This is a genomic window from Sulfitobacter sp. NFXS29 (genome assembly GCF_040148765.1).
Lineage (GTDB): Bacteria > Pseudomonadota > Alphaproteobacteria > Rhodobacterales > Rhodobacteraceae > Sulfitobacter.
Map to the genome: position 1 here is coordinate 1 of NZ_JAGDED010000005.1, position 112,792 is coordinate 112,792.

Sequence of the window (112,792 nt, forward strand, 5' to 3'; positions counted from 1 at the left end):
GCGATATACAGACGTTGATCCATCGAATGAACCAAACCGCCCACATATCTCTTCAGATATCAAATTTTCAAACAGCGTTGAGACAAAAGAAACTGAGATGCGCCCTATAACCTTGGCGCGCCCCGCCCTAATACCTCGAATTTTTATCCACCTTCCGAACCGAACCCAGCGTCTCCGCTTCCGTCCGCCCCGTCTGGCGCCCCGCCGCTGCATCTCTGCGCCGCCGGTAGAGGGGGTTCTAAGGCGAGTGACAGAAACCCGCAAGCCATTTTTTGAGGTTTTGTGCAGTTTTTGTGAAACGACTTCAAAACCATGTTAAAACAGCGGCTTAGCACCTGACATCTTTTGCGAAATCCTGCCCACCTCCTCCTTGCGCAGCCCCATTATGTTAACGCCACCAGTTATCCACAGGCCATAGAGCCGATAGGTGCGATTCAGGGGCGTGAATCACGGCTCCTAACTGCGAATCCGATTCACCCCGCCCTGCGAAAGCCTCTGCCGGATGCGCTTGAACGGGAGGCGGTAGATTAAAAGCGCCAAGATCATTCCGGCGTAGATCAGCGGTTCCATTTGAAAACCCTTTGCCAGCCACAGAAAATGAAGCGCCGCCAGCAGCGCCGCGGCATAGGTAAGACGGTGGAGTTTACGCCAGCGGGCGCCAAGCTTGCGCAGGGACCAGTTGTTGGAGGTTGCCGCCAAGGGGATCAGACAGAGGAACCCCGCCATACCGATGGTGATATAGGGCCGCTTCAGAATGTCCGCCCAGACTCGCGAGAGCGTCTGTACATCTAACACGGCCCAGACTGTGAGATGCGCGAGCGCATAGACAAAGGTCATAACACCAATGGCCCGGCGAAAGCGCAGCAAGTTCAGCCCAACTGTCCGGCGCAGGGGCGTGACAATGAGCCCAGCAATTAAAAGGCGCAGCGCCCATAGGCCATAGAGATGCTCCAGCCCTTTCACCGGGTCACGCCCGAGCCCACCGTTGAGCCCCTGATAAAAGAACCACGGGATCGGCAGGGCCAGCAGCAGATAGACGGACCAAACCGGAACGCGCCGGGCGAGACTGTTCAGAGTATCAATCGCCCTCGCCATCAGCCGGCCACCCCGGGCAACGCGCTTCCGCCGAGGCTGTCAAAAACTCTGTGCAAATATAGTGTGTCGCGCATCAGAAGTTCGCGGTCAGGTCCATGCCCTCGTAGAGCCCTGCCACCTCTTCTTCGTAGCCGTTGAACATCAACGTCGGCTGACGCCGCGCAAACAGCCCGCCACCGATGGGGCGTTCATCGGCCTGCGACCAGCGTGGATGGCTCACCTCGGGGTTTACGTTACTGTAGAAGCCGTATTCCCGCGGCGCGGCCTTGTTCCAGCTGGTGGGCGGCTGTTTGTCGGTCAGGGTGATCCGCACGACGGATTTGATCGACTTGTAGCCATATTTCCACGGCACCACCAAACGCAGCGGCGCGCCGTTCTGGTTCGGGATGTCTTTGCCATAGATGCCGGTGGCCATGATTGTCAGCGGGTGCATCGCCTCATCCAGACGCAGCCCTTCGACATAGGGCCAGTCGAGCACGGGAAAGCGGACGCCGGGCATTTCCTCAGGCCGGTAGGCGGTCTCGAACGCGACGTATTTCGCACCGGATTGCACCCCGGCCATATTCAGGAGATCGGCCAACTCGAACCCGTTCCACGGCACCACCATCGACCAAGCTTCGACGCAGCGCAGGCGGTAGATGCGCTCTTCGACTGTCATGGCCTTCATGATGTCCTCAAAAGCGTAATCGCCCGGCTTGTCGACCATCCCTTCGATGGCCACTGTCCACGGCTTGGTCGTCAGGCTCCCTGCGTATTTCGCGGGGTCACCCTTGCCGGTGCCGAATTCGTAGTAATTGTTGTATTGGGTGATGTCCTCATAGTCATTCGGGGTCAGCCCCTCTTGGGCCATGGCCCCCTGCCCCAAGCTGGCAAGACCCAGCCCCGCCATCGCGCCGCCCATGATCTGACGCCGGTTAAAGTACTGCGCTTCGTCAGTCACGTCTCGGTCTGTCAGTCGATTGATCCAGCGATTGGCCATTTCAGCACTCCCTACTATACTCAATAGAAGTTAGCGCCCGCCGCGGGTGGCACCAAATCCTTTCGCCCGGATTTCAGCCAGCACACCGGAATGTCAGGCGCCGTTATTAAAGGAGTGCCGCCATGATCCGTTTCCTTTTTGCCGCCGGTCTGATGCTGGCCAGCGCCGCGCAGGCGGATGAGATGGTCACCTATACCACCGACCAAAGCTTTGGCGATGTGACCTTTGGGGTGGAGAATGCGATCCTGAACCAAGGGCTGATCCCCGAAAACGTCAGCCATGTGGGTGAGATGCTGGACCGCACCCGCGCGGATGTCGGCTCTGACGTGGTGCTGTTCGAGGCGGCGGAGGTGTTCAGCTTTTGCTCGGCCGCGCTGTCGCGCAAAGTGATGGAGGCGGATGTGATGAACATCGGCTTTTGCCCCTACGACATTTTCGTCATGCAATTGCCTGAGAGTGACGAAGTGACCGTCGGCTACCGCGCCTTTCCCGAAGGAGCCATGCAAGAGGTGCAGAGCCTGCTAGACGAAATCGTGAAAGAAGCGATTGGCGAATAATGGGCGCCTTTCGCGGGTTTTAGTCCAAGCGAAAAGGCCGGGATAACCCCGGCCTTTCTTAATGTCTTGGGCGTTTAATGCACCGTGGCATCATCCGGTTTGGGCCGGTTCGACGCGGCCACCTGATCGCCAATGATCAAACCATCGGTCCCGGCGCGGACGGTGACGGTATCGCCGTCCTTCACATCTCCGGCCAGCAGCATCTCGGCCAGCGGATCCTGTACGGTGCGCTGGATCACCCGCTTCAAGGGTCGCGCTCCAAAGACCGGATCATAGCCTTCGTCAGCCAACCACTTGCGCGCGGCGTCATCGAGATCAAGCGTGATCTTCCGCCCCGCAAGCCGTTTGAGCAGACGTGCCATCTGGATCGTGACGATGCCGTCCATATCCGCACGGCCCAGACGGTCAAAGATGATCGTCTCGTCCAGACGGTTCAGGAACTCAGGCCGGAAATGCGCCCGGACTGCGTCCATCACGTCGCGCTTGGCCCCGGCCATGTCACCCCCCTCGGGCAGCTGGCTCAGCGCCTGCGCCCCGAGGTTTGAGGTCAGAATGATCAGCGTCTGCTTGAAGTCGACCGTGCGGCCCTGGCCATCGGTCAGCACACCATCGTCGAGCACCTGCAACAGCACGTTGAAGACATCCGGGTGCGCCTTTTCGACCTCGTCAAAAAGCACGACCTGATAAGGACGCCGCCGCACCGCTTCGGTCAGCACACCGCCCTCGTCATAACCAACGTAACCCGGAGGGGCACCGATCAGACGGGCCACCGAATGTTTCTCCATAAACTCGGACATATCGATGCGAACCATCGCATTGTCGTCGTCAAAGAGAAACTCGGCCACGGCCTTGGTTAATTCGGTCTTACCGACGCCAGTCGGTCCAAGGAAGAGGAAGCTGCCAAGCGGGCGGTTTTCGTCGTTCAGCCCCGCCCGCGCACGGCGCACGGCATTGGCGACCGCTTTGACAGCCGCGCTCTGACCGATCACCCGATCATGCAACTGCTCTTCCATCCGCAACAGCTTGTCCCGCTCCCCTTCCAGCATTTTGCCGGCAGGGATACCGGTCCAACGCTCGACCACGCTGGCAATCTGATCCGGGCGCACGGCCTCTTCGACCATCATGTCGTCTTCGCGGCCCTCGGCGGCTTCGAGGTCGCGCTCTAACTGCGGGATCACGCCATAAGATAGCTCGCCCGCGCGCGCGAGGTTGCCTTCGCGTTTGGCGATGTCGAGGTCGGCCCGCGCATGGTCCAGTTTCTCTTTGATGTCGCGCGCACCAGCCAGCTTGTCCCGCTCGGCCTGCCACTGCGCTGTCATCTCGGCGCTGCGGTCTTGCAGATCGCTCAGGTCTTTCTGCAAAGCCTCCAACCGATCCTTGGACGCGGTATCATCTTCTTTCTTCAGCGCTTCGGCCTCGATCTGAAGCTGCAGGATCTGACGGTCCAGCGCGTCCAGTTCTTCAGGCTTGCTGTCGACTTCCATCCGCAAACGGCTCGCGGCCTCGTCCATCAGGTCGATCGCCTTGTCGGGCAGGAAACGGTCGGTAATGTAGCGATGGCTCAGCGTCGCCGCCGCGACCAGCGCGGTGTCGGAAATGCGCACGCCGTGGTGCAACTCATACTTCTCTTTGATGCCACGCAGGATCGAAACGGTGTCCTCCACCGTCGGCTCCTGCACGATTACTGGCTGGAACCGCCGCGCAAGTGCCGCGTCTTTCTCGACATATTTGCGGTACTCTTCGAGAGTGGTGGCACCCACACAGTGCAACTCACCCCGCGCCAGCGCAGGTTTCAGCAGGTTCGACGCATCCATCGCGCCGTCGGCCTTACCGGCGCCGACCAGCGTGTGCATCTCGTCAATGAACAAGATCACCTCGCCCGCGGCTTCGGTCACCTCGGTCAGAACCGCCTTCAGCCGTTCCTCGAACTCACCGCGGTATTTCGCCCCGGCGATCAGCGCGCCCATGTCGAGCGCGAGCAGGCGTTTGTTGCGCAGGGATTCAGGCACGTCCCCATGCACGATCCGCAGCGCCAAGCCTTCGGCAATCGCGGTCTTACCCACACCCGGTTCACCGATCAGCACCGGGTTGTTCTTGGTCCGGCGGCTCAGCACCTGCATCGCGCGGCGGATTTCCTCATCCCGGCCAATGATAGGGTCAATCTTGCCCTCTTCGGCCCGCGCGGTCAGGTCGAGGCTGTATTTCTCCAAAGCCTCATAACTGTCTTCGGCGGTGGCGCTGTCGGCCTTGCGTCCCTTGCGCACATCATTGATCGCGGTGTTCAGGGCTTGAGCCGTTACTTTGCCCGCTTCCAACGCCGTCTTCGCGCCGGACTTCACCATGCAAAGCGCGGTTAGAATGCGTTCGACAGTAACGAAACTATCGCCCGCTTTCTTGGCCATGGTTTCGGCCTCAGCCAATACTTTGGCGGTGGTGCCGTCCAAATAGACCTGCCCCGCATCGCCGGTGACTTTCGGGATTTTGCCAAGTGCGAGGTCAAGCGCCTGCATCACGCGCGCACCATCGCCGCCCGAGGCCGCGATCAGGTTGCGCGCCAGCCCTTGGTCGTCGTCCAGCAGTGCTTTGAGTACATGTTCAGGGGACAGCCGCTGATGGCTTTCCCGTGTCGCAATGGTTTGCGCCGCTTGAATAAAGCCGCGCGATCTTTCCGTGAACTTGCTCAAGTCCATGGGTCTCTCCTTTTCTACAAGCGCTCCAAAATGCCGCGCCCGGTATGTGGCACGCAGCGGTCTGAGCCTCGGTATTAATTTGGGAAGCGGCGCTGCGGGTTCAAGACCGTATGGGCGCAAAATACCGCCGTGAAAGAAGCTGCTAATAGGAAGAATTCAGCCAATAAGGCGAAAATACGGCAATTTTGCGTCAAAAAATACCATCCTATGCCATTGATATAAATACATTGTTAACCTTTATCCACAGAAAGTGTAACCATAATGAAACCATTTGGCTGCCTCTCGCGTTTATTCCTCAGATGAGAGCAGGACGACAAAGCCTGCCAAGGTTCAGAAGAACACAAGAGGTGAAACGATGCAGACGCGCCCTATCCAGTTGACAGATGTCACCTACAATGCGGCCACTCAGTGTTTCGAAGCGCTGGTCACTGTCCAAGACGGGGAGCAGCTGCGCCGCTACGCTTGTGCCATCGATGCCCCGATCACCATGTCATACCGCGATGCCGCTGACGGTCTGTCCCGTCAAGCGCTCCGCCGCCACGCCCAGAAGCGTGGTTTGAGTTCCGAAGTCCTGCGCCACGTCCCCGCTCAGCGGGCCGGACGCCGCAGCTTCGATCCGCTGCGTTGGTTGGAAGAGGTCATGGACCTTCCCGGCCGCGACGCAGCCTAACCCCCTTCCGCGTGGCACCTGCCTGCCGCGCGGCTGCCCGCGGACCTGCTGCCACCTCATCTGTCCCGATGTGGCGTTCCGCATACCAGAGACCAGTGCCTGCCTGCTAAGTCTCTGATCACTTGGCCCGGACCCGCAACGCGGTGTTCGGGCCTCTTTTTTGCGCCCCTATTTTTTTGCGCCCCTATTGCATGAATGATGGACTTGCCCCGCGCCGCGGCGTAGGTCAAAGCCGTTTGAAAATTGGCAGGAGCCCTCGCATGTCTGATGACCGTCTGATTGTCGCCCTTGATGTTCCCCATGCGGTCGCGGGGCTGGAACTGGCCGAAAAGCTCGGAAATGCGGTGGGCTTTTACAAAATCGGCCTCGGCATGCTGACGGGCGGTGGCTTGGCCTTGGCCAATGAACTGAAACAGGAACATGGCAAGCGCATCTTCCTTGATATGAAGCTTTTCGACATCGGTGCCACCGTAGAGGCGGCGGTGCGCGGGCTGGCCCAGTTCGATCTGGATTTCTTGACCGTCCACGGCGACCCGCATGTGGTGGCGGCGGCCAAGCAAGGTGCCGCTGGCACGGACATGAAAATTCTCGCCGTCACGATCCTCACCTCGCTTGACCGCGCCGACCTTGACGCCGCGCTGATTCAACCGGGCGATCTGGGCGATCTGGTGCTGACCCGTGCGGGCCGCGCGTTGGACGCAGGCGCAGATGGCGTCATCGCCTCCCCTCAAGAGGCCGCCGCGATCCGCGCCCTCCCCGAAGCGAACGGCAAGCTTATTGTCACCCCCGGCGTGCGCCCCCAAGGTGCCGCATTGGGCGATCAGAAACGGGTCGCCACCCCCGGTCAGGCCATCGCGGATGGCGCCGATCACATCGTGGTGGGCCGCCCGATCTGGCAGGCCGAAGACCCCGCTGCCGCTGCCCGCGCCGTGCTTCAGGAAATTTCTGAACGTTAACAAGGGGCTTCCTCCGCCCTGTAGCAAATCGACCACAGCGCGCCGGGATGCGCCGCGGGGGCGGTCATCAATGTTAGGCGAAAGCCGCGCAACATGTTATGTTGAACTCAGGTGATACTCCCCGACGAACTGGTTCTTCCTGATGTTCGTCACCTCCCCCCGCTCACGCAGGCGGGGGGCCTTTATTTCCCCATCTAGTGCTGGTCTTTTTCTGTCGCGCTTTGCGCCAGATAGACCCGCAAGCGGTCCTGAAATGCGGGCACCGCGCGGGGGTGGGTCAGAAACTCATCCTGCGCCATCAAACGCCAGCGCTGCCCCTCGTCGCCAAAGACGATCTGGGCCTCTGCCTCGGCGGGCAAGCGTGCAACGAAGAACCATTTGATCCGCCCCGCCTCATCAAAACTGCCTTGCCAGATCACCGCGTCTTCAGGCACCACGATCCCCAACTCTTCGCGGCATTCACGCAGTGCGCAGGCCAGCGGGGTCTCTGCCCCCTCGCGCCCCCCACCGGGCAAATCCCAATGATCCGCAAAGGGCAGGCCCGGCGTGTCATCGCGCAGGATCACGGCCAGCTTCCCCCCAAGGTAGAGCGCCAGCTTTGCGCCATCAAAGCCCATGTTAAATCCCTCGCGATCTGGTTAGAATCGTCGCCCGAACCCTGCCCTCCCGGTGTACTCATGGCTACCCTCTGTCGCGACTGTCTTTCTGAAATCGCTCCGGCGCGGCGCTGTCCGCGCTGTGGCAGCCCGCGTGTGCTGTCCCACCCGGAACTCTTCGACCTGTCGATCGCCCATATGGATTGCGATGCCTTCTATGCCTCGGTGGAAAAACGCGACAATCCCGAACTGGCTGGCAAACCCGTCATCATCGGCGGCGGGCGGCGCGGGGTCGTGTCGACCGCCTGCTATGTTGCGCGGATCCGAGGCGTGCGCTCGGCCATGCCGATGTTTCAGGCGCTCAAGCTGTGCCCCGAGGCGGTGATCATCAAGCCACGCATGGAGGTCTATGTCGAAGCCTCCCGCGCGATTCGCGCGATGATGGAAGAGATGACCCCGGCGATTGAGCCCTTGTCGCTGGACGAAGCCTTTCTCGATATGACAGGCACCGCGCGGCTGCACGGCCAGCCCCCGGCGGTGATGCTGGCGCGGCTGGTGCGGCGGATGAAGGTGGAACTGGGGCTGACAGGTTCCATCGGGCTGAGCCATAACAAATTTCTGGCCAAGGTCGCCTCGGATCTCGACAAGCCGCATGGATTCTCTGTCATCGGCGCGGGCGAAACGGCGGCGTTTTTGCGCGACAAACCGGTGGGCATGATCTGGGGCGTCGGGGCCGCCACGCAGACCGCGCTGGAAAAGGCCGGCATCCGCAGTTTTTCCGATCTGTTGCGGTGGGACCAAACCGATCTCATCGCCCGCTTTGGCAGCATGGGCGACCGGCTGTGGCATCTCGCGCGCGGCCAAGACAAACGGCGCGTGTCGCGGCACCGTCCGGTGAAGTCGATCAGCAATGAGACGACATTCTCTGACGATACCGGCGATGCAGAGATTCTCGATGGCCACCTCTGGCGCTTGGCGGAAAAGGTGGCAGACCGTGCCAAGGCGAAAGAGATGGCAGGCCGAGTGGTGACGCTAAAACTGAAACGCGCCGATCACTCTTTGCTGTCACGCCGCCTGTCGCTGCACGATCCGACGCAACTGGCCGACCGCATTTATCGCACTGCCCGCGCCCTGTTTGATCAGGTCGACCACAATAGCGCTTATCGCTTGATTGGCGTGGGGCTATCGGACCTTTCGGGCGCAGAGGGGGCGGATATGGTCGGCGATCTACTTGACCCCGGAGCCGCACAGCGCAGCCGCGCCGAACGCGCTGCCGACAGCATCCGCAGCCGTTTCGGCGATAAAGCAATCGTGAAAGGCCGCGCCCTGCGTTGACCTACTCCGCAGCGAGGGGAAGCCGCTGCTGTCCGATCTGCGCCACTTCGGCCACCACACGCTGCAACGCTGCCTGCACCGCCTCGAAAGCACCGTTGGGCCGAATCAACCGCTCGTTCATATAGAGCGCCCGGTCGATCTCGACCTGCACGGCATGCTGCCCGCGCGAGGGACGGCCATAGGCTTGGGTAATATAGGCCCCGGCAAAGGGCGAATTCCGCGTCACCACGAACCCCGCCTCGACAAAGGCCGCTTCGATTCGGTCGACCACCTCGCCCCCCGCCGCCGCGCCAAAGCGGTCGCCCAATACGACATCGGGCCGCCGCATCCCGCCGCGCGCCACACCGTCCATCGCCTCATGCGGCATGGAGTGGCAATCGACCAGCACCGCCTGCCCGTGACGGCGATGCGCCGCGCTCAGCAACTCTTGCAGTTTCGCGTGATAGGGCCGCCAGTAGCTGTCGATGCGCAGCTGCGCCTCTTCTTGGGAAAGCTTGCCGCGATAAATCGCCCGACCATTGGCCACCACGCGGGGAATCACCCCCAGCCCCGAGGCCACGCGCGGGTTATGACCCTGCCGCGGGATCCCTTCGATGACCGATGGGTCCAACTCCTCGGGCGCGCGGTTTAAGTCGATATAGGCCCGCGGCGCGCCAGCTTTGATGAAAGAGGCCCCATGCAACGGCGCGCAATCGAACAACAGATCGACAAAAGCATCCTCGGACGAGCGGATCGCATGTTCATCCAAAACCGACCGCCGCAGGAAAGACGCCGCATAATCCCGACCCGAATGGGGCGAGGCAAAGACCACGCAAGAGCGGTTTCGGTCGGGATGCAGTACTTCGTAGGCGGTCATCGGCATAATAATTCCTTCTAAGTCGAACATAGCGTGTTTATTCCGCTCCAAAAGCCCTTGATCCCGTCGCCGACTCCTTTTATAGGACCCCAACGGCGCGAAATTTCGCGCCCCATTTAGTTTTGGGGCCGACATGGAAACGCTTAAAAGTGGGTGATTAGCTCAGCGGTAGAGCACTTCGTTGACATCGAAGGGGTCACTGGTTCGATCCCAGTATCGCCCACCATTATTCATCGACCTGCCTTTGGCAGGTTGCCCGCAACCTAGGCGCTGGCCCGCGCCACGACATGAGGAGACGACCATGAAGGTTCGCAATTCGCTCCGCTCGCTCAAGAATCGGCATCGCGATTGCCGTGTTGTGCGTCGCAAAGGCCGCGTTTACGTCATCAACAAGACGCAGCGCCGGTTCAAAGCCCGTCAGGGCTGAGCTTCGCAGCTTTTTAGAACTAAAGGCCGCTCCTTCGGGGGCGGCCTTTTTCGTTGCGGATAACGGCTTGCAACCCCGGCGCAAAACCCCACCTTCAAAGCAGACTTGAATAACAAGGAAGACCATCATGTCGGACACGCCCGAATATACGCCCCCAAAGGTTTGGAAATGGGAATCAGAAAGCGGCGGCAAATTCGCCAGCACCAACCGGCCCATCGCCGGTGCGACCCATGACAAGGACCTCCCCGTCGGCGAGCATCCCTTTCAGCTTTATTCCCTCGCCACGCCCAATGGCGTCAAAGCCACGGTGATGTTCGAAGAACTGCTAGAGGCGGGCCATAAGGCGGCTGAATACGACGCTTGGCTGATCGATATTTCCGAGGGCGATCAGTTCGGTTCGGGCTTTGTCGAGGTGAACCCCAACTCCAAAATTCCCGCGCTGATGGACCACTCTGGCGATGCGCCCCAGCGGGTCTTCGAATCGGGGGCGATCCTGCTCTATCTTGCTGAGAAGTTTGGCGCCTTCCTGCCCCAAGACCCCGCCCGCCGGACCGAGGCGCTGTCGTGGCTCTTTTGGCAGATGGGCAGCGCGCCCTACCTTGGCGGCGGCTTCGGCCATTTCTACGCCTACGCCCCAGAGAAGTTCGAATACCCCATCAACCGTTTCGCGATGGAAACCAAGCGTCAGCTTGACGTGATGGACAAGCATCTGGCCGAGCATGAGTATTTCGCCGATGAATACTCCATTGCCGATATGGCGATCTGGAGCTGGTATGGTCAATTGGTGCTCGGGCGGCTCTATTCGGCGGCTGAGTTCCTAGACGTGACCTCTTACAAAAACGTCATGCGTTGGGCCGAAGCGATTGACGCACGCCCTGCCGTGACCCGGGGCCGTATGGTCAACCGCGCCTTCGGCGATGACCTGTCGTTGCAACTGCATGAGCGGCACGACGCCAGCGATTTCGACACCAAGACCCAAGACAAGATCGGCGGCAAAGACTGACCGCATAGCCCTCGGCCTGATGGGGCCGGGGGCTTTCCGACCAAATTTATCGGAATTGGTTGCAGGGCCGGATAAAATCTGTTTCTTACTGTTTCAGTCAAGTTATCCCAAATGGAACAGGACCCTGATATGACCCTCTGCAAAACATCGACTGCCGCCGCCGCGCTGATGGCGCTGGCCCTTCCTGCGCTGGCCGATGGCGAGTTGAATCTCTACTCTTCGCGTCACTACGACACTGACGAGCGGCTCTACTCCGACTTTACCGAAGCGACCGGCATCACCATCAACCGCATCGAAGGCAAAGCCGACGAACTGCTGGCCCGTATGGAAGCCGAAGGCGCGAACTCCCCCGCCGACGTCCTGCTGACCGTGGACACCAGCCGCCTCAAGCGCGCTAAAGACATGGACCTGCTGCAAGCGGTCGAGAGCGACACGCTCGAAGAGCGCATTCCCGGCAACCTGCAGGACGACGGCAACCAGTGGTTCGGTCTGTCCCAACGCGCGCGGATCATCTTCTACAACAAAGAGACGATGGACAATCCGCCAGCGACCTACATGGACCTCGCCGATCCGGCCTACAAAGGTCAGGTCTGCATCCGGTCCTCGACCAACACCTACAACCAGACCCTGCTGGCCTCCATCGTGACCCATGAGGGCGAAGAAGCCGCGACCGACTGGGCGCAGGGCGTGGTCGACAATATGGCGCGCGCACCCCAAGGCGGCGACACCGACCAGCTGCGCGGCATCGTTTCGGGTGAGTGCGACATCGCTGTGTCCAACAGCTATTACTTCGCCCGCGCGATCCGCACCGATGTCGACGGCGTGAGCGACGATATCGGCAAGATCGGCCTGATCTGGCCAGACCAAGAAGGCAACGGCGCGCATATGAACCTCTCGGGCGGCGGCGTGGCCAAGAACGCCCCGAACCGTGAGAACGCGGTGAAGTTCCTTGAGTATCTCGCCTCTGATCAGGCGCAGGTCTATTTCTCGGCGGGCAACGATGAATTCCCCACCGTGGAAGGCGTAGAACTGGCCGACAGCGTCAAGCAGTTGGGTGAGTTCAAAGCCGACGAGGTGAACCTGTCGGACGTGGCCGAGAATATCGGCACCGCGCAGAAGATCTTCAACTCGGTCGGCTGGGAATAATCAGCGCGACATTCGCGGAGGAGGCGGGCTTTCGGGCCCGCCTTTTTTATGCGCTGCGCTTCCGCATCTAGCGCCCCGCCGGGCATCGCTCTCCCTCATCCCGGAGGGCGCCGCCCTTATCGCCGGCCAACACTGCCACCCCGGCCCGGGATAAGCCGCAGGCGCCGGGCCATCGCCTGCCCGCCCGGACGGGTAGGCGATTTGGTAAGGCTTGGAGTAACAATGCGAACGCACATCATAGCTGAGGCATAAAGTGGCAGGAACCGCCCGTCGGATCGCCGACCCGCGGGCAGGCGCTGGCCCTTCCGCGCTACCGCTGACGTCCCACCTGCCGGCAGATCAAGATCACCGGCAGCAGCCCCATCGCCACGATCACAAGGCTCGGCACCGCAGCCCCATTGAGCCGCTCGTCACTGGCCAGCCGGTACGCCTGCACCGCCAGCGTATCATAGTTGAAAGGCCGCATGATCAGCGTGGCGGGCAGTTCCTTCATCACGTCGACAAAGACGATCAGCAGCGCGGTCAGCAGGCTCGGCGCAAGGATCGGCAGATGCACCCGGCGCAGCGTCCCCAAGGGCGTCTGCCCCAGTGACCGCGCGGCGGCGTCCATATTGGCATGCACCATGGACTGCCCGCCCTCATAGGCTCCAAGCGCCGCCGCGAGGAAACGCACCAGATAGGCCAGCACCAAGAGCCAGATCGAGCCGGTGATCAAAAGCCCGGTGGAAACATCAAAGGTCTCGCGCATCCAAGCGTCGAGCGCGTTGTCGAAGGCCGCGAAGGGCACCAGCAGCCCCACGGCGATCACCCCGCCCGGCACCGCATAGCCCAACCGCGCGACATAAGCCGCCCCCTGCGAGACGCGGCCCGGGCGCAGCCGCCGGTAAAACCCCACGCTGATCGCCGCCAGCACTGTCAGCGCAGCCGCAACACCAGCAAGCGTCACCGAATTGCGCATGAAGCCGAGGTAGCGCGGGCTGAAAAGGCTCTGCTCGCTATCAAGCCCCATGGTCACGAGGATGACCACCGGCAGCACCGCCCCAAAGAGCACCGGCACACCACAAAGCACGATCGCCGCTGCGGCTTGCCAGCCTTTCAACTCGGCTGGCGGTGCGGATTGGGTCCGGCGCGCGGGGTCGTGATACTTGGCCTTGCCGCGCTGCGCCCGCTCTAGCATCGCCAGCAACAGCGCGAAACTCAGCAGGCAAAGCGCCAGTTGCGCGGCGGCCGCCCGGTCGAACATGGAAAACCAGCTGGTGTAGATGCCGGTGGCAAAGGTCTGGACGCCGAAATAGGCCACGGTGCCGAAATCGGCGATGGTCTCCATCACCGCCAGCAACACGCCGCCCGCAATGGCAGGCCGGGCCAGCGGCAGGCTGACCTTGAAAAACGCCGCCCAAGCGCTGGAGCCGAGCGCGCGGGCGGCTAGGAATGTCGTCCCGCTTTGTTGCAGAAAAGCGGCGCGGGCCAGCAGGTAGACGTAAGGATAAAGCACCAACACCAGCATCGCCGCCGCCCCGCCAAGCGAGCGGATCTCGGGGAACCAATAGTCCCGCGGGCCCCAGCCCGTCACGTCGCGCAGCATGGTCTGCACAATGCCGGGATGGTCGAGCACATGGGTATAGGCGTATGCCAGCACATAGGCCGGGAAGGCCAGCGGCAACACCAGTGCAATCTCCAACAGCTTGGCGCCGGGGAAACGTGTCATCGTCACCAGCCAAGCCGCCCCCACACCGATGGCAAAGGTGCCGAGAGACACCAGTAGCACCAAGAGCAGCGTCGTCACCGTATAGCGGCCCAGCACCGTGTCGATCAGGTGCTGCACCGTTTCCGTCCCGCCGCTCAGCGCGGCGATCAGCACCGCCAGCATCGGCAGCGCACAGATGGTGGCGACGGTCAGGGCGACAGCCGACAGCGCGCGCAGCCCGTCGCGGGCGCGGCGCAGATGGGGCGTCTCAGAGGAGGCGGTGTTCAGCGTCATGCGCCCTATTTCGACGATTTCACTCGGAAATGCCAGAGGGCGCGACGCCGCGCCTCAATCGTAGCTGCGGGTATCTTCGATCACCAGCCCGTCGCGCGGCAGACTGCCGGGGGCAACCAGCTCGACCCGGCCCTTGAGCTTGAGTAGATCGGCCACGGATCGGGCATAGGCGTCCTTGTCCTCTCCGACGGTTTCGATCTGCACGGTCATCACGTCTGCCTCGCCTTCCCGGCTGGCGATGACGCGGGCCTTTTCGATCTCCTCGTGTTGGGCAACCAGCGCCGCCACCTGCTCGGGCCGGACGAACATGCCCTTGATCTTGGTGGTTTGATCGGCGCGGCCCATCCAGCCCTTGATGCGCATGTTGGTGCGCCCACAGGGGCTTTCGCCCTCCAACACGGCGCTAAGGTCTCCGGTGGCGAAACGGATGAGCGGGTAGTCGGGGTTCAGCGTGGTGACCACGACCTCGCCAACCTCACCGGGCGCGACCGGGATTCCGGTGCCGGGGGTGACAATCTCGACGATGACCTGCTCGTCGACGATCAGCCCCTCCATCGCCGGGCTTTCATAGGCGATATTGCCCAGATCGGCGGTGGCATAGGATTGCAGGCAGGTGATGCCGCGCTCTTGATAGAAGGCCCGCAGGCTGGGGAAAAGCGCGCCGCCGCCGACCGCCGCCTTGGTGATCTTCAGATCAACCCCCATGGCATCGGCCTTTTCCAAGATCACCTTGAGGTAATCCGGCGTGCCCGCATAGGCGGTCGAGCCCACATCACGGGCGGCGGTGACCTGTAGCTCGGTCTGGCCGGTGCCCGCAGGTAAGACGGTCGCCCCGACCGCCCGCGCACCGGATTCGAAGATCATACCCGCAGGGGTCAGGTGGTAGCCAAAGCAGTTGTGCACCACATCGCCCGCGCCGATGCCCGCGGCATGGAGGAAGCGGCCCATCCGCCACCAGTCAGGATCGTTGCTGGAGGGCTCGTAGATCGGGCCGGGCGACTGGAAGACATGGCTGAACTCCGTCACCGGCTTGGTGGTGAACCCGCCGAAGGGCGGCTGCCCCGCCTGCGCCTTACCAAGCTCAGATTTGCGCAGCACCGGGAGGTTGGCTAGGGCGGCGGCTGAGGTGATCTGTGATGCGTCCACCTCTTTGAGCGTCTCGCCATAACCCGGCAAGCCCTGCGCGCGGGCGATCTGCTGCGGCAACGCCTGCGCCAGATCGGCCGCCCGTTGGTCGGCGCTGCGGGTTTCCAGATCGTCGAAATGGGGCTTGGTCAGCATCCCTGTCACTTTCCTGCTATGGCATCACTGGAGAGGGCACAGGCCCGCTCTGGTCTTGTCTTGGGTCTTTCTGGTCCGGTCGGGTACCGTCTTAACTCAGCCAGCGTTTGCGGCGGCGGTAGCTGCGCACGTCGCGAAAGCTCTTGCGGCCCTCGTCGGACATGCCGAGGTAGAATTCCTTCACGTCTTGGTTCTCGCGCAGGTCTTTGGCGGGTCCATCCATCACCACGCGACCGGATTCGAGGATGTAGCCGTAATGCGCAAAGCGCAGCGCGACGTTGGTGTTTTGCTCGGCCAGCAAGAAGGTCACGCCCTCCTGTTCGTTGACCGATTTCACGATCTCGAAAATCTGCTCAACCAGTTGCGGGGCAAGGCCCATCGACGGCTCGTCCAAAAGGATCGTCTCAGGCCGTGACATCAGAGCGCGGCCAATGGCGCACATCTGCTGCTCACCGCCCGAGGTATAGCCAGCCTGCGAGCGGCGGCGCTCTTTCAGACGGGGGAAGTAGTTATAGACCATCTCAAGGTCCTGCTGGATCGCAGCATTCCCATCGGTGCGGGTATAGGCCCCAGTCAGGAGGTTTTCTTCGATGGTAAGGTGCTCAAAACAGTGGCGGCCTTCCATGACCTGCACGACACCTTTCTTCACGGTTTCGGCAGGATCCTGATGCTGGATCGCACCGCCGCGGTATTTGATCGAGCCTTTGGTGACCTCGCCCCGCTCCGAGGCCAGCAGCCCCGAGATCGCCTTGAGCGTCGTCGTCTTGCCGGCGCCATTGCCGCCCAGCAGCGCGGTGATGCCGCCCTTGGGCACATTCAGGCTGACGCCCTTCAGCACGAGGATGACGTGGTTGTAGATCACCTCGATATTGTTGACCTCAAGCAGGTTGTCGACTGCGACGTCATTGGTGTTGGCGGCATCCAGCATGGGAAGGACCTTTCTTGGCGCTTGGGTAGGTTCCCGGCCACCCAGAGGGCAGCCGGGAGCGGTGTCTTAGCAGTTGCCTTCGATGGCGTTTTCGTCGGCATAGGCCGAGCTATCCTCATCGATCAGCGGCTGGATCACGTCTTGATCCGACTGCATGAAGTCCGACACGAGGTTCCATTCCTTGGCCTCCGCATCCCACTGGGTCACGGCGACAAAGCCCTCACCACCGTGGTTTTCGCAGGAGACCGAGAACTCAGGACCGAAGTCCGGCAGGCCAAGCGCCGCCATCTTCTCTTCGGTGATCTCAAGCTGCTCCATACCGTCACGCATCTGGCCGCCGGTGATGTCGGTCACACCGTGGATTTCCTGCGCTGTACGGGCCGCTTCTGACACCAGCATGGCGGCATAGACGCCACGGTTATAAAGCACCGAGCCGACCTGATCGCCTGCACCGGCAGCTTTGCCCGCATCGACAACGTATTTCTGCAGATCGTCATAAAGCGGATAGTCGGAGCCCACGTTGTGAAAGGTCAGCGCCTTGTAGCCATCGGCCTTGGCACCGGCTGCCAGCACGTCGTTTTCCGAACCGGACCACCAGATGCCAATGAACTTATCCATCGGGAAGCGGATGTTGGCGGCTTCCTGAACCGCAACTTGGTTCATCACGCCCCAGCCGTACATGATCACATAGTCAGGCTTGTCGCGGCGGATTTGCAGCCACTGCGATTTCTGCTCCTGACCGGGGTGATCGACGGGCACTTCTTTCAGCTCGAAACCATGCTTCTCGCTCAGCTCTTGCAGCGTGCGGATCGGCTCCTTGCCATAGGCAGAGTTGTGGTACACGAGCGCGATCTTCTTGCCCTCAAGGCTACCGCCTTCCTGCTCCATGATGTGCTTTACCGCAACCGACGCGCCATCCCAGTAGTTCGCAGGGAAGTTAAAGACGTGGCTGAAAGTGTTGCCGTTCTTGGCCGAGGTACGGCCCAGACCCGATGTCAGCATCGGAATGTCGTCAGCGGTGACTTTGGGGATCAGCTGGTAGGTGATGCCGGTCGAGAGCGGCTGATACACCAGCGCGCCTTCGCCCTTGGTCGACTCGTAGCACTCCACGCCTTTTTCGGTGTTATAGGCGGTCTCGCATTCCGGCACGCGGATGGTTTCGCCACCGATGCCGCCGTCACGCTCGTTCAGCAGCGTAAAGTAATCGGCGTAACCGTCGGCGAAGGGGATGCCGCCCGCCGCGTAGGGCCCGGTACGATAGCTCAGCGATGGAAAGACAAGGTCCGCCATCACGGGGCTTGCGGCCATCAGGCCAGCTACGGCCAGTGTTCCCAGTTTATATTTCATCGGTGTTTCCTCCCTTGGATTGTCCGACTTGGGTGTTTGGGCCGGGTTTCCTCCCCCCGGCCTCGCTTTTCATGGCCGTCCCTTAGTGCGGGAAGGGCCACAATCTCAGTTTTTCCTTGGCCACGCGCCACAGCTGCGCCAGCCCGTGCGGCTCTGCGATCAGGAAGATCACGATCAGCCCGCCGACAATCACCAACTGCAAATGCGCCACGATATCCGTGGGCCAGCCCAGCCAGTCGACGCCGACGATCTTCAAAAGCACCGGCAGCAGCACAAGGAACGCGGCCCCCGCAAAGCTGCCAAAGATGCTACCCAATCCTCCGATGATGATCATAAAGAGCACAAGGAACGATTTGTTGATGCCGAAGGCTTCGCCCACTTCAACAGCGCCGAGGTAGATCGAGAAAAACAGCGCGCCGGAGATGCCGATGAAGAAAGAGCTCACCGCAAAGGCCGTCAGTTTCGCACGCAGCGGGTTCACTCCGATGATCTCGGCCGCGATGTCCATGTCGCGGATCGCCATCCATTTACGACCCACCGAGCCGCGCGTCAGGTTGCGCGCCACCAGCGCCGAGAAGACGGTGAAGATCAGGCAGAACATATAGGTGGCCCAAGCCTCGGTGTTGGGGCCGGTGATCAGAATGCCGAAAGTATCCCGCTCAGGCGCGCTGATCTGGCCAGAGGCAGAGTAGTTGTAGAACCACGGCACCCGGTTGAAGAGCCAGACAAGGAAGAACTGCGCCGCCAGCGTCGCCACGGCAAGGTAGAAGCCCTTAATCCGCAAGCTTGGCAGACCAAAGAGCGCCCCAACGGCCGCGGTGATCAACCCGGCGAGCAGGATATGGATGAACATGCTCACATCCGGCATCGCCGTCATCAGCTTGTAGCAGGCATAGGCCCCCACCGCCATGAAACCGCCGGTGCCGAGGCTCACCTGTCCGCAGTAGCCCACAAGGATGTTCAGCCCAATCGCCGCGATGGCATAGATCAAAAAGGGCAGGAACAGCGAGTTCACCCAGTAGTCATTGACCATGAAGGGAATGACAAAGATCGCAACGAACAGCACCACATAGTAGCGGTAGCGGTCGAACTTGATCGGAAAGGTCTGCTGGTCTTCGGCGTATGTCGTGCTGAAATCGCCTGCTTCACGATAGAACATTAGACTGATTTCCCTTCTGCGATCTTTGTGTCGTTGGATGCACAGCGGCGCATCATGCCTGTATCAAACGCGCTCAATGATCTTCTCCCCAAACAGGCCCTGCGGGCGGAAGACGAGGAAGACCAGCGCCAGCATATAGGCAAACCAGTTCTCGGTCGCGCCACCAAGGAAGGGAGCACCGATCAGGAACTCAAAGAGTTTCTCACCCACACCGATGATCAGCCCGCCGACAATCGCGCCGGGGATCGAGGTAAAGCCACCGAGCATCAGCACCGGCAATGCCTTCAGCGCAATCAGTGACAGTGAGAACTGCACGCCAGACTTGGCGCCCCACATGATACCCGCCACCAGCGCGACGAACCCCGCCAGCGACCAGACCAAGATCCAGATGAAGTTGAGCGAGACCCCCACCGACAGCGCGGCTTGGTGGTCATCCGCCACGGCCCGCATCGCGCGGCCCTGTTTGGTGTATTGCGCGAACATCACCAGCCCGATCACGAGGATTGCGGCCACGACGGAAGCCACGATATCGAGGTTGTCGATAAAAAAGCCGTAGCCCGTCGCGTCGAAGGTAAATTCATCAATCCAGATGTTAATGCCCTGCGGCAGACCGACGTCGAGCGTCTTGATCTCGGACCCCCACATCAGATCGCCGACGCCTTCGAGGAAATAGGCCAAACCGATGGTGGCCATGAAGAGGATGATCGGCTCTTGGCCCACGAGGTAGCGGAATACGAAACGCTGCACGCAATAGGCCAGCACGATCATTACGATCATCGTCAGCAGGATGGCAAGGAAGGCGGGCACATGCCAACCGAAGTGGTGTACCTCGGTGCCGAGGATCGCGTTGATCAGGTGACTAAAGGGCACCTGCCCGTCCATGATCCCGACCAGTGTCAGCGCGGCAAAAAGCGCCATAACACCTTGGGCATAGTTGAAAATGCCCGAAGCCTTGTAGATCAGCACAAAGCCAAGTGCCACGAGCGCATAAAGCACCCCGGCCATCAGCCCGTTGAGAAAGACCTCAATTGTAAACGCCAGTTGCTCAGGCATCATTGGCCCTCCCCAAAGTCAGAACGGCTGTGTCGTTGCGGGTGATCGTGCGGCGCTCAGTCATGGGCCACCCCCAGATAGGCGTCGATCACCTCTTGATTGTTGCGCACCTCATCGGGCGAGCCGTCGCCGATCTTGCGGCCGTAATCCATCACGACCACGCGGTCGGAAAGGTCCATGACCACGCCCATGTCATGCTCAATCAGCGCGATGGTCGTGCCGAATTCGTCGTTCACGTCGAGGATAAAGCGGGACATGTCCTCTTTCTCTTCGACGTTCATGCCAGCCATCGGCTCATCCAGCAGCAGGATCGTTGGCTCCGCCGCCAAGGCGCGGGCCAGTTCGACGCGCTTTTTCAGACCGTAAGGCAGACGCGCGACCGGGGTTTTGCGGATCGCCTGAATCTCCAGAAAGTCGATGACCTTCTCGGCGATCTCGCGGTTCTCCACTTCCTCGCGCTCGGCCTTGCCCTTCCAAAGGGACTGCGCCAGCAGGCCCGATTTCATCTGGGTCAGGCGGCCCGTCATCACGTTGTCGAGCACCGACATGCCCTCAAACAGCGCGATGTTCTGAAAGGTCCGGGCGATGCCCTGCTGCGCCACCTGATAGGGTTTCATCGGCGGACGCTGCGCGCCCTTGTACCAAACTTCGCCCTCTTGCGGGACGTAGAAGCCGCTGATCACATTGAGCATCGATGACTTGCCCGCCCCGTTCGGCCCGATGATCGCGCGGATTTCACCCTCGCGGATGTCGAATGAGATGTCCTTGATCGCTTCCACACCGCCGAAACGCAGGGTGATGTTTTTCATCTCCATCACCGTGGGGCCGATGGTGCGGCCGTCGTCGGTGACATAGCTGTCAGCCTGATCTTTCACGCTGTCCCTTTCCATAGTTCCCGCCTGCCCGGCGCTGGCCTGAGCCGCGCTCATTCCGCTGCCATCTTGTGGCTGGTCGGCTGCACCGCGGCGTCGCGAATTTCGAGCGTCGCCTTGATCGAGCCCTTGCGGCCGTCCTCATAGGTCACTTCCGTTTCGGTGCTGACCTGTTTGGAGCCGTCATAAAGCGCGGTGATGATATCGGCGTATTTCTCTTCGATGATCTTGCGGCGCACTTTGCGGGTGCGGGTCAATTCACCATCGTCGGCGTCCAACTCTTTGTGCAGCACGACAAAACGGTGCACCTGACAGCCCGAAAGCATCTCATCCTCGGCGACCGAACGGTTCACCTCCTCCACATGGCTTTGGATCGTGTCCATCACCTGCGGATGCCGCGCGAGTTCTTGGTAAGAGGCATAGCCGATGTTGTTGCGCTCGGCCCAGTTGCCAACCGCCGTGAGGTCGATGTTGATGAAAGCGGTGCATTCGCTGCGCTGGTTGCCAAAAACCACAGTCTCAAGGATGTTGGGGAAGAACTTGAGCTTGTTCTCGACATATTTCGGCGCAAAGAGCCGCCCGTCGGCCATCTGGCCCACGTCCTTGGCGCGGTCGATGATGCGCAGGTGGCCCGAGCCTTCCTCGATAAAGCCCGCATCGCCCGTGGCGACCCAGCCCTCGGCATCTTTGGTGTCTGCGGTGCTTTCGGGGTTCTTGTAGTATTCCACGAAGACACCCGGCGAGCGGTAAAAGACCTCGCCATTGTCCGCGATTTTCAACTCAACGCCGGGGCAGGTCACGCCCACGGTATCGCTGCGCACCTCGCCGTCAGGCTGCGCGGTGATGAACACCGTCGCCTCGGTCTGGCCGTAGAGTTGTTTGAGGTTGATGCCGAGCGAGCGGTAGAAGTCGAAAATCTCCGGCCCGATCGCCTCGCCGGCGGTATAGCCCACGCGGACGCGGCTGAAGCCCAGCGTGTTCTTTAGCGGGCCATAGATCATCAACTCGCCCAACGCGTATTTCGCGCGGTCCATGAACGACACCTTCTTGCCGTCCAGAATCGCGGGGCCAACCTTGCGGGCATGGGCCATGAAGGTGTCGAAAAGCCATTTCTTGAAGCGGCTCGCGTCCTCCATGCGGATCATAACGCTGGTCAGCTGCGTCTCGAACACCCGCGGCGGGGCGAAATAATAGGTCGGCCCGATCTCGCGCAGGTCGACATGCATCGTGTCGGCGCTTTCGGGGCAGTTGGTGCAGAACCCGGTCCAAAGCGCTTGGCCCACGGAGAAGATGAAATCCCCAACCCATGCCATCGGCAGATAGGCGAGGATCTCGTCATTGCGTTTGAGGTTGTCGAATTCCGAAGACGACTTCGCCGTCTCGATCACGTTACGGTTGCTCAGCACCACGCCCTTGGGCTTGCCTGTGGTGCCCGAGGTGTAAAGCATCACGCCAGTTGAGTCGTAATTCAGCTTGGCCTGACGCGCCTCCAACTCGGCGATGTGCTTTTCGCGGGTGGCGCGGCCCAGTTCCTGCACGGCGCTGTATTGGTCGAGCTTGGAGTGGTCGTATTTCCGCAGGCCCCGCGGGTCGAGATAGACCATCCGCTCAAAGTCTGGCAGTTCCGCCTGCACTTCGATGATCTTGTCGACCTGCTCCTGATCCCCCACCACGGCGATGCGCGCGCCGCAGTGGCCCATGACATAGGCCATCTCTTCGGCGTTGGCGTCTTGGTAAAGTGGGACGGGGATGGCGCCAGCCATCTGCGCCGCCATCATCGCCCAATAAAGGTATGGTCGGTTGCGCCCGATAACGGCGACGAAATCGCCCTCATCCAGTCCCAGCTCCAAAAATCCGAGCGCCAGCGCCTCAACCTCGTCGCGGGTCTGCGACCAGGTCCAGCTTTGCCAGATCCCGTATTCCTTCTCCCGATAAGCGGGGGCGTTTGCGAATTCACTTGCGTTGCGGTGCAACAGCGCCGGAACGGACTGAGGTCCGTCGGCACGCGTCAGCGGCTTGGCCAAATTGTCTTCCTCCCATGCCCGCCCTCCCCGGCGGGTTCGATCGCTTGTGCGATTCTATGATCTCACAAGTGACGTTCTCTTTTTTGTGGAGGTCAACTTTTTCCTGATCTTTTCCGAATCCTAACGAATTGTTACAGCGCGATTTAGCCGCCGTTTGCGCCTACTTTCTTTCGCCCCTACTCAATGCCATTGGCGCGCTGCACCTCGCGCACATAGGTCACGATGGATTTAACCTCGGCCTGGGTGATCCCTTCGACCGGGGGCATATTGCCGAAAGACCAGTGATGCTGGCGCACGCCATTGGTTGCCGCGACCAGAAAGGCGCCATCGCCGTGGTGGCTGGGTTCATAGATTTTATGGATCAGCGGCGGGCCTGCGCCTTCGCGCCCGGCGGCATTGACCCCGTGACAGGCCGCACATTTCGCTTCAAATACACGCGCGCCGATCTGCGCCTGCTCGCTCAGGCTGTCCGGCAGGGTGACGGCTGCCATCGCCGCGCCGCTTGTTGTGGGGGGCGGGGCCTCTTCGGCACGCCACCACAAATATCCACCAATCGCGACCACCGCAGCCACCGCCACCATTCCAAAGTTCTTGTCCATGCTCTGCCTTTCGGGTTTCATTTGCCGCGCTTCTCCGGGCCTCCAGCGCAAGAAGGTCAAGCGCCATTTGGCCTTTCCTCTGCGCGGTGCTGGCCCTACCGTCGACGGATGCCAATGCAGATCACCGATGACCAAACCAAAGCCCTGACCCAAGCCGGTCTGAACCTGATCGCTCAGGCGCTGACGATCTATGACAGCGACCTGCGCCTTGCGGTCTGCAACGGGCCGTTTCAATCCATGTTCGATCTGCCTGATGAACTGGTCACCCCCGGCGCGCCGTTTGAGGATACGATCCGCCATCTTGCCGGAACCGGCGAATATGGCGAGGTCACGGATGTCGATGCCTTCGTGGCCGAGCGTGTTGAACAGGCGCAGGCTTTTGTGCCGCATTACATGGAACGCACCCGCGCGAACGGGCGCACCATCAGCGTCGAAGGCTCCCCACTGCCCCAAGGCGGCTGGGTCACTGTCTATACCGACATCACCAACACCAAACGGCAAGAGGCGCTGTTGCGCGCGCGGTCCGATGCGCTGAGCGATCAACTGCTCTCCCATGCCGAACAACTCGCCGCCAGCAACCGCAAGCTGGAGGCGACGATCACCGCACTTGAGGAAGCCAAGCGGCAGGTCACCGAAAGCGAGGCCCGCACCCGCCTGACGACCGAGATGATGCCCGCGCATATTGCTCATGTCGACGCCAGCGGCCGCTACATCTATTCCAACCGCCGCCTCAGCAGCGTTATGCCGGGACGGCCCAGCAACATTTACGGGCTGCACATCAGCGACGCGCTTGGGGCGTCCGCCTATGCACGGATCAAGCCCGCGCTGACCCAAGCCTATGCCGGCAGCCCGGCGGTTATTGAGTTTAGCGACGACGATTCTGCCCGCCGCATACGTGGGGCTTTTACCCCGGACGGGCGCGGCGGAGTCTATATCCTATCGATGGACATTACTGAGGAGACGCAAACACGCGTCGCCCTGCAACAGACGCTGAAACGCGAACTCGCCTCACGAATGATCTCGGGGCTGGCGCATGATTTCTCAAACCTTTTGACGATTATTCTGGGGATGCAGTCGAAACTCGCCCGCCTGCCCGACATGCCGCCGCAAGCGGGCGAATTGGTCGAAGGCACCTTGGCCGCCGCGCGGCGCGGAGGCACGCTGCTGAGTTCCATTGCCGATGTGACAGAACCCCGCGCCCTGCGCCCCGCGGCCACCGATCTCGCCGACCTGCTGAACGAGCTTTCGACCCTCGCCGCCCCCACTCTGCCGCCGAAATGCGCGCTGGCGGTACGCAATGACGCGCCGGAGGGGTCTGTCCTGCTCGATAAAGGGCGGGTGCAGGACGCGCTTTTGAACCTCATCCTCAATGCCCGCGATGCCTGCGGCGCGCAGGGCACGATCACGCTGACCCAACGGCTGGTGCATGACACATGGATCGAATGGGTGATCCACGATACCGGGCCGGGCTTTTCGCCCTCTGCGCTGGAGCGTGGGGTCGAGCCGTTTTTCACCACCAAGGGCAGCGAAGGGTCGGGGCTGGGCCTGTCGATGGTCTATGACATGACCAAATCCGCAGGCGGCGATTTGCGGCTGAGCAATGTCCCCGAGGGCGGCGCGCAAATCAGCCTGCGTCTGCCCTACCGTGCCGCCGTGCCTGCCACGACGGGGCTGGTGCTGCTAGTCGAAGACACGAGTGATATCCGCGCCGTGGTGCGCGACATGTTGATGGATCAGGGCCATTCGGTGATCGAGGCCACCAGCGCCGATGAGGCCACGGCCCTGATCGCCGATCTGCCCGACATCACCCTTGTCCTCTCGGACATCCAACTCACCGGCGAAGGCACCGGTATCGACCTTGCCCGGCGTGTCGGCAGCAGCCTGCCACTGTTGCTGATGACCTCTCTGCCCGCCGATCACCCGCTGTTTGTCGAGGCGCAAACCCTCGCCCCGGTGCTGCGCAAACCCTTTGAAAAAGACGATCTGCAAGCGTTGATCGCCCCATTGAAAGCCACCGCCCCATGAGCCGTGATACCGCCCCGCGCCCGCTGGTTACCATTCTGGATGACGAGCCTGAAATCCGCAGCATGCTGTCGGACACGCTTGAGGAAGCCGGATTCGACACCCTCAGCTTTGGCCGTGCGCGCGCTTTTGAGGCCGCACTGGCCAGCCATACGCCCGATGTCTGCCTTGTCGATCTCAGCCTGCCCGACACCGACGGGCTGACGCTGGTACACCGGTTGGCGCTGGAGCAAGGCGCGATCGTAATCATCATCTCGGGCCGCGCGCAGGTGCAGGACCGGGTGACAGGGTTGGAGCTTGGGGCCGACGATTACATCATCAAACCTTTCGATCCGGCGGAAGTGGTCGCCCGAATCCGCGCCCGCCTGCGCAGCGCCAAGCCCACACCGCAGGCGGGCACCACCGCGCGCTTCAACGGCTGGACCGCGCATTTCGACCGCTATGTCCTGCAGGATGCGACAGGCGCCGAAGTGACCTTTTCCCATGCCGAAGGCGAGGTGCTGCGCCTGTTCCTCGACGCGCCGAAACGCCTGATCAGCCGCGCGCAGATGCAAGAAAGCCTTGGTGGCGTCGCCTCGGAGAGCTTTGACCGGGCGATGGACGTGCGCATCTCGCGGTTGCGCACGAAACTTGGCGAAGACCCGAAGAACCCGCAGTTAATCAAAACGATCTATGGCGCGGGCTATATCTTCCTTGGCGACGTGGACTGGGACTGACGGCGTTCAAAGCGCCGCGACAGCCCGGCCCAGCACCTCGACCGCCGCGACCAGATCGTCTTCGGCTGTGTCCTCTTCGAAAGCGTGGCTGATCCCGTTGATCGACGGTGCGAACAACATCGCCACGGGCATCAGCCGCGCCACATTGGTCGCATCGTGCAAAGCACCCGAGGGCATCTTGCGCCACTTGCCCGGCGCCACCGTTTCCGCCGCTTCGGCCAGCGCGTCGCGCAGCCGGGCATCCATCGCCACCCGCTCCAACCCCAGCATCGGACCAAAAGACAGCTCCATCCCGCGGGTCTGGGCGACCTCTTCGGCAGTCTCGCGGATGATCGTTTCCATCCGTGCCAGACGGTCGCTGTCACCGTCCCGCCACTGCATGGAAAAGACCGCCTTGCCCGGCACGATGGACGAGGCATTGGGATGCAGGCTGACATGGCCAATCGTCCAGACGGTGCTGGGCGTCACCACATTGCGCAGTCGGTCATTAAGCAGGCTGTTGAAGACAGATACCGCTTGAAACGCATCCTTGCGCACCGCCATCGGCGTGGTGCCCGCGTGGTTCTGCTGGCCTTCAAAGGTCACCTTCATATCGCGAATGCCGACGATATCAGTGACGACACCGATCTGCTCGCCACTGTCATCCAGCGTCGGCCCCTGTTCGATGTGTAGCTCAATATAGCCGGTGAACTGCGCGGGATCGACCGGTCCGGTCACCATGCCCGTCATTGCCTTGCGCGCCTCCGCCAAGCCAACCCCGGCATGATCGGTGAGACCGTCAGCATCCACCTGATCCAGAGCGCCGGACCAGACGGTCGAACCGGTGGTCACGCCAAAGCGCCCCTCTTCATCCTGAAAGGACACGACCGAGACCGCAGGGCCCCCGGCCTCCTGTGCCGCACGGGCGACTTCAAGGGCGGCGATCACACCCAAGGCCCCATCAAGCCAGCCGCCTTCGGGCTGGCTGTCGGAATGCGACCCCAGCAGGATCGACGGCCCCTCGGCACGCCCAAAGAGGTTGCCCATCGCGTCAACCTCAACGGTCAGCCCTGCGTCGCGCATCCGCCCGGCAAGCCACTCCCGCGCCTCAACATCGGCGGCGGAATAGGCCGGGCGCACCACGCCCTTGCCCACACCCGCAGCGCCGATGGCACGCAGATCGTGCAGGTCTTTCAGAAATCGGGCGGCATCAAACTTCATCTTCAAAACTTTCCTTACTCGGCGGCGACGGCCCCTTTCGCCGCCTCCACTTTAACGGCAGAGAACTTAAACTCCGGGATCTTGCCGTATGGGTCAACCGCTGGATTTGTCAGGATATTCGCCGCCGCTTCGACATAGGCGAAGGGCAGGAAAACCATATCGGGCGCCACCGCGCGATCCTCGCGAGCCATGATTTCGATACTGCCGCGTTTGGTCGAAAGCCGCACATGCTCCCCCGGTGCCACGCCGAGGCGGCGCAGGGTCGACGGGTGCAGCGAACAATTCGCCTCCGGCTCCAGCCCGTCGAGCACCTTGGACCGCCGCGTCATCGACCCGGTATGCCAATGCTCCAACTGCCGCCCGGTGGTCAGGATCATCGGGTAGTCGGTATCGGGCGCATCATCAGGGGCCACGATCGCGGCGGGGGTGAATTTTGCACGGCCTTCGGGACGCGGGAAACCCTCACTAAAGACAATCGCCTGCCCTGGATCGCTTTCGCTGAGCGACGGGTAGGTCACTGCATTCTCACGCGCCAAACGGTCCCATGTGATGTTGTCAAAGGATTTCATGTTCAGCTTCATCTCGGCAAAGACCTCGGCCGGGCTTTCGTAGGACCAGCCAAGGCCCAGCCGCTTGGCCAGTTCCACCTCAATCCACCAATCCGCGCGCGCCTCACCGGGGGGCGACACCGCGGGGCGGCCCATTTGGACCTGTCGGTTGGTGTTGGTCACAGTGCCCGCCTTTTCGGCAAAGGCGCTGGCGGGGAGGATCACATCGGCGTAATTCGCCGTTTCGGTCAGGAAAATGTCCTGCACCACCAGATGATCAAGCTTGGCGAGGGCCGCGCGGGCGTGGTCCACATCGGGGTCCGACATCGCCGGGTTTTCCCCCAACACATACATCGCCTTGATGTCCCCATCATGCACCGCGTCCATGATCTCGGTCACGGTCAGCCCCTTTTTGGCGCTGAAATCACCCGAGCCCCAGACCTCGGTAAAGGCCGAGCGCACACCGTCGTCGCCGACAGGTTGGTAATCGGGCAGGAACATCGGGATCAGCCCGGCATCAGAGGCGCCCTGGACGTTGTTCTGTCCCCTCAGCGGATGCAGCCCAGCGCCGGGACGGCCAATCTGACCGGTCATCAGCGCGAGGCTGATCAAACAGCGGGAATTGTCGGTGCCGTGGATGTGCTGGCTGACCCCCATGCCCCAAAAGATCATGCCTGCCTTGGCACGGGCAAAGGTCCGCGCCACATCGCGCAGCACCTCGGCCTCGATCCCGCAGATGGGGGCCATCTTCTCGGGGCTGAAGCCCTTCAGATGTGCCTTTTCGGCCTCCCAATTCTCGGTATAGGCCGCGATATATTGTGCGTCATAGAGCCCCTCTTCGACGATCACATGCATGATCGCGTTGAGCATCGACACATCGGTGCCGGGACGGAATTGCAGCATATGGCTGGCGAAGCGACGCAGCCCCACGCCGCGCGGGTCCATCACGATCAGCTTGCCGCCGCGTTTGGTGAACTGCTTGAAATAGGTCGCGGCAACGGGGTGGTTCTCAACCGGGTTCGCGCCGATCACGATGGCCACATCGGCGTTTTCGATCTCGTTGAAGGTCGCCGTCACTGCACCCGATCCCACATTTTCCATCAGCGCGGCGACGGATGAGGCATGGCACAGCCGCGTGCAGTGATCGACGTTGTTATGGCCGAAGCCCTGACGGATCATCTTTTGGAACAGATAGGCTTCCTCGTTGGTGCATTTGGCGCTGCCGAACCCCGCCACTTCGCGCCCGCGCCCCTTGAGCCCCTGCGCTGCGAAATCTAGCGCCTCGTCCCATGTGGCCTCGCGGAAAACCTCGCTCCAGTTGCCGGGATCGACGTTCAGCCCCTTGGCGGGCGCATCCTCGCGGCGGATCAGCGGTTTGGTCAGACGGTGATCGTGGTGGATATAGTCAAAGCCAAAGCGCCCTTTGACGCAGAGCCGCCCTTCGTTGGCCGGGCCATTGATGCCTTCGACGTATTTGACCTTATTGTCCTTCACCTTGAGCGAAATCTGACAGCCGACGCCGCAGAAGGGGCAGACGCTGGCGACCTCATCGTCATAATCCGCCGAGTCGCCCACCTGCGCTTCATCTACCACCGTGGCGGGCATCAACGCGCCCGTTGGGCAAGCCTGCACGCATTCGCCGCAAGCCACACAGGTCGATGCGCCCATGGGATCGTCGATGTCGAAAACCGGATAGGCATCATGTCCGCGCCCGGCCATGCCGATCACGTCGTTGACCTGCACCTCGCGGCAGGCGCGGACGCAGAGGTTGCACTGGATACAGGCATCAAGGTTCACGCGCATCGCGACATGGCTGTCGTCCAACAGCGGAATCCGGTCCCGCTCCAGCTTTGGGAAGCGGCTGCTTTTCACCCCACTTAGTGCGGCCATGTCGCGCATATGGCTCGACTTGTCATGGGCCACGTCCTGCGCGGGTTGATCGGCCAGCAACAGCTCCATCACCATCTTGCGGGCATTCTCGGCGCGTGCGTTGTTGGTCGTGACGACCATGCCATCGGCAGGTTCGCGGATGCAGGAGGCCGCCAGCACGCGCTCGCCCTCGATCTCGACCATACAGGCGCGGCAATTGCCGTCGGGCCGGTAGCCGGGGGCAGGTTTGTGACACAGATGCGGGATCTTCAGGCCCCGACCATTGGCCACTTCCCAAATGGTCATACCGGTCTCGGCCTCGACGGTCTGACCATCAAGCGTGAATGTGATCCTCTCGGACATGGCTACCCCTCCCGCTGGCTATTGACCAAACTATAAGCAAAACCAAGCCCGTGTCAGGGGCTAATCCCGACACCCCGTCACAGATAAACGCCGCAGCGGTGGATTGGAGCGCATTGCATTGAATGGCCCGACGAGCTGCCCTATCACTTGGGCGAACAGTGAAAGCCATTTGATGTCCCACATTACCCTGATCCGCCACGGCCAAGCTAATTCCACCGCCAAAGACGAGCTAAGCTATGACCAACTTAGCCCGCTTGGCCATGAGCAAGCCGCATGGTTGGGCGAACATTTGCGGCACAGCGAAAGCCACCACACGCGGCTCTATACCGGCACCCTGACCCGACATATCGAAACCGCCGAGGCGATGAAGACCGGGCTGGAACCCATCCGTGACGCGCGGTTGAATGAGCTGGAGTATTTCACCCTCGCCAATCTGATGGAGCAACAGCACAAGGTGCCCTTCCCCCGCGCGGGCGAATTCGTGCACCACTTGCCGCAGGTCTTTGACTATTGGAAAGCGGGCAAGCTGGACGACACGCCGGAAACCTACGAGAGCTTTGAAACCCGTGTTCAATCCGCGCTGGCCGAGATTGCCGAGGGCGAAGGCCCGGCGCTGGTGGTGACCTCGGGCGGGCTGATTTCTTTGGCGATGGCGCAGGCCATGGGCGTGGGCATCCCGGCGATGGCGCGTTTGGCGCTGGCGATCATGCATACCTCGATGCACCGGCTCTTTCCCATCGGCGGGCATTGGTCGCCCGTGCTGTTCAATGCCGTGCCGCATCTTGACCGGCCCGACCGCCGCCTTGCACAAACGCATATCTGATCCCTCGCCCGCGAAAGGCTGACCCCATGCTAAAACTCCACTACGCCCCCGGCACAATCTCGGTCGCCGTTGCCATTGCGCTTGAAGAGACAGGGTTGGCCTATGAGCCGGTGAAGGTCGATTTCGCCGCCGCCGAACAGACCGGCGCGCCCTATCTGGCGCTGAACCCAAAAGGCCGCGTGCCGACTCTTGTGACCGAAGCGGGCAGCACCCTGACCGAGACCGGCGCGCTGTTGGACTATGTCGCCGCCCGTGCGCCCGATGCGGCGCTGGTCCCTGCCGACCCTGAACGCGCGGCGCATATGCGCGGGGTGATGTACTACCTCGCCTCGACCATGCATGTGGCCCATGCCCATAAGATGCGCGGCCACCGCTGGGCCGATCAGCAATCGAGCTTTGACGACATGAAAGCCAAGGTGCCGCAGACCATGGCCGATTGCGCGGCCTATGCCGAAAACCATGCTTTCCGAGGTGATTACGTCGCGGGCGACAGGCTCTCGCTGGCCGATCCCTATCTCTTTGTCGTGTCGGGCTGGCTCGAAGGGGACGGGGTCGACCGCGCCAATTTCCCCCGGCTAAAGGCTTTCGCCGCCCGCATGGAGGACCGCGCCAGCGTGAAAGCCATTCGGGAAAAAGGAATGCTGGCATGACCCATCTGTGGCTGCGCGCCGAACAGCGCGACAATGAGACCCGCACAGGCCTGACGCCCGAAGGGGCCGCCGCGCTGATCGCGACAGGCATGAAGGTGAGCGTCGAAGACAGCGACAGCCGCGTGATCCCCACCGCCGCCTATGCGCAGGCGGGCTGCGAGATCGTCCCCGCGCATAGCTGGCCCGACGCCCCGCCCGATGCCGTGATCTTTGGTCTGAAGGAACTGCCCGAAGACGGGACGCCCCTGCCCCATGTCCACATCATGTTCGGCCACGCCTACAAGGGCCAATCCTCGGGCCGCAAACTGTTAGAACGGTTCAAGGCCGGTGGCGGCACCTTGGTGGATTTGGAATATCTGACCGATGACACTGGCCGCCGCGTTGCCGCCTTTGGCTATTGGGCCGGATTTGCCGGGGCTGCGGTGTCTGTCAAATGCCGCATCGCGCAACTGCGCGGTGAGCCCTGCGGCCCGGTGCAGCCCTACCCCGACGCCGACGCCTTAAAATCGGCGCTGGCCGCGGACCTTGCGGAGGTCGACGCAAGCGGCGACCGCGCGCTGGTGATCGGCGCTTTGGGCCGCGTGGGGCGCGGGGCGAGCGATCTTTGCGCGGCTTTGGGCATCCCCGTTACCGGCTGGGACATGGCCGAAACCGCCCACGGGGGGCCGTTCCCTGAGATCCTTGAGCATGCCTATTTCTTCAATTGCATACTCGCAGGCCCCGAGACTCCGGCCTTCGTCCGCCCCGACACCCCCAAGGCAGAGCGCGCGCTGCGGGTGATCGGCGACATCGCCTGCGACCCGGACAGCGCCTTTAACCCGGTGCAGGTCTACGACCGCGCCACAACTTGGGAGACGCCCGCCCTGCGTGTGCATGATGCCCCGCCGCTGGATGTCATGGCCATCGACAACCTGCCTTCCATGCTGCCGCGCGAAAGCTCTGAGGATTTTGCAGGCCAGTTGTTACCTACCCTGCGGGCCTTGCCAGAGGCGGGAAATCCCGTCTGGCAACGCGCGCGTGATCTCTTTGGCAAGCATATCGCCGAGGTCTGACCTTCAGGAAAAGAACCGGTAGTAAAGCCAGTCTGGCAAGAACCGCCCCAAACGGAACAGCAGCGAAAACCCGTAAGGGAAATCCAGTTTGAAACTGTCGCCGTTCATATGCTCATAGACCCGCCGCGCAGCGTCTTTCGGCTCCATCAAGAAGGGCATTTTGAAATCGTTCTTGTCGGTCAACTGGGTCTTGATGAAACCGGGGTTGATCACCTGAACCTGCACGCCGGTCTTGCGCAGATCGGCGTGCATCGATTCCGCCAAAGACAGGGTCGCCGCCTTGGAGGCCGTATAGCCGATTGAGCCGGGCAAACCGCGATAGGCGGTCAGGCTGGAGGTGATGACGATATGCCCGTGGTCGCGCGCGACCATCTCTGGCACGACTTGCCCCAAGACACGCATCAACCCGGTGAAGTTCACATCGGCCATGGTCACGCCGTGCTCGGCCTGCCAGTTCTGCGCACCAAAGGGCCAATAGGCCCCCGCCAGATAAACCAACCCGTCGATTGGCCCCACATCCTTTGCCGCCTGCGCCACATCCGCGTCATCGGTCACATCCAAGACCCGCACCCGCGCCCGGCCCGGCAGCGCCTGCGCCAGCTCGGTCAGCTTGTCCTCGGAGCGGGCCGAAAGGATCACCTCGACCCCGGTGCGGCTAAGCTGATGTGCCAGTGCCGCCCCAAGTCCGTCGCTTGCGCCCACCAGCCAATAGGTCTTGCCTTGCCAGTCTTTCATCTTTCCTCCGCCGGTCGCAGCGTGGCGACCAATTCTGCTACTTTGATCCCGAATTTCCGAAACTGGCTGCGGTTCACGATGGTGCCATCGGGGGTGAGATACATCCAATCGACAGTTTTCAGCACATGACTGCCCAGTTCTTCGGGCAGTCGGATACGATAGCGCAACTGCAAGGTCGGTCCAGCCTGAACGCCCTGCCCCACGCCGATCACATCCGGGGCGGTGCTGGTGAAATTGCCGTTCTCGCCCAATGTGACGGTCCATTCGCGCTCCTGACGCGAACCGTTGTTATATCGAAAGGTTTCGGCCACGGTGGCCACATCCCCCTCCCAAGACACGTCGAACTTGGCCGTGAAGCTGCTGGTGACCCGGCCTAGGGGACCGAAAATCACGCCTTCGCAAATCATCTCATCGCGCAGATGCAACCGCAGGTCGAAGACGGGGAAAGAATCGACATAGTCGCTTGGCGACTGGCCATGAAACTCCCCCAAACGGCGGCGCAAAAAAGTGAGCAACAGACCAAGGCCAAGCCCGACAGCGATAAAGATCAACGGCTCTGTCACGGTGTCTCCACGTCTTTTGCACTGGCGAGCAGAGCGATCGCCAGCAATTTCAAGGCGCAAGGTACACCGGCATAGAACCAGATCAACAGGGATATGGATGTGTCGGAACTGGTTCCCGCTGCGGTCTGCAGCCCTGCGCGTTCTAACGCTGGAAGTAGAGCAACGGCCGCAAAAGCCAAGGTCAATTTGGAGACGAAGGACCAGAGGCCAAAACCTTCGGCAGCCGAGGGGGAAATCTGCGCCATGCGGCTGGCGAACATGGCAGGCAAAAGGGTCAAATCCGCGCCCAATACGGCGCCCGAAGCCAGACAGACCAAGGCGAAAAGCGCAACATCACCCGGCCCCAGCACCAGCGCCCCGCCGAAGGAGGCGATGCCCAAAGCCATTGCGACCAGCAGCACCCGACGCGGGCCATACCGCTCTGCTAAGATCCCCCAAAGCGGTGCCGCCGCCGCCGCGGCAAGGAAAAACAGCAGCAAAAGCGGCCCCTCCCACCCCGGCGCCTCAAGTGCCAATTCGACGTAGAAAAGAAACAGGGTCGAGGTGACGGCAACCGGGGCGGCATTCACCAGCGCGATCAACAGCAGCCGCCGCGCCTGCGCATCGCGCAGCACGACACCGAAGCCACTTTCCATTGGCAGCGCCGCCGCCCGCCACTCGCCCCGAATGGCAACCGTGGCCCAAAGCGCCAAGATCGCAAAGCCAACAGCGAACCCGGCAAAGGGACGATCCAGCCCCACGCCCAGAACCAAAGGCGCGACAGAGGCCAGACAAACCCCCAAAAGCGCGCCCGTCTCGCGCCAGCGCGCAAGGGTCAAATGCCCCGCGCCCGGCAGACTGTCGGCCTTGGCAACCCCTTGGGCATAGAAACAGATGGTCAGAAAGCTGAAGGCGGAAAACACCAGCGTCAGCATCAGCGCGAACCACAGCACCGGCGCCACCGGGGCGGGCATGGCAAAAAGCCCCAGCATCGCCAGCGCCATCACCGCGCCCGCCACCGTCACCGCCGTGCCGCGCCTGTTGCGCAGCGCTTGGGCCAACCAACCAAGGGCGGGGTCTTGCACCACATCCAACAGCCGCAAACCAAAAAGCACCGACCCAAGTGCCGTCAGCGAGACCCCGTATTCATCGACATAGAACTTCGGCGCGTGGATGTAGATCGGCAGCCCCGCCGACGCGAGCAATGCCGCGAAAAGCGCATAGGCGGGCAGCCGGGCCGCGCGGCCCGTCATCGGCCCTCTGCGTCATGGGCCGCATCACGAGACACCTCGACATTGGGCGCCTCTGGGCGGGCGCGAAACCCCGCGCCTTTCAGCCAAAGCTTCAGTGCCTGCCAATGGATCAGCGCCAGCACCCGCCGCGCGCCGAAAGGGCGGCGCAACAGCGCCCAGAGGATGCCGCGATTGGTCAGCGGCGCACGCGGCCCGGTCAAAGTGGCGATCAACCCGTTATCCCCATCCGAGAAATCGATCCAGATGCCGATCCGCTCAGAAGTGATATCAAAACGAAAGGCATAGCCACCCGAGACATCTTGGAAGGGGGAGACATGCATGAGCTTTGCGGCCTTCAGCCTGTCGTCGGGCGCGATCGGGCGTAGGGCTGCATGATGGCACAGATAGGAATGCCGGTCGCCATAGGTGTTCGTCACCTCGGCGATCACCGCGATCAGCGCATCATCCGCCCGACGGCACAGCCAAAAGCTGACCGGGTTGAAGACATGGCCCAGCACCCGCGGCTGCGCCACAAGCTCAATCCGAGCGACCCCGACGATGTCATGCGCGGCCAAAACCTCGCGCACCCAAAGGGCACCACGCCCCTGCCCCGGCGCGCCGCCGTGGTCACTGTCTTGCAGGCTGGTCAGGCCCGCCCCGTTGCGGGCGAAAAGCGCAGGCACCCTCAGCGCCGTGGCCTCGGCATCGCAGATCACATAGTCCACCGAATAGCGGAAACGGTTCTCCACCGTGCCTTTGCGGCCATGAAAGGTCTGGCCCCGGATATGATCGACGCCCGCCGTCACTCCGCCGCCAAGGGAGCCGCCCGCGCGGCCTGCATTCGCGCGACCACATCCATCGCGCTGGCTAGCCCGTCTTCGTGAAAGCCATGCCGCATCCAAGCGCCGCAGAACCATGTATTCTGGCTGCCGTTGAAGGCGCGCACCTCGTCCTGTGCGGCCAAGGCGGCAAGGTCATAGACCGGATGGCGCAGAGTGACTTGATCGTAAATCAGCTCTTCGCGGATGCTGCGTTTGGTGTTGAGCGTCACGAAATGCAGATCATCCTGCGGAATCGGCTGCAGCGAATTCATCCAATAGGTCAGGTCGATCCGGTCTGATTTTTGTTCTCGATCCTCGGTATAGACCCATGACGCCCAAGTAGAACGCCGCTTTGGCATGATGCTGGCATCGGCGTGCAAAACGATGTCGTTGGGCTGATAGCGGATTGCGCCCAAGGCGCGTTTCTCGGCCTCAGTCGGATCGGAAAGCATCGCCAGCGTGTCATCGGAATGGGTGGCAAAGATCACCTCGTCGAACGCCTCCCACTCGCCGCCCCATGCGCGGACCTCTGCGCCTTGCGCAGTGCGGCGCACGGCCTGCACCGGGCAGTCGGTGCGCAGGTCAACGCCATTAGCGCGCAGAGCATTCTCCAACCGGTCGACATACTGCCGCGAGCCGCCTTTCACCGTGTACCACTGATGCTGCCCGGAATAATTCAGCAGCGCGTGGTTCTCAAAAAAGTTGACCATGGCATGAGCCGGGAAATCCATGATCTTCTCGGTTGGGGTGGACCAGATCGCGCCGGAAAGCGGCGAGAGATAGAAGTCGCGGAAATAGCGCCCGGTGCCAAGCCGGTCGAGAAACTCTGCGATGGTCATCGACGGGTCACGCGACACCGCCAGCGCGTTCTTATTAAAATGCACGATATCGCGCAGCATCCGCAGGAAAGGCGGGCTGAACATATTGCGTTTCTGGGCAAAGACCGCGTTGAAACTGGTCAGCGCATATTCCAGCCGCCCGCCATCAATCGACGCGCCGAAGCTCATGTTCGACGGCACCACCGGCACGTCCAATTCGGCAAACAGCGCCGCCAGATGCGGATAGTTGGCATAGTTGAACACGATAAACCCGGTATCGACCGGCTGATCGCCGTTCTTTCCGGCCATCACCGTCCGCGCATGGCCGCCGATCTTGGCTCCCGCCTCAAACAGGGTCACCCGGTCCGTTGGTGCCAGCATATGCGCCGCCCCCATGCCGGAAATACCGCCACCAATCACGGCGACGCGCCGGCCGCGCGGATGCTGGGGGTCGGTGCTGTCGTTCAGAGCTTCAAAAGGCATAAGGGTCCTGCTTTGGTCCGGGACTTTGGATATGGGGCACACACGGGTAAAAAGGAGTTAAAGTTGCACTGCCCGATACATTTTCTTGGAGAGGGTCACGCCGCCGCAAGACGGCCTGCACACGCGCAAAAGGGGGCGCTATGACAGGAGGCTTTCAAGCGCCGCTTGGCCGCGGCTCAACTGGCCCAGATAGGTTTCGGTGTCGATATTGGCCCCACAGACGATCACCCCCACACGCCGCCCCGCCAGTTGCGCGCGCAGGGGCCCGAGCGCCCCGGCCATCGCGGCCCCGGCGGCAGGCTCTACCGCCAATTTCGCGGCCTGTTGCAGCACCACCATCCCGGCGCAGATCGCATCGTCGCTGACCGTCACCACATCATCGACATAGACCGCACAAAGCGCATGGCCAAAGGGCAGCGCCATCGGCGGGCCAAGACTGTCGGCGATGGTAATGACCTCGGGGATGGTCACGGGCGCGCCAGAGGCGAGGCTTCGCGACATGCTGTCGGCGCCTGTCGGCTCAACGCCGTACACCCGACAAGCGGGGTTGATCGCCTTGACCGCGGCGGCCACACCGCTGATCAGCCCGCCACCGCCGACCGAGACGACGACCGCGTCCAAGTCCGCCACCTGTGCCATCAGTTCCAGCCCAACCCCCGCGGTGCCGAGCGACGTGTGCAGCCCCTCGAAAGGGTGGATAAAAAACCGCCCCTCTTCGCGCACCAGCCGCTCTGCCTCGGCAAAGGTCTCTTGCCCGGCGGGTTTCATCACGACCTCGGCCCCGGTGGCACGGGCAAGCGCGACGCGAAAGGGGTTGGCGTTGTCCTGCATCACCACCTTGGCGCTGATCCCCAGCTTTGCCGCGGCCCAACCGGCAGCGATGGCATGGTTGCCCGCGCTGGCCGCGGTGATCCCGCGTCCGCGGGTGTCGTCATCCAACTGTCGCGCCACCGAAAGCGCGCCACGGGCCTTGAAGGTGCCGGTATGCTGAAAACACTCCAGCTTGAGCGCAACCTGCGCGCCGCTTAGCACATCATTGACCATGGGAGAGGAGAGCGTCACCACCGGTGTTTGCACGATATCGCCCCGCAACGCGGCGGCCCGCGTCTGCATCGCCTCCAGCGTCATCCCGGTAATGTCCACGTCGTTCATTCAGCCGTTCCCTTCGGGTGTCCTTAGGGGAACAATAGCCTCGGTTTTGTCTTCTGCCAGTTCTTCGAAGTCGAAATTATGCAAGCGGCCCGCGCGTTTGGCGGCTTTTTCGCTGCTGACTTTGATCTCTTCGACATCGCGCCGCGCTTGGCTGAAATGCCGATCAAGGTTACCGACACGCATCGCCAGACGCTCGACATCCTTGTTCAGATTGCCCAACTCCTTGCGAATCGCGCCTGCCTGTTCGCGCATCCGCGCATCCTTCAAGATCGCGCGCATGGTGTTGAGCGTGGCCATGCAGGTCGTCGGGCTGACGATCCAGACGCGCTTTTCAAACCCCTCGCGGACGAGTTCGGGAAAATTGGCGTGCAACTCGGCATAGACGGCTTCGGAGGGTAGGAACATCAAGGCGCCCTCGGCCGTCTCGCCCTCCAGAATATATTTGTCGGCGATGGCGTTGAGGTGCACCCGCACGGCGGTTTTCATCTGCTGGGCCGCGGCGCGGGTCTCGGCTTCGGTCTTGGCGCGGCGCAGGGCCTCATAGGCCTCCAGCGGGAATTTACTGTCGATCACGATCGGGCCGGGCGGGTTGGGCAGATGGATCAGGCAATCGGGCCGCTTGCCGTTGCTGAGCGTGGCCTGCAAAGAATAGCTGTCGCTCGGCAGGGCTTTCGACACGATATCGCGCAGTTGGATTTCACCAAAGGATCCGCGCGTTTGTTTGTTGCTGAGGATGTCTTGCAGCGACAGCACGTCGCCCGATAGTTTCGTGATATTATCCTGCGCCTTGTCGATGGAGGCCAGACGCTCCTGCAACTGCGCAAGACTGGTGGTGGTGCGTTTGGACGAGCCGTGCAGCGTCTCGGTCATGCGCTGCTGCATCTCGGCCAGCGAGCGCGCCGAGCGGGCGGCGTTGTCGGCCAGCCGGTCCTGCATCTGCTGCTGCACGTAGGCGAGCCGCGCCTCCATGCTCTGCATCATCTGCGCTTGGGTATTGCTTTGTGTGTCCGAGACCATCTGCAACCCGCCGCGCAGCTGCTCCTGCCCCTGCCCCAACTGCTGCACATGCCCCCCAAGCACGCGCAGCTGCTGCGCCAAGGGGGCGGCCACACGGGCCGAACGGCCAGCGGCGCGCACCGCCATGATCAGCAAGATAACGATGAGCAACAGCAACCCGGCCCCGGCAAGGGCGGCCAGCGTCACAGGGTCAGACAGGTTCAACGTCGTGCCGCCAAGCTCCATCAAGTGCGCCCGAAAAGCCGTTCGATGTCGGCGAGTCTGAGTTCGACATAGGTAGGTCGCCCGTGGTTGCACTGACCGGAATGCGGGGTCGCCTCCATCTCGCGCAAGAGCGCGTTCATCTCTTCGGCGCGCATCCAGCGGCCCGAACGGATCGAGCCGTGACAGGCGACACGGCTCAGGATCGCTTCGATCTTGGCCTGCACGATGTTGCTGCTGTCGCCTTCGTCCAATTCGTCGAGCACATCAAGGATCAGCGCGCGGGCGTTCACGGTGCCAAGGATCGCGGGCGTTTCGCGCACGGCGATGGCGCTGCCGCCGAAAGCTTCTATGCCAAGGCCGAGTTTCGCCAGTTCCTCCGCCAGTTCCAGCAGCCGCGCGCAGTCATTGGCGGAAAGCTCGACAATCTCAGGGATCAGCAGCGCTTGGGCCGCGACGCCGTTTTCATTCATCTGACGCTTCAGTTTTTCATAGACCAGCCGCTCATGCGCGGCGTGTTGGTCGACGATGACCATGCCACTGGCGGTTTGCGCGATGATGTAATTCTCATGCACCTGCCCGCGCGCGGTGCCGAGTGGGTAGTCGGGGGCGGGGGCCGCCTCTTCGCCCTCGGGCGCGGCAGTGAACGGCGCGGGAGCTTCGGGCATCGGGGTGCCCTCCACCCGGCCCCAGACACCTGCGGTTTCGGCAAAGCCCGGCGCCTGCGCTTGATAGGCGGCCTCACGCGCAGCGGGGCTGGGGCGGTCCATGCCCGCGCGGTCCATCTGGTAGACCCGCGCGCCCTGCGGTTCGGGCTGCATCGCGCCCAAAGTCGCCTGTGCTACGGTGGTCGAAGCGCGGTGACCCGCCTCGGCCAGCGCATGGCGCAGGGCCGAGACGATCAGCCCCCGCGCCAGACCCGGATCGCGAAACCGCACCTCGGATTTCGCCGGGTGCACGTTCACATCGACCAGCGTTGGCGGGCATTCCACGAACAGCGCCGCCGCCGGGTGGCGGTCTCGGCTGAGGAAATCGAAGTACGCGCCGCGCAGCGCACCCGTCAGCAGTTTGTCCCGCACCGGGCGGCCATTCACGAAAAGATACTGCGCCACAGCAGAGCCGCGCGAATAGGTAGGCAGCGCTGCGAACCCCGTCAGATGCAGCCCCTCGCGCATGGCGTCGATGGGCAGCGCATTCTCGGCAAACTCCCGGCCCAACACCTGCGCCAAACGGCCATGCAGCGCCTCGAACAGATCGCCTTGCTCGGCCTCGGCGCGAAACACATCGCGGCCCTTTCCGTCACCCGACACGTCGCGCAGCACAAAGCGCACGAAGGGTTCCGCCATGGCCAACCGCTTGATGACATCGCCAATGGCCTGCGCCTCGGCCCGGTCCGTGCGCAGGAACTTGAGCCGCGCAGGCGTCGCAAAAAACAGATCGCGCAGGGTGACGATGGTGCCGCTGTTCAGCGCCGCCGGGCGCACCTCGCCCATGCGGCCGCCGTCGACTGTAATCTCGGCCCCGTCAAACCCCGACGCTCGGCTGGTGATCGTCAACCGCCCGACAGCACCGAGGGACGGCAGGGCCTCCCCCCGAAACCCGAAAGTATGGATATCAAGCAGGTCAGAGCCGTCGATCTTGGAGGTCGCGTGGCGGGACAAGGCCAGTGCCAAATCCTCAGGCGCGATGCCGCAGCCATCGTCGGTCACGCGGATCATCGTTTTGCCACCGTCGGCATATTCCACGGTGATGCGCCGCGCGCCCGCGTCGATGGCGTTTTCGACAAGTTCCTTCACGGCAGAGGCGGGGCGTTCGACCACCTCGCCCGCAGCGATGCGGTTGATCGCGGAATCGTCCAACTGGCGGATGACGGGGCGGTTTTCGCTTATATTGGGGGTCGGGCTTGGCATACCGCAAGACCTAGCATGGGCCATTCCGATTCTGCCAGATCGGAATGCGTCTATCAGAGGGGGAAGACAGAGTCAGCGGACCGCCGCCAAGACTGGGGCGATCCGCTTCTGGGTCGGCTACTCGGCGCACTGGTGCTTTTGTTATTCCGGTCTTATCAGAGCGGCGGGCGACCCGGGTACAAGTCGTCTCCGGCGGAGCTTGCACCCTGTATAGACGCAGGACGAATCACAGGTCAAAGCAAAATCGAATCGGTTGCCCAGAAAACGAATCGTTGCGATTCGATTAAGCGGCGGGGGCAGCGGCGCCTCTTTGCCGATGCGGCCCCATAAGTGCCGCAAACCCAAGGATAACACCCGAAACCGTGGCGATCATCCCCGCGGCCGAAACCGAATCTCGCATGCCGATCCACAACGGCCCGTATCCGGCCAGCACATAGCCCAGCACAGCAGCCAAAGTGGCAAAGAGCACCGACCACGCAATCTGATACTCCAATCGGTTGGTCATCATCCGCGCGGCGGCGGGGGGGCAGATGAACATAGCGATGACGATGATACTGCCCACCGCATCAAAGGCAGCCACAGCGGCAATCGCCGCAACGATGACCAGACCAAGGCCCAGTGGCCCGGTCTTCATGCCGATGGTACGGGCGAAGCCCTCGTCGAAGGTGCTGATCTTGAGCGGCCGCCAGAATATCGCGGTAAAAAGCGCGACAAAGAGCAGCGTCACCGCCATGCGCGGCAGCTCCACCGGGAGGGTCGCCAGCGCCTCGGGGTCGAACAGCGACCCCCAGCCGGTCGCATCCAGCCAGATCAGGCTTTCAAGGTTGCCGTAGAGCGCATGTTCCACGTCGAGATGCACATTGCTGGTGTCCGATTGCTCAAGCAGCAGCACGCCGCCCGCAAACATCGCGGTAAAGACCACGCCCATCGCCGCACCGGATTCGATTTTGCCCAGACGGCGCACGCCTTCGATCGCCAACACGGCGACCAGTGCCGCCCCCGCAGCGCCCAGTAGCATCGGCCAAGTGCTGACCACGCCAGTCACCAGAAACGCCACCACGATCCCCGGCAGCACCACATGGCTAATCGCATCGCCGATCAGCGCTTGGCGGCGCAGGACAAGGAAATTCCCCGGCAGGGCACAGGCCACGGCGACGAAAATGCCGATGAGCATCGGCACCAACGATAGGGGGACAAATTCAGAACCGTTCATGCCATCACCCCGCCGCGCATGTCGATGCGGCTGTCAATTTCGCGGATTTGGTCGGCGGTCAGCACCGTCTCAATCGGGGTCAGACCATCATATTGCTGGGCGGCGGTCTCATAAGCCGGATCGCGGCGGATGAGCTGCCAGCGGGTCTCATCCCGCAGCGCCTTTGCGGCGCGGCCCCGGCCCGCTTTGGTGGCCACCCCATCGGGCAGCGCATAGCCTTCGGCGCGCAGCAGGCGCAGGGTCAGTTGTTCGTAGATCGGTTGCCCATGGGCGAGCGCCAGCAGCCCCTGCCGCAGATGCACCCGGCGCTGATACCGGCGGTGGCGCAGCAAAGCCGAAAGCGCGCCGCGCCCCGGTGCCAGCAGCAGCGACAGCGCGAAGAGCGCGAAACCCACCAGCACAATGATCGGCCCCGTCGGCAGGTTCGGCTGCGCCGCCGACAACGCCGCGCCGACATAGGCCGCGATACCGCCAAGTGCGCCTGAGATCAGCACCACGTGATCGGTGCGCTCGCTCCAGAACCGGGCGGTCACGGGCGGGATGATCAAGAGCGCGACAATTAGGATCAGCCCGACGATTTTGAGACCTACAACCGTCACCGCGAGCACCAGCCCCATCATCGCCAAATCCGTGCGCGGGACGTTTTGGCCGATGGCGGTGCCATATTCGGGATCGAACGAGGCAAGCGTCAGCGGACGCCGAAGCAGCAGCACCAGCGCCAGCGTCAGCGCCGCCGCCACCGCAATGATCAACGCATCGTTGCGCAGCATCCCGGCGGTGGAGCCCAAAAGGAAATCCTCTAGCCCCGCTTGTCGTCCAGCGCTCATGGTCTGGATCACTGTCAGTAAAACGATGCCAAGCCCAAAGAAAACCGACAGGACCGAGCCAATCGCCGCATCCTCGGCCAACCGCGTGCGGTTGCTGAGCCATGAGACCAAGAGCAGCCCTGCCGCCGCCGACGCCGCCGCGCCCAGCAGCAGGCCAATCAGGTTGCGCCCATCCCCACCGAGCGCGACCATCACCATGAAAGCAATCGCCACACCGGGCAGCGTCGCATGGGAGATCGCGTCGCTGACCAGCGCTCGTTTGCGCAGGAATAGAAAAGTGCCGCCAACCCCCGCAGCCATGCCCAGCAGCGTCGCCCCGAGTGTTACCAGCGTGGCGTTATAGCCCAGTTGCAGCGTCAGCGCGTCCCAGATCATGACAATTGCAACGCATCCATTTGTGCGCCTGCCAAACGACCGCCATAGGCGTCTTGCAGGTGGTTGGCTTGGAAAACCTCTTCGACGCGGCCTTCGGCGACGCGATGGGTGTTAATCAGGAAGACATTGTCGAAATACTCGGCCACGGTCGACAGGTCATGGTGAACCGCCACGACCGTTTTGCCTGCGTCCCGCAGAGATTTCAGCACGGCGATGATCGCCTTTTCAGTTGCCGCATCGACCCCGGCAAAGGGTTCGTCCAGCAGGTAGAGGTCCGCCTCCTGCGCCAAGGCGCGGGCGAGAAAGACCCGCTGTTGCTGGCCCCCAGACAATTGGCCGATCTGGCGGGTGGCGAAATCTTCCATCCCGACGCGCGCCAGACAATCTGTGGCGCGGGCGCGGTGCACAGGGCGGATGCGGCCCAGCAGGCCCAGTTGCGGATAGAGCCCCATCAGCACCACGTCGATCACGCGGGTCGGAAAATCCCAATCCACGCTGGCACGTTGCGGCACATAGGCGATGCGGTGGCGTTGTTCGGCGACCGGCTTGCCATAGACGGTGGCGGTGCCAGCCAGCGGGGTCAGAATGCCCAAAGCAGCCTTGAGCAAAGTCGACTTGCCCGCGCCATTCGGGCCGATGATTGCGGTCATCTTGCTCGGTTGCACCGTCATATCGACAGAAAACACCGCAGGTTTCTGCCCATAGGAGACTGTCATGCCGCGCACGGCAAGCGGGCTATCGGCACGCGATGTCGGCGCGGTCTCACGGTTGCTGGCGAGCTCAAGTGTCATGGATCAGCTTCCCTGTACCAGCTTGCCGTTCATCCCGCCCGCATCCACTGGCGCGCCAAGCGCGCGGGCGATGGTGGTGACATTGTGATCGATCATACCGATATAAGTGCCCTCATAGCTGCCCGGTTCCCCCATGGCGTCACTATAGAGCGAGCCGCCGATCACGACCTCATGACCGCGCGCCGCAGCCCCTTCGACCAGCGCACGCATGTTGCGGTCGGAAACCGAGGTCTCGACAAAGACCGCCCCGATTTCGCGGTCGACCAGTTCCTCCACCAACGCAGAGATGCGGTTCAGCCCCGCCTCGCTGTTGGTTGAGATGCCCTGAATGCCGATCACCTCGAACCCAAAAGCGCGTCCGAAATAGCTAAAGGCGTCGTGGGCCGTGACCAGCACGCGCTGGCTCTCTGGCACCTGCGCCACGGTCTCGGCCGCATAGGTGGCCAGTTGTTCCAGCTCCGCGCGGTAGGTGGCCGCGTTCTGGGCGAAAGTCTCGTCCCCTGCGGGATGCGCCTCGGTCAGGGCGCGGGTCACCTCATCGACCACGGCGATCCAAGTTTTCGGGTCCATCCAGACGTGGGGGTCATAGCGGCCCTCGTAGTCTGGGTGGCTGAGCAGATCGTCCTTGGGCAGCGCATCGGCCACGGCAACCACGGCGCGCTTGCGGCCCAGATCTTCGAAAAACCGCTCCATCTGCGCCTCAAGGTAGAGGCCGTGCCAAAGCACCAGATCGGCCCGGGTCAGCGCCACGATGTCGCTGCGCGTCTGGCGGTAGCTGTGCGGATCGACGCCCGAGCCCATGAGCGAGCGGACCGCGACCAATTCGCCCCCCACGCGGCGCGCGGCGTCGGCGATCATCCCTGTGGTCGCGACAACGTTAAGTTTTTGCGCTGCGAAGGCGGCTGGCGTAGCCCCGAGAAGTGCAACGGCACTGATGCCACCAATTAAAGCGGTGCGGCGGGAAGGGCGAAGCAGGTCAGATGTATGTTTCATGGGCTATTAATGAGAACGATTCTCATGTAAGTCAACAGTTGCGAATGGTTCTCATTAACAATTGCGGCATTTTGCCTGTTTTCCAGGCATTCCCCTCGTGACGCGGGGTTAGCGTCGCTTGCCTTGCCCTGGGCCCCATGCCATTTTGCGCGTCTGACCAAACCGGAGAGACCCGATGGCCACTCAGACGACCCCGCAGGAAAGCACGACGGAAACCGGCGCGACCGGGCATCTGCCGCAGGTGACCGAACAGCGTGTCGAGCCTATGCCGCTTGATATGGACTGGCTGCGCTCGGTGCAGGCGAACACCTCGGCGATCGAACGCCGTGCCGCCGCCCTGCCCGCCCGCCGTTCGCTGAAAAAAGCGCATCAGGCCGCGTGGCTGCTGCGCGCCGTGACCTGTATCGACCTGACGACCCTCTCGGGCGATGACACCGCGCGCCGGGTTGAGCGGCTTTGCGCCAAGGCGCGCCAGCCGATTGCGCCCGATCTGCTTGATGCGCTTGGTATGGCCCCGATCACCACCGGCGCGGTTTGCGTTTATCACGAGATGATCCCCGCCGCACAGCGCGCGCTGGAAGGCACGAATATCCCCATCGCCGCCGTGTCTACCGGTTTCCCGGCTGGGCTGTCGCCGCTGGAACTGCGCATCCGCGAGATTGAAATGAGCGTTGAAGCTGGGGCGACAGAGATAGACATCGTGATCTCGCGCCGTCATGTGCTCTCGGGCGACTGGCAGGCGCTTTATGATGAGATGCGCGCCTTCCGCGAAGCCTGTGGCGAGGCGCATGTGAAGGCGATCCTTGCTACCGGAGAATTGGGATCGTTGCGCAATGTGGCGCGTGCGTCGCTGGTTTGCATGATGGCCGGGGCCGATTTCATCAAGACCTCGACCGGCAAGGAAAGCGTCAACGCCACCCTGCCCGTCAGCCTCGCGATGATCCGCGCGATCCGTGAGTATTATGAACGCACCGGGGTGCGTGTGGGCTACAAGCCCGCGGGGGGCATCTCGAAAGCCAAGGATGCGATCACCTATCTGGCCTTGATGAAGGAAGAGCTGGGCGACCGTTGGTTGCAGCCTGATCTGTTCCGCTTTGGGGCGTCCTCGCTCTTGGGCGATATCGAGCGGCAGTTGGAGCATCATGTGACCGGCAACTATTCGGCGGCTTACCGCCACGCGACCTCCTAAGCCTGTTGCAGGCTGCAGGACGGTATTTGGAAAAGGATGAAGGCATGAGCGTGTCCGACATATTCGAAAGCATGGAATACGGGCCAGCCCCGGAATCGGCGGCAGATGCGCTGGCGTGGATCGTGGATCAGGGCGGGCGTTTTGGTCATTTCATTGATGGCGCTTTCACCGCGCCGGGCGCGGGTTTCGACAGCACCAACCCGGCGACGGGAGAGGTTTTGGCGAGCCTGACGCAGGCGACGCAGGGTGATGTTGATAGCGCGGTGAAGGCCGCGCGAAAGGCGCAGCCGAAGTGGGAGAAGCTGGGCGGCCATGGCCGAGCGCGGCATATCTATGCGCTGGCGCGGTTGTTGCAGAAACACGCGCGGCTCTTTGCGGTTTTGGAAGTGTTGGACAACGGCAAGCCGATCCGTGAGGCGCGCGATATCGATGTGCCTTTGGCGCAGCGGCATTTCTATTACCACGCCGGCATGGCGCAACTGATGGGGAGTGAGTTGCCCGATGCGCAGGCGCTTGGCGTATGCGGTCAGATCATTCCGTGGAACTTCCCGCTGTTGATGCTGGCGTGGAAGATCGCGCCCGCGTTGGCGATGGGCAATACCGTGGTGTTGAAGCCTGCGGAATATACATCGCTGACGGCGTTGTTGTTTGCCGATATCTGCCGTCAGGCTGGGTTGCCGAAGGGTGTGGTTAATATTGTCACCGGCGATGGGGCCGTGGGCGAGATGATTGTCACCCATGAGGATATCGACAAGATCGCCTTTACCGGCTCCACCGCCGTGGGCCGCCGCATTCGTGAAGCGACGGCGGGTTCGGGCAAGGCGCTGACTTTGGAGTTGGGGGGCAAGTCGCCTTACATCGTGTTTGATGACGCCGACCTAGATAGCGCCGTGGAGGGGCTGGTTGACGCGATTTGGTTCAATCAGGGGCAGGTCTGCTGTGCGGGCTCGCGGTTGCTGGTGCATGAGCCTGTTGCGGATCGCTTCTATGCCAAGCTGCGCACGCGGATGGAGAAGCTGCGCATTGGCGATCCGCTGGACAAGAGCATTGACGTGGGCGCGCTGGTGGACCCGGTGCAATACAAGCGCGTGAGCGAGATGGTGGAGGCGAATACTGCAGGCGAGCGGTTTGTCACCCCGGGGGAGATGCCTGAAAATGGGTGTTTCTATCCGCCAACGCTGATCACCGGGCTGAACCCGGCCGATACGTTGATGCAGGAAGAGATTTTCGGGCCGGTGTTGGTTTCGACCACTTTCCGTACGCCCAGCGAGGCGGTGCAGCTGGCGAACAACACCCGCTATGGGCTGGCGGCGACGGTTTGGACCGAGAATGTGAACCTCGCCCTTGATATCGCGCCACAGTTGGAGACCGGGATCGTTTGGGTCAACGGCACCAATATGATGGATGCGGCGGCTGGCTTTGGCGGCAAGCGCGAGAGTGGTTTTGGCCGTGAGGGCGGCTGGGAAGGTCTGGCGGGCTATACCAAGCCCAACTCCGCTCAGAAGCCGTTGAAAGAGATCGAAGCATTCAGCGGTGAAGGTGGTCCGGAAGACGGGATCGACCGCACGGCGAAGCTTTATATTGGGGGCAAGCAAGCGCGGCCCGATGGGGGATATTCCGCGCCGGTCTGGGGCAAGTCTGGCGGGCTGTTGGGCCATGTGAGCCTTGCCAGTCGCAAGGATGTCCGCAACGCGGTTGAAGCGGCACATGCGGCAAAAGGGTGGTCAAAGACCTCTGGCCATCTGCGCGCACAGATTCTGTATTATATCGCCGAGAACCTCTCGGCGCGGGGTGATGAATTTGCCGCGCGGCTTGATGCGATGCAGGGAACGAAGACGGGTCGTAAGGAAGTCGACGCGGCCATTGACCGGCTCTTCACCTATGCCGCTTGGGCCGACAAATACGACGGTCAGGTGCACGGCGTGCCGATCCGGGGCGTGGCGCTGGCGATGAAGGAGCCTGTGGGCGTGATCGGGGCGCTCTGCCCGGCTGAGGCACCGCTTTTGGGGCTGATCGCTTGCATGGCGCCAGCGATTGCCATGGGCAACCGGGTGATCCTGTCGGCGAGCGAGCCCTTCCCGCTGGCGGCGACTGATTTCGTGCAGGTGTTGGAGACTTCCGACGTGCCTGCGGGTGTGGTGAATATCCTAACTGGGCCGCAGGCCGATCTGGCCGAGCCGATGGCGCGGCATATGGACATTGATGCCGTCTGGAGCTTTGGCGCGGCGGAACTGTCTGGCGTGGTCGAAAAAGGGGCGGCGAGCAACATCAAGCGCACTTGGGTCAACGACGGTATGGCGCGCGATTGGTTCGGGGCCGAGGGCGCGGGGCGTGCATTCTTGCAGGCCGCGACAGAGGTCAAGAATATCTGGGTGCCCTACGGCGAATAAGCTCTATCGCCGAAACGCATTGAAAGCGCCGCCCCCCCTTCGGGAGCGGCGCTTTTTTCATTCCTGCGGCGGAGTTGTCGCCTCAAGCCCTTCGGGCTGGCCGACCACGACGAAATGCAGGTTTTCGGGGTCCAGAAATTCCGCCGCGACGCGCTTCACGTCGTCCAGCGTGACCGCTTCGACCTTGTCGTTGCGGGTCGCGATATAGTCGGTCGGCAGGCCGAGCATCTGCATGCCCACGAGGATGTTGGCGATCGGGCTGTTGCCGTCAAACCGCAGGGGATAGGCCCCGGTGATATAGGTCTTGGCGGCCTCCAGTTCCTCTTGGGTGATGCCCTCGGTCGCTGCTTTGGCCCATTCGGCACGGATCACCTCAATCGCCTCACCGATACGGTCGTTGGCTGAACTGACAGAGCCGAGGTAGGTCTCAGCCAGATCGCGCGGGGCGAGGTAGGAATAGACGCCATAGGTCAGACCGCGCTTCTCACGGACCTCGGTCATCAGGCGGGATTCGAAACCGCCGCCGCCGAGGACATGGTTCAGCACCGTGGCGGTAAACCAATCGGGATCGTCCTGCGCGAGGCCCGGCTGGCCAAAGATCGCGACGGATTGCGGCGTGGCGAAATCGACCACTGTCGTGCCCGCGGGGATATCCACATCGGCAGGCGGGGGCATCGGCGCGCCCTTGGCGGGCAGATCGCCCAGCAGCGTATCGAGCAACTCGCCCAGTTCTTCGGGGGTGATGTCGCCCACCGCGCCGACATAGATGCGGTCACGGGCCAGCACGGCCTTATGCGCCCCAATCAGGTCGTCGCGGGTCAACCCGGCCACAGTCTCTAACGTGCCGTTCAGCGAACTGCCGTAGGGGTGGTCGCCAAAGGCGATTTTGTCGAAGGTCTGGCGGGCGATGTCGTTCGGGTCTTTCTGGTTCGACTGTATGTTCGAGATCACCTGACCGCGCACCCGCTCTACCGCGTCTTCATCAAAGCGTGGCTCCAACAATGCGGCGCGCAGAAGCTCGATGGAGGCGTCGCGGTTTTCGGTCAGGAAACGGGCCGAGACGGAAAGCGCATCATCCGACACGTCGAAGCTGAGGTTGGTTGCCAGCGCTTCGGTCTCGCGGCTAAATGCACGCGCGTCCATGTCGCCCGCGCCCTCTTCCAGAAGGCCGATCATCAGGTTGATCGCGCCGCGTTTACCCGGCGCATCCAGTGATGCGCCGCCCCGGAAGCGGATTTCCAATGCAACGAAGGGGATCGAATGTTCTTCGACCAGCCAAGCGTCGATGCCGCCGGGGCTGGTGACGGGCTGAATGTCGACTTCGGCACGGGCGGGGAGTGCGGCGAAAACCGTCAGGATCAGGGCGTAGAACAGTTTCATTGCGCGTCCTCCTTCATCAGCCAACCGGTGACCGATGCGCGTTTGTCGAACAGGGTGCGGGCCGCCTGCATGATGTCTTCGGCGGTGACGGCTTGCAGCACATCGGGCCAGTCCTGCACGTCTTCGACGGTCAGACCGATGGCGAGGGCCGAGCCATAGCGGTTTGCCACGCGGTCGGCATCGTCGCGGGCGTAAATCTGATCGGCGCGCAATTGCGCCTTGAGACGTTCAAGATGCTCGGGGTCCACTCCGGCTTCCATGAACTGCACGAGCACCTCGTCCAGCGCCTCTTCGGCCTGTTGGAGGCTGACACCGGGCACGGGCAGCACCACGACATCAAAGGTCGTGTCGTCGAGCGTATCAGCCTTGTAAAAGGCGCCGGTGTAGTTGGCGATCTGTTCGTCGAATTGCAGCTTTTCAGCGAGGTAGGAGGTGGTGCCGCCGCCCAGCAATTCGCTGAGAAGAAAGAGCGCCGCCGCCTCTTCCTGCGCACCGCTGTCGCGCTCTTGCGCGAGGTAGGAGCGGCGGACATAGGGTTGGGCCACGCGGGCGTCCTTGTAGATCAACCGGCGTTCTGCGATTTGCGGTGGCTCTGCGGTGCGCAGGCGTTCGGGCAATTCGGGGTTAGCGGGGATTTTGCCATAGGTGGCTTCGGCCAATTCGCGTACTTCCTCGGGCGTCACATCGCCCGAGACCACGAGGATCGCATTATTGGGCGAATAGTAGAGTTCATAGAACGACAGTGCATCTTCGAGGTCCAACTCCTCCATCTCATGTTTCCAGCCGATGATCGGCACGCCGTAGCGATGGTTGAGATATTGCGCGGCGTTGAGCTGTTCGCTGAACAGGGCGGCGGGGTTGTTCTCGGTCCGCTGGTTGCGCTCTTCCAAGATCACATCGCGTTCGGTTTCGATGTTTTCGGGGGTGAGGCGGATGTTCTTCATCCGGTCGGCCTCCATCTCCATCATCAGGCCGAGACGGTCAGCGGCGACGCGCTGGAAATAGGCGGTGTAATCGTAGCTGGTGAAGGCATTGTCGCGCCCACCGTTGGCGGCGACGGTGGCGGAAAACTCGCCCGCTTCCAGTTTGTCGGTGGCCTTGAACAGCAGGTGTTCAAGAAAATGCGCCACGCCGGATGAACCCTTAGGCTCATCGGCTGAGCCCGCGCGGTACCAGACCATCTGCTGCACGACCGGGGCGCGGTGGTCTTCGACGACCACGACCTCCATGCCGTTATCGAGGGTGAAATAGGTTACCGCCTCATTCTCGTTATCGCGCGCCTGCGCGGAGGGGGCTGTGAAGAGCGTCGCCACCAGGGCCGCCATCATCGGCAGTCGGATCATTGCTTACCTCGAAATATATCGCCTCCCGCATTACCTACGCGGTCTGGCGCTACTTTCAAGAAGCCTAGCGAAAACGTGTGTCTCGTGGGGGGTAAGACGGCGTGCGCCCACCCGCGTTGCGCCAACGCTCCGCCTCGTTATGGGCGTCGAGGATTTGGTTCTTGTAGGCTTGGCTATAGCGATCCACCGGCACGATGCGGAACTGGGTAAAGCGGCCTTTGCGCTTGCGGAATTCCGCGTCAGACTGCGCCAAGCTGGCCCGGATCCCGGGTTGCACGCCCATCCGGCCCGCATGTTGCACCAGCGCCGCATCCCCCGCCGGGATGCCGGTAGAGGTATCCAGACGCCCGCCAAATGCCGCCACCCCTTCGGCCACCGCCGAACGGTCGGTCAGGTTCGCCTGTCCCGGTACGGGGGTCGGCAGGGCGTTCAGATTGTCGGGGCGTTCCAGCGGCTTGACCGGCTGGATCAAGAATTCGTCCGGTCCGTCAGAAGTCGGCTGCAAATCGCGAAGGCCCTGATTGCTGCAGGCGGCGAGGGCCAGCGGGATCAAGCTGATGAGGGCAATGCGGCGCATGGTGTCTCCTTCCGGGGTCTGCTTGTTCAATATCGCAGGCAAGCGGGCAATGTCACTGACCTTTTTTGCCCCGGCGCTTGGGCGCGCTTTTTGGCTCTCCGGTAAAGAGGATCAGCCCCAAGGCCCCGGCAAAGATAAAGACATCCGCCAAGTTGTAGACGAAAGGGTTGTTGATGCCACAGCAAGAGTTGTTCAGGAAATCCAGCACATAGCCATAGATCAGCCGGTCCGCCACATTCGCCAGCGCCCCGCCGACCAACAGGCCGCCGCTCAGCTGTGCCCACCGCCCATGTGGGCTGCGCCAGAGCCACAGGGTGACGCCCGCGCAGATCACCAGCGCCACCACGATCAGCACCCATTGGCTCATGTCGCCACCGAGGCCGAAGTTGATGCCCCGGTTTTCACCATAGCGGAAATTCAGCACCGGGGGCAGCACGTCGATGGAGCGGATACGTGCCAGTTCCATCATGTGAATGACCACATATTTGCTGATCTGATCGATCATAAAGGCCACGAAGGCCGCGATGCCGAATGTCCGCATGGTGCTGCCCTTCGCTTAGTGCCGGAAGTGGCGCATGTTGGTGAAGACCATGGCAAGGCCCGCTTCATCCGCCGCGGCAATCACCTCGTCGTCGCGCATGGAGCCACCGGGCTGGATCAGTGCCGTGGCACCGGCTTCTGCCGCTGTGATCAGACCGTCGGCGAAGGGGAAGAACGCATCGGAGGCCACGACCGACCCTTGGGTCAGCGGGGCCTCGATGTCCATGACTTCGGCCATGTCTTGGGCCTTGCGCGCGGCGATCCGCGTGCTGTCCACCCGGCTCATCTGGCCTGCGCCAACGCCGACTGTGGCACCGTCTTTGACATAGATGATGGCGTTGGATTTAACGTGTTTTGCAACGGTCCAAGCAAACAGCATGTCGTCGAGTTCTTGATCCGACGGCTTGCGCTTGGTCACCACCTTCAGATCATCGCGGCTAACCCGGCCCACGTCTTTGTCCTGCACAAGGAACCCGCCCGAGACCTGACGCACGGCCAGAGCAGCGCTTGTCGGATCGGCAAGACCTTCAGTGGTCAGCAGACGAAGGTTCTTCTTGGCGGCAAAGATGCGCTTGGCATCCTCATCCGCGCCGGGGGCGATGACGACCTCGGTAAAGATCGCAGCAATGGCTTCGGCAGTCGGGCCGTCCAGCGGCTGGTTCAGCGCGATGATGCCGCCGAAGGCCGAGGTGCGGTCGCAGTCAAAGGCGCGTTTGTAGGCCTCCAGCATCGTCTCACCCCGTGCCACGCCGCAGGGGTTGGCGTGTTTGATGATCGCGCAGGCGGGGCCGTCTTTGGGGTCAAACTCGCTGACCAGCGCAAAGGCCGCGTCGGTGTCGTTGATGTTGTTGTAGGACAGTTCCTTGCCCTGATGCTGCACGGCATTCGCCAGACCGGGTGCGGTGGAGCCATCGGTGTAGAAGGCCGCCTGTTGGTGCGGGTTCTCGCCATAGCGCAGGGTCTGGGCCAGCGTGCCGCCAAAGGTCCGGCGGCGCGGGGTGCCTGCGACCTGCTCGGCCATCCAAGTGCTGACGGCGGTGTCATAGGCGGCGGTGCGGGCATAGGCGGTTTGGGCCAAGCGCTGGCGCAGGGCATAGGTGGTCTGGCCGTCGTTGGCTTCCATCTCGGCGATGACTTCAGCGTAGTCTTCGACATCGACCACAACATTGACGAAGCCGTGGTTCTTGGCGGCCGAACGGATCATCGCCGGGCCGCCGATGTCGATGTTCTCGATCACTTCGGCGTATTCTGCGCCTTTGGCGACGGTGTCCTCAAACGGATAAAGGTTCACCACCACCAGATCGATCGCGCCTATGTTATGTTCGTTCATCGCGCCGACGTGCTCATCGTTGTCGCGCAGGGCCAGCAGACCGCCGTGGACCACCGGATGCAGCGTCTTCACGCGCCCGTCCATCATCTCGGGAAAGCCCGTCACATCGGCCACATCCAACACCTCAAGCCCCGCGTCGCGCAGCGCTTTCGCGGTGCCGCCGGTGCTGAGCAACTCAACGCCCCGCGCCGCCAAAGCTTTGCCAAGGTCCAAAAGACCGGTCTTGTCAGATACGGAAAGAAGCGCGCGTTTGATGGGATAGAGATCGGGCATGGGGCTGGTTCCTTGGTCAGTCTTCATCAGCATAGGGATCGTCGATCGACAAATCTCGCACGCCAATCGCAGTTTCCTGCGCTTTTGACAACGACCAGCGCACCCGCGTGGCATAGTTCATGGCATAACCCGAGAGCACGATCTGCTGCGCCGCACGTGGTTTCAGCCGGGTCGTCTCAAGGTAAACCCCCGGTTCCAAAGACAGATTATGCGTACCGTCATGGCGAAACACCCAAATCTCACCGCTTTTCAGCGCCATGGATATTGCAGCCCCGCCAAGGTCGACCGTGGCATCCACATCCGGATGCAAGTGAAAACGGATGTCGAAAGGCACGCCCTTCAATTGCGTGGCGCTCAACACCTTATCAAAGCGACGCTTCTCTGCCCCCTCTATCGCCAGCAACATATCCTCCCCCGTCAGCCCGCGCCCGTCCGAGGTGAGTTCGAGCCGCCGCGCATGGGTCAACCCGTGACTGCGCAGATAGGCGTCATGGCCGCCCTCAAAACGCAGCCCATCCGCCGCCTCTCCGATCTCCACCGGCACTTGGCGCGGGCCAGAGATGAGCGCCTCCGCCCCGCTGTGGGGGTCGGGCTCCGCCAGGCGGGCGCTGGAATGGCCGACGAGCGACAGGGCCGAATGCGACGGCGTGGCCCGCCCCGCCCGCCGCCATTCCAGCCCGAAAGACGCGCCGGAGCCGCAGTTCACCACCAAGGGCCGCCGCCCCGATGTCAGCTCGAACGCCAGTGTCGAGGCATGGGCGTTGCCCGATGCCGCGCCGCCCGGCGGGGGTGCGGCATCGACGATCACGCTGGTGCGCCCCGCCGACAGCCTTGCATAGCCCATGGCCAGCCCATCAGGCTGCCGCGTCTTGACCTTGGCCGCCGCCAGTGCGTGATCCAGCCAGCCTTCCATACCGCGCCCGCCGCCGTGAAACCGCGCCAAAGCGCCATCGGCATGACGCAGGCTGCGCAGGGTGGGCGCGATACGCTCAATCGCGGTTAGGTGCTCTTTGGGCGTGCTGCGGCCTGCATCGCTGAGCGCCGCTGCGGCCCATGTGAGCAGAGTAAACACAGCCAGAAGTTCTTCGGGGTTGCGGGTTGGCAGACCGCCCTCGGCGTCGATCTGGCTGGCACATTCGCGTGCCAAGGCTTTGATAGCGGGATCGGCCAGTTCCTCCAGCCCCTCCAGTGACAGGCCCGCGTAGATCAGCCCGGTCAGCGCTTCGAAACGCGGCAGGCCCGGCGCTGAGGCGCGCCAGCGTTTTGACAGGAAACGGGTCTGCTGTTCGAGCGAACGGTAGAAGGCATCGCTCTGCGCGGTGTCCGTCCCGCGCAGCATGAAAAGTGCGTGGTTGATCCAGCGGATCAGCCGCCGACCGGTCAGCGCCGGGGTCCAGCCCGGCCCCTGCCCGCGCCCGAAACGGTCGATCCAGCCCCAAAGCCAATCCTGCGCTGACGCCCGCGCCCGTGCATCCCCCACGGCGGCAAGATCATCCAGCCATGCAAAACCATGCAGTTCCGCCGCAAAGGCAGGGTCAGGCGGGGTCAGATCCCACATCGCGGTCTGCGGCGCGGTCAGCAGGCTGCCAGCAAAGAGGTAATTGCCCGCCATCAACTGCCGCCCCCGCGCGAAAGAGCCGATGGTGCGCGGCTCGGGCGACGCGGTGAAACCTGCCACCCGCCCCCGGCCCCGGGTCGCACGCCAAGCGTGCCAGCGGTTCAAAAACCGCACCCTTCGGGCCATGACGCTGGAAAGATTAATCATATCAAGCTGCCCCTGACGCTCTGATGGCGTTTGGCGGCAGCATAGCCGCGGCCCTGCAATGAGTCACCGGATTTTCCCCGCGCGCCGGGGGATCGGCGGGGAACGGACGGTTGCCAGCCCGCGGGGGTGCCGCCTAAACAAGGGCACCGCAACCGGAGCGCACCGATGATCGCCAGCCTGATGATGTACCTGCGGCCAGAAACCGCCGCGGCCACGGCCCGCTACTGGGCGCTGATCCGCGATGGGCTGCGTGCGCGGGGCGTTGTGGCCCCGGAAGGGTTGGACAATGCGCGAGAGGAATTCGCGGTCTGGAAAGCCCCCGACCTGACCCTTTCGCAAACCTGCGGGATGCCCTACCGCCTCTGGCTGCACGACCGCGTCACGCTGATCGGGACACCGGACTTTGCCGTCGAGGGCTGCCCGCCGGGCTATTACAACAGCGTCTTCGTGGTCCGCGCCAATGATCCCCGTGAAACAATTTCCGAGTTTCGCGCGGCGCGGTTCACCTACAACCAAACGTTTTCGCAGTCAGGCTACGCCGCCGCCTACGCGCATTGCAGCGCAGAGGGTTTCTGGTTTGCAGATCGCCGTCAAAGCCACGGGCACCGGAACTCTGCCAAAACCGTGGCCGAGGGTCGGGCGGATATTGCGGCGCTGGACGGGGTATCGTGGCGGCTGATCCAGCGGTATGACGCTTTCGCGGGTGGCTTGCGGGTGTTGGAAACCACGACGCCGACGCCCGGCCTGCCCTATATCGCGGCGGCAGATACCGATCGCGAAGCCACATGTGCGGCGGTCCGCGATGCCATCGCAGGGCTTACGCCCGAGGATGCCGCGACGCTGGGCCTGCGCGGCTTGGTCGAGATACCGAAATCAGCATATCTCGCCGTGCCCTCCCCACCCGATGGGGCGTGAGGGTCAGCCCTTCCGCAGACACGCGATATAGAACCCGTCCATCCCGCCCTTATCGGCCCAAAAGTCAGGACGCAGGCGCAACCCGCCTTCTTCGGTGACCCACTCAGCCTCAACCCCCGGCAGGTCCAGCGCACCGCGGTCGACCGTCATGTCACCATGCCGTTCTAAGGCTTCGTCGACCTGCACTTCGCCCTCGTCGGGCAGCAGGCTACAGGTGCAGAACACCAGCCGCCCGCCGGGTTTCAGCAGGGTCCATGCGTGGTCGATCAACTCGGATTGCAGTTCAATCAGGTCCCCGAATTCCGAACCATCCTTAGCATGGGGCAAATCGGGGTGGCGACGGATGGTGCCGGTGGCGGAACAGGGCGCGTCGAGCAGGATCGCGTCGAACGCGCCCTCTACGGCACGGGCGTCCTTGGTGAGCGTCTTGGCCTTAAGCCCCACGCGGGCAAGGTTTTCCTTCACCCGCTGCATCCGTGGATGCGATTGGTCAACGGCGGTGACAACAGCCCCCGCAGCGGCAAGCTGCATGGTCTTGCCCCCCGGCGCGGCGCAGAGGTCGAGCACGGTTTCACCTTCCGTCGGGGCCAGCACCCGGACCGGGATCGCGGCGGCGGCATCCTGCACCCACCAGTCACCTTCGGCAAATCCCGGCATGGTGGAGACCTGCCCTGCATTCATTACGCGCACCGACCCCGTCGGCAAGAGCGTGCCGCCCACGGCCTCGGCCAAGGCGGCAGGATCCCCCTTGGCGGTCAGATCCAGCGGTGCGCCCGCAAAATGCGCCTCTTCCATCTTGGCGATGGCGTCGGTGCCCCAAGCTTCGGCCAGCGGGCCGCGCAGCCATTTCGGCAGGCGCGGCGCACGCAGAGCGTCCCAAGCCTCAGGCCCCTGTGCGGCGATCTTGCGCAGCACGGCGTTGGTCAGCCCCTTGAGATGGCTCAGCGTGCGATGCTGCGACACGAGATTGACCATCGTGTTCACGACCCCATGCGCCGCGCCGCCCTGACACAGCTCAATCGTGCCGACGCGCAGCACGTTGCGCACGGTCAGCGGGGGGGCCTTTTGCAGGTGTTTTTGCAACAGCCTGTCGGCACGTTCCAACCCGCGCAGCGTGTCTTGCGCCAGACGTTGGGCACGGGCGCGGTCATCGGGGGGCAGCTTGTCCAGCGCGCCCGAGGCCAGAAGCTCGGACATCAGCCGCGGCTCTTCGCCCAAAATCTGATCCAGCAGATATACCGCGCTTCTGCGGGCCTGAACGCCTGTGTCTGCCATGGTCATGTCCTATCTGGGTCTCGCTTAAGGGGTTGCCGGGTTGTCTGGGCCAGCGCGCGACGTATATCAAGGGAGAACTTGGCTCAAGAGGACCATGATGCCCGATCAACGCCCCATTCCCGACAGCAAACCCGGCCCTGACCCAACGCCCAGCCCCGCGCCGGACCTGCCACCGCAACCCAAACCGGGGCCAAAGCCGATCCCCGACACGCCGCATGACCCGACGCCGCAGCCCGGCCCCGATCTACCAGCCGCCGCACAGCGCGCGCTGGCCGAGGCGGTCGCGCGCCGCAAGGCCGCAGCCGCGCTGGACCTGCCCGCTGAACTGGGCGGGCGCGATGGGCCAGAGCCGGTGCGCTATGGCGATTGGGAGAAAAAAGGCATCGCCGTCGATTTCTAAGCGGCCTTAGCGCAGGGTCAGCACCGCCGACTCGCCCGCACCCTTGTCAGAGGTAAAGCGGATTTTCGCGCCATCGCGCATGACGACTTGGCAATTATAGCCCAGATCCTTGCCGCCCCAGACCAGCGTGCGGCAGAAATAGCCGTCTTTCCACGACCAACTGCCGGTGATCTGCCAAGCGGCCCCCTTGCCAGCGATGGCCCCGCCGGGGGTCACCTGCAGATTGACGAGCGGACGGGTCAGCCTTTTGCCATTCACCGCCGCGACAAAGTCTGATTTGTTCTGAATGCGGGCATACTCCGCCGCCGCGGGCAGGCCGCTTAGCGCCAGCACCGCAGTCGCGGCGAGTGCAAAGGTAATCCTCATCGAAACCTCCCTTGGTGAATTGCCTTTGGCATTCACGTAAGCAAAAGAGGTAAAGTTTCAGATAATCTGCATCTGGTTCAGCGTTTCAGGCCCAGCACATCAAGCATGTCATATTCGCCCGGCGCCTGCCCCTGCCCCCAAAGCGCGGCCTTCAGCGCGCCGCGCGCGAAAAGGGCGCGGTCAGACGCGATGTGGCGCAGAATGATCCGCTCTCCGGCGGCGGCGAACATCACGTCATGCTCCCCCACGATGTCGCCGCCCCGGATCGCGGTGAAACCGATATCGCCCTGTTGCCGCGCGCCGGTGATCCCATCGCGGCCCCGGTCTGACACATCAGCCAGTTTTACGCCGCGCCCTTCGGCAGCGGCTTCGCCCAACATCAGAGCCGTGCCAGAGGGGGCATCGACTTTTTGGTTGTGGTGCGATTCGATAATCTCAATGTCGTAATCCACGTCCAGTGCAGCCGCGACCTGACGGGTGAGCTGTGTCAGCAGGTTCACGCCAAGGCTCATATTGCCCGCACGGATGATGATGGCCCCCTGTTCGGCGGCTGGGGCAAGCTGCGCGATTTCCTCATCGGTCATCCCGGTGGTGCCGATGACATGCACGATCCCGGCCTTCGCAGCCGCAGCGGCAAAGGCGATCGTGGCCTGCGGCGCGGTGAAGTCGATCACGGCCTGCACCTTGGCAAACGCCGCAGCGGCATCATCGGTCACGGTGACGCCCAGCGCCGCACCGCCCATCGCCTCACCCACATCGCGGCCAACCCAATCATGACCCGTCCGCTCTACCGCTGCGGCCAGATGCATCTTGTCGCTGGCGGTGATCTCACGGATCAACATTTGGCCCATGCGGCCAGAGGCGCCTGTAACGGCGATGCCGGGGGTCTGTGTCATGAGGTAACTCCTGCGGTTCGGGGGCATGAATGGCTCGGCTGGTTTAGCCCGTCGGCGAGCGCTTGGCAAAGTGCAACCGAAGCCTTAGATGGGGTTCATGGCAAAGAACAAGTTTCATGAGGGCGCAGGCCCGTCGCAACGACAACTCCGCGTGGGCGAAACCGTCCGCCGCGCCTTGTCTGATGTTCTCGCACGTGGGGACGTGCATGACACCGATCTCAACCGGCTGTCGATCACCGTGGGGGAGGTGCGCATCTCTCCTGATCTCAAGATCGCAACAGCCTATGTGCTGCCGCTGGGCGGTGAAGGTCAGGATGAGGTGCTTAAGCTGCTGGCGCGCAATAAGAACGAATTGCGCCGACAAGTGGCTAAGAAACTCACGCTCAAGTTCTCTCCCGATCTGCGCTTTCAACTGGATCGGACATTCGACCGGATGGACGACACGCGCCGGATGTTGAACCAAGATGTGGTGCGCCGCGATGCGGACGCGCCAGACGATGACGCTGCCGACAGCGCGCCGGATCAGTGATCCGCGCCGGTCTGATCGCAATGGCGCTGATCGCGCTGAAAGGCACGCCTTCGGACGCTGCCGAATGTCGCAACATCACGTTCGACGGCAGCTCCTATACCGTTTGCGAAGTGGATTTGGAGCGCGACGATCTGCGCCTGTTCCTCAACGATGACGCAGGCGCGCCCTATGGGTTCTTCGGCTCGCTTGATGAGGCCTTGAAGGCGCAGGGCTTGCGGCTGGGCTTTGCCATGAACGCGGGCATGTACCATGAGGATCGCTCTCCGGTTGGGCATTACATCGAAGAGGGTGTCGAGGCGCGCGGCGTGATCGACAGCGCGGGGCCCGGCAACTTTGGCCTGCTGCCCAATGGCGTCTTCTGCCTGCGCGATGGCCGCGCCGATGTGATTGAGACCAAGCGCTATCTTAGGAACAGGCCCGCTTGCCGCTTTGCCACGCAATCCGGCCCGATGCTGGTAATCGATGGCGCTTTGCATCCGCGGTTTTTGCCCGACAGCACCTCGCGCTATATCCGCAATGGGGTTGGCACCAGCACCGATGGCAAACGCGCGATCTTTGCGATTTCCAATGACGTGGTCACCTTTCACGAGTTCGCCCGGCTCTACCGGGATGAGCTGGACCTGCCTAACGCGCTGTATTTCGACGGCAATATCTCGCGCCTGCGCGCGCCGGGATTGCGCCGCACCGGGGCGGGGTTCACCACGCTGGGGCCGATCGTCGGCATCGTCACGCCTGCAAAGTGACCTTTTCCCCGCTTGGGGGCTGGGCAGCGCGGCATGGCTCCGTTAGAGGGCAGCACCACAAAGGCGAAGGGGCAAGACATGGCACGCAAACGCAAGGGTCGCGATATTTCAGGTTGGCTGGTGGTGGACAAACCCGCCGGGCCGACATCGACCGCCGTGGTCAACAAGGTCCGCTGGGCGCTGGAGGCCAAGAAGGCGGGCCACGCAGGCACGCTTGACCCCGAAGCGACCGGTGTTCTGGCCATTGCCTTGGGCGAAGCGACCAAGACCGTGCCCTATATCACCGACGCGCTGAAAGCCTATGAGTTCACCGTGCGTCTTGGCATTGCCACCAACACCGACGACGCCGAAGGCGAAGTGATCGGCACCTCTGGTCTGCGCCCCGACGATGCAGCCATCAAGGACGCGCTGAGCGATTTCATCGGGGACATCCAACAGGTGCCGCCGCAGTTCTCTGCCGTGAAGATCGACGGCCAGCGCGCCTATAAACGCGCCCGCGATGGCGAAGAGATGGAGATCGCCGCCCGCCCGCTTTGGGTGGAAAGCCTGCTGCTGCTCGACCGGCCCGACGCCGATCACGTCACGCTTGAGATGGTCTGCGGCAAGGGCGGCTATGTGCGCTCCATCGCCCGCGATCTGGGGCAGAAGCTTGGCTGCCTCGGCCACGTCCGCGAGCTGCGCCGCACGTGGTCTGGCCCGTTTGAGGCGGCAAATGCCCTGACGCTGGCCCAGATCGACGAAATCGCCCGCACACCGGAACTGGACACGCATCTGTTGCCGCTCGCCGAAGGGCTGGCGGAGCTGCCCGAGGTCAAAGCCACCCCCGAAGGCGCCACCCGTCTGCGCAACGGCAACCCCGGCATGGTGATCGCCCATGACGTGGAATACGGCGATGAATGCTGGGCCTCGCTCGATGGCCAGCCCGTCGCCGTGGGCCGCTTCAAGGCGGGCGAATTGCACCCCAGCCGGGTGTTCAACCTATCGTCGGACACGAACGAGGGCTGAATGGCCCTGATCACCCGCAGCCATACCAAGGGCGATGCGCCCTCGACCGCTGTCTATTCCCCCTGTGAGCAGTATCGCTACAGCCTCACGCGGATCTGGGACAGCGGCGCGCCCCGGGTGATGTTTGTCATGCTGAATCCCTCCACCGCGACGGAGGTGCAGAACGATCCCACCGTCGAGCGTTGCGAGCGTCGGGCACGGGTGCTGGGCTTTGGCGGTTTCCGGGTGACCAATATCTTTGCCTTCCGCGCCACCGATCCGCGCGACATGCGGGCCGCCACCGATCCCATCGGCCCCGACAACGACGCCACGCTGGTCGACGGAGCAGATTGGGCCGACCGCATCATCGCCGCTTGGGGCGTGCATGGTGCCCATCTGGACCGGGGCCTTACCGTTGCCGCACAGCTGGCGGCGGGGGCCAAACCGCTCTACCACCTTGGTCTCTCCAAGGCCGGGCATCCGCGCCACCCCCTCTACCTGCCCTACACTCAAGAGCCGGTTTTGTGGCAGCCCTAGCGTCGCGCGCTGCCAGGCATTCGTTAACCACTTCCCCGCTATTCCTTTGATTTTACGGCCATAGCATGCCCTTTTAAGGGCGGGATGATGTGTGGGGCATCAAGCAATGAACAGGTGGAACTGCGCATGTTGTGGCTGGCTGGTGTGATGGGTCTGATGGCGGTCGGCGCTGTCACTTTCGTAGAAATCGAAACCCCACCTGAGGAGGAAATGCCAGAGGCGGACACCCCGCGCGGCGGCCCGGGCACGGCCGGAGATATCCTTTCCGGCAGCGATGACAGCGAGACGGTGCAGGGCGGCACGGGCGATGATCAGCTTGGCGGCTACGGCGGGAATGATCTGTTGCAGGGCGGTGGCGGCGCTGATGACCTGCACGGCCACGACGGTAATGATACGCTGCGCGGCGGCGATGGCGGCGACAGCCTGCATGGCAACGACGGGGATGATGACCTTTTTGGCGGCGCGGGGAACGACAGCCTCTTTGGCCATAATGGCGATGACTTCCTCTTTGGCGGCGCAGGCAATGATGCGCTGCAAGGCTCCGCGGGGGATGACCTGCTGAATGGCGAAGCCGGAAATGACGCGCTGCAAGGCGGGCTTGGCGATGATGCGCTGCGCGGCGGCGCGGGCGAGGATACGCTCTTTGGCGGCCGGGGCGATGATACGCTGACCGGAGCGGATGACCTGCAAAGCCGCGATTACCTTAACGGCAGCGGCGGGGATGACCTGATCATTGCGGGCGCCGGGGACGTGGTGACATCCGGCGAGGGCACGGATCAAATCGCCTTGGGGGACTGGATCGGCCAAGGCGGCGCGGCGCAAATCACGGATTATCACGCCGAAGACGATTCGCTGCTCTTTGTGTGGGACGACAGCAGCGCCACCGGGGCAGAGCCGCCGCTGTCCATCCTGCCCGACCCGAATGACGCGGGCCAAACACTCGTCATGCTGGACGATATCATCGTCGCGCGGGTGGTGGGCGACAGCGTCACGATGGACGATATCGCGGTGATCCCACTGTCTGCGGCCTTTGACCTTGGCCTTGCGGCGTGACACGGCGCGCTATCGACGCTTAAATCACCCTTTGCCAAAGGCGCAAATTCCTCCTATACGCCCCCATCGCCTGCTGATTCCGTCAGCGGGTGATATCTCCATGGGCCTGAGCTGGACGACATCCCGGCCTGCGCCATCCATTTAAACTCTTTTCGAAAGGAGACCCCGATGTCGATTACTGCTGAAGAAAAAGCAAAAGTCATGAAAGATTTCGGCACCAAAGAAGGCGACACAGGTTCGCCCGAAGTACAGGTTGCCATTCTGACCTCGCGCATCGTCACGCTGACCGAGCACTTCAAGACCCACAAAAAAGACAACCACGGTCGCCGTGGTCTTTTGAAAATGGTCGCGACGCGCCGCAAGCTGCTAGATTACGTTAAGGCCAAAGATGAGTCCCGTTATCAGGACCTGATCAAACGCCTCGGCCTGCGCCGCTAAATGCGGACAGCCCGCCGGGGTTCCCGGTGACAGGACGACCCAAACCTCCCGGCCCGCGCCGGGAGGTTTTTTGTTGCGCGCAGGTCAGCACAAAGTGCAACGGAAAGAAGCCGCCGCTCACAGCCCCGCTGCGACAGAACGCTTCCCATTTGCCTTGAAAACCTGTATGTCCGCGCAATCTGAAATCCGGCGCGCGGACTCCTGCGCCTGAAAAAGAAGATACCGGAGTCAGGGGCAATACGGCCCCTATGCAATGGCCAATGGGCCAAAAAGGAAACGTAGATGTTTAATGTAACGAAAAAATCGATCCAGTGGGGCGAAGAGACGCTGACACTGGAAACCGGTAAGGTTGCCCGTCAGGCGGACGGGTCGGTGATTGCCACGCTGGGGGAAACCAGCGTTATGGCCAACGTGACGTACGCACGTCAGCAAAAGCCGGGCCAGGATTTCTTCCCCCTGACCGTGCACTACCAAGAAAAATATTATGCCGCCGGTAAAGTACCGGGTGGCTTCTTCAAGCGTGAGGCCCGCCCCACCGAGAAAGAAACCCTGACCGCGCGTCTGATCGACCGTCCGATCCGCCCGCTCTTTGTCCCCGGCTTCAAAAACGAAGTTCTGGTGATGTGTACCGTGCTGAGCCACGATCTGGTGAACGACCCCGATATGGTCGCCATGATCGCCGCTTCTGCCGCGCTGACCATTTCCGGCGCGCCGTTCCGTGGCCCGATCGCTGGCTGCCGCGTGGGCTATGAGGATGGCGATTACATCCTGAACCCAACAATCGACGACATGCAGGACCTGCGCCTGAACCCTGAGCAGCGCCTCGATCTGGTTGTCGCCGGCACCAAAGACGCCGTGATGATGGTTGAATCCGAAGCCTATGAGCTGTCGGAAGAGGAAATGCTGGGCGCGGTGAAGTTCGCCCACGACCAGATCCAGCCGGTCATCGACCTGATCATCGATCTGGCCGAAGACGCCGCGAAAGAGCCGTTCGACTTCCAGCCCGACGACTACTCCGAGCTGTCCGCCGCTGTAAAAGCCGCTGGTGAAGACGAAATGCGCGCTGCATTCGCCATCGCCGACAAGCAAGAGCGCACCGCCGCTGTTGCCGCCGCCCGCGAGACGATCAAAGGCAAGCTCAGCGAAGAGCAGCTTGAGGACAAGAACCTCGGCTCCGCGATGAAGGGCCTTGAGGCCAGCATCCTGCGCGGCGACGTGGTGAAAACCGGCAAGCGTATCGACGGTCGTCGCACTGACGAAATCCGCGACATCGTAGCGGAAACCGGCATCCTGCCGCGAACCCACGGTTCGGCGCTCTTCACCCGTGGTGAAACGCAGGGCCTCGTTGTGACCACACTGGGCACCGGCGACGATGAGCAATTCATCGACGCGCTGCACGGCAACTTCAAATCGAACTTCCTGCTGCACTATAACTTCCCCCCCTACTCGGTTGGTGAAGTTGGTCGCGTGGGCCCTCCCGGCCGTCGTGAAGTTGGCCACGGTAAGCTTGCTTGGCGTGCCCTGCAGGCGGTTCTGCCCGCAGCGACAGACTTCCCCTACACCATCCGTCTCGTGTCCGAGATCACCGAATCCAACGGCTCCTCGTCGATGGCATCGGTCTGCGGTGGCTCGCTGTCCATGATGGACGCAGGCGTGCCGCTGAAATCGGCTGTGGCCGGTGTGGCGATGGGTCTGATCCTCGAAGAAGACGGCTCCTACGCAATCCTGTCGGATATCCTGGGTGACGAAGACCACCTCGGCGACATGGACTTCAAAGTGGCCGGTACCGAAGCGGGCATCACGTCTTTGCAGATGGACATCAAGGTTGCAGGCATCACGCCCGAGATCATGGAAAAAGCTCTGGCTCAGGCCAAAGAAGGCCGGATCCATATCCTTGGCGAGATGAACAAAGCGATCTCGGGTGCCGCGGACTTCTCCGTCCACGCCCCGCGCATCGAGACCATGCAGATCCCCACCGACAAGATCCGTGAAGTGATCGGGTCCGGCGGCAAGGTAATCCGCGAGATCGTCGAAGTCTCCGGCGCCAAAGTCGACATCAACGACGAAGGCATCATCAAGATCGCAAGCGCCAATGGCGACGCCATCAAGAAGGCCTATGACATGATCTATTCGATCGTGGCAGAGCCCGAAGAAGGCGCGGTCTACAACGGCACCGTCGTGAAGATCGTCGATTTCGGCGCCTTCGTGAACTTCTTTGGCAAGCGCGACGGTCTGGTCCACGTGTCCCAGATCGAAAACCGCCGCCTGAACCACCCTTCGGACGTTCTGAAGGAAGGTCAGGAAGTGAAAGTGAAGCTCTTGGGCTTTGACGATCGCGGCAAGGTGCGCCTGTCGATGAAAGTCGTCGATCAGGAAACTGGTGAAGAAGTCGATAAAGAAGAAGCGGCTGAAGGTTAATCCTTCTCCGGCATTACTGGCCCCGGCGGTTCATCCGCCGGGTTTTTTCTCGGGGGAACCTCACACCATGCCAATCTATCCCGCCCTTAACCTTGTCTTCGTGCATGTGCCGAAAACAGCGGGCGGCGCGATAGAAGAGCTGCTGGAGCCCTATAGGGCCCCCGGACGAAAGACGACGTTCAACCGGCTCGTCGCAAAACTACCCATCAAAAGAGCCATCACCCGCGCCTATATTCCGGGCCATGCTACTGCGCTCTACCTCCGCCGCCGTATGGGATCGAAACAATGGGACGCCTACAGCAGCTTTGCAGTGGTGCGAAACCCTTACGATCAAGCCATATCAGCCTATGAATTCGAGCGGCAGAACACCCGTCATCATCGTCACAGCCGGAGTGTACGGATGAATTTCCTCGATTACGTGAAAGCGCGCGACCTCGGACAATCCGCTTTTGTCTGCGATCAAAGTGGCCGTGTCATCGTCGACCAGCTTATCAAATTCGAAAGCCTTCATGCAGACCTCGACGCGTTTTTCGCAGACCTAAACATTAAAGAACGGCTGCCCCGTCAAGGCAGCCGCAATACTTCTGACAAAAAGCCCCGCGAAAGCTACCTCACGCCAGAGGTTATCTCCGTCATCAACACCAAGACGCGCGCCGATTTCGACAATTTCGGCTACGAAATGATGTCCTGACCCGCCCGGCGGCGCAGCTCAAAGGCTAGGTTATCGGGCAAATCGTTATAGCTGCCATGCAAAAGGTAGCGGTTCCACAAATAGCCCAGAAATTGCTGACGTAGCACCTCGTCTGGCCGAAAGTCCCGGTTCTGCAACGCTTTGTTTAATGCCGCTGCATCCGCTGCCCGCTGAGCCAACCCTTCGATATTATAACAGGCTTCGCCTAACGTGATCACAGGTTTATCGTGCAGCAGCGCCTCGATCCCCACGGTCGAGTTCAGCGTCATCACAGCGCGCGATTGTTCCAAAAGCTCAGAGGTGATGTTCCCATTCGCAAAGATCACACGTGGATGCGGCGGGAGATGATTTTTGACAGAATGCTTAAAGGAGGGGTGTTCTTTAATGACAAATACTTCGCCCGGATTGTCCTCGGCTGCTGCGGTCACGACCTCTAAAAAATGCGCCATGTCCCGCACCCAAGGGGAATGTAGCGTCACCTGCATGTCCGACGGCACCTGAAAAGGAACAAAGACAAACCCCGGCGCTAGATCAACCTTTTCAAACTGACGTTTGGACGGACGGTTGTTGACCGTCTTCGGCAGGCCTTCAGATGCAAAGTCAGCATCGCGGTAAAAATCTGGGGATCTGGGGATCGAATTTGCACCATTCAACCCCTTGGGGTCAATCTGCAGGGTGTTAGGAAAAAACCCACCCTCTACAAAAACACGCGGAAGGGTACGAGAAACTGCCGCCAAAACAGATTCAGGATACGCCGACCCGTTAAAAATAAGCGTACAGTCAGGCACTTGCGCCTTTATCTCTGCCTCAAGCGCCTGCTTCAGCAGCCCCGCTTGCGTCATTTTCACACGTCGATAAATCCCAGCAACGACTTTGTTAGAAAAGATCTGCGGCACACGGATACGCTTCCGGTCAAGGTTGCCTTGCACCAATGCACCAGCCTCAGGATCAGGAGAGACCACCTGCCCAATCAAAGCTCTCAGGGCCGCACGCCAGCCGCGCCGCGCGGCCAAACTTCGTAAAACAGCGCCCGTATTTGTATTAAATGTGGTAATATCCGGCGCGAGTTTTGCATCAAACTCTGCAAGCTGATCGCCATCTAGTTTGAAAAACATAGCTGCTTCATTCCCCGGAAGTAAGGGGCCGCAACGCGGCCCCAATCGCGCCTCAGCCCGGCAGCTTCGCCTTGCGCAGATAAGGCAGCACAGTATCAAACGCCCCGAACTTCGCCTTGGCATCCTCATCCGACACAGTTGCGGGAATGATCACATCCTCGCCAACTTGCCAATCTGCTGGCGTCGCTACCCCGTTCTTACCGGCCGTCTGCAACCCATCCAACGCGCGCAGAACTTCAGCAAAGTTACGGCCCACATTCATTGGATAGGTCATGCTCAGCTTCAGCTGCTTATCCGGCCCAATGATAAAGACCGACCGCACAGTGGCGCTGTCATTCGGCGTGCGGCCATCGGGCATATAGGCTTCTGCAGGTAGCATATCAAAAGCCTTCGACACCTCGAGCCCTGCGTCAGCGATAATCGGGAAACCGGCTTTTGTGCCCGCAACCTTCTCAATATCGCCCTTCCACTTTTTATGCTCTTCAACCCCGTCAACGCTGACGCCGATCACCTTGGTGCCGCGCTTTTCCCACTCATCGGAAAGCCGCGCCACGGCACCAAATTCGGTCGTGCAGACGGGGGTGAAATCCTTCGGGTGCGAGAACAGGATCGCCCAACTGTCACCGACGAACTCATGCAGCGAAAAACTGCCCTGATCGGTTTCGACGGTAAGGTCGGGAATAGTGTCGTTGATACGCAAGCCCATGATATCCTCCGGGTCAATCTGTGAACAGATAGGCTAGAGGTAATCGCAAACCCCGCCATTTTCACCCCCCGATTGCTACAAAGCAAAACTTCACCGCAGCGCCACGGCCCCCTTCTCCTTCATCCTTTCTTAAATACCGATCCCGCCCCCGCCTCACATCGAAAGGCTGGGCACGGAGCGCCCTTCAGAACGGCGCTTTCGCCCGCACCTTGGTCGATGCCCCGCCCTGCGGATGGTTAAACCGCAACTCTTCACTGTGCAGCATCAACCGCGGAAAATCCCGCGCAGGCCCGGTGGCATAGAACGGATCGCCCAGAATAGGATGCCCAAGCGCCAGCATATGCACGCGCAGCTGGTGGCTGCGTCCTGTTTTCGGGAACAGGCGCATGCGCGCGGTCTCGCCATCGGACTTGATCTTTTTCCAGTCGGTCTGCGCGGGCTTGCCGGTCTCATGGCACACCATCTGCAGCGGGCGATTGGGCCAATCTACGATCAGCGGCAGATCGACCGTGCCGGCCTTCTCTTCCGGCACACCCCAGACCCGGGCGACATAGGTTTTTCGCGTCATGCGCTTTTCAAACTGCAGCCCAAGATGACGCTGTGCATGGGCCGTCATCGCAAAGATCATCACGCCCGAGGTGTCCCGATCCAACCGATGCACCAGCAACGCCTCGGGAAAGACCGCCTGCACCCGCGCGATCAGGCAATCGGCCAGATGCTCGCCTTTGCCGGGTACGCTCAGCAAACCAGAGGGTTTATCAACCAGCAAAACTTCGGCGTCTTCGTGCAGAATGACCAGCGGGTCCTGCGGCGGGTTATATTCGCTATCCATGGCTCCCCCTCGCAGATGCCGCCCCGCGGATCAAGCGGCGCGTGGCCGTCAGGCGACCGCGGCGAAACTGTCTTTGAGGATCGCGGCCAATGCATCGGCATCCGTTTGGGTGAATGCATTAGGCTGGTCGCTGTCGATGTCAAAGACCCCCAGCAAATCCCCCGCCCCGTTCCAAACCGGCAGCACCAGTTCCGACCGTGTCGACGACGCGCAGGCGATATGGCCGGGGAAGGCATCGACATCTTCCACCAACTGCACCTCGCCGGTGCGCGCCGCAGCGCCACAAACCCCGCGCGAAAACGGTATCACCAAACAGCCATGGCCGCCTTGATAGGGTCCGATCTTAAGCAACTCAGGCGCGGTGACACGGTAGAACCCGGTCCAGTCGAACCGGTCATCTGCGTGATGTACCTCGCAGGCAATGGTGGCCATCAGCGCCACGGCATCGTCTTCGCCCTCCGTCAAAGCGGCGATGGTTTTCGATAGGGTTTGGTAGTCGACTGTCATGGAAAAACTCATATTGCGGATAGAGAAAGGGAGGCAGCTTGGCCCCCCTTTGGATACGTCAAAAAGCCGTGGGATCAGGGGCGTTCAATCGCGATGGCCGTGCCTTCGCCGCCGCCGATGCAGATCGCCGCGATACCGCGCTTCAACCCGCGCTTTTCCAGCGCGTTCAGCAGGGTGACCATAATCCGCGCGCCCGAGGCACCGATGGGGTGGCCAAGCGCACAGGCGCCGCCGTTGACGTTCACGATGTCATGCGAGAGGTCCATTTCATGCATGAAGGCCAGCGGCACCACGGCGAAGGCTTCATTGACCTCCCACAGGTCCACGTCCTCTTTCTTCCAGCCGATCCGCTCCAGCAGTTTCTGCGCTGCGGGCACGGGTGCGGTGGTGAAAAGCCCCGGCGCTTGGGCGTGGCTGGCATGGCCGACGATCCGAGCGCGGATAGTCTGGCCGCGGGTCTTGGCTGTCTCCTCATCCGCCAGCACCAGCGCCGCCGCCCCGTCTGAGATCGACGAGGAATTCGCCGCCGTCACCGTACCCCCCTCACGGAAGGCCGGTTTCAACTGAGGGATCTTCTCGGGCCGGGCGCTGGCAGGCTGCTCATCCGCGCCGACCGTGGTGCTGCCCTTGCGCGATGTCACCTCAACCGGGGCGATTTCATCGGCAAAGGCACCGCTCTCTTGGGCTTCAATCGCCCGCGACAGCGACGCGAGTGCATAGTTGTCCTGCGTCTCACGGGTAAACTGAAACCGCTCGGCGCAATCTTCGGCAAAGGTGCCCATCAGACGGCCTTTGTCATAAGCGTCTTCCAAGCCATCAAGGAACATATGGTCGATCACCTGCCCATGGCCCAACCGCGCGCCGCCGCGCATTTTCGGCAGCACATAGGGCGCGTTGGTCATGCTCTCCATGCCGCCCGCGACCATCACATCGGTATGGCCAAGCGCGATCTGGTCAAAGGCCATCATCGCCGCTTTCATGCCAGAGCCGCACATTTTATTGAGCGTGGTGGCGGGCACCTCTTCGCCCAGCCCGGCCTTGAACCCGGCCTGACGCGCGGGCGCTTGGCCCTGCCCTGCGGGCAAAACGCAGCCCATCAGCAGCTCCTGCACCTCGGCGGGGTCCGTCGTTCCCAACGCCGCCTTGATCGCGCTGCCGCCCAATTCGGCGGCTGTCAGCCCTTGGAAAGCCCCTTGAAAACCGCCCATCGGGGTTCTGGCTGCACCGGTTATCACGACATTGCGCATCACGTTCTCCTAGAATTGCACCGCACACCAGTTGGTAAGGTTTTACGGTTAATCACGTCTCGAACTTCAAAGTCTTGAGGCATGTTTATGGAAGTTTCCGCCAAAACAGAAGACCGCTTTTGCGTGGTCAGCGTGCTGCACGAACGGATCGACGCCGCCGCCGCGCTGGAGTTCAAGGACGCGGTGCGCCGCGCCACGACCCAAGCGCCATCGGTGGTGATCCTAGACCTCCACCGGGTTAACTTCATCGATTCCAGCGGGCTGGGCGCGATCGTGGCGGCAATGAAACACTTGGCACCGCAGAGGGCCTTGGTGCTGGCCGGGCTAACTCCGGCGGTGGAAAAGGTCTTTACCCTTACCCGGATGGATACGGTCTTTGGCATTTTTCACACGCTAGACGCTGCCCTCAGCGCGCATCGGGGATAGCGCCATGCGGCAACCCGCCGCGCGCTCTGCGCTCTGCCCGTTTGAGATCACCGTTCACAGCGGCCCCCACGCCGCGCGGGAGGCGCTGACACTCCTGCTCGACAGGCTCACCTGCCTTGCGCTTGAGGCCGAAGAGGTCTGCGTGGTGCGATTGGTCGTCGCCGAAATGCTCAACAATATCGTCGAACATGCCTATTCGGATGCCGACCTCCCCGGCCCCATCCATATTGCCTGTCATCATGCGCCCGATGGCCTGCACCTTGCCGTGTCGGACGAGGGGCTGCCGATGCCCGATCTGCAAGCGCCCTTGGGCCTGCCGCAAGAGATCGACCGCCCGGTCTGCGATCTTCCCGAAGGGGGCTTTGGCTGGTTTCTGATCCGCGATCTGGCAAAAGACCTGAGCTATCGCCGCCTGGCCCAAGAAAACCGGATCGACCTGCGGCTCCCGGTCGGGTTGCCGCCGCGTTAACACCTGCGGCAGAGCGGCAGGCAGATTTCGCAAAACGGCCCCGCTGGGATCACAATTGCGCCTTGGTTGTAGGGCAAAAGAATGCCTGTAGCTGCAAATAGCTTCCCTCGGCACCGTGTTTAATAGCCCCCACCCAGTACGCGGTGCCGAGGATCTTTCCCCCGCATTGGCAGAACCGAAATGACCGTCTAGGGTCACGCTGATATATCAGCGAGGGACAGCACATGCGCGATTTTCACTTTCCCGGCCGGTCACCGGTCTTGGCCACCAATGGCATCTGCGCCACGTCGCACCCGCTCGCCGCGCGGGCGGCGGTAGATATTCTTGCGCGCGGGGGCAACGCCATGGACGCGGCCATTGCCGGGGCCGTTCTGCTGGGCATTTGCGAGCCGCAGATGACCGGGATCGGCGGCGATTGCTTCGTGCTCTACTCTCCGGCGGGGAGCGAAGAAGTCCATGCGCTCAACGGCTCAGGCCGCGCACCCGCGGCGCTGGACGCCGCCAAGCTGCGCGACAAGGGCGAGAAGACGGTGCCGCTGCGCTCAGCCGATGCGGTGACCATTCCCACCGCCATAGATGCCTTTTGCCACCTGTCAGACAGCCTCGGCAAGCTGGGGCTGGACGCGCTGCTGGCCCCTGCGATCCACTATGCCGACGCCGGGGTACCCGTCGCCCCGCGCGTGGCTTTTGACTGGGCCACGGACGGCGGCACCCTTCAGGGGCGTGCGCGGGACCACTTCCTCATCAAAGGTAAAACGCCCCGCGTCGGTGATATTTTCCGCGCACCGGGACAGGCCGAAGTGCTGCGTCGCGTGGCCGCGAAAGGGCGCGATGCCTTCTACACCGGAGAGATCGCCGAAGACATGATCGCCACCCTGCAAGCCGCAGGTGGCAGCCATAGCGCCGAGGATTTCGCGGCGGCTCGCGCCGAGGTCTCGACGCCCGTGTCGGGCCACTACAAAGACCTCGAAGTGGTCGAACATCCACCTAATGGCCAAGGGGCGACCGCCCTGCTGCTGATGAATATCCTAGATCACTTCGACATCGCCGGAATGGACCCGCTGGGGGCCGAACGTCTTCACATCGAGGCCGAGGCCACCAAGCTTGCCTATGACGCGCGCAACCGGTTTCTGGCGGACCCGGATCACACCACGCGGCTTGAACATATGTTGGCGCCTGAGACCGCCCGCGCCCTTGCAGCGCTGGTCGATCCCAAACACGCCATGGCCGCCGCCGCGCCGATTAGCGAGGCGGTGCACAAAGACACGATCTATATCACCGTGGTCGATGGCGACGGGATGTCGGTCTCACTGATCTATTCGATCTTCCATGGCTTCGGCTCTGGCATCGCGTCGGACAAGTTCGGCATCCTGCTGCAAAACCGTGGCGCGGGTTTCACGTTGGAACAAGGCCACCCGAATGAGCTGAAAGGCGGCAAACGCCCGATGCATACGATCATCCCCGGCATGATCCGCGAAAACGGTCGCGTGACCATGCCCTTTGGCGTGATGGGCGGGGCCTATCAGCCCTGCGGCCACGCGCGCTTTGCCTCGAACCTCACCGATTTCGACATGGACGTGCAAAGCGCCATCGACGCGCCGCGGGCCTTTGCCGATGGGCAAGTAATGAAGGTCGAACGCGGCTTTGGTGACGATGTCCGCCAGAAGCTAAGCGATATGGGCCATAGGGTTGAGGTGCCTGAAACGGCAATCGGCGGCGCTCAGGCGATCCGCATTCGCGACGATGGCGTGCTGGAAGGCGCGAGCGACCCGCGCAAGGACGGGTGCGCCTTGGGGTATTGATGAAAGGTCTGGCGGGCTGGCAACGGCCCGCCGGGCTCAGTTCATCTGGAAATGTAGCGGATAGGCACCATCGGTGAAGGGGCCGAAAAGATCGGGGATATCGGGATGATCCACAGGCTCCCCCGAATAATCGGCCACGAGGTTCTGCTCAGACACATAGGCCACATAGTAGCTCTGATCATTCTCGGCTAAGAGATGATAGAAGGGCTGATCTTTCACCGGACGGTTCTCTTCGGGAATCGCCTCATACCATTCTTCGGTATTGGCGAATTCCGGGTCGACGTCAAAAATCACACCCCGAAAGGGATGCTTCTTGTGACGGACGATCTGCCCGAGGTGATATTTTGCGCGCGTACGTATCATAACATGCTGCCCCTACCCCTCGACGGTAGCCCTTTCAAGGGGCTTTTGTCCAATCAAGGCGGCGCTGCGCGGGGAAACAGACTGTGAACGCAGCACCGACAGTGGGTTTCCGGCAGCACGCTGCGCGGGCGATCAACAGGTTTGTCGGAATTTCGCGGAATACCGCCTGCGCAGGGCTGCGCGGTCAGCGCAATATCGCGCAACGCGGCGGGCATTTTCCCAATTTAGTGATGTGATGAAGGGGGTGAATCGGTTAAAGTCCTTTGAAAAAACGTCCCCTAACAAAAAACGAGAGGCGAGAGGCAGATGAGCAAGCATTTTTGCGCAATGATGATCGTACTGCTGGTGGCATCCTGCGGCGGCGGGCCTCAAACGGCCCCGCGTGATCTGGATAACGCCTGCACGATCCTGAAAGAACACCCCGACTATCTGAGGGCATTCCGCGCGACCGAGCGCAAATGGGGTGTACCGATCCACGTGCAGATGGCCACCATCCACCAAGAAAGCAAATTCGTGGCCGACGCGCGGACGCCGTTCAAATACGTGCTGGGCGTGATCCCGATGGGCCGCCAGTCCAGCGCCTTTGGCTATTCACAGGCCTTGGACGCGACATGGGATGAATATCTCGAATCCGAGGGCCGCTGGCGTGCGAAGCGCGATGAGATTCGCGACGCGAGCGATTTCATGGGCTGGTACATGAACCTGACGCGCGACCGGAACGGCATTTCCCTGCATGACGCCCGGAACCAATACCTCGCCTATCACGAGGGGCACACGGGTTTTTCCCGGCAAAGCTACAACAGCAAGGCTTGGCTTGTCGGGGTCGCGGGCAAGGTCGATTCCCGCGCCAAACTGTATGAAAGACAGATCGCCGGCTGCCGTTTGGGCCGCTGGTAAAAAAGATCTAATCCAATGCAAAACGCCCCGGCTGGATCAGCCGGGGCGTTTTTTTTGTTCAGCAAGGCCGCTTAGCGTTTGCTGCCTGCCCGTGCGCCTGCGGTGTCAAACAGGCTGTTGGAGATATTGCCCCCCACCTGCATGTCACCCAGCACAACGGTCGTGGCGCTGCCATTGCCGTCGTTGATGATCCACTGACGCAGCTGCACCGGGTTGCCGGTGAACTTCATCTGGATGTTGCCATATTGCGGGTTGGCGGGATCTTGGGCCGTGACCGTAGTGGCGGTGCCGTCATAGCTGTGACCCGTCACCATTTTCGCGCGGCCCAGATTGACGTTTTCCCCCAAGATGATCGACAGCGGGGTGCGCGCCAACGGGTAAGTCTCTGCCGGTTGGTTGGATTTCTTGTCATAGATCACAACCGTATTGGCACCCGCGACGACCAGACCGGAATCAGGGGCGTTATATTCGAAACGTACCTTACCGGGGCGTTTGATATAGATCGTGCCCGAGCTGATCGACCCATCGTCGTTGATCTGGGTAAAGTCGCCCTTGGCGGTGCGAAGCTGGTTCAGATAGCCCGAGATCTCGTTCAGCGACAGTTGCTGCGCCGCCGCCGCGAGGGGGGCCGATACGGCCAGACCAACCGCCAGAATAGCAGAAGTAAGTTTACGCATGTTGTTCGTCCTGTGTTGCCTCACGTTCTGACATAGGGCGGGTGGGCGTGATATTCGATATCAGGGGGCGGTTTTTCGCTATCGCGGCCTCTGCCCCATAAAAAAACACCGCCGGGAGGGAGGCCCGGCGGTGTTTTCATGACCGCCCCCCCCCCGAGAGGGGAGGGGGCGCGTCGTTTATGCCTGTTCCGGCACCAGAATCTCGCGCTTGCCGACATGGTTGGCCGGAGACACGAGCCCCTCTTCCTCCATCTGCTCGACCAGACGCGCGGCTTTGTTATAGCCGATCGCCAGTTTGCGCTGGATGTAAGAGGTCGAGCATTTGCGGTCTTTGATGACCACCTGAACAGCGGTGTCATAAAGCGCGTCTTCGCCATCGGTATTACCGCCAAGGCCCAGCACCGCGTCGATGTTGCTTTCCTTGTCCTCAGACGGGCCTTCGACCACGCCACCGACATAGTCCGGCTCACCGAACTGCTTGAGGTGGTTGACGATCTCTTCGACCTCTTCGTCGCTGACGAAGGGGCCGTGGCAGCGGGTGATCTTGGCCCCGCCCGCCATATAAAGCATGTCGCCCATGCCCAGCAGCTGCTCGGCACCCATTTCACCCAAAATTGTGCGGCTGTCGATTTTCGAGGTCACTTGGAAGGAAATCCGCGTCGGGAAGTTCGCCTTGATCGTGCCGGTGATAACGTCCACGGACGGACGCTGCGTCGCCATGATCAGGTGGATACCCGATGCCCGCGCCATCTGCGCCAGACGCTGGATGCAGGCTTCGATTTCCTTGCCCGCGACCATCATCAGGTCGGCCATCTCGTCGACGATGACAACGATATAGGGCAGTGCCTCGGGGGTGTTTTCCTCGGTCTCAAAGATCGGCTCGCCGGTATCTTCGTCAAAGCCAGTTTGCACGGTACGAGAGAACATCTCGCCCTTGGCCAGCGCTTCGCGGACACGGCCGTTGTAGCCTTCGATGTTGCGCACGCCCATCTTGGACATCTTGCGATAACGCTCTTCCATCTCGCCCACGGTCCATTTCAGCGCGACCACAGCCTTTTTCGGGTCGGTCACAACGGGGGACAGCAGGTGAGGGATGCCGTCATAGACCGACAGTTCCAGCATCTTGGGGTCGATCATGATCATCCGGCATTCCTGCGGCGTCAGCTTGTACAGCAGCGACAGGATCATCGTGTTGATCGCCACGGATTTACCCGAACCGGTGGTCCCCGCGATCAGCAGGTGAGGCATTTTCGCAAGGTTGGCGACAACCGGATCGCCGCCGATGTCCTTGCCAAGCGCCAGCGGCAGGCGCTGGTTGCCATCGCCAAAATCACGGCTCGACAGGATTTCGCGCAGGATCACCTTTTCGCGGTTCTCATTGGGCAGTTCGATACCGATCACGCTGCGGCCCGGCACGGTGGAGACACGCGCCGACAGCGCGGCCATGGAGCGCGCGATATCATCTGCCAGACCGATCACACGGCTCGCCTTAAGACCCGGCGCAGGCTCAAGCTCATACATGGTGACCACGGGACCGGGGCGCACGGCGACGATCTCGCCCTTGACGCCGTAATCATCGAGCACGGTTTCCAGCATCCGCGCGTTTTCTTCCAGCGCCTCGTCGCTCAGGTGCAGGCGCTGCACGCTCTCGGGGCTTTCCAAAAGGCTTAGCGGCGGCAGTTCGAAACCGGGGTGCGTGTCGTCAAAGGTCAAGGTGGGCTGGGCTTCGACCTGCGCCTGTTTCGAGGGTTGGACGGCCTTGCGGACCGGCTGCTGCACCACTTTGCGCGGCTCGGCCACGGGGATTTTCATCGCCTCCGGCGCAGGCGCTTGCTGCAAAGGCAGGGTTTCAGAGGCCACTGTATCCTCGTAGCCCTGAACCATCGGCTCTTGCATCACCCGCTCTTCGTGCATCGGTGCCGGTGCCGGCTCGGGCTGAACCTGCGGTTTGCGCAGCAGCGGCTCGGGGCGCAGGGTGGCCGCGCCTGCGGTCAACGGCGGCTCGGCGCGCAGGGTGGCGGGCTGGCTGGTGTTCAGCAACAGCGGGTCCGGCCCGCGGCCCCGCCCCTTGGTCAGCGGCGCAGTTGTCGGCGTGTGGATCGCATTGGCATTGCGGACGCGGTTCTTGATGACATCAGCGATCTTGCTTTTGATGCGCTCCTCGCCCGGTGTCTCATCCACGATGGCGTCGCTGTAGGTCTCGATCAGTTCCGGCTCGGGCATATCGTCCGCCTCGGGGCGTTTGATAAGACCGGGCATGCGCCCAAACAGGCTGCGCGGCTCTGCTTCCTGCTCAGGCATAGGGGCTTGCTGCGCGTAATAATCCTGACCAGCATCCTGTGCAGCCCAAATCTCGGCTTCCTCAGCCTCCTGACGGCGGCGCTCCCGGCGTTCGGCCTGACGAGCCGACAGGTTCTGCGCGGCAACGACGGCACCGCTGGCCCCCCGGCCCAACAAGGTCATCAACCCGGCATAGGCCATAATCAGACCGACCAGCAGGAACCGCGCGATGCGCATCAACTCAGCCTTGGTAAAGCCCAGTACAAAGGCACCCAAGGCCACGATTGCCACGCCCATCAAAAGCGACATCAGCTTGACCGTCAGGGTCGAGCCAATGGGCAAGATCGTCAGCAGCGCGCCCATGACGGTATCGCCAAAAAGCCCGCCCAGACCGAAGCTATGGGTGAGCAGCCATTCCTGACCGGGGGCCAGCGTGGCGGCATAGATGGCCCCAAGCGCCACGGCGATGGGGGCAAAGATCAGACGCCCGAGGGCGCGGTCATCGCCCTGATGCAGCGCGAAACGCCCGCCCCAGAACAGCAGAACAATGGCAATGCCCCAAGCGCCCCAGCCAACGATCATGAACAACGGTGCGGCGATGGAGGCACCGATCCGGCCCATCCAGTTTTGCACCGGCGCATCCGTCGAGACCATCCAGTTGGGATCGTCGGGCGTGTAGCTGCCGATCATCATGGCGGCCATAATGCCCAGCATGATCAGCGCCAGCCCCAGCAGTTCACGACCGCGCTTTTCAATTGCCTCGGCCATGTTGCTGTCTAGCAATGGATCGCGTCCCCGTGTCTGATATGCCATGTCGTCCCTCGCTTATGTCGAATACAGACAGTCGCGGATGGCTTCCAAGCCGCGCGTCGTTTCGTCTTTTGGGGCCACCAAGGCGACCCGAATGTAATTCTGACCGGGATTACCCCCGTCTACGTTCTGCGCCAGATAGCTGCCGGGCAGCACCCGCACGCCTGTCTCGCGCCACAGTTTCAGCGCTGCGGCCTCGTCATCCTCAACCGGGAGCCACAGAAAGAACCCCGCCTCGGGGCTCGCATAGCCCGGCACATTGCCAAAGATACGGTCGGCAATGGCGTATTTCTCTTGGTAGAGCGCGCGGTTCTCTTCCACATGCGCTTCATCCGACCAAACGGCGGCGGCGGCCTGTTGCAACGGCAACGGCAGGGGTGCGCCGGCGTAATTGCGCAACTGTTTGATCTCGCGCATCGTCTCTGCCCCGCTCGCGGCAAAGCCCGAACGCAGCCCGGGCAGGTTGGAGCGTTTGGACAGCGAGTGAAAGATCACCACGCGGTTGCGATCGGTGCCGAGTTCTTTGACCACCTCCAACGCGCCGGTGGGGGGCGTGTCGCGGTAGATCTCGGAATAGCATTCATCGGCGAAGATCAGGAAGTCGTACTTTTCGGCCAGTGCGATCAGATCGGCCCAATAGTCTCGCGTGGCCACGACACCCTGCGGGTTGGCAGGCGAACAGAGATAGGCCGCCGTGGTGCGGCGCAGCACATCTTCGGGCAGGCTGGCGAAATCGGGCAGATGGCCCGTCTCCGCCGTGGCGGGCACCATAATGGGCTCTGCCTCACCGGAAATCGCACCGATCATATAAACTTGGTAGAACGGGTTCGGCATCAGGATGGCCGATTTCTCCCCATTCTTCGTCGGCGGGCAGAGCGCGATGACGGCGTTATAAAGCCCCTCGCGGGTGCCGTTAAGTGCCATCACCTCAGTGTCGGGGTCCATCTCGACACCGTAACGTCGCGCGATCCATGCGGCGATGGCGCCGCGCAATTCGGGCGAGCCGTCGTTCGGCGGGTATTTGTTAAAGCCTTCGGCGTGCTTCGTGATCTCATCCGTGACCCAGCTGGGAAACACATGCTTCGGCTCGCCAATGGTCATATGGATAGGCGTGCCACCGCCCTCATGCCCATCAAGCAAGGCACGCAGGCGCGGCCACACGTGGGCCGGAAGGTTCGAAAACCGCTCGGAATACATCATCAAATCTGCCTCGGATCGGGATCATTTGCGCCCCGTTTGCCCCAAGGTACCCAAGGGCGTCTCTCCCGTCCAGAAAAACCGGGAGATTTGCCGCCCTTGTGGCTTTTCGGTCGTGCGCTGTTATGCCTCGCGCAGGGCCGCTTCAGCCGCTGCACCAAGGCGCAAAAGCTGCTCTTCGGCATTGGGAGCCGCCATCAAAGAGATGCCGCAGGACGGCGTTCCGGTTGGCAACGTAAGCGCGCAGAGCCCCATGAGATTCGCGACTCGCGTGTTGCGCAGCGACAGGAGATTCTGCGCGAGGTAGTAGTCGTGATCGCTGTTCAGCCGCTCAATGTTCGGCGGCAGCATCGGCGCGGTCGGCACCAGCACCGCGTCATAGCCCGCCACGGCCCGGTCATAGCCCGCCCGCGCCAGATCAAGCTTGGCCCAGGCGGCTACATAGTCGGGGCCAGAGAACCCCTTACCCAACCGGAAACGCTCAAGGATTTCAGTGAACATCGCTTGAGGGTCGGCCTCAATCACATCGCGCCACAATCCGTAGGCTTCGGTGGTGTAGAGACAAGAACTTAGCGGCATCGCCTCTTCGACCTCTGGCACCACGATTTCATCGACCGTGGCACCTGCCTCTCGCAACCGCTCCACTGCCGCGTTGAAAGCCGCCTTTGGCTCTTCGGAAAGCTCTTCCATCACGACATTGGTCAGCACCGCAAAGCGGCAGCCTTCCAACTCACTCTCTTGCAAATCGGCGGGTTTGGCCCCCTCCAAAACGCTCAGCAGCAGCGCCGCATCCTCGACAGAGCGGCAAAGCGGGCCAACCGTGTCGAACTTTGCCGCCAGCGGCACCGTCCCGGCGAGGGAGACCCGGCCTGCCGTGGTTTTAAGCCCCACCAGATCATTCCACGCCGCCGGAATACGTACTGACCCGCCGGTATCAGACCCAATCGCCGCCGCAGCCAGTCCAAAGGCGACCGAGGCCGCAGCCCCCGAGGACGACCCGCCCGACACGCTGTCAGGCTCGTTTACGCAGGGCGGTGTCGCGGTGCTGGGATTATGACCAAGGCCCGAGAAAGCCAATTCACTCATATGTGTTTTGCCGAGACAGACCAGCCCCATGGCGGTCGCACTGGCGAGCACTTCGGCATCGCGCTCTGGCACCCGGCCTTCGAGCAGTTTGGTGCCTGCTTCTGTGGCCGTTCCGGCGGTGTCAAAAAGGTCTTTCCAAGAGATTGGCACACCATCAAGCGGCGACAGACGCTGGCCGTCGCGGGCGCGCTCTGCCGCGGCCGCCGCTTCGGCGCGGGCGCGGTCAGGGGTGACGCGGGCATAGATACGGTCGCGCATCGGATGCGCGTCGATGGCATCAAGAAAGGTATCGCAAAGCGCCACAGGGTTGATATCGCCCGCCGCAATTCCGCGGCCCAGATCCGCTGCCGTCATTTCCAACCATTCGCGCATGTCGTACCCCTTGCCGATGTTCTGGGCGAACCTAGCGACCGTTCGGCGCATGGACAATCCCCGCGCGCAGGTCATATCTAGGGCCATGGATTTTGACCACGATATCGCGATCATCGGCGGCGGGCTGAACGGCCCTGCCCTTGCTCTGGCCCTCAGCCGCGCTGGATTGCGCGTGGCGGTGGTTGACGCCCTGCCCGCGCAGACCTTTGAGAACGCCGACTTCGATGGCCGCGCCTATGCGCTGGCGCTGACCTCTGTGAGGCTCATGGAAGGCATCGGCATCTGGCCCGAGATTGCGGATGACGCCCAGCCGATGCTGGAGATCAAGGTGACCGATGGGCGCGCAGGAACTGGTCCGTCACCGATGTTCATGCATTTCAATCATGCCGAGATCGAAGAAGGCCCGATGGGCCATATGGTCGAAGACCGCCACCTGCGCCGCGCTTTGCTGAAGGCCGTTGCTGCCGATCCGGCGATCACCATGTTGAACGACACCCGCGTTACCGATCAGACGGTCGAGCCGACCGGCATCACCCTGACATTGGAGGGCGGCAAGACCCTGCGCGCGCGGCTGGCCGTGGGGGCCGATGGGCGCGGCAGCGGCACGGCTGAACGCGCGGGCATCAAGCGCATCGCATGGTCCTATGGTCAGACGGCGCTGGTCTGCGTGGTCGATCACGAAAAACCGCATAGCGGCATCGCGCATCAGTTCTTTATGCCCCCCGGCCCGCTGGCGATCTTGCCGCTGACCGGCAACCGCTCGCTGATCGTCTGGAGCGAAGCCAGCGCCAATGCCGCCGCCACCAATGCCCTGCCCGAGGCGCAATACCTCGACGTGCTGCGCCCCCGCTTTGGCAGCTTTCTGGGAGAGATTTCTCTGACCGGCCCGCGCTACAGCTATCCGCTGGGCTTGTCGCTGGCGCATTCCATGACCGCGACGCGCGTGGCGCTTCTGGGCGACGCGGCCCATGGCGTGCACCCCATCGCGGGTCAGGGCCTGAACGCGGGCCTGCGCGATGTGGCGGCCTTGGCCGAGGTGATCGCCGATGCGGTTCGCCGTGGCGAAGATCCCGGCAATGACGCGGTACTAGCGCGCTATCAGGAATGGCGGCGGTTCGACAATGCCAGCCTTGCACTGGCGACCGACAGTTTTAACCGTCTGTTTTCAAACGATAATGCGCTTTTGCGTCTGGCCCGCGACATGGGCATGGCCGCCATCAACGCCCTTCCCGGCCTGCGCCGGACCTTCATCCGCGAAGCGGCGGGGCTGACGGGTGAGCTGCCCAGATTGATGCGTGGAAAGCCCCTGTAGCGGGGGCCAGTTACAGCGTCCGCGCTTCGTCCGGCAGCATCACCGGAATGCCATTGCGGATCGGATAGGCCAGCCCGGCAGCTTTCGACACCAGTTCTTGCTTTTCCGCGTCATAGGTCAGCGTGGTCTGGGTGCGTGGGCAGATCAATGCCTCCAACATCCGGCGGTCGAATTGAACGGTGGCATCCGTCATTGCATCAAGCCCTCTTCCTGACCGCCGCGCATCGCGAATTCGATCAATGTCACCAATGTCTCACGCCGGGTCTCCAGCGACGGCGCCTCTAGCAGCGCCTGTTTATCCTCGGCCTCAAACTCCAACATCATCGACAGGGAGTTTATCAGCAGCTCATCCTCGGCATCTTTCAACGTGTCCCAATCAGCCGAAAGGCCGCGGGTATCGAAATACCGCCCCAAGAGATCAAGAAACCGCGCCCGGTCGAAACTGTCGTCGACCTCATCCTCGCCCAAGTCACGGTCAAAGCCCGCCCAGTTCACATCGCAGCGGCGATAGGGGGAAAAGCCTTCGATCTCTTCCACCACGCGAAAGCGCGAGACGCCGCCCAAGGTCACCATATAGCGGCCATCCTCGGTCTCGGAAAACTGGGTGATGCGGCCCGCGCAGCCGATCTGGTGCAGCCCATTGCCGTCGCGGCCGGGCATCTCGTTGGGCTGGACCATGCCAATCAACCGCGTGTCAGTCTTGAGCGCATCTTCGATCATCTGAAGATAACGCGGCTCGAAGATATGCAGCGGCAGGCGCGAGCGGGGCAGCAGCAGCGCCCCTGCCAACGGAAAGATCGCAATAGTCTTGGGCAGTTCTGCTGGCTTGATCATGACAAGGGACTTAGCGCGCCCGTCTCCTCAGGCAAATATCATTGACGACAGTTTGCGACGCCCGTTTAGCACCACCGGATCATTGGGCTTAAGTGCTTCAAAAATAGTGAAAAGCTGCGTCTTGGCGGCGCCCTCGTTCCACTCTCTGTCGCGGCGGAAAAGCTCAAGCAGGTGATCGACAGCGGCCTCGGCATCGTCATGCGCGTAAAGCGCTTGGGCCAGATCGAACCGCGCCTGATGATCGTCGGGGTTCGCCTCTACCTTCTCGGTCAACTCGGCCACGGGGCCGGCATCGGCGGCCTGATGCGCCAGCTGCAGCTGAGCATGAGCGGCTTCAAGCTCGGGGGCCTTAGAGATCTCGATCGGCGCACCGTTGAGCAGGGCTTCGGCCTGATCCAATGCGCCCATGGCGATATGGGACCGGACCATGCCGCCATAGGCGGGCGCGTTCATCGGGTCTTCTTCCAAAATTGCGGCAAAGGTCTGCGCCGCATCCGTGGCGGCACCCTCGGCCAGCATCTCTTCGGCTGCGGCGACGGCATCGGCCAGCGTATCACCGGGGGCTTCGCCGCCCCCCGCCTTTACCACGCGATCGACGAAGGCCTTGATCTCGGACTGCGGCAGCGCGCCTTGGAAACCGTCGACCGGCTGGCCTTTGAAAAAGGCATAGACCGTGGGGATCGACTGAATCTGCAATTGGCCCGCGATGTTCTGGGCCTCATCGACATTGACCTTCACCATCTTCACCGCGCCCTTGGCCGCGCGCACGGCGTCCTCCAACATCGGGCCAAGCGTCTTGCAGGGGCCGCACCACGGCGCCCAGAAATCAACGATGACCGGCACCGTTTGCGAGGCATCGACCACGTCAGCCATGAAGGTCGCCTCGGTCGTGTCCTTGATCAGATCGGCATCCGCAGGGGCGGCGGTGGAAAGGTTCAGGTCGGTCATGCTGTTATCCTCGCTAATCGCGTTTGGCCTTATATGGACGTGCGGGAACGCGATTCAAAGGTCAAAACTGGCAAAAACCGGTGCGTGGTCGCTGGGTTTCTCCCAACCGCGCGCATCGCGGACGATATGGCTGGAGTGCCCGGCCTGCGCGATATCCGATGTGGCCCAGATATGATCGAGCCTGCGGCCCTTGTCGGCGGCATCCCAATCGGCAGCGCGGTAGGACCACCAGCTATAGAGATTGCCCTCGGGCACATCCTGCCGGGTGATATCGACCCAATTGCCCGCATCCTGCACTGCGCCAAGCGCTTCGACCTCGACAGGCGTGTGGCTGACGATCTTCAACAGCTTTTTGTGGTCCCAGACATCATCCTCACGCGGGGCGATGTTCAGATCGCCAACAAGGATCGACTTTTCAGGCTTTTCGCTATGAAACCAGTCGCGCATTTCCGAGAGGTAATCGAGCTTCTGGCCAAATTTCTCATTGATCTCGCGGTTGGGCTTATCGCCACCTGCGGGGACGTAGAAATTGTGGATCGTGGTGCCGTTTTCCAGCTTTGCCGCGACGTGGCGGGCGTGGCCCAACATGGCGAAATCCTGATCGCCCGCATCCACCAAAGGCATTTTCGACAGGATCGCCACACCGTTGTAGCCCTTCTGCCCACGCGCAACCATATGGGTGTATCCCGCCGCCTTGAACGCCTCGACCGGGATCTTGTCGACCGGGCTTTTGCATTCTTGAAGGCAGAGCACATCCGGCCCGTGTTCGGCCAACAGCTTCAGCACCAAAGGCTCGCGCAGACGGACAGAGTTGATATTCCAAGTGGCGAGGGAAAAGGACATGGGGGGAGGCTCCGGTCTGGGGGTAGGCCGGCACAATAACGCGGGTGGCGCGGGGGTGCCATGGCGAAATCCGGAAAGCTCAAGCAGACAAAAAAAGGCCGGGCACTATGGCCCGGCCAGTCCAACAGGGAGGTATGTACCTTTACCCGGGTACAAAAGTCGGGCTTCAAACCGAGTGGCGGGTCATGAAAACCCCGCCTCTCAGGGTTTCCAACCAAGCGAGGTTGGAAATGGTTCCCGGTTTTTATGCCATCAGGCGATAACCACCGGATTCCGTTACCAACAAACGGGCATTCGAGGGGTCAGGCTCGATCTTCTGCCGCAGGCGGTAAATATGGGTTTCAAGCGTGTGGGTCGTGACGCCCGCGTTGTAGCCCCAAACCTCATGCAGCAACACATCGCGCGGCACCACACCATCGTTGGAGCGGTAGAGGAATTTGAGGATATTGGTTTCTTTTTCGGTCAGCCGTACCTTGCGGTCGTCTTCCGTCGTCAGCACTTTCATCGCGGGTTTGAACGTATACGGCCCAAGCTGGAACACCGCATCTTCGGACTGTTCATGCTGGCGCAACTGCGCGCGGATACGGGCCAGAAGGACGGGGAATTTGAACGGTTTGGTGACATAGTCATTCGCCCCGGCATCAAGGCCGAGGATGGTATCGGCATCCGTGTCATGGCCAGTCAGCATCAGGATCGGGCTTTTCACCCCCTGTTTGCGCATCAAACGGCAGAGCTCGCGGCCATCGGTATCGGGCAGGCCCACGTCGAGGATGATGAGATCATAGAGCGCCTCTTTCGCCTTGGTCATCGCCTCGGTGCCGTTGGCGGCCTCGAACACGTCGAAATCCTCGGTCATGATAAGCTGTTCGCTCAGCGCTTCGCGCAGATCATCGTCATCATCAACGAGCAGGATTTTCTTAAGCTGGGCCATCTATCTCTCCGTCTGTTGTCTTATACATGCGCTTCGACATGGGGTCCGACAAGGGATGTGACCTCTGTCTCACAGCCTCGTGTCAACAAAGCGTGAAATGTTTCAATTCCTTGGGAAATAACTTAGATAAACGCTGAAGCCTTTGCGGAGTTGCAACAAACCATGAGTTTCGCCCCGGACATCACCGAACAACTGGCGCGTGCGCGGGCCGATCTACGCATGGGCGTGCCCGTGGTTTTGGCCGAGGGTGCACAGGCCTCTCTCGTACTGGCGGCTGAAACGCTCACCGCGCAGCGCCTTGCGGATGTGTTGGCCTTGGGCGGCGCGCCGGTGTTGGCGATCACGGCGCGGCGGGCGGAGACGTTAAAGGCCCGCGCCTATGACGGCAATCTCGCCCGCGTACTGCTGCCTCCCGGTGCAACGCCCGCTTGGGTGCAAAGCATCGCTGATCCGGCGGATGATCTGCGCGCGCCTATGAAAGGGCCACTGCAGACCGCGAGGGGTGGCGATACCGCCGCTCATAGCGCCGCGCTTGATCTGGTAAAGGCCGCGCGGATGCTGCCCGCCGCTCTGGTGCTGGACCTCCCGCAGGGCGCTGACTTCGCGCGGCAGCACGGTCTGACCCTTATTGATCTCACCGCCGCTGCCCCCATCCTCGCCCGCCGCAGCGCCCTGCACCCGGTGGTCAACGCCCGCCTGCCGATGGAGGTGTCCGAGGCCGGCTGTCTGCATATTTTCCGCCCCGAGGACGGCGGCGAAGAACACTACGCTATTGAGATTGGCCGTCCTGCCCGCAACACGCCCGTCCTCTGCCGGCTGCATTCGGCCTGTTTTACCGGCGATCTGATGGGCAGCCTGAAATGCGACTGCGGCCCGCAGCTTCGGGCGGCATTGGCGCAGATGGGCGGTGAGGGCAATGGCGTGCTGCTTTACCTCAACCAAGAGGGGCGCGGCATCGGCCTTGCCAACAAAATGCGCGCATATTCCTTGCAGGATCAGGGTTTCGACACTGTTGAGGCCAATCACCGGCTGGGGTTTGAGGATGATGAGCGCGACTTCCGCCTCGGGGCCGACATCCTGCGGTCGATGGGTTTTTCCGCCGTGCGTCTGCTGACCAACAACCCCCGCAAGGTCGGCATGATGGAGCAAAGCGGCATTGCGGTGACCGAACGTGTGCCACTGGCCGTGGGCGAGAACCGCCATAACAGCGCCTATCTGGCCACCAAAGCCGCGAAGTCGGGGCATCTGCTGTGACCCCGAACGATATGGTTTTGACCCCGACGGGGCTGCGATTTCAGGGGCGGCGCTATGCCTGTAGCATCGGCAAGGGCGGCCTGACCCATAATAAGCGCGAAGGCGATGGTGCCACGCCGCGCGGGGTGCATCGTTTGGTCGGCATGCTCTATCGGCCTGACCGCATCCCGGCCCCAAGCGCTTGGGCGCAGCCGATCGGGCCCGGTGATCTGTGGTCGGACGCCAGCGGCCAGCCTGACTACAACCACCGCGTCCATGCCCCCTACCCCCATAGCCACGAGGCGCTACGCCGCGCTGATCCGCTCTATGATCTGGTGATCCTGACCGATTGGAACTGGCCAGAGGCCGAGGCCGGGCGCGGCTCCGCGATTTTTATTCATCAGTGGCGGCGGCCCGGCTACCCGACCGAGGGCTGCATCGCCTTTGCGCGGGACGATCTTCATGAGATCGCGGCCCGTGTCGGCCCGGCGACGCGGCTAATTATTCGCTAACCCGCTCGCCAAAGATGGCAGAGCCGACGCGCACATGTGTGGCACCAAGCGCAATGGCTTGCTCGAAGTCACCGCTCATGCCCATCGACAGGCCGCTTAGATCGTTGCGCGCGGCAATCTTGGCCAGCAGGGCAAAATGCAGCGATGGGGCCTCATCCACCGGGGGGATGCACATCAGCCCCTTGATGGGCAGGTCCAGCGCACGGCATTCAGCGATGAAATCATCCGCCTCACGGGGCATCACCCCGGCCTTCTGATCTTCTTCGCCGGTGTTGACCTGAATGAACAGATCGGGACAGCGGCCCATTTCCTGCGCCAGACGCGCGATGGTCTTGGCCAGTTTGGGCCGGTCGACCGTGTGGATCGCCTCGGCCAGTTCCATCGCCTGACGGACTTTGTTGCTTTGCAAGGGGCCGATGATGTGCAGATCGATCCCGTCGAAATCCTCGCGGAAGCCGGGCCACTTGCCCGCCGCCTCTTGCACGCGGTTCTCGCCGAAAGAGCGGTGCCCCTCTTCCAAGACCGCACGCACACGCGCGTCGGGCTGAACCTTGCTGACGGCGATCAAGGTGACCGACCCCGCCGCGCGGCCTGCATCGGCTTCGGCTTTCGTGATGCGGTTTTGGATGTCGCTCAGACTCATTTTCGGCCCTCCATTTCAGGCGCGCAGAAAACAACAGGCCCGCGCAAAAGAAAAGGGGCAGACCAAAAGGCCTGCCCCAATATTCAGAGTATGTCGTTCAACTTAGAAGTTGAAGCGAACACCCATGTCGGCGCGGTCGTCGCCGTTGAAGCGGTGAGCAACACCACCACGCAGGGAGACACCGCCGCCCAGGTCGTGGTTGAAGTCAACACCGTAGCCGGTGTCGTTGCCTGCGCCGTCTTGGTCAGCAACATAGACTTCTACGTCTGTCGCTGCGCCAACGTCGAAACGACCGGCCAGAACAACGCGGTCACCGTTGGTGCCGTTGTCAGCAAACGCCAGTGTCACGTCGGCGATGCCGAAGGAACCGCCAGCTGTTGCTGTGAACTCGGTGTCGCCTGCGTCGTCGGAGTCTTGACCACCAACTGCGAAGGTCCAGCCGCTCCATGTGTAAGCAACGTAACCAGCAACGCGGTCGTTGACGTCGGAAGCCGACACGTGAACCGACAGATCGCCAGCGGAGTACATGACTTCAACGCCGTTGGAGCCAGCTGCGCCGTTACCACCGGAGGAGTATGCGTCGCCGTTGCCGTCGAACGCGGTGTAGTCATAGCCCAGGCCGGTCAGGCCGAGGTCGATCGGGTACTGACCCGGCATGGATTCCAGAGCGCCGAAGATGTTGCCAACGCCGACTTCAAAACCACCGGTGCGAGCGAAGAAACGCACACCGTTGATGCCTGTACCGGCTGGGCCAGCATTTTCTGCGAAGTCATCAGCTGTACCGAGAACGTTGTCGGGACCTTCGTTGATCGACTGCTGCTCATCCGAGTTGTTCTGCTGGATGCGTGCACGGGCACCGAAGACAACGCCAGCGTCGGACTCAGCTGTCGCGTCGATCTGCAGACGGAAACGGCTGGTGACGTCTGTGGAGTCGCCTGCTGCTGTGTCGTTGTACAAGACACCAAAACGGCCGTAGCCGCCGAATGTTACGTCTGCTGCTGCTACACCGGCGGTCGCAACCAGGGCTGTTGTAGCGAAGAGAACTTTTTTCATGAGTTTTCCCTCGGTTTGAATTCATATGCCCAGACCGGGGAATCCGGTAAGGGTATGAAGGGTGTTTGCCCCCAATGCCCCGCACTTGGCAAGGTTCACGCGCCCCCCGCCCTCAATGTCGCTGACGCTGGTGCAGCTATGCCACAGTTTCGCCGCCCGGGCCTGCCCCGCCTGCCCCTTACTGCCTTTGGCGCAGGGGCAGAGCGCCCGAACAGGCACCTATGACATAGACCTTGCCGATAAGGGTCTGCTTGGATAGACCGGAGCGCAAACAGGCAAAGGAAAGCTGCAATGGCCCTTCGTACCGCTTGCAAGATGGCGATCTCCGTTCTGGCGCTCAGCGCGCTTGCCGCCTGTGGTGGGGGCTTTGGCAGCCCAGCCACGGAACGGCCGGATCAATACACCAACCCGAACAATCCCAATAACATTGAGACCAATCCAGACAATACGATCTGGTCGATCTTCAATCGCAAGAACACGGATTCCAGCGTTTCGGTGAACAAGTACCTCTGGTCGGCCTCGCTGGAAGTGTTGAACTTCCTGCCGGTGCAATCGGTCGATCCTTTCACCGGGGTTATCGTCACAGGCTACGGCACCCCTCCGGGCGGTGGCCGTGCGTATCGCGCGACCGTGCTGATCGACGACCCGGCGCTGGACGCGCGCTCGCTTAACGTGGCGCTGCAATCCTCGGGCGGCCAGCCGGTGGCACGGGCGACAACCCGCGCGGTAGAGGATGCAATCCTCAGCCGGGCGCGGGAGATGCGCGTGTCCGACAGCAAGTTCTAAGCCCGCTTAACTCAACACGTTTCCAACGCCGGGCCTTGTGAAAGCAGCAGCCCGGCGTTTTTCATGTCACGAAGGTCCCCTCATGCCCCGCTATACCCCCGCCGAGATCGAAGCCCGCTGGCAGCAAGCCTGGGAAAAGGATGGCGTCTTTCAGGCCACCCGCAACGCCGACAAGCCGAAATACTATGTGCTTGAGATGTTCCCCTACCCGTCGGGCCGCATCCACATGGGGCATGTGCGCAACTACACGATGGGCGACGTGATCGCGCGCTACAAGATCGCGACGGGGCATAACGTGCTGCACCCGATGGGCTGGGATGCCTTTGGTATGCCCGCCGAAAACGCAGCGATGGCCATCGGCGGGCACCCGGCGGATTGGACCTACGACAACATCGCCGAGATGAAAAAGCAGATGAAACCGCTCGGTCTGTCGATCGACTGGTCGCGCGAGATCGCCACCTGTCACCCCGGCTACTACGGCCAGCAACAAGCGCTGTTTTTGGACTTCCTCAAAGAGGGTCTGGTCTACCGCAAGAACGCCGTGGTGAATTGGGATCCGGTCGATATGACCGTGCTGGCCAACGAGCAAGTCGAGAACGGCTGCGGCTGGCGCTCCGGCGCGCCGGTGGAGCGGCGCGAGTTGACGCAGTGGTTCTTTAAGATTTCGGATCACTCCGAAGAGTTGCTCTCGGCGCTCGACAGCCTCGACAACTGGCCTGCCAAGGTCAAACTGATGCAGGCCAACTGGATCGGCAAATCGCGCGGGCTGCAGTTTGCCTTCTCGACCATCGAAGCGCCCGAAGGCTTTGACCGCATCGAAGTCTACACCACCCGCCCTGACACCCTGTTGGGCGCATCCTTTGTCGGCATCTCGCCCGATCACCCGTTGGCCAAAACGCTGGAGCGGGACGACGAAGCGGTCGCCGCCTTCTGTGCCGAGTGCCGCAAGGGCGGCACCACCGAAGAGGCGATCGAGACCGCCGAGAAGCTGGGCTATGACACCGGCATCCGCGTGCGCCATCCCTTTGACACGGCCCATGAACTGCCCGTCTATATCGCCAACTTCATCTTAATGGACTACGGCACCGGCGCGATCTTCGGCTGCCCCGGCCACGACCAGCGCGATTTCGACTTTGCAACGAAGTACGATCTGCCGATCATCTCGACCTTCCTACCGTCCGAGGATGTCTCGCCCAAGCTGTCTGAAGCCTATGTGCCGCAGAAGTCCGAAAAGGTCTTCTACAACCGTGGCTTCGCAGGCGACCAGTGGCAGACCGGGGAACAAGCCGTCGATGCTGCCATCGCCTTTTGTGAAGAAAACGGCATCGGCCAAGGCGTCACCAAATACCGCCTGCGCGACTGGGGGCTGAGCCGCCAGCGCTACTGGGGCTGCCCGATCCCGGTTGTCCATTGCGACGACTGCGGCGTGGTGCCCGAAAAGAAAGAGAACCTGCCGATCGAGCTGCCCTATGACGTCAGCTTTGACACCCCCGGCAACCCGCTCGACCGTCACCCGACATGGCGCAACTGCGCCTGCCCTGCCTGTGGCAAGGACGCCCTGCGCGAGACCGACACGATGGACACTTTCGTGGATAGCTCGTGGTACTACGCCCGCTTCACCGCACCCCGTGCCGACACGCCCACGGACCTCGAAGAAGCCGCCTATTGGATGAACGTCGATCAATATATCGGCGGCATCGAGCACGCGATTCTGCACCTGCTTTATGCCCGCTTCTTTGCCCGTGCCATGCAGATCACCGGCCTCCTGCCCGAAAGCGCCGCCGAGCCTTTCGACGCGCTCTTCACCCAAGGCATGGTCACGCATGAGATCTACCAGACCCGCGACGGTAATGGCCGCCCAGTCTATCACCTCCCCGAAGAGGTGACCGAGGGCAAACTCAGCGACGGCACCGAGGTTGAGATCATCCCCTCCGCCAAGATGTCGAAGTCCAAGAAAAACGTGGTCGACCCGCTGCAAATCATCTCGAACTACGGCGCCGACACCGCGCGTTGGTTCGTGCTCAGCGATTCGCCCCCCGAGCGCGATGTGGAATGGACCGCCAGCGGTGCCGAGGCGTCTTACAAACACCTGTCGCGCGTGTGGAACATCTGCGACCGCGTGAGCGAAATGGACCGCGAAGCACCCGGCACCGGCGATGATGATCTGCTGCGCGCCATGCACAAGACGATCCATGACGTGACAATGGGCGTGGAATCCTTCGGCTTCAACGCGGCGATCGCCAAGCTTTACGCCTTCACGGCCACTTTGCAGAAATCCAAGGCGGGCTATGCCGCGCAGCGCGAAGCGATCATGACGCTGGCGCAGCTCATGTCGCCGATGACCCCGCACCTGTCGGAAGACATCTGGGCGCATCAAGGCGGCGAAGGGCTGATCACCAAGGCCCCATGGCCCAAGGCCGACGAGAAGATGCTGGTCGATGACACCGTGACCCTGCCGATCCAGATCAACGGCAAACGTCGGGCGGAAATTCAGGTGCCCGCCGACATGACCAAGGAAGAGGTTGAAAAAATCGCGCTGGCGCATGAAGCTGTCATTCGAACGCTGGACGGGGCCACACCGAAAAAGGTCATCGTCGTGCCCGGACGGATTGTGAATGTCGTTGCCTAAGCCCGCCCATATGCGCCGCCGCTTCCTGCTGGCCCTGCCCCTGCTGGCGCTCGCCGCCTGCGGGTTCACGCCGGTCTATGGCCCCGGCGGCGCGGGCACGGCCCTGCAAAACCGCGTGCTGGTCGATGCGCCCGAAGACCGCTTTGGCTATTTTCTGGTGCGCGAGGTGGAAACCCGCTTGGGCCGTGCCGCCACCCCCCGCTGGGGGCTGGCGCTGACCACCACCACAACCGAAGACGGGCTGGCCATCGACAGCGAAGGCAACACCCGGCGCTATAACCTGCTTGGCACCACCGCCTACGCGCTGCGCGATCTCGACAGCGGACAGATCGTGACCTCGGGCAGGGTCGAAAGCTTCACCGGCTATTCCGCCACCGGCACCACCGTCGCCACCCGCGCCGCCGAGTTGGACGCGCAGGAGCGCCTGATGGTGATTCTGGCTGACCTCGTCGTGAGCCGTCTTTACGCAGCTGACCTGCCGCAATGAAGCTCACCCCGCGCGACGCCAAGCCCTATTTCGCGCGGCCTGATCCCGCGCGGACAGGGCTTTTGATCTACGGCAGCGATGCCATGCGCGTGGCCTTGAAACGGCAGGAATTCCTGAAAAACCTGCTCGGCCCCAATGCCGAAGAGGAAATGCGCCTCAGCCGGATGCCAGCAGGTGAATTGCGCCGCGATCCGGCGATGCTGCTCGATGCAATCAAAGCAGTGGGCTTTTTCCCCGGACCACGCGCCGCGCTGGTGGAAGAGGCGAACGACAACATTGCCAAAATCCTGCTCGACGCGCTGAAAGACTGGCAGCCCGGCGACGCGCAGATCATCGTCACGGCGGGCGATCTGAAGAAGACCTCCAAGGTGCTCAAAGCCTTTGAGGCACACCCAAACGCCTACGCCACCCCGATCTACGACAACCCGCCCGACCGGGCCGAGATCGAGCAGATGCTAAAGGATGCGGGCCTCACGCCTGAGGCCGATGCGATGGCCGCACTCAGCGATCTGGCCCGCACGCTTGATCCGGGTGATTTTCGCCAAACGCTAGAGAAGATCACGCTCTACAAACTGGGTGACAGCAGCCCCATCGGGCTGGAAGACATCGCCGCCTGCGCCCCCACCTCGACCGAGGCCGAGGTCGACGACATCCTGCATGTGGTGGCCGAGACCCGCGCCGCCGAAATCGGCCCGGTGATGAGCAAGCTGCAAGGCCAAGGCGTGAACCCGGTAACGCTGACCATCATGGCGACCCGGCATTTCCGCACCCTCTACCGCATCGCCGCCAACCCCGGCGCGCCGATCTATGGCGTCCGCGACCGCGACCGCGCGATGCGGCAGGCGCGCAACTGGGGCGCGGTGAAGCTGGAAACCGCGCTTGCGGTGCTGACCGAGACCGACCTCAAGCTGCGCTCTGCCGGGCAGCACGCCCCGGCGCTGGCTTTGGTCGAGCGGGCCTTTATCCGTCTGGCGATGCTGGGCGCACAACGTTGATTTTGGGAGAGGAAATTCAATGTATAAAGTCATCGGCGGCACCAAATCGCGCGCGTTTCGCGTTATGTGGATGCTCGAAGAATTGGGCCAACCCTACACGCTGAACCCCGCCGCGCCCCGCTCGGAAGAGGCGCGCAAATACAACCCTTCGGGCAAGATCCCCGCGCTTGTGGACGGCGATGAGGTGCTGACGGACTCCCTCGCGATCATGGCCTATCTGGCTGACAAGCACGGCGCGCTGACGGCCCCCGCTGGAACGCCCGCCCGCGCCCGGCAAGACGCGATGACCTTTTGGTTGATCGACGAGTTCGACGCGATCCTCTGGGCCGCGGCCAAACACAGTTTCATCTTCCCAGAAGAGGCCCGCGTGCCTGCGATCAAAGACAGCCTTAAGGCTGAATTCCAACGCGCAGCCTCAACGCTGTCCGACCGCCTAGAGGGGCCGTTTCTGATGGGCGATCAGATCACCGTCCCCGACCTGCTGGCGGTGCATTGCATCAACTGGTCCATCGGCGCGAAATTCCCGCGTGTGGATGACAAGCTGAACCTCTGGGCGAAATCCCTGCGCGAACGCCCTGCCTTCGTCGCCGCGATGGCCAAAGAAAACGGTTAACGCCGGGCCCATTCCACAGCATGGCGGCCCGCCCAATGGCCGGTCGCCAGACAACCGTTGATCAGATAGCCGCCCGTGGGCGCTTCCCAATCCAGCATTTCCCCGGCGGCAAAGACGCCCGGTACCTCGCGCAGCATCAGCCCCGCATCCAGCGCGTCGAGCGCTATCCCCCCCGCCGTCGAAATCGCCTCATCCATCGGGCGCAGCCCGGCGTGGGCGATGGGCAGGTCTTTCAGCAAGGCGGCCAGCGCCTCGGTCTCCTGCGGCAGCGGGCGCGCCATCTCTTGCAGCAGCGCGATCTGGGCGGGGGACAGCTTCAGCCGCTTGCGCAGATTGTTGGCCTGACTGTCCTTGCCGCGCGGCTTTGACAAACGTGCCGCGACATCGCGGACCTGCAAGTCCGGCAGCAGATCAAGCGACAGCGCCTGTCCTTCGCGCAGCCCGCGCGAGACAGTGTAGATGCCACCGCCCTCCAGCCCACGGGCCGAGATTACCGCCTCCCCGCGTGAGGCATAAGGGCCAGCGCGCCATGCCACACCCTTGAGCGCCGCGCCGAAATGGCGGGTCATATGCGGCGACCAATCGACCAGCAGCCCGACATTGGCCGGGGCGAAATCCCGAAGAGCCACGCCGCGCTCGGCCAGCAGGGGCGCCCATGCCCCGGTCGCGCCAAGCCGCCGCCAACTTGCACCGCCGAGGGCCAGTACCGTCACATCGGCCTGGGCCAGTTCCCGCCCCCCCGGCGTATCGAAAGCGAATGCATCCCCGTCCCAGCCCTGCCACTGCCAGCGGGTGTTGATCGTCACCCCGCAGTCCGCCAGCCGCGCAAGCCAAGCCCGCAGCAGCGGAGAGGCTTTCATCACACGGGGGAAAACCCGCCCGGTGGAGCCGGTAAAGACCTCTTGCCCCAGCCCTTCGGCCCAGTCTTGCACCGCTTGGGCATCGAAGGCTTCCAGCATCGGGCGCAAGGCGGTCTGCGCCTCTTCATAGGCGGCGAGAAAGGGCGCGAAAGGTTCGGACTTGGTCAGGTTCAGCCCGGATTTGCCCGCCATCAAGAACTTGCGCCCGACCGAGGGCTTCGCCTCACAAAGCGTGACCGACAGCCCTGCCTGCGCCATGACCTCTGCCGCCATCAGCCCTGCGGGGCCGCCCCCGATGACCAAGGCCCGGGTCACGCGGCGCGCCCTTCGGTCTGATTTTCTGACGGGGAAGCCATTGGCCTGTCCTTGCCTTGGGGAGGATTTGACACATCCTCTTGCCTGCCGTGGCCCTGCAATGCAAGCGAAAGGGAGGACCGTGACCGAAGGCGAGGACTTGCCAGATTGCCCGCTCTACCACCGCCCCATCCCTCAGGATGTGCCACAGAGCCTGCATCACCTGATCCCCAAGCTGCGCGGCGGCAAGGGGGGCCCGACGGTGCTGATGCATCACATCTGCCACCGCGAGGTGCACGCCGCCCTGACCGAGACCGAGTTGGCGCGGCACTACAACACGCCCGAAGCGCTGCGTGGCCACCCGAGGCTGGCCAAATTCGCCGCATGGGTGGCGAAACGCCCGCCCGGTTTTCGTTCCAAAGTGCCGGGTGGCACGCGCAAGCGTTAGGCGGGACTGCACATCCGTTTGATTTCCTGCGCAATTTCGGGCCGCGCAGCCAGCGTATCGGCGGCCAGCGCCAGCGCGTGATCCTGCAGTTCTTCCGCCTCGACAAGGCGGTCGATCAGGCCAAAAGTCAGCGCCTCCTCCGCCGTGATCTTCTGCCCGCCCATCAGCAAAAGCTTGGTCCGCGCAGGGCCAATCAGCGCCGCCATCCGCGCCGGGTCCGAGGGCTGCGGAAGAAACCCGAGCTTCATCACCGGATAGAAGAATTTCGCCCCCGGCACCGCGATGCGCAGATCGCAGGCCAGCGCCATGCCCATCGCACCGCCCGCCAACGTGCCATTGAGCGCGGCAATGCTCAGCCCCGGCAAGGCCGCCACTGCGCCTGAAAGACGCTCCCAAACATCCGATTTCGCCAGCCCCGCGCGGGCTTCGTCAAGATCGGCCCCCGCGCTGAACACCTTGCCGCGCCCGGTCAGGATCACCGCGCGGGCGGCCTGTGCACCCTCCATGATATCGGCCAGTTCGACCAGCATGGCATGGGTCAGGGAATTAGCCTTGTCGGGGCGGTTGATCGTGACGGTCCAGATGTCGCCCGCGCGGTCAAGCTCGATCATATCAGGCCCACCGCCTTGCGGATGTCTTCGTCCCGCAGGGAAATCTCATCGCCGAGGAAACGATCCGCCTCGGGGCCGCACATCCACAGCAGCGTGCGCGCGGGCCAATCGGCGGGGATATGCACGTCCCAGTCAAGCTGGCTGACCGGGTTCACGCCGCTGTCTTTGATGTCGCGCTGCATTTCGGTGGCCACGGTGCCCGGCGACAGACCAATAGCGCGGATGCCGTTGCCGCCCTCTTCGTGGTGCAAACACTGGGTCAGCATATTCGCCGCCGCCTTGGAGGCGCAGTAGTGGCTCCATGCCTCCACCGGGTTGTGCGCGGCCCCCGAAGAGATCGTCAGCACCGTGCCGTTGCCGTTTTCCTTCATCAGTGGCAGAGCCGCGCGCATGCCGTGAAAGACGCCCGTCACGTTAATGTTGATCGCCTTGGCCCAATCCGCCGGATCGACCTCCGCCATGGGCGAGATCGGATCGATCACGCCTGCATTGTTGATCAGCACATCCAGCCCGCCAAACGCCCGGCGCGTTGTCTCAACCGCAGAGGTCATCTCGTTATAGCGGGTCACATCGCAGGGGATGGCGATGGCGCGTTTGCCCAACTCTCCGGCCAATTCGGCGATGGCATCCTGACTGCGCGCCAACAGGGCGACATTGGCGCCTGCCTCGGCGAAAACCCGCGCGGCGGCGGCGCCGATGCCCCGGCTGGCACCGGTAATCATGATCGTCTTGCCTGTCATGTCCATGGGGTGATCCTTCCGCTAATTTTGTACATTGCTTGGAGGCTGTGGTAATCTGCCGATCAACCCGGGTCCAGCCTCGCGTCGCTTGACCCTGCGCGGGGATTGGCAGACCCTATGCACAACTCATTGCCGAAAAGGATTTTCCGATGTCTCGCATCCCCACAGCGTCGCTGCTTCTCGCCCTGCCGGTCACGCTGGCCTCGACGCCCCTCTGGGCCGACCTAACCCCTGCCGAAGTCTGGGGCGATTGGCGCCAGTATATGCAGAGCATGGGCTATCAGGTTGAAGCGAGCGAAGCCTTTGACGGCGCGGACCTAACCGTCAGCGATGTGACCCTGAAGATGGACATGGCCGAAGAGGGTGGCGATTTTTCCCTGTCGCTCGGCACGCTGCGTTTCGAGCCGGAAGGTGACGGCGCGGTCAATATCCGCATGCCCAACGTCATGCCGATGACGATCAACGTCGCGCCCGAAACACCCGAGGATGAACCGGTGTCGATGGTGTTGAACTACGCCCAGACCGCCCCGGTGATGCGTGCCAGCGGCAGCGCGGAGGCCCTGCAGTATGACTATGCCGCCGACAGCATCTCACTCACGCTTGCGGGGCTCAAGGTCGGCGAAGAAAGCTATACCGAAGAAGAGGCCAAATTCACCCTGACCGGCAGCGGCGTCAGCAGCCGGACCGAGATGACCGGGACCGAGACGCGCCGCTACAACCAATCGGGCCGGATCGACAGTCTGCAATATGACGTGGTGATGAAAACCCCCGAAGACCCTGCCCGTGTCGCCGTGAAGGGCGGCGTGGATCAGGTGGTCTTTGACGGCAGCGGCACGCTGCCGATGATCGACGCAGGCGCCGACGTGGCTGCGATGATGCGCGAAGGTCTGACCTTTGGCGGCAGTTTTACCGCCGGCGCCGGCCGCACCGACATGCAGGTCTCTGACCCGGAAAATGGGGCGTTTCAACTCGCCTCAAGCTCGACCGGCGCGAAGCTGGGCGTTGCCATGGGCCCAGAGGGGCTTTCCTATGACGGTGGCCAACAGAACATCGAAGTCAGCGTCACCGCCGCCGACATGCCCTTCCCGATCCAGTTCAGCATGGCGGAAAGTGCGTTTAACCTGAAAATGCCGGTGATGAAGTCCGAAGAGCCGCAGGACTTTGCCTTTGGCGTCACGCTCGACAGCTTCAAGATGTCGGACATGATCTGGGGCATCTTTGACCCCACCGGCCAATTGCCTCGCGACCCGGCAACTTTGGTCGTGGACCTGTCGGGCAAGGCCAAGCTGCTGTTTGAACTGATGGACCCCGAAGTCACCGCCACCATGGGCGATGAGGCACCGGGCGAAATTCACGAATTGAACGTAAACGAAGTCACGATTGACGTAGCAGGAGCCGAGTTCGATGCCACGGGGGCGATCACCTTTGACAACGACGACATGCAAACCGTGCCCGGCATGCCAAAGCCCGTCGGCGCGCTGGACCTGTCGTTGGTCGGCGGCGTGGCCTTGCTCGACAAATTGGTGACCATGGGGCTAATCCCGCAGGAGCAGGCACTGGGCGCGCGGATGATGATGGGGCTCTTTACCGTCCCGGGCGAAGGCGAAGACTCCCTGACCTCCAGAATCGAGTTCACCGAAGAGGGCGGCATCCTCGCCAACGGTCAGCAGATCAAATAACAACCGGCGCGACCTTGGCCCGCGCCCTTTCCGCGTGGGAAAATACAGCGCGGCCCTTGCCCCTCTCGGGGCGGGGGATTACCCCTTTTCCAACCCCAAAAGGAGCCAGACCATGCCAGACGCCCTTGATGCATTGACCAAGTCCCTCCTTCAGGCGGCCACAAAGGCCGGTGCGGATGCGGCCGATGCCATGGCGATCACGGCAAGCTCCGTCTCAATCGAAGTGCGCGGCGGTACGCTGGAACAGGCTGAACGCTCGGAAGGGACCGACATCGGGTTGCGGGTCTTTGTCGGGCAGCGCTCGGCCAATGTTTCGGCCTCTGACACGTCATCGCGCACGATTGAGGAAATGGCCGAACGTGCTGTCGCCATGGCACGCGAAGCACCCGAAGACCCCTATTCCGGGCTGGCCGACCCCGATCAACTCTCCGCCCGCCGCGATGCGGAAGGGCTGGAGCTTTATGACGCAACGCCCGAGCCATCCCCCGAAACCCTGCAAGATGACGCCGCCCGCGCCGAAGCTGCTGCACTCGCCATCAAGGGCGTGAGTCAGGTGCAATCGGCAGGCGCAGGCTATGGCGCGCAGGAAATCTACCTCGCCGCGACCAACGGCTTTGAGGGCGGCTATGCCCGCAGTGAACGCGGGCTGTCCTGCGTCGCCATTGCGGGCAGCGGCACGGGGATGGAGCGGGATTACGACGGCGACAGCCGCATCTTTCAGGCCGACCTGCGCGACGCGCAAGAGATCGGCACCCGCGCAGGCGAACGCGCGCTGGCGCGGCTGGATGCGCGCAAGCCGCCCACCGGCAGCTATCCGGTGCTGTTTGACGAACGCATCGCCGCCTCGCTGATCGGGCATCTGCTCGGCGCGATCAACGGTCAGGCGATTTCGCGCGGGGCGTCCTTCCTGCGCGATGCGATGGGTGAACAGGTGCTGCCCGAAGGTCTGTCCCTGATCGAAGACCCGTCCCGCATCCGTGCCTCTGGCTCACGTCCTTTCGATGCCGAAGGGTTGCCGACCCAGCAACGGGCCATCGTTGAAAAAGGCATTCTGCAAGGCTGGACGCTCGACCTTGCCACGGCCCGCAAGCTGGAGCTTACCCCCACCGGCAACGCCGCACGCGGCACCGGCTCGGCTCCGCAGCCGTCGAACTGGAACATCGCGCTGACCCAAGGCGAGGCCAGCCGCGACGATCTGATCGCTGAGATGGGCACCGGGCTTTTGGTGACCTCGATGATCGGCAGCACGATCAACCCCAACACGGGCGACTATTCGCGCGGGGCCTCTGGCCTTTGGGTCGAGAATGGCGAGATCACCCATGCGATCAACGAATGCACCATCGCGGGCAACCTGCGCGACATGCTGCGGGCGATGATCCCCGCCAATGACGCGCGCACGCATCTCAGCCGGGTTGTGCCCTCGCTGCTGGTGCCGGGAATGACCCTTGCCGGTGCCTGAGGAGGACCTCGCCCTTTTGATCGACGCGGCCCGCAAGGCGGGTGCTGTGGCGCGCGGCTTTACGGGGGCCACGGCGAAACGCTGGGACAAGCCCGACAACGCAGGCCCGGTGACCGAGGCCGATCTGGCGGTGAACGATCTGCTGCTCGCGGAACTGCGCGGCGCACGGCCCGGCTATGGTTGGCTGTCGGAGGAGACCGATGACAATACCGACCGGCTGGGGCATGAACGAGTCTTCATCATCGACCCGATCGACGGCACCCGCAGTTTCGTCGAAGGCTCTGACACATGGGCGCATTCGCTGGCGGTGGCCGAGGCGGGCGAGGTTACGGCGGCGGTGGTCTACCTGCCGATGCGCGACATGCTCTATGCTGCCAGCCGGGGCGGTGGGGCCACGCTGAACGGCACGCCGATCCGCAGCTCATCGCAGACCAATCTGACCGAGGCGACCGTCCTCGCCGCGCGGCCCGCGCTGGTGGCAGAACGCTGGCACGGCGGCGCGCCGCCTGTGTTCAAACGCAGCTACCGTCCCTCGCTCGCATACCGCATGGCACTGGTAGCCGATGCCTCTTTCGACGCGATGATCACCCTGCGGCGTACATGGGAATGGGACATCGCCGCTGGCACGTTGATCGTGGCCGAGGCGGGTGGCACCTGCACCACCGCCACCGGCGCGCCGCTCAGGTTCAACAACCCCGACCCGCGCGTGGATGGCATCGTGGCGGGCGGCCCAATGGTGCAGCGCGCGCTGATCGACGCCCTTGCGTGACCGGCCCCATCTGCTAGGCACTATGCGCAGCACCGCAGCTTTGACAGATCAAAGGACAGCTCCATGACCCAACGCCTGCACCTTGTTTTCGGTGGCGAACTTGTCGACCCGACCAAGAACGCGTTCAAGAACGTCGACGACATCCATATCGTCGGGATCTTCCCCAATTACGCCAGCGCCTATGACGCATGGAAATCCGAAGCGCACCGGACCGTGGATAACGCGCATATGCGCTATTTCATCGCGCATCTGCACCGCCTGCGCGACGAAGAGACCTCGGCCTCGCCCACCGAAGAGCTGGAATAAACCACCATGGCGGCGCGGTCGCTGGGGCTTGCAGCCTATCGCGCCCTTGTGCGCCGTGGCGGGGCCGAAGACGCCGCGCCCTATGCCGCGCGCCCCGAGGGTGAGCTGGTTTGGATGCATGCCGCCGAGGCTGGCAATGTCTTGGCCGTGCTCGACCTTGCCAAACGTCTGATGGCGATGCGCGACCGCGTCGCGGTGCTGGTGACCCTTTCGGAGAGCGCGGCCACCCAAGACCTCCCGCCAACCGACACCCGCGATCTTTTCATCCTTCCCGCCCCAAGCGAACATCCCGAGAATATCGCGCGGTTCCTTGACCATTGGCGCCCCGGCTTCTGCCTATGGACATGGGGTGGGCTGAGGCCCAATCTGGTGTTAGAAACCGCGGCACGCGGCTGCCCGATGATGATGATCGACGCCGACAGCGCTGGTTTCGATGGCCGCCGGGATCGCTGGATGCCCGATGTGACCCGACAGCTGTTGTCCGCCTTCGATCAGGTGCTCACCCGCTCTCCGGCAGTGCTGCGCCGTCTGGTGCAACTGGGCCTGCCGCGCAGCAAGGGAGAGGTGACTTCGCCGCTGCTGACGGGCGGCCAAGCGCTGCGCTGCGCGGAATCGGACCTGGCGGATATGTCGGCCTGCCTTGTCGGGCGCCCGGTCTGGTATGCCACGCAAATCCTGCCCGAAGAGATACCCGTCGTGCTGACCGCCCACCGCCAAGCGCTGCGCCTGTCGCACCGGCTGCTGCTGATCCTGCACACCCACGATTACCCGACCGCCGATATCGCCTATGAACGCGCCCGTGCGCGGGGCTTCACCGCGATGCGGTGGGGGGATGACCCCTACCCCGATGAAACCACGCAAGTCATGGTGGCTGATGATCCCGGCGACCGGGGGCTGTTTTTTCGCGTCGCACCCGTGTCGTTCCTTGGCTCTTCGCTGGTGTCGGGCCATGGCGGCTGCGATCCCTTTGAGGCGTCAGCGCTTGGATCTGCGGTGCTCTATGGCCCCAAGGTGCGGAACTTCCTGCCGTCCTACGGGCGGCTCGCCACAGCGGGGGCGGCACGGATCGTCAACGATGCGGGTGCGCTCGGCAATGCGGTTTCGCGGTTGATTGCGCCGGACCAGGCGGCGACCATGGCCCACGCGGGCTGGGACGTGATCAGCGAAGGGGCCGAACTGGCCGACAGGGTGATCGAATTGATCCAAGACAGTCTCGACGACCATGCGGGAGCCTCAAATGCGCGCGCCTGATTTCTGGCATCAGCCCCGACCCGATTGGCGTGCACGGTTGCTGCAGCCACTGGGCGCGCTTTATGCCGCTGCCACCGCGCGGCGGCTGGCCAGCGGCACACCACTGCGCTTGGATATCCCGGTGATCTGTGTCGGCAACATCAACGCAGGCGGCACCGGAAAGACGCCCACGGTGATGGCGGTGCTGCAATATCTGCTAGAGCGCGGCCACCGCCCCCATGTCGTCTCACGCGGCTATGGCGGCACGCTGGAAGGCCCGGTGCGGGTGGATCCAGCGCAGCACAGCGCGGACGAGGTGGGCGACGAGCCGCTGCTGCTGGCCGCATTCGCGGATGTCTGGGTTGCCCGAGATCGAGCTGCGGGCGCGCAGGCGGCAGAGGCTTCGGGCGCCACTGTCGTGGTGCTGGATGACGGCTTTCAAAACCCCGCTTTGGCGCAGGATCTGAGCATCGTCGTGGTGGACGCGGTCAAAGGTTTCGGTAACGGCCTGTGCCTGCCCGCCGGGCCGCTGCGCGAGCCTGTCGCGGCGGGGCTGGCGCGGGCTGACCTGCTGCTCTCCATCGGGGATGAAGCGGCGCAAACCCGTTTCGCGGCGGGGCTACCGAAAACCGATCTGCCCCATGCTCGCGCCGAACTCGCGCCCCTGCAGACCGGGATGGATTGGTCGGATTCCCAAGTGCTCGCCTTTGCAGGCATCGGCCACCCTGAGAAGTTCTTCGCCACGCTGCGCGGGCTGGGGGCGACGATCCTCCACGCCGAGGCGTTGGAGGATCACCAGCCGCTGACGCCACGGCTGATGCTGCGACTAGAGACCGAGGCCGCGATGCGCGGCGCGCAGCTTGTCACTACCGAGAAAGACGCCGTGCGCCTGCCGATGGAGTTCCGCGCAAAGGTGCTGACCTTGCCGGTGCGCCTGTCCCTGCCCGAAGGCAATGCGCTGCATGCAGCGTTGGACAGGCTGCCACCGCCCTAGTCTTTGTTGTCTTCGCCCAGTTTCGGTGCCGGGCGGTGCAGTGAAAGCTCGGCCCCCGAAAAGGTGAAGGGCGACCGCAGCCCCGGCACACCATCAAGCTCGATCTGCATGCCCCGCGCCACGACCTGCGGATCGGCCATGACATCTGACATATCGTTGATCGGCCCGGCAGGCACGCCATGCGCCTCACAGGCGGCCAGCAGATCATCACGGCTGCGCAGACGGGTGGCCCCGGTCAGGCGGCGGATCATCTCGGGCCGGTTGGCGACCCGGTCGGCGTTCTTGAGGTATTCCGGCGCGGTGGCCATGTCATCCAGCCCTAACAATTGACACAGGCGCTGATATTGCCCGTCATTGCCCGTGGCGATGATGAGATGCCCGTCGGAACACTCAAACACCTCATAAGGCGTCAGGTTGGGATGCGCGTTGCCCATCCGTGTCGGCGCCTTGCCGGTGGTCAAATAGTTCATCGCCTGATTGCCGGTGATCGCCACGGCACAATCCAAAAGCGCCATGTCGATATGTTGCCCCACGCCCGTCTGATGACGCTGATGCACGGCGGCCAAAATCGCGGTGCTGGCATAGACCCCGGTGAAGATATCGGTGATCGCCATGCCGGATTTCTGCGGGAGGCCGTCCGGTTCGCCAGTGATCGACATCAGGCCCGACATGCCTTGGATGATGAAATCATAGCCCGCGCGATGCGCATAAGGCCCGGTATGGCCGAAACCCGTGATCGAACAATAGATCAGTTTGGGAAACTGCGCAGACAGGCTGGCGTAGTCCAACCCGTATTTCGCTAATCCCCCGGTCTTGAAATTCTCGATCAGAATATCCGCATCGGCCAAGAGTTCTTTGACCTGCGCCTGACCTTCCTCGGTCCGGAAATCCACGGTGACAGAGGCTTTGCCCCGGTTCGTCGAGTGGAAATAGGAGGCGGTGACATCCTCGTCGCGGGTGACGAAGGGCGGGCCCCATTGGCGGGTATCATCCCCCGCCGGGCTTTCCACTTTGATCACCTCACACCCGAGGTCCGACAGTGTCTGACCGGCCCAAGGGCCGGCCAGAACACGCGCCAATTCGACGACTTTCAGTCCTGCTAGCGGTGCGGTCATTAGCCAGCCAGCGCGTCGTCGAGGATTTCCTTCATGTCGGCATAGGACATGTTCGAATGTTTCTTGCCGTCGATGACAAAGCTCGGCGTGCTAGAGATGTCATCCTCTTTGGAGTTCTCGGTGTACCATGCCACCAGCGCCTCGGCTTTGGCACCGTCTTTCAGGCATTCGTCCAACGTCTCGTTATCAAGGCCAGCCAGACGGCCAATCTTGCGCAGCTCGTCGACGATGGCCGCAGGCTCGCCCGCGCGGGTCCACTCGCTTTGCGATTTGTAGATCAGGTCAGCGATGCCAAAAAATTTCTCTTGCCCGCCGCAGCGCGCCACCATGGAGGCCCAGAGGCCGTAGCGGTCGAAATAAACCTCGCGGTAGATGAATTTCACTTTGCCGCTGTCGATGTAATCGGCCTTCAGCTTTTTGAAGGTCTCGTTGTGGAAGGTCGCACAATGCGGGCAGGTGAAGGAGGCGTATTCGATCATCGTGACCGGCGCGTTTTCATCGCCCATGACCATCTCGGTGATGCCAGAGGTATCCACGTCGCCCTCGGTGGTCTGCGCGTTGGCGGCACCGACCAGCGGAGTCAGCGCGGTGCTGCCGAGCGGGGAGGAGCCGAAGCTGCTTGCGGCAAACCAGCCACCGACGCCGAGTGTGGCGAGACCGCCAAGGATTACGTTTCTGCGATTCATGAGATGTTCCTTTGTCTGTTACGTCAGCTTTAGGTGGTCAGCTTTGGTTCTTGTTCAATATGTTCTCGCCCAGACGTGCAAGGGCTTCGCGCAGCCCCTCGTCGGCCACGGGCTGGGCGGCTTCGGCTGCTTTGCGTTGCAGCGCGGGGTTAGGGGCGGTTTTTTCGGTCTTGGGTTTGTGGTCAAACGCCACCTGCCCTTCGGCAAAACCGGTCGCCGCCGTCTGCGTGATCCGCACCCGCGCGATGGCGTTATAGCCATAGACCGCGTTGACCCGCGCGCGCAGTTGCTCTTTTTGCATCTCCAGCATGGGCGCATTGGCCCCGGTGGTCAGCAGGGTCAGCGTGGCCCCGATGCCTTCCTTGCGGCCATAGCTGACCTCAACAGGGCGCGAGATGGCGGCGGTCGCCTCGCCCACGATTTCGGTCCAATGGGTCAACAGACGCGATTGGGCAAAGCCGCGGGTCTCGCTCGCCTTGCGAATCTGCTGCGAGAGCAGGCTATCGGTGCGTTTAAACCCTTTTGTAGTCGTACGACGTGGCGGCATGGCTTTGTTTCCCGAATGTGCTGACATACATAACCATTTGCCCCAGCGTCACCAGCCCCTGCCTTGTGGAAAGGCCTAAACATTGCCTGAGAAGACCCCCGTCAGCAAGCTGCCGCCGATCCTGCTGGAATGGTACGATACCCATGCCCGCGCTCTGCCGTGGCGGGTGCCGCCGCAAGACCGCATGGCCGGGGTCATGCCCGACCCCTACCGCATCTGGCTGAGCGAGGTCATGTTGCAGCAGACCACCGTGGCCACGGTGAAGGACTATTTCGCCCGGTTCACCGCCCGCTGGCCGGATGTGGCGGCCCTTGCTGCGGCTGAAGATGCCGATGTGATGGCCGAATGGGCGGGGCTTGGCTATTACGCCCGCGCCCGCAACCTGTTGAAATGCGCGCGTGCGGTGGTAGCAGAGCATGGCGGCAGCTTCCCTGCGGATCATGATGCGCTGCTGAAATTGCCGGGGATCGGGCCTTATACGGCGGCGGCGATCTCCTCCATCGCGTTCGATCTGCCCCATGCGGTGCTTGATGGCAATGTCGAGCGGGTGATGGCGCGGGTCTATGACATCCACACGCCCCTGCCCGCTGCGAAGCCCGAGTTGATGGCGCGGGCCGTCACGCTGACCCCGCAGGACCGGCCCGGAGACTATGCCCAAGCCGTGATGGATCTGGGCGCTACAATCTGCACGCCGAAGTCCCCTGCCTGTGGCATCTGCCCGTGGCGCGAACCCTGCGTCGCGCGGGCAGAAAGAACAGCGGCGCTCTTGCCCAAGAAGACACCGAAAAAACCAAAACCCATCCGCCACGGCACCGTTTATCTGGCGCAGCGTGAGGATGGCGCGTGGCTGCTTGAAACACGGCCCGACAAAGGGCTGCTTGGCGGGATGCTTGGCTGGCCCGGTTCTGACTGGATCGATACGGCAGAGCCGCGCCCCGAAGGGACGCCGCCGCTAACGGCCGATTGGCAGCCCCTGCCCGGCGAGGTACGCCATACCTTTACCCATTTTCACCTGATGTTAACCGTGCAGCACGCGCGTGTGGGCCATGATGCCGCGCCGCAAAACGGCGAATTCATCGGCCAGAACCAGTTCAGCCCCAGCGACCTGCCCACCGTGATGCGCAAGGCTTTTGATCTGACCCGCTAGCGCCGCGTCAGGCTTTGTACCCCCGGCGATCTGCGGTATATCTGGCGCGCAACAATGAGGTGCCCCATGCCGAACCGCATCATCGCCCCACAAGACCTTGCCCGCATCAGCCGCGCCTTGCCGTTTTGGCTGTCGCTGCTGCTGATCCCGCTGGCGTGGTTCTGTGCCCTGCAGGGCGGCTGGACCATCGCGCTCCTGCCGCTGGTGACGTGGTATCTGTTTTCCTTGCTCGACGCGGTGCTGGGGCTGAACCTCGACAACGCTGATCTGGAAGCGACCGAGGACGATCTCTATTGGTATCGCCTTGTCACACTGATCTGGGCACCGCTGCAATTCCTGACCGTCTTTGGTCTGATCTATTACGCCACGCGGGCCGCGCATCTGGACACGGCAGAGCGGATATTCCTGTTCTTTGGCGTTGGCGTGATTACCGGCACCATCGGCATCAACTATAGCCATGAGTTGATGCACCAGCGGAATAAGACCGAACGCCTCTTGGCGGACATCTTGCTGGCGATGGTGCTCTATTCGCATTTTCGATCCGAGCACTTGCTGGTGCACCACCGCCATGTCGGCACCCCGCGCGACACGGTGACCGCGCGCTATAACGAAGGGTTCCACCGCTTCTATCCCCGCGTGCTGCGGGAGTCGCTCACCTCGGCCTTTCATGCGGAAAAGAACATGCTGGCGCGCAAGGGGCTGCCGTGGACCGATCCGGGCAATCCCTTCTTCAAATACTGGGCGCTACAGGCCGGTTTTTTGCTGCTGGCGCTGGTCTTGGGCGGGTGGAGCGGGCTGGGCCTCTTCCTCGTGCAGGCCGGGGTCGCGATTTGGCAGTTGGAGCTGGTCAATTACATCGAGCACTACGGGCTGACGCGCAAACATCTGGGCGGGGCCAAATACGAACATGTCCAGCCACGCCATTCGTGGAACGCGGCGCATAAGGCCAGCAACTGGCTACTGATCAACCTGCAACGCCATTCCGATCACCACTACAAACCCGACCGGCGCTTCCCGGTCTTGCAGACCTATGGCACGGGCGACGCGCCGCAGCTGCCCTATGGCTATCCGGTGATGACGATGGCCGCGATGGTCCCCCCGCTGTGGCGACGCATTATGAACCCCCGCGTGCGCAAATGGCGCGAGATGTACTACCCTGAGATCACCGACTGGAAAGCCTACAACAAGGCCAGCAATCCTCTGCCCCGTCTTTGAACGCGGCAACGCAAAGTTAAACTTTGCCTGTCACATAGGCTGCGATTGTTACCAGTGGAGTGGTATTGATGCAGCAACAGCAAGCGCCCTCGCGGGCGGCCTATGATGGCACCTGTCTGATCGTCGAGGACAGTGAGTTTGACAGAGAGAGGCTGCGCCGTGTTCTGGCCCGCGCCTATGGCGGGATGCGGGTGGAGTTCGCCCCCAGCATCGACGCCGCGCGCAAGGCGCTGAGCGCGGGGGACAAGGCGCTGATCCTGCTCGACAACAACCTGCCCGATGGGTTGGGCGCGAATTTCGCGCTGGAACTGGCCTGCGACGACCGCCATGCACAGACGCCGGTGATTATGGTCAGCGATTGGCCCTCCCCCGGCATGTGGGAAAAAGCCGCCTCTGCCGGGGTGCTATACGTGGTGAATAAATCCGATTTCGATGCCCGCTATATTGATGCCGTGCTGCGTGAGTTTCAGGCCCGCAAACGGTGGGTGAATTAGGCCGATCCAACAAAAAAACCCCGCCATGGGGCGGGGTCAAGGTAGGCACCCGTGTGGCTGCCCCTCACGCAGAGGGACCACGGGTGCCGGCGGTGTTCGATTGTTCGGAGTAGATCAGTTGGCCATCTCGGCCCTGATCTGCTGACGCAGAATGTCGATGGGGACATTCTTGCCGTCTTTTTTGTAGCACCAATAGGTCCAGCCATTGCAGCTTGGCGCTTTCTCATAGGCCGCGCCCACCTGATGGATCGACCCTTTGACATCGCTGCCAATCAGGGTGCCATCGGCACGGACCTTGGCCTTGTGGCGGCCATTCATGGAATAGAGGTTCTCGCCCGGGCGCAGCATGCCACGCTCGACCAACTGACCAAAAGGCACACGCGGCTCAGCGCGTTTGGAGGTGGTGGTTTGCAGCGCTTCGTTGTCGAACTTGCGCACCATCGAGATACGTTTCTCGGCAACCTTGCGATAGGCTGCCTCACGCTCAATGCCGATAAAATCGCGGCCCAGCATCTTGGCGACAGCGCCGGTGGTGCCAGTGCCAAAGAACGGGTCGAGGATCACATCGCCGGGGTTGGTCGAGCCGACAAGAACCCGGTGCAGCAGGCTTTCGGGCTTCTGCGTCGGATGCGCCTTGTCACCCGCATCGTCTTTCAAACGCTCATGACCGGTGCAAATCGGCAGCACCCAATCGCTGCGCATCTGGATGCCTTCGTTAAGCGCTTTCAACGCTTCATAGTTAAAGGTGTATTTGCTGTTCTCGCTCTTGCCGGCCCAGATCATTGTCTCATGGGCATTGGTAAAGCGTTTGCCGCGGAAGTTCGGCATTGGGTTCGACTTGCGCCAGACCACATCATTAAGGATCCAGAACCCTTGGTCCTGCAGTGCCGCGCCAACGCGGAAGATGTTGTGATAGCTGCCGATTACCCAGATCGCGCCATCGGGTTTCAGCAAACGCCGCGCGGCTTTGAGCCAAGCACGGGTGAAATCATCATAGGCCTTAAAGCTGGCGAATTGGTCCCATTCGTCATCAACTGCATCGACCTTAGAGTTGTCCGGACGATGCAAATCACCCCGCAACTGCAAGTTGTAGGGCGGATCCGCGAAGATCAGATCCACCGACTCTGCTGGAAGGGCGTTCATTGCCTCAATGCAATCGCCCGCAACAATAGTGTTCAAGGGAAGCGCCGCAGCGCCCTTTGTCATCGTTTTCATATCTCTGCCTCATTACCCGGCGCTTAAGCGCTCATTGGTTGTGGATAAAATGGGCCATCAGAGATTCGCGGTCAATTTCTTTTTTGAATCAATCGGTTAACAAATTAGCTTGATACAAGATATTGTGTATAGGTTTGAACAAACGTCTATGGTGTGGGGTAACACCAAGATCCCGCAGGGCAGCCATGTGGCTTTTCGATCCGTAGCCCATATTGGTTTCCCAGCCATATCCGGGATGTTGTTGCGCCAAGTCCACCATGAGTCTATCGCGCACGGTTTTGGCAACGATAGAAGCCGCTGAGATCGACAGACAGCGGGCATCCCCTTTCACCACAGGTTGCGCCGGAAGGCTCAGATCGCGCGGAAGCATATTGCCGTCGATCAATGCGTAATCCGCCGCGCAGGCCAATCCCGCGAGTGCGCGGGTCATCGCTAGATG

The 112,792-nt window shown here is 62.3% G+C and carries 108 protein-coding genes and 1 tRNA gene (1 of these 109 cut by a window edge); 47 read left to right on the forward strand and 62 right to left on the reverse strand.

All coding sequences use genetic code 11. The features are described 5' to 3' along the window. Positions 1 to 456 precede the first annotated feature (456 nt). Together msrQ and msrP are read right to left on the reverse strand one after the other, a co-directional pair. Positions 457 to 1,095, reverse strand: coding sequence for a protein-methionine-sulfoxide reductase heme-binding subunit MsrQ (gene msrQ / locus J3456_RS09580; protein ID WP_349580038.1), 639 nt, complete (start codon positions 1,093 to 1,095; stop codon positions 457 to 459). Positions 1,096 to 1,168: 73 nt separating this feature from the next. Continuing rightward, positions 1,169 to 2,074 carry a protein-methionine-sulfoxide reductase catalytic subunit MsrP gene (msrP, locus tag J3456_RS09585; RefSeq protein ID WP_349580040.1) on the reverse strand — a complete coding sequence of 302 codons (906 nt, stop codon included), beginning with the start codon at positions 2,072 to 2,074 and terminating at the stop codon, positions 1,169 to 1,171. A gap of 122 nt (positions 2,075 to 2,196) precedes the next feature. Here msrP and J3456_RS09590 point away from each other — a divergent pair, with 122 nt between their 5' ends. Next, entirely contained in the window at positions 2,197 to 2,631 is a 435-nt protein-coding gene (locus J3456_RS09590; protein WP_349580041.1) for a DUF302 domain-containing protein, read from the forward strand. A gap of 74 nt (positions 2,632 to 2,705) precedes the next feature. Here J3456_RS09590 and clpB read toward each other — a convergent pair whose 3' ends face one another. Beyond that, positions 2,706 to 5,321, reverse strand: a complete 2,616-nt coding sequence (clpB, locus tag J3456_RS09595; protein ID WP_349580042.1) for an ATP-dependent chaperone ClpB — start codon at positions 5,319 to 5,321, stop codon at positions 2,706 to 2,708. Positions 5,322 to 5,676: 355 nt separating this feature from the next. Here clpB and J3456_RS09600 point away from each other — a divergent pair, with 355 nt between their 5' ends. Continuing rightward, positions 5,677 to 5,991: an orotidine 5-phosphate decarboxylase gene (locus J3456_RS09600; RefSeq protein ID WP_067942287.1), complete on the forward strand. Its 315-nt coding sequence runs from the start codon at positions 5,677 to 5,679 to the stop codon at positions 5,989 to 5,991. Between the two features lie 260 nt (positions 5,992 to 6,251). After that, positions 6,252 to 6,947 carry an orotidine-5'-phosphate decarboxylase gene (gene pyrF, locus J3456_RS09605; RefSeq protein WP_349580043.1) on the forward strand — a complete coding sequence of 232 codons (696 nt, stop codon included), beginning with the start codon at positions 6,252 to 6,254 and terminating at the stop codon, positions 6,945 to 6,947. A gap of 194 nt (positions 6,948 to 7,141) precedes the next feature. Here pyrF and J3456_RS09610 read toward each other — a convergent pair whose 3' ends face one another. Next, positions 7,142 to 7,564, reverse strand: coding sequence for an NUDIX hydrolase (locus tag J3456_RS09610; protein WP_349580045.1), 423 nt, complete (start codon positions 7,562 to 7,564; stop codon positions 7,142 to 7,144). Positions 7,565 to 7,624: 60 nt separating this feature from the next. Here J3456_RS09610 and J3456_RS09615 point away from each other — a divergent pair, with 60 nt between their 5' ends. Beyond that, on the forward strand, positions 7,625 to 8,878 hold the full coding sequence (locus J3456_RS09615) for a DNA polymerase IV (RefSeq protein WP_349580046.1): 1,254 nt from the start codon (positions 7,625 to 7,627) through the stop codon (positions 8,876 to 8,878). A 1-nt stretch (position 8,879) separates the two neighbouring features. Here the strand turns inward: J3456_RS09615 and J3456_RS09620 are convergent, their stop codons facing one another. Then, a complete protein-coding gene (locus tag J3456_RS09620; RefSeq protein ID WP_349580047.1) occupies positions 8,880 to 9,740 on the reverse strand; it encodes an N-formylglutamate amidohydrolase in 861 nt (286 codons plus the stop codon). A gap of 145 nt (positions 9,741 to 9,885) precedes the next feature. Here J3456_RS09620 and J3456_RS09625 point away from each other — a divergent pair. The 4 genes from J3456_RS09625 (at position 9,886) to J3456_RS09640 (ending at position 12,310) form a co-directional block, all read left to right on the forward strand. Beyond that, positions 9,886 to 9,960 (forward strand) — tRNA-Val (locus J3456_RS09625). Positions 9,961 to 10,035: 75 nt separating this feature from the next. Then, entirely contained in the window at positions 10,036 to 10,161 is a 126-nt protein-coding gene (gene ykgO, locus J3456_RS09630) for a type B 50S ribosomal protein L36 (protein ID WP_005850168.1), read from the forward strand. Positions 10,162 to 10,288: 127 nt separating this feature from the next. Then, on the forward strand, positions 10,289 to 11,164 hold the full coding sequence (gene yghU / locus J3456_RS09635; RefSeq protein WP_349580048.1) for a glutathione-dependent disulfide-bond oxidoreductase: 876 nt from the start codon (positions 10,289 to 10,291) through the stop codon (positions 11,162 to 11,164). 129 nt (positions 11,165 to 11,293) lie between these two features. After that, entirely contained in the window at positions 11,294 to 12,310 is a 1,017-nt protein-coding gene (locus J3456_RS09640; protein WP_349580049.1) for a Fe(3+) ABC transporter substrate-binding protein, read from the forward strand. Positions 12,311 to 12,620: 310 nt separating this feature from the next. On the opposite strand, the gene J3456_RS09645 is transcribed toward J3456_RS09640, so the two are convergent. The 9 genes from J3456_RS09645 to J3456_RS09685 form a co-directional block, all read right to left on the reverse strand. After that, a complete protein-coding gene (locus tag J3456_RS09645; RefSeq protein ID WP_260011269.1) occupies positions 12,621 to 14,291 on the reverse strand; it encodes an ABC transporter permease in 1,671 nt (556 codons plus the stop codon). A 54-nt stretch (positions 14,292 to 14,345) separates the two neighbouring features. After that, positions 14,346 to 15,572: a phenylacetate--CoA ligase family protein gene (locus J3456_RS09650; RefSeq protein WP_349580050.1), complete on the reverse strand. Its 1,227-nt coding sequence runs from the start codon at positions 15,570 to 15,572 to the stop codon at positions 14,346 to 14,348. Between the two features lie 91 nt (positions 15,573 to 15,663). After that, entirely contained in the window at positions 15,664 to 16,500 is an 837-nt protein-coding gene (locus tag J3456_RS09655; RefSeq protein ID WP_259947301.1) for an ABC transporter ATP-binding protein, read from the reverse strand. Positions 16,501 to 16,566: 66 nt separating this feature from the next. Continuing rightward, positions 16,567 to 17,847 (reverse strand): ABC transporter substrate-binding protein, encoded by a 1,281-nt coding sequence (locus J3456_RS09660; protein ID WP_349580051.1) that lies wholly within the window; start codon positions 17,845 to 17,847, stop codon positions 16,567 to 16,569. Between the two features lie 82 nt (positions 17,848 to 17,929). Further along, the gene (locus J3456_RS09665; RefSeq protein ID WP_259947298.1) at positions 17,930 to 19,006 is read right to left on the reverse strand and encodes a branched-chain amino acid ABC transporter permease; all 1,077 of its coding nucleotides are present in this window, start codon (positions 19,004 to 19,006) and stop codon (positions 17,930 to 17,932) included. A 63-nt stretch (positions 19,007 to 19,069) separates the two neighbouring features. Beyond that, positions 19,070 to 20,059 (reverse strand): branched-chain amino acid ABC transporter permease, encoded by a 990-nt coding sequence (locus J3456_RS09670; RefSeq protein ID WP_349580052.1) that lies wholly within the window; start codon positions 20,057 to 20,059, stop codon positions 19,070 to 19,072. Between the two features lie 56 nt (positions 20,060 to 20,115). Next, complete coding sequence (locus J3456_RS09675) at positions 20,116 to 20,934, reverse strand: ABC transporter ATP-binding protein (RefSeq protein WP_259949957.1); 819 nt, start codon at positions 20,932 to 20,934, stop codon at positions 20,116 to 20,118. A 50-nt stretch (positions 20,935 to 20,984) separates the two neighbouring features. Next, positions 20,985 to 22,955 carry an AMP-binding protein gene (locus J3456_RS09680; protein WP_349580053.1) on the reverse strand — a complete coding sequence of 657 codons (1,971 nt, stop codon included), beginning with the start codon at positions 22,953 to 22,955 and terminating at the stop codon, positions 20,985 to 20,987. Positions 22,956 to 23,131: 176 nt separating this feature from the next. Continuing rightward, positions 23,132 to 23,554, reverse strand: a complete 423-nt coding sequence (locus tag J3456_RS09685; RefSeq protein WP_502989505.1) for a c-type cytochrome — start codon at positions 23,552 to 23,554, stop codon at positions 23,132 to 23,134. 114 nt (positions 23,555 to 23,668) lie between these two features. On the opposite strand from J3456_RS09685, the gene J3456_RS09690 reads away from it, so the two are divergent. Both J3456_RS09690 and J3456_RS09695 read left to right on the forward strand, forming a co-directional pair. Next, the gene (locus J3456_RS09690; protein WP_349580056.1) at positions 23,669 to 25,579 is read left to right on the forward strand and encodes a hybrid sensor histidine kinase/response regulator; all 1,911 of its coding nucleotides are present in this window, start codon (positions 23,669 to 23,671) and stop codon (positions 25,577 to 25,579) included. Further along, positions 25,576 to 26,292 (forward strand): response regulator transcription factor, encoded by a 717-nt coding sequence (locus tag J3456_RS09695; RefSeq protein ID WP_349580058.1) that lies wholly within the window; start codon positions 25,576 to 25,578, stop codon positions 26,290 to 26,292. The genes J3456_RS09690 and J3456_RS09695 overlap by 4 nt, the downstream gene beginning before the upstream one ends. 6 nt (positions 26,293 to 26,298) lie before the next feature. On the opposite strand, the gene J3456_RS09700 is transcribed toward J3456_RS09695, so the two are convergent. Continuing rightward, positions 26,299 to 27,492 carry a hydantoinase/carbamoylase family amidase gene (locus tag J3456_RS09700; protein ID WP_349580059.1) on the reverse strand — a complete coding sequence of 398 codons (1,194 nt, stop codon included), beginning with the start codon at positions 27,490 to 27,492 and terminating at the stop codon, positions 26,299 to 26,301. Positions 27,493 to 27,506: 14 nt separating this feature from the next. Further along, complete coding sequence (fdhF, locus tag J3456_RS09705) at positions 27,507 to 30,272, reverse strand: formate dehydrogenase subunit alpha (RefSeq protein ID WP_349580060.1); 2,766 nt, start codon at positions 30,270 to 30,272, stop codon at positions 27,507 to 27,509. Positions 30,273 to 30,444: 172 nt separating this feature from the next. On the opposite strand from fdhF, the gene J3456_RS09710 reads away from it, so the two are divergent. Genes J3456_RS09710 through J3456_RS09720 form a run of 3 tightly spaced genes read left to right on the forward strand, consistent with a single transcriptional unit; the run spans position 30,445 to position 32,797 of the window. Next, a complete protein-coding gene (locus tag J3456_RS09710) occupies positions 30,445 to 31,095 on the forward strand; it encodes a histidine phosphatase family protein (RefSeq protein ID WP_259947285.1) in 651 nt (216 codons plus the stop codon). Positions 31,096 to 31,121: 26 nt separating this feature from the next. Then, positions 31,122 to 31,745 carry a glutathione S-transferase family protein gene (locus J3456_RS09715; RefSeq protein WP_349580061.1) on the forward strand — a complete coding sequence of 208 codons (624 nt, stop codon included), beginning with the start codon at positions 31,122 to 31,124 and terminating at the stop codon, positions 31,743 to 31,745. After that, positions 31,742 to 32,797 (forward strand): saccharopine dehydrogenase, encoded by a 1,056-nt coding sequence (locus tag J3456_RS09720; protein ID WP_349580063.1) that lies wholly within the window; start codon positions 31,742 to 31,744, stop codon positions 32,795 to 32,797. Before J3456_RS09715 ends, J3456_RS09720 begins: the two co-directional genes overlap by 4 nt. A gap of 3 nt (positions 32,798 to 32,800) precedes the next feature. Here the strand turns inward: J3456_RS09720 and J3456_RS09725 are convergent, their stop codons facing one another. From J3456_RS09725 to J3456_RS09780, 12 genes are all read right to left on the reverse strand, one after another. Continuing rightward, complete coding sequence (locus tag J3456_RS09725) at positions 32,801 to 33,532, reverse strand: SDR family NAD(P)-dependent oxidoreductase (protein ID WP_349580064.1); 732 nt, start codon at positions 33,530 to 33,532, stop codon at positions 32,801 to 32,803. Then, a complete protein-coding gene (locus J3456_RS09730; RefSeq protein WP_349580065.1) occupies positions 33,529 to 34,095 on the reverse strand; it encodes a DUF3833 family protein in 567 nt (188 codons plus the stop codon). The genes J3456_RS09725 and J3456_RS09730 overlap by 4 nt, the downstream gene beginning before the upstream one ends. After that, a complete protein-coding gene (locus tag J3456_RS09735) occupies positions 34,092 to 35,327 on the reverse strand; it encodes an MFS transporter (protein ID WP_349580067.1) in 1,236 nt (411 codons plus the stop codon). Before J3456_RS09735 ends, J3456_RS09730 begins: the two co-directional genes overlap by 4 nt. Next, positions 35,324 to 36,112, reverse strand: a complete 789-nt coding sequence (locus J3456_RS09740; protein WP_349580069.1) for a DUF1365 domain-containing protein — start codon at positions 36,110 to 36,112, stop codon at positions 35,324 to 35,326. Before J3456_RS09740 ends, J3456_RS09735 begins: the two co-directional genes overlap by 4 nt. Further along, entirely contained in the window at positions 36,109 to 37,428 is a 1,320-nt protein-coding gene (locus tag J3456_RS09745) for an NAD(P)/FAD-dependent oxidoreductase (RefSeq protein WP_349580070.1), read from the reverse strand. Before J3456_RS09745 ends, J3456_RS09740 begins: the two co-directional genes overlap by 4 nt. 138 nt (positions 37,429 to 37,566) lie before the next feature. Next, positions 37,567 to 38,580, reverse strand: coding sequence for a pyridoxal-phosphate dependent enzyme (locus J3456_RS09750; protein WP_349580071.1), 1,014 nt, complete (start codon positions 38,578 to 38,580; stop codon positions 37,567 to 37,569). After that, a complete protein-coding gene (locus tag J3456_RS09755) occupies positions 38,581 to 39,825 on the reverse strand; it encodes a DNA recombination protein RmuC (RefSeq protein WP_349580072.1) in 1,245 nt (414 codons plus the stop codon). Continuing rightward, positions 39,822 to 41,708, reverse strand: a complete 1,887-nt coding sequence (gene mutL, locus J3456_RS09760; protein WP_349580073.1) for a DNA mismatch repair endonuclease MutL — start codon at positions 41,706 to 41,708, stop codon at positions 39,822 to 39,824. The genes J3456_RS09755 and mutL overlap by 4 nt, the downstream gene beginning before the upstream one ends. Before the next feature lie 283 nt (positions 41,709 to 41,991). Further along, positions 41,992 to 42,921 (reverse strand): metal ABC transporter permease, encoded by a 930-nt coding sequence (locus tag J3456_RS09765; protein WP_349580074.1) that lies wholly within the window; start codon positions 42,919 to 42,921, stop codon positions 41,992 to 41,994. Next, positions 42,918 to 44,123, reverse strand: a complete 1,206-nt coding sequence (locus tag J3456_RS09770) for a metal ABC transporter permease (protein ID WP_349580076.1) — start codon at positions 44,121 to 44,123, stop codon at positions 42,918 to 42,920. Before J3456_RS09770 ends, J3456_RS09765 begins: the two co-directional genes overlap by 4 nt. Beyond that, positions 44,120 to 44,914 (reverse strand): metal ABC transporter ATP-binding protein, encoded by a 795-nt coding sequence (locus J3456_RS09775; RefSeq protein ID WP_349580077.1) that lies wholly within the window; start codon positions 44,912 to 44,914, stop codon positions 44,120 to 44,122. Before J3456_RS09775 ends, J3456_RS09770 begins: the two co-directional genes overlap by 4 nt. A 3-nt stretch (positions 44,915 to 44,917) precedes the next feature. Then, positions 44,918 to 45,907: a metal ABC transporter solute-binding protein, Zn/Mn family gene (locus J3456_RS09780; RefSeq protein WP_349580079.1), complete on the reverse strand. Its 990-nt coding sequence runs from the start codon at positions 45,905 to 45,907 to the stop codon at positions 44,918 to 44,920. A 175-nt stretch (positions 45,908 to 46,082) separates the two neighbouring features. Here J3456_RS09780 and deoC point away from each other — a divergent pair, with 175 nt between their 5' ends. Beyond that, entirely contained in the window at positions 46,083 to 47,096 is a 1,014-nt protein-coding gene (gene deoC / locus J3456_RS09785) for a deoxyribose-phosphate aldolase (RefSeq protein WP_349580080.1), read from the forward strand. 44 nt (positions 47,097 to 47,140) lie between these two features. Further along, a complete protein-coding gene (locus tag J3456_RS09790; RefSeq protein WP_349580082.1) occupies positions 47,141 to 49,486 on the forward strand; it encodes an aldehyde dehydrogenase family protein in 2,346 nt (781 codons plus the stop codon). A 57-nt stretch (positions 49,487 to 49,543) separates the two neighbouring features. Here J3456_RS09790 and J3456_RS09795 read toward each other — a convergent pair whose 3' ends face one another. The 6 genes from J3456_RS09795 to J3456_RS09820 form a co-directional block, all read right to left on the reverse strand. After that, positions 49,544 to 50,866 carry a M16 family metallopeptidase gene (locus J3456_RS09795; RefSeq protein ID WP_349580083.1) on the reverse strand — a complete coding sequence of 441 codons (1,323 nt, stop codon included), beginning with the start codon at positions 50,864 to 50,866 and terminating at the stop codon, positions 49,544 to 49,546. Then, entirely contained in the window at positions 50,863 to 52,209 is a 1,347-nt protein-coding gene (locus J3456_RS09800; protein ID WP_349580085.1) for a M16 family metallopeptidase, read from the reverse strand. Before J3456_RS09800 ends, J3456_RS09795 begins: the two co-directional genes overlap by 4 nt. 64 nt (positions 52,210 to 52,273) lie before the next feature. Continuing rightward, entirely contained in the window at positions 52,274 to 52,786 is a 513-nt protein-coding gene (locus J3456_RS09805; protein ID WP_349580087.1) for a DUF3035 domain-containing protein, read from the reverse strand. 52 nt (positions 52,787 to 52,838) lie between these two features. Next, complete coding sequence (lspA, locus tag J3456_RS09810) at positions 52,839 to 53,327, reverse strand: signal peptidase II (protein ID WP_349580088.1); 489 nt, start codon at positions 53,325 to 53,327, stop codon at positions 52,839 to 52,841. Positions 53,328 to 53,342: 15 nt separating this feature from the next. Further along, positions 53,343 to 54,929, reverse strand: coding sequence for a bifunctional phosphoribosylaminoimidazolecarboxamide formyltransferase/IMP cyclohydrolase (purH, locus tag J3456_RS09815; protein WP_349580090.1), 1,587 nt, complete (start codon positions 54,927 to 54,929; stop codon positions 53,343 to 53,345). A 16-nt stretch (positions 54,930 to 54,945) separates the two neighbouring features. Next, the gene (locus J3456_RS09820) at positions 54,946 to 56,694 is read right to left on the reverse strand and encodes a heparinase II/III family protein (RefSeq protein WP_349580092.1); all 1,749 of its coding nucleotides are present in this window, start codon (positions 56,692 to 56,694) and stop codon (positions 54,946 to 54,948) included. A 165-nt stretch (positions 56,695 to 56,859) separates the two neighbouring features. On the opposite strand from J3456_RS09820, the gene J3456_RS09825 reads away from it, so the two are divergent. After that, on the forward strand, positions 56,860 to 57,609 hold the full coding sequence (locus J3456_RS09825; protein ID WP_349580093.1) for a phosphate/phosphite/phosphonate ABC transporter substrate-binding protein: 750 nt from the start codon (positions 56,860 to 56,862) through the stop codon (positions 57,607 to 57,609). Positions 57,610 to 57,612: 3 nt separating this feature from the next. On the opposite strand, the gene J3456_RS09830 is transcribed toward J3456_RS09825, so the two are convergent. Beyond that, positions 57,613 to 58,884 (reverse strand): RsmB/NOP family class I SAM-dependent RNA methyltransferase, encoded by a 1,272-nt coding sequence (locus J3456_RS09830; RefSeq protein WP_349580094.1) that lies wholly within the window; start codon positions 58,882 to 58,884, stop codon positions 57,613 to 57,615. Positions 58,885 to 58,981: 97 nt separating this feature from the next. On the opposite strand from J3456_RS09830, the gene J3456_RS09835 reads away from it, so the two are divergent. After that, a complete protein-coding gene (locus J3456_RS09835) occupies positions 58,982 to 59,284 on the forward strand; it encodes a DUF1674 domain-containing protein (protein ID WP_349580096.1) in 303 nt (100 codons plus the stop codon). Positions 59,285 to 59,290: 6 nt separating this feature from the next. On the opposite strand, the gene J3456_RS09840 is transcribed toward J3456_RS09835, so the two are convergent. Then, positions 59,291 to 59,650 carry a dihydrodipicolinate reductase gene (locus J3456_RS09840; RefSeq protein ID WP_349580098.1) on the reverse strand — a complete coding sequence of 120 codons (360 nt, stop codon included), beginning with the start codon at positions 59,648 to 59,650 and terminating at the stop codon, positions 59,291 to 59,293. A 77-nt stretch (positions 59,651 to 59,727) separates the two neighbouring features. After that, positions 59,728 to 60,546, reverse strand: coding sequence for a 4-hydroxy-tetrahydrodipicolinate reductase (gene dapB, locus J3456_RS09845; protein ID WP_349580100.1), 819 nt, complete (start codon positions 60,544 to 60,546; stop codon positions 59,728 to 59,730). Positions 60,547 to 60,643: 97 nt separating this feature from the next. On the opposite strand from dapB, the gene rbfA reads away from it, so the two are divergent. The 8 genes from rbfA to J3456_RS09885 all read left to right on the forward strand — a co-directional run bounded on the left by rbfA (position 60,644) and on the right by J3456_RS09885 (position 67,939). Continuing rightward, positions 60,644 to 61,075 carry a 30S ribosome-binding factor RbfA gene (gene rbfA, locus J3456_RS09850; RefSeq protein WP_067626238.1) on the forward strand — a complete coding sequence of 144 codons (432 nt, stop codon included), beginning with the start codon at positions 60,644 to 60,646 and terminating at the stop codon, positions 61,073 to 61,075. Then, positions 61,072 to 61,818 carry a phosphodiester glycosidase family protein gene (locus J3456_RS09855; RefSeq protein ID WP_349580103.1) on the forward strand — a complete coding sequence of 249 codons (747 nt, stop codon included), beginning with the start codon at positions 61,072 to 61,074 and terminating at the stop codon, positions 61,816 to 61,818. Before rbfA ends, J3456_RS09855 begins: the two co-directional genes overlap by 4 nt. Positions 61,819 to 61,896: 78 nt before the next feature. Then, the gene (truB, locus tag J3456_RS09860; protein WP_349580104.1) at positions 61,897 to 62,823 is read left to right on the forward strand and encodes a tRNA pseudouridine(55) synthase TruB; all 927 of its coding nucleotides are present in this window, start codon (positions 61,897 to 61,899) and stop codon (positions 62,821 to 62,823) included. 6 nt (positions 62,824 to 62,829) lie between these two features. Further along, entirely contained in the window at positions 62,830 to 63,339 is a 510-nt protein-coding gene (locus J3456_RS09865) for a DUF1643 domain-containing protein (RefSeq protein WP_349580255.1), read from the forward strand. 87 nt (positions 63,340 to 63,426) lie between these two features. Continuing rightward, positions 63,427 to 64,392: a calcium-binding protein gene (locus J3456_RS09870; RefSeq protein ID WP_349580106.1), complete on the forward strand. Its 966-nt coding sequence runs from the start codon at positions 63,427 to 63,429 to the stop codon at positions 64,390 to 64,392. 168 nt (positions 64,393 to 64,560) lie between these two features. Then, positions 64,561 to 64,830: a 30S ribosomal protein S15 gene (gene rpsO / locus J3456_RS09875; protein ID WP_067624299.1), complete on the forward strand. Its 270-nt coding sequence runs from the start codon at positions 64,561 to 64,563 to the stop codon at positions 64,828 to 64,830. A 282-nt stretch (positions 64,831 to 65,112) separates the two neighbouring features. Beyond that, positions 65,113 to 67,248 (forward strand): polyribonucleotide nucleotidyltransferase, encoded by a 2,136-nt coding sequence (gene pnp, locus J3456_RS09880; RefSeq protein ID WP_349580109.1) that lies wholly within the window; start codon positions 65,113 to 65,115, stop codon positions 67,246 to 67,248. Beyond that, positions 67,211 to 67,939, forward strand: a complete 729-nt coding sequence (locus J3456_RS09885; RefSeq protein WP_349580111.1) for a sulfotransferase family 2 domain-containing protein — start codon at positions 67,211 to 67,213, stop codon at positions 67,937 to 67,939. Before pnp ends, J3456_RS09885 begins: the two co-directional genes overlap by 38 nt. Here the strand turns inward: J3456_RS09885 and J3456_RS09890 are convergent. The 5 genes from J3456_RS09890 to J3456_RS09910 all read right to left on the reverse strand — a co-directional run bounded on the left by J3456_RS09890 (position 67,921) and on the right by J3456_RS09910 (position 72,346). Then, complete coding sequence (locus J3456_RS09890) at positions 67,921 to 69,054, reverse strand: capsular polysaccharide export protein, LipB/KpsS family (RefSeq protein ID WP_349580113.1); 1,134 nt, start codon at positions 69,052 to 69,054, stop codon at positions 67,921 to 67,923. The two genes, J3456_RS09885 and J3456_RS09890, sit on opposite strands and share 19 nt — an antisense overlap. Before the next feature lie 52 nt (positions 69,055 to 69,106). Further along, positions 69,107 to 69,760, reverse strand: coding sequence for a peroxiredoxin (locus J3456_RS09895; protein WP_259947226.1), 654 nt, complete (start codon positions 69,758 to 69,760; stop codon positions 69,107 to 69,109). Positions 69,761 to 69,944: 184 nt separating this feature from the next. Further along, a complete protein-coding gene (locus tag J3456_RS09900) occupies positions 69,945 to 70,592 on the reverse strand; it encodes a pseudouridine synthase (RefSeq protein WP_349580115.1) in 648 nt (215 codons plus the stop codon). 48 nt (positions 70,593 to 70,640) lie between these two features. Beyond that, positions 70,641 to 71,099 carry a free L-methionine (R)-S-oxide reductase MsrC gene (gene msrC / locus J3456_RS09905; protein WP_349580117.1) on the reverse strand — a complete coding sequence of 153 codons (459 nt, stop codon included), beginning with the start codon at positions 71,097 to 71,099 and terminating at the stop codon, positions 70,641 to 70,643. A gap of 74 nt (positions 71,100 to 71,173) precedes the next feature. After that, positions 71,174 to 72,346, reverse strand: a complete 1,173-nt coding sequence (locus tag J3456_RS09910; protein ID WP_349580118.1) for a thiolase family protein — start codon at positions 72,344 to 72,346, stop codon at positions 71,174 to 71,176. An 87-nt stretch (positions 72,347 to 72,433) separates the two neighbouring features. Here J3456_RS09910 and J3456_RS09915 point away from each other — a divergent pair, with 87 nt between their 5' ends. From J3456_RS09915 to J3456_RS09925, 3 genes are all read left to right on the forward strand, one after another. Beyond that, the gene (locus J3456_RS09915) at positions 72,434 to 72,772 is read left to right on the forward strand and encodes an STAS domain-containing protein (protein WP_120352124.1); all 339 of its coding nucleotides are present in this window, start codon (positions 72,434 to 72,436) and stop codon (positions 72,770 to 72,772) included. Between the two features lie 4 nt (positions 72,773 to 72,776). Next, entirely contained in the window at positions 72,777 to 73,241 is a 465-nt protein-coding gene (locus tag J3456_RS09920) for an ATP-binding protein (RefSeq protein WP_349580119.1), read from the forward strand. Between the two features lie 224 nt (positions 73,242 to 73,465). Next, positions 73,466 to 75,043, forward strand: coding sequence for a gamma-glutamyltransferase family protein (locus J3456_RS09925; RefSeq protein ID WP_349580120.1), 1,578 nt, complete (start codon positions 73,466 to 73,468; stop codon positions 75,041 to 75,043). A 36-nt stretch (positions 75,044 to 75,079) separates the two neighbouring features. Here the strand turns inward: J3456_RS09925 and hspQ are convergent, their stop codons facing one another. Further along, complete coding sequence (hspQ, locus tag J3456_RS09930) at positions 75,080 to 75,406, reverse strand: heat shock protein HspQ (protein WP_067261750.1); 327 nt, start codon at positions 75,404 to 75,406, stop codon at positions 75,080 to 75,082. A 306-nt stretch (positions 75,407 to 75,712) separates the two neighbouring features. Between hspQ and J3456_RS09935 the strand changes: the two genes are divergently transcribed. After that, on the forward strand, positions 75,713 to 76,303 hold the full coding sequence (locus tag J3456_RS09935) for a transglycosylase SLT domain-containing protein (protein ID WP_067936426.1): 591 nt from the start codon (positions 75,713 to 75,715) through the stop codon (positions 76,301 to 76,303). A 71-nt stretch (positions 76,304 to 76,374) separates the two neighbouring features. Here the strand turns inward: J3456_RS09935 and J3456_RS09940 are convergent, their stop codons facing one another. The 4 genes from J3456_RS09940 to J3456_RS09955 all read right to left on the reverse strand — a co-directional run bounded on the left by J3456_RS09940 (position 76,375) and on the right by J3456_RS09955 (position 82,725). After that, entirely contained in the window at positions 76,375 to 76,980 is a 606-nt protein-coding gene (locus J3456_RS09940) for a LolA family protein (protein ID WP_349580121.1), read from the reverse strand. A gap of 177 nt (positions 76,981 to 77,157) precedes the next feature. Further along, positions 77,158 to 80,073 carry a DNA translocase FtsK gene (locus J3456_RS09945; RefSeq protein WP_349580122.1) on the reverse strand — a complete coding sequence of 972 codons (2,916 nt, stop codon included), beginning with the start codon at positions 80,071 to 80,073 and terminating at the stop codon, positions 77,158 to 77,160. 12 nt (positions 80,074 to 80,085) lie between these two features. Beyond that, positions 80,086 to 81,267 carry an aminotransferase class I/II-fold pyridoxal phosphate-dependent enzyme gene (locus J3456_RS09950; RefSeq protein WP_349580256.1) on the reverse strand — a complete coding sequence of 394 codons (1,182 nt, stop codon included), beginning with the start codon at positions 81,265 to 81,267 and terminating at the stop codon, positions 80,086 to 80,088. A gap of 123 nt (positions 81,268 to 81,390) precedes the next feature. Next, the gene (locus J3456_RS09955) at positions 81,391 to 82,725 is read right to left on the reverse strand and encodes an amidase (RefSeq protein WP_349580257.1); all 1,335 of its coding nucleotides are present in this window, start codon (positions 82,723 to 82,725) and stop codon (positions 81,391 to 81,393) included. A gap of 85 nt (positions 82,726 to 82,810) precedes the next feature. Here J3456_RS09955 and J3456_RS09960 point away from each other — a divergent pair, with 85 nt between their 5' ends. Next, positions 82,811 to 84,037, forward strand: coding sequence for an FAD-dependent monooxygenase (locus J3456_RS09960; RefSeq protein WP_349580123.1), 1,227 nt, complete (start codon positions 82,811 to 82,813; stop codon positions 84,035 to 84,037). A 10-nt stretch (positions 84,038 to 84,047) separates the two neighbouring features. Here the strand turns inward: J3456_RS09960 and J3456_RS09965 are convergent, their stop codons facing one another. The 5 genes from J3456_RS09965 to J3456_RS09985 all read right to left on the reverse strand — a co-directional run bounded on the left by J3456_RS09965 (position 84,048) and on the right by J3456_RS09985 (position 87,593). Beyond that, positions 84,048 to 84,230, reverse strand: a complete 183-nt coding sequence (locus J3456_RS09965) for a Trm112 family protein (RefSeq protein WP_067624385.1) — start codon at positions 84,228 to 84,230, stop codon at positions 84,048 to 84,050. Next, positions 84,227 to 84,871, reverse strand: coding sequence for an LON peptidase substrate-binding domain-containing protein (locus J3456_RS09970; protein ID WP_067937478.1), 645 nt, complete (start codon positions 84,869 to 84,871; stop codon positions 84,227 to 84,229). Before J3456_RS09970 ends, J3456_RS09965 begins: the two co-directional genes overlap by 4 nt. Positions 84,872 to 84,898: 27 nt before the next feature. After that, on the reverse strand, positions 84,899 to 85,819 hold the full coding sequence (gene trxA / locus J3456_RS09975; RefSeq protein WP_259947216.1) for a thioredoxin: 921 nt from the start codon (positions 85,817 to 85,819) through the stop codon (positions 84,899 to 84,901). Between the two features lie 54 nt (positions 85,820 to 85,873). Further along, positions 85,874 to 86,662, reverse strand: a complete 789-nt coding sequence (locus J3456_RS09980) for an exodeoxyribonuclease III (RefSeq protein WP_349580124.1) — start codon at positions 86,660 to 86,662, stop codon at positions 85,874 to 85,876. A 244-nt stretch (positions 86,663 to 86,906) separates the two neighbouring features. Further along, entirely contained in the window at positions 86,907 to 87,593 is a 687-nt protein-coding gene (locus J3456_RS09985) for a response regulator transcription factor (protein ID WP_067261731.1), read from the reverse strand. A 162-nt stretch (positions 87,594 to 87,755) separates the two neighbouring features. Between J3456_RS09985 and ribA the strand changes: the two genes are divergently transcribed. Then, complete coding sequence (ribA, locus tag J3456_RS09990) at positions 87,756 to 88,847, forward strand: GTP cyclohydrolase II (RefSeq protein WP_349580125.1); 1,092 nt, start codon at positions 87,756 to 87,758, stop codon at positions 88,845 to 88,847. Then, on the forward strand, positions 88,844 to 89,338 hold the full coding sequence (locus J3456_RS09995) for a L,D-transpeptidase family protein (protein WP_349580126.1): 495 nt from the start codon (positions 88,844 to 88,846) through the stop codon (positions 89,336 to 89,338). The genes ribA and J3456_RS09995 overlap by 4 nt, the downstream gene beginning before the upstream one ends. On the opposite strand, the gene J3456_RS10000 is transcribed toward J3456_RS09995, so the two are convergent. Together J3456_RS10000 and J3456_RS10005 are read right to left on the reverse strand one after the other, a co-directional pair. Next, on the reverse strand, positions 89,328 to 89,981 hold the full coding sequence (locus J3456_RS10000) for a YggS family pyridoxal phosphate-dependent enzyme (RefSeq protein ID WP_349580127.1): 654 nt from the start codon (positions 89,979 to 89,981) through the stop codon (positions 89,328 to 89,330). The genes J3456_RS09995 and J3456_RS10000 overlap by 11 nt on opposite strands. Positions 89,982 to 90,083: 102 nt before the next feature. After that, positions 90,084 to 91,034, reverse strand: coding sequence for a porin (locus tag J3456_RS10005; protein ID WP_349580128.1), 951 nt, complete (start codon positions 91,032 to 91,034; stop codon positions 90,084 to 90,086). Between the two features lie 291 nt (positions 91,035 to 91,325). Here J3456_RS10005 and J3456_RS10010 point away from each other — a divergent pair, with 291 nt between their 5' ends. From J3456_RS10010 to J3456_RS10030, 5 genes are all read left to right on the forward strand, one after another. Then, a complete protein-coding gene (locus J3456_RS10010) occupies positions 91,326 to 91,820 on the forward strand; it encodes a DUF3576 domain-containing protein (protein WP_259947204.1) in 495 nt (164 codons plus the stop codon). A gap of 82 nt (positions 91,821 to 91,902) precedes the next feature. Next, on the forward strand, positions 91,903 to 94,449 hold the full coding sequence (gene leuS / locus J3456_RS10015) for a leucine--tRNA ligase (protein ID WP_349580129.1): 2,547 nt from the start codon (positions 91,903 to 91,905) through the stop codon (positions 94,447 to 94,449). Next, complete coding sequence (gene lptE / locus J3456_RS10020; protein ID WP_349580130.1) at positions 94,436 to 94,936, forward strand: LPS assembly lipoprotein LptE; 501 nt, start codon at positions 94,436 to 94,438, stop codon at positions 94,934 to 94,936. The genes leuS and lptE overlap by 14 nt, the downstream gene beginning before the upstream one ends. After that, positions 94,933 to 95,931: a DNA polymerase III subunit delta gene (gene holA, locus J3456_RS10025; protein ID WP_349580131.1), complete on the forward strand. Its 999-nt coding sequence runs from the start codon at positions 94,933 to 94,935 to the stop codon at positions 95,929 to 95,931. The genes lptE and holA overlap by 4 nt, the downstream gene beginning before the upstream one ends. Before the next feature lie 19 nt (positions 95,932 to 95,950). After that, positions 95,951 to 96,544 (forward strand): glutathione S-transferase family protein, encoded by a 594-nt coding sequence (locus J3456_RS10030; protein WP_349580132.1) that lies wholly within the window; start codon positions 95,951 to 95,953, stop codon positions 96,542 to 96,544. Here J3456_RS10030 and J3456_RS10035 read toward each other — a convergent pair. Beyond that, a complete protein-coding gene (locus tag J3456_RS10035; RefSeq protein ID WP_349580133.1) occupies positions 96,541 to 97,719 on the reverse strand; it encodes a TIGR03862 family flavoprotein in 1,179 nt (392 codons plus the stop codon). The two genes, J3456_RS10030 and J3456_RS10035, sit on opposite strands and share 4 nt — an antisense overlap. Positions 97,720 to 97,840: 121 nt before the next feature. Between J3456_RS10035 and J3456_RS10040 the strand changes: the two genes are divergently transcribed. Then, entirely contained in the window at positions 97,841 to 98,146 is a 306-nt protein-coding gene (locus J3456_RS10040; RefSeq protein ID WP_502989500.1) for an HNH endonuclease, read from the forward strand. On the opposite strand, the gene J3456_RS10045 is transcribed toward J3456_RS10040, so the two are convergent. Both J3456_RS10045 and J3456_RS10050 read right to left on the reverse strand, forming a co-directional pair. After that, a complete protein-coding gene (locus tag J3456_RS10045; RefSeq protein ID WP_349580135.1) occupies positions 98,143 to 98,757 on the reverse strand; it encodes an enoyl-CoA hydratase/isomerase family protein in 615 nt (204 codons plus the stop codon). The genes J3456_RS10040 and J3456_RS10045 overlap by 4 nt on opposite strands. After that, positions 98,754 to 99,503, reverse strand: a complete 750-nt coding sequence (locus J3456_RS10050) for an SDR family oxidoreductase (protein WP_349580136.1) — start codon at positions 99,501 to 99,503, stop codon at positions 98,754 to 98,756. Before J3456_RS10050 ends, J3456_RS10045 begins: the two co-directional genes overlap by 4 nt. A 143-nt stretch (positions 99,504 to 99,646) precedes the next feature. On the opposite strand from J3456_RS10050, the gene J3456_RS10055 reads away from it, so the two are divergent. The 6 genes from J3456_RS10055 (at position 99,647) to lpxK (ending at position 105,934) form a co-directional block, all read left to right on the forward strand. Next, the gene (locus tag J3456_RS10055) at positions 99,647 to 101,176 is read left to right on the forward strand and encodes a DUF2125 domain-containing protein (RefSeq protein ID WP_349580137.1); all 1,530 of its coding nucleotides are present in this window, start codon (positions 99,647 to 99,649) and stop codon (positions 101,174 to 101,176) included. Between the two features lie 112 nt (positions 101,177 to 101,288). Beyond that, positions 101,289 to 102,635 (forward strand): TldD/PmbA family protein, encoded by a 1,347-nt coding sequence (locus tag J3456_RS10060; protein ID WP_349580138.1) that lies wholly within the window; start codon positions 101,289 to 101,291, stop codon positions 102,633 to 102,635. Then, positions 102,628 to 103,404, forward strand: coding sequence for a 3'(2'),5'-bisphosphate nucleotidase CysQ (locus tag J3456_RS10065; RefSeq protein WP_349580258.1), 777 nt, complete (start codon positions 102,628 to 102,630; stop codon positions 103,402 to 103,404). The genes J3456_RS10060 and J3456_RS10065 overlap by 8 nt, the downstream gene beginning before the upstream one ends. A gap of 63 nt (positions 103,405 to 103,467) precedes the next feature. Beyond that, entirely contained in the window at positions 103,468 to 103,710 is a 243-nt protein-coding gene (locus J3456_RS10070) for a DUF4170 domain-containing protein (RefSeq protein ID WP_132444107.1), read from the forward strand. 6 nt (positions 103,711 to 103,716) lie between these two features. Further along, positions 103,717 to 104,961, forward strand: a complete 1,245-nt coding sequence (locus J3456_RS10075) for a 3-deoxy-D-manno-octulosonic acid transferase (RefSeq protein WP_349580139.1) — start codon at positions 103,717 to 103,719, stop codon at positions 104,959 to 104,961. Further along, entirely contained in the window at positions 104,948 to 105,934 is a 987-nt protein-coding gene (gene lpxK / locus J3456_RS10080) for a tetraacyldisaccharide 4'-kinase (protein ID WP_349580140.1), read from the forward strand. Before J3456_RS10075 ends, lpxK begins: the two co-directional genes overlap by 14 nt. On the opposite strand, the gene J3456_RS10085 is transcribed toward lpxK, so the two are convergent. The 3 genes from J3456_RS10085 to J3456_RS10095 are packed head-to-tail and all read right to left on the reverse strand — an operon-like array spanning position 105,931 to position 108,282. Next, complete coding sequence (locus tag J3456_RS10085) at positions 105,931 to 107,049, reverse strand: CaiB/BaiF CoA transferase family protein (protein WP_349580141.1); 1,119 nt, start codon at positions 107,047 to 107,049, stop codon at positions 105,931 to 105,933. The two genes, lpxK and J3456_RS10085, sit on opposite strands and share 4 nt — an antisense overlap. Continuing rightward, on the reverse strand, positions 107,049 to 107,735 hold the full coding sequence (locus J3456_RS10090; RefSeq protein WP_349580142.1) for a DsbA family protein: 687 nt from the start codon (positions 107,733 to 107,735) through the stop codon (positions 107,049 to 107,051). Before J3456_RS10090 ends, J3456_RS10085 begins: the two co-directional genes overlap by 1 nt. 37 nt (positions 107,736 to 107,772) lie before the next feature. Next, complete coding sequence (locus tag J3456_RS10095; RefSeq protein ID WP_349580143.1) at positions 107,773 to 108,282, reverse strand: DUF721 domain-containing protein; 510 nt, start codon at positions 108,280 to 108,282, stop codon at positions 107,773 to 107,775. Positions 108,283 to 108,364: 82 nt separating this feature from the next. Between J3456_RS10095 and mutY the strand changes: the two genes are divergently transcribed. The 3 genes from mutY to J3456_RS10110 all read left to right on the forward strand — a co-directional run bounded on the left by mutY (position 108,365) and on the right by J3456_RS10110 (position 111,138). After that, positions 108,365 to 109,429, forward strand: a complete 1,065-nt coding sequence (gene mutY / locus J3456_RS10100) for an A/G-specific adenine glycosylase (protein ID WP_349580144.1) — start codon at positions 108,365 to 108,367, stop codon at positions 109,427 to 109,429. A gap of 66 nt (positions 109,430 to 109,495) precedes the next feature. Next, complete coding sequence (locus J3456_RS10105) at positions 109,496 to 110,644, forward strand: alkane 1-monooxygenase (RefSeq protein WP_349580145.1); 1,149 nt, start codon at positions 109,496 to 109,498, stop codon at positions 110,642 to 110,644. A gap of 68 nt (positions 110,645 to 110,712) precedes the next feature. Continuing rightward, entirely contained in the window at positions 110,713 to 111,138 is a 426-nt protein-coding gene (locus J3456_RS10110) for a response regulator (protein WP_349580146.1), read from the forward strand. A 114-nt stretch (positions 111,139 to 111,252) separates the two neighbouring features. Here J3456_RS10110 and J3456_RS10115 read toward each other — a convergent pair whose 3' ends face one another. Then, the gene (locus J3456_RS10115; RefSeq protein WP_349580147.1) at positions 111,253 to 112,353 is read right to left on the reverse strand and encodes a site-specific DNA-methyltransferase; all 1,101 of its coding nucleotides are present in this window, start codon (positions 112,351 to 112,353) and stop codon (positions 111,253 to 111,255) included. Positions 112,354 to 112,441: 88 nt separating this feature from the next. Then, positions 112,442 to 112,792, reverse strand: partial view of a ribonuclease HII gene (rnhB, locus tag J3456_RS10120; RefSeq protein WP_349580148.1) — the 3' portion only. It continues 279 nt past the right edge of the window; only the last 351 of its 630 coding nucleotides appear in the window; the start codon falls outside the window, past its right edge; it ends in the stop codon at positions 112,442 to 112,444.

What these genes read in the sequence shown, in the direction of transcription:
- fdhF (WP_349580060.1), bottom strand. Translation starts at nt 30,272, where the DNA reads ATGTCCGAGAGGATCACATTCACGCTTGATGGTCAGACCGTCGAGGCC.
- J3456_RS09640 (WP_349580049.1), top strand. Translation starts at nt 11,294, where the DNA reads ATGACCCTCTGCAAAACATCGACTGCCGCCGCCGCGCTGATGGCGCTG.
- leuS (WP_349580129.1), top strand. Translation starts at nt 91,903, where the DNA reads ATGCCCCGCTATACCCCCGCCGAGATCGAAGCCCGCTGGCAGCAAGCC.
- J3456_RS09830 (WP_349580094.1), bottom strand. Translation starts at nt 58,884, where the DNA reads ATGGCAGACACAGGCGTTCAGGCCCGCAGAAGCGCGGTATATCTGCTG.
- J3456_RS09685 (WP_502989505.1), bottom strand. Translation starts at nt 23,554, where the DNA reads ATGGACAAGAACTTTGGAATGGTGGCGGTGGCTGCGGTGGTCGCGATT.
- msrQ (WP_349580038.1), bottom strand. Translation starts at nt 1,095, where the DNA reads ATGGCGAGGGCGATTGATACTCTGAACAGTCTCGCCCGGCGCGTTCCG.
- J3456_RS09710 (WP_259947285.1), top strand. Translation starts at nt 30,445, where the DNA reads ATGTCCCACATTACCCTGATCCGCCACGGCCAAGCTAATTCCACCGCC.
- J3456_RS09805 (WP_349580087.1), bottom strand. Translation starts at nt 52,786, where the DNA reads ATGCGCCGCATTGCCCTCATCAGCTTGATCCCGCTGGCCCTCGCCGCC.
- holA (WP_349580131.1), top strand. Translation starts at nt 94,933, where the DNA reads ATGAAGCTCACCCCGCGCGACGCCAAGCCCTATTTCGCGCGGCCTGAT.
- J3456_RS10115 (WP_349580147.1), bottom strand. Translation starts at nt 112,353, where the DNA reads ATGAAAACGATGACAAAGGGCGCTGCGGCGCTTCCCTTGAACACTATT.
- J3456_RS09735 (WP_349580067.1), bottom strand. Translation starts at nt 35,327, where the DNA reads ATGACGGGCCGCGCGGCCCGGCTGCCCGCCTATGCGCTTTTCGCGGCA.
- J3456_RS10105 (WP_349580145.1), top strand. Translation starts at nt 109,496, where the DNA reads ATGCCGAACCGCATCATCGCCCCACAAGACCTTGCCCGCATCAGCCGC.
- msrC (WP_349580117.1), bottom strand. Translation starts at nt 71,099, where the DNA reads ATGACAGTCGACTACCAAACCCTATCGAAAACCATCGCCGCTTTGACG.
- J3456_RS09600 (WP_067942287.1), top strand. Translation starts at nt 5,677, where the DNA reads ATGCAGACGCGCCCTATCCAGTTGACAGATGTCACCTACAATGCGGCC.
- J3456_RS10075 (WP_349580139.1), top strand. Translation starts at nt 103,717, where the DNA reads ATGGCGGCGCGGTCGCTGGGGCTTGCAGCCTATCGCGCCCTTGTGCGC.
- J3456_RS09715 (WP_349580061.1), top strand. Translation starts at nt 31,122, where the DNA reads ATGCTAAAACTCCACTACGCCCCCGGCACAATCTCGGTCGCCGTTGCC.
- rpsO (WP_067624299.1), top strand. Translation starts at nt 64,561, where the DNA reads ATGTCGATTACTGCTGAAGAAAAAGCAAAAGTCATGAAAGATTTCGGC.
- J3456_RS09800 (WP_349580085.1), bottom strand. Translation starts at nt 52,209, where the DNA reads ATGATCCGACTGCCGATGATGGCGGCCCTGGTGGCGACGCTCTTCACA.
- J3456_RS09980 (WP_349580124.1), bottom strand. Translation starts at nt 86,662, where the DNA reads ATGTCCTTTTCCCTCGCCACTTGGAATATCAACTCTGTCCGTCTGCGC.
- J3456_RS09950 (WP_349580256.1), bottom strand. Translation starts at nt 81,267, where the DNA reads ATGTATTCCGAGCGGTTTTCGAACCTTCCGGCCCACGTGTGGCCGCGC.
- J3456_RS09655 (WP_259947301.1), bottom strand. Translation starts at nt 16,500, where the DNA reads ATGCTGGATGCCGCCAACACCAATGACGTCGCAGTCGACAACCTGCTT.
- J3456_RS10090 (WP_349580142.1), bottom strand. Translation starts at nt 107,735, where the DNA reads ATGAATCGCAGAAACGTAATCCTTGGCGGTCTCGCCACACTCGGCGTC.
- J3456_RS10070 (WP_132444107.1), top strand. Translation starts at nt 103,468, where the DNA reads ATGACCCAACGCCTGCACCTTGTTTTCGGTGGCGAACTTGTCGACCCG.
- J3456_RS09895 (WP_259947226.1), bottom strand. Translation starts at nt 69,760, where the DNA reads ATGGGCTTGCGTATCAACGACACTATTCCCGACCTTACCGTCGAAACC.
- J3456_RS09840 (WP_349580098.1), bottom strand. Translation starts at nt 59,650, where the DNA reads ATGAGGATTACCTTTGCACTCGCCGCGACTGCGGTGCTGGCGCTAAGC.
- J3456_RS09985 (WP_067261731.1), bottom strand. Translation starts at nt 87,593, where the DNA reads ATGGCCCAGCTTAAGAAAATCCTGCTCGTTGATGATGACGATGATCTG.
- ribA (WP_349580125.1), top strand. Translation starts at nt 87,756, where the DNA reads ATGAGTTTCGCCCCGGACATCACCGAACAACTGGCGCGTGCGCGGGCC.
- J3456_RS10010 (WP_259947204.1), top strand. Translation starts at nt 91,326, where the DNA reads ATGGCCCTTCGTACCGCTTGCAAGATGGCGATCTCCGTTCTGGCGCTC.
- J3456_RS09720 (WP_349580063.1), top strand. Translation starts at nt 31,742, where the DNA reads ATGACCCATCTGTGGCTGCGCGCCGAACAGCGCGACAATGAGACCCGC.
- rbfA (WP_067626238.1), top strand. Translation starts at nt 60,644, where the DNA reads ATGGCAAAGAACAAGTTTCATGAGGGCGCAGGCCCGTCGCAACGACAA.
- J3456_RS09770 (WP_349580076.1), bottom strand. Translation starts at nt 44,123, where the DNA reads ATGATCTGGGACGCGCTGACGCTGCAACTGGGCTATAACGCCACGCTG.
- clpB (WP_349580042.1), bottom strand. Translation starts at nt 5,321, where the DNA reads ATGGACTTGAGCAAGTTCACGGAAAGATCGCGCGGCTTTATTCAAGCG.
- msrP (WP_349580040.1), bottom strand. Translation starts at nt 2,074, where the DNA reads ATGGCCAATCGCTGGATCAATCGACTGACAGACCGAGACGTGACTGAC.
- J3456_RS09775 (WP_349580077.1), bottom strand. Translation starts at nt 44,914, where the DNA reads ATGACACTTGAGCTCGCCAGCAACCGTGAGACCGCGCCGACATCGCGT.
- J3456_RS10095 (WP_349580143.1), bottom strand. Translation starts at nt 108,282, where the DNA reads ATGCCGCCACGTCGTACGACTACAAAAGGGTTTAAACGCACCGATAGC.
- J3456_RS09645 (WP_260011269.1), bottom strand. Translation starts at nt 14,291, where the DNA reads ATGACGCTGAACACCGCCTCCTCTGAGACGCCCCATCTGCGCCGCGCC.
- J3456_RS09955 (WP_349580257.1), bottom strand. Translation starts at nt 82,725, where the DNA reads ATGCGCGAATGGTTGGAAATGACGGCAGCGGATCTGGGCCGCGGAATT.
- J3456_RS09825 (WP_349580093.1), top strand. Translation starts at nt 56,860, where the DNA reads ATGATCGCCAGCCTGATGATGTACCTGCGGCCAGAAACCGCCGCGGCC.
- J3456_RS09670 (WP_349580052.1), bottom strand. Translation starts at nt 20,059, where the DNA reads ATGCCTGAGCAACTGGCGTTTACAATTGAGGTCTTTCTCAACGGGCTG.
- lpxK (WP_349580140.1), top strand. Translation starts at nt 104,948, where the DNA reads ATGCGCGCGCCTGATTTCTGGCATCAGCCCCGACCCGATTGGCGTGCA.
- J3456_RS09610 (WP_349580045.1), bottom strand. Translation starts at nt 7,564, where the DNA reads ATGGGCTTTGATGGCGCAAAGCTGGCGCTCTACCTTGGGGGGAAGCTG.
- J3456_RS09695 (WP_349580058.1), top strand. Translation starts at nt 25,576, where the DNA reads ATGAGCCGTGATACCGCCCCGCGCCCGCTGGTTACCATTCTGGATGAC.
- J3456_RS09750 (WP_349580071.1), bottom strand. Translation starts at nt 38,580, where the DNA reads ATGAACGACGTGGACATTACCGGGATGACGCTGGAGGCGATGCAGACG.
- J3456_RS09660 (WP_349580051.1), bottom strand. Translation starts at nt 17,847, where the DNA reads ATGAAATATAAACTGGGAACACTGGCCGTAGCTGGCCTGATGGCCGCA.
- J3456_RS09960 (WP_349580123.1), top strand. Translation starts at nt 82,811, where the DNA reads ATGGATTTTGACCACGATATCGCGATCATCGGCGGCGGGCTGAACGGC.
- yghU (WP_349580048.1), top strand. Translation starts at nt 10,289, where the DNA reads ATGTCGGACACGCCCGAATATACGCCCCCAAAGGTTTGGAAATGGGAA.
- J3456_RS09890 (WP_349580113.1), bottom strand. Translation starts at nt 69,054, where the DNA reads ATGTTTTTCAAACTAGATGGCGATCAGCTTGCAGAGTTTGATGCAAAA.
- lptE (WP_349580130.1), top strand. Translation starts at nt 94,436, where the DNA reads ATGTCGTTGCCTAAGCCCGCCCATATGCGCCGCCGCTTCCTGCTGGCC.
- purH (WP_349580090.1), bottom strand. Translation starts at nt 54,929, where the DNA reads ATGCCCGATCTCTATCCCATCAAACGCGCGCTTCTTTCCGTATCTGAC.
- hspQ (WP_067261750.1), bottom strand. Translation starts at nt 75,406, where the DNA reads ATGATACGTACGCGCGCAAAATATCACCTCGGGCAGATCGTCCGTCAC.
- J3456_RS09920 (WP_349580119.1), top strand. Translation starts at nt 72,777, where the DNA reads ATGCGGCAACCCGCCGCGCGCTCTGCGCTCTGCCCGTTTGAGATCACC.
- J3456_RS09780 (WP_349580079.1), bottom strand. Translation starts at nt 45,907, where the DNA reads ATGAAACATACATCTGACCTGCTTCGCCCTTCCCGCCGCACCGCTTTA.
- truB (WP_349580104.1), top strand. Translation starts at nt 61,897, where the DNA reads ATGGCACGCAAACGCAAGGGTCGCGATATTTCAGGTTGGCTGGTGGTG.
- J3456_RS09935 (WP_067936426.1), top strand. Translation starts at nt 75,713, where the DNA reads ATGAGCAAGCATTTTTGCGCAATGATGATCGTACTGCTGGTGGCATCC.
- J3456_RS10055 (WP_349580137.1), top strand. Translation starts at nt 99,647, where the DNA reads ATGTCTCGCATCCCCACAGCGTCGCTGCTTCTCGCCCTGCCGGTCACG.
- J3456_RS09945 (WP_349580122.1), bottom strand. Translation starts at nt 80,073, where the DNA reads ATGGCATATCAGACACGGGGACGCGATCCATTGCTAGACAGCAACATG.
- J3456_RS09700 (WP_349580059.1), bottom strand. Translation starts at nt 27,492, where the DNA reads ATGAAGTTTGATGCCGCCCGATTTCTGAAAGACCTGCACGATCTGCGT.
- trxA (WP_259947216.1), bottom strand. Translation starts at nt 85,819, where the DNA reads ATGACCGACCTGAACCTTTCCACCGCCGCCCCTGCGGATGCCGATCTG.
- J3456_RS09910 (WP_349580118.1), bottom strand. Translation starts at nt 72,346, where the DNA reads ATGCGCAATGTCGTGATAACCGGTGCAGCCAGAACCCCGATGGGCGGT.
- J3456_RS09940 (WP_349580121.1), bottom strand. Translation starts at nt 76,980, where the DNA reads ATGCGTAAACTTACTTCTGCTATTCTGGCGGTTGGTCTGGCCGTATCG.
- J3456_RS10050 (WP_349580136.1), bottom strand. Translation starts at nt 99,503, where the DNA reads ATGGACATGACAGGCAAGACGATCATGATTACCGGTGCCAGCCGGGGC.
- J3456_RS09650 (WP_349580050.1), bottom strand. Translation starts at nt 15,572, where the DNA reads ATGCTGACCAAGCCCCATTTCGACGATCTGGAAACCCGCAGCGCCGAC.
- J3456_RS09690 (WP_349580056.1), top strand. Translation starts at nt 23,669, where the DNA reads ATGCAGATCACCGATGACCAAACCAAAGCCCTGACCCAAGCCGGTCTG.
- J3456_RS09790 (WP_349580082.1), top strand. Translation starts at nt 47,141, where the DNA reads ATGAGCGTGTCCGACATATTCGAAAGCATGGAATACGGGCCAGCCCCG.
- lspA (WP_349580088.1), bottom strand. Translation starts at nt 53,327, where the DNA reads ATGCGGACATTCGGCATCGCGGCCTTCGTGGCCTTTATGATCGATCAG.
- J3456_RS09590 (WP_349580041.1), top strand. Translation starts at nt 2,197, where the DNA reads ATGATCCGTTTCCTTTTTGCCGCCGGTCTGATGCTGGCCAGCGCCGCG.
- J3456_RS10085 (WP_349580141.1), bottom strand. Translation starts at nt 107,049, where the DNA reads ATGACCGCACCGCTAGCAGGACTGAAAGTCGTCGAATTGGCGCGTGTT.
- J3456_RS09820 (WP_349580092.1), bottom strand. Translation starts at nt 56,694, where the DNA reads ATGATTAATCTTTCCAGCGTCATGGCCCGAAGGGTGCGGTTTTTGAAC.
- dapB (WP_349580100.1), bottom strand. Translation starts at nt 60,546, where the DNA reads ATGACACAGACCCCCGGCATCGCCGTTACAGGCGCCTCTGGCCGCATG.
- J3456_RS10110 (WP_349580146.1), top strand. Translation starts at nt 110,713, where the DNA reads ATGCAGCAACAGCAAGCGCCCTCGCGGGCGGCCTATGATGGCACCTGT.
- J3456_RS09765 (WP_349580074.1), bottom strand. Translation starts at nt 42,921, where the DNA reads ATGAACGGTTCTGAATTTGTCCCCCTATCGTTGGTGCCGATGCTCATC.
- J3456_RS09870 (WP_349580106.1), top strand. Translation starts at nt 63,427, where the DNA reads ATGTGTGGGGCATCAAGCAATGAACAGGTGGAACTGCGCATGTTGTGG.
- J3456_RS09665 (WP_259947298.1), bottom strand. Translation starts at nt 19,006, where the DNA reads ATGTTCTATCGTGAAGCAGGCGATTTCAGCACGACATACGCCGAAGAC.
- J3456_RS10060 (WP_349580138.1), top strand. Translation starts at nt 101,289, where the DNA reads ATGCCAGACGCCCTTGATGCATTGACCAAGTCCCTCCTTCAGGCGGCC.
- J3456_RS09725 (WP_349580064.1), bottom strand. Translation starts at nt 33,532, where the DNA reads ATGAAAGACTGGCAAGGCAAGACCTATTGGCTGGTGGGCGCAAGCGAC.
- ykgO (WP_005850168.1), top strand. Translation starts at nt 10,036, where the DNA reads ATGAAGGTTCGCAATTCGCTCCGCTCGCTCAAGAATCGGCATCGCGAT.
- J3456_RS09900 (WP_349580115.1), bottom strand. Translation starts at nt 70,592, where the DNA reads ATGGATAGCGAATATAACCCGCCGCAGGACCCGCTGGTCATTCTGCAC.
- mutL (WP_349580073.1), bottom strand. Translation starts at nt 41,708, where the DNA reads ATGCCAAGCCCGACCCCCAATATAAGCGAAAACCGCCCCGTCATCCGC.
- J3456_RS10045 (WP_349580135.1), bottom strand. Translation starts at nt 98,757, where the DNA reads ATGATCGAGCTTGACCGCGCGGGCGACATCTGGACCGTCACGATCAAC.
- J3456_RS10000 (WP_349580127.1), bottom strand. Translation starts at nt 89,981, where the DNA reads ATGAGTCTGAGCGACATCCAAAACCGCATCACGAAAGCCGAAGCCGAT.
- pnp (WP_349580109.1), top strand. Translation starts at nt 65,113, where the DNA reads ATGTTTAATGTAACGAAAAAATCGATCCAGTGGGGCGAAGAGACGCTG.
- J3456_RS09925 (WP_349580120.1), top strand. Translation starts at nt 73,466, where the DNA reads ATGCGCGATTTTCACTTTCCCGGCCGGTCACCGGTCTTGGCCACCAAT.
- J3456_RS09915 (WP_120352124.1), top strand. Translation starts at nt 72,434, where the DNA reads ATGGAAGTTTCCGCCAAAACAGAAGACCGCTTTTGCGTGGTCAGCGTG.
- J3456_RS09620 (WP_349580047.1), bottom strand. Translation starts at nt 9,740, where the DNA reads ATGCCGATGACCGCCTACGAAGTACTGCATCCCGACCGAAACCGCTCT.
- J3456_RS09965 (WP_067624385.1), bottom strand. Translation starts at nt 84,230, where the DNA reads ATGACGGATGCCACCGTTCAATTCGACCGCCGGATGTTGGAGGCATTG.
- J3456_RS10030 (WP_349580132.1), top strand. Translation starts at nt 95,951, where the DNA reads ATGTATAAAGTCATCGGCGGCACCAAATCGCGCGCGTTTCGCGTTATG.
- J3456_RS09970 (WP_067937478.1), bottom strand. Translation starts at nt 84,871, where the DNA reads ATGATCAAGCCAGCAGAACTGCCCAAGACTATTGCGATCTTTCCGTTG.
- J3456_RS09615 (WP_349580046.1), top strand. Translation starts at nt 7,625, where the DNA reads ATGGCTACCCTCTGTCGCGACTGTCTTTCTGAAATCGCTCCGGCGCGG.
- pyrF (WP_349580043.1), top strand. Translation starts at nt 6,252, where the DNA reads ATGTCTGATGACCGTCTGATTGTCGCCCTTGATGTTCCCCATGCGGTC.
- J3456_RS09795 (WP_349580083.1), bottom strand. Translation starts at nt 50,866, where the DNA reads ATGAAACTGTTCTACGCCCTGATCCTGACGGTTTTCGCCGCACTCCCC.
- deoC (WP_349580080.1), top strand. Translation starts at nt 46,083, where the DNA reads ATGGCCACTCAGACGACCCCGCAGGAAAGCACGACGGAAACCGGCGCG.
- J3456_RS09745 (WP_349580070.1), bottom strand. Translation starts at nt 37,428, where the DNA reads ATGCCTTTTGAAGCTCTGAACGACAGCACCGACCCCCAGCATCCGCGC.
- J3456_RS10005 (WP_349580128.1), bottom strand. Translation starts at nt 91,034, where the DNA reads ATGAAAAAAGTTCTCTTCGCTACAACAGCCCTGGTTGCGACCGCCGGT.
- J3456_RS09835 (WP_349580096.1), top strand. Translation starts at nt 58,982, where the DNA reads ATGCCCGATCAACGCCCCATTCCCGACAGCAAACCCGGCCCTGACCCA.